This is a genomic window from Paenibacillus sp. UNC496MF (assembly GCF_900113915.1).
Taxonomy (GTDB): domain Bacteria; phylum Bacillota; class Bacilli; order Paenibacillales; family Paenibacillaceae; genus Paenibacillus_Z; species Paenibacillus_Z artemisiicola.
Genome location: NZ_FORE01000009.1, coordinates 286,702 through 399,833 on the forward strand (window position 1 = coordinate 286,702; position 113,132 = coordinate 399,833).

Here is a 113,132-nt window from a genome sequence, read left to right on the forward strand (position 1 = left end):
TTGAACCGTTCGATCATCAGCCGGCACAGCCGCTCCGGATCGGAGCATTCAGACAGCAAGATAAAATCGTCTCCGCCGATATGGCCGATAAAATCGTCTTTCCCGCCCGCCGTAAGCGCCGCTTGCTGGAGCACCGAGCCCAAGAACCGGATCAGCTCGTCGCCTTGGCTGAAGCCGAAGCAATCGTTGTACCATTTGAAATAGTCCAAATCGGCGTACACGATGGCCAGCGGGCGCCGGCCGTCGATCCGGCGCTGAATCTCCCGTTGAATGGGCGCGTTCCCGGGCAGTCCCGTCAGCGGATTGGCCGTCAGCGCTTCTTCCGTCCGCAGCTGCGTCAAGCATTCCAGGATCGAACGGACCGAGGCCGCGCCCATCAGCTTGTCGCCTTGCGTAATGATCACGACATGGTACAGGCGGGACATGTCGCGCGCCATCGCCATCTGGGCGACCTGCTCCACCGGCCAGCTCCCGTCGACCACGAGCGCTTCCTCGTCCATGATTTTGGCGATGGGCCGGTTCCAATAAAGCGGCAGGCCGAACTGGCCCGCGAGCAGCTGGTTCATGTTCTCTTTCATCACGAGCCCGAGCGGGCGCCCTTCGAACGCGATCACCGCGCCCTGGACATGCGGGTTCGTCTCGAACATCCGCGCGAGATCCGATACGAGCGCGTTCGGATGGAACGTCGGAATCGACTTGGCCAGCTCGCCGATCGGAAAAGGCGACGGGCCGCCGGCCCGCGCGCGCATGCCGGCGGGCTTGCCTGATTCCCGCACGCTTGCGTTCGGCGATTCGGCATACGCCTCCGCCTCCGCGGCGGCCGCCGGCTCGAACACCGCCGCAGCCGCCTCCTCGCGGATCTGCTGGCGCATGACCGCGTGCTGCGCTTCCTTGACGGCGTAATAGATCGTCGCTTCCGCCGATCTTCCGATGCCCGACGGATACGCGAGCGCGTGTCCGATGGCGAAGCCGGCGAGGGCGCGCCCGGTGCTCGGCGCCTGCAGCGTTTCCCGCGAGAAAACGCGGCCCAGCCGCTCGCGGAGGCCGGCCAGCGCGCGTCCGACGAGCTTGTCCAATTGTTCGTCCGATTTGCCGCGCTGAAGGAAATAGAAAAAATCGTTCTCCATCCGGTACCGCCAGACGAGCCGCCGCTGCTCGTTCATCCAGCCCGTCAGCGCTTCATAGACGGATGCGGAAGGCCCGCCGTGCAGCTGCACGACGATGACGCCGATGCCGCCGTAATGCCACTGTTCCGTCAGCCGATGTATCATTGTACGGTCCAAAAGTCCATAGCCGATTTCGTCCACGGGAATCATCTCTCTTAGGCATAAGCCGTATTGACTAGCTTCTAGGGCTATTGTAGGGGGAGATTGTGATGGGAGCATATCTGAACTGTTAAAATCATGTAAAATCATAGGCGGCGTTTGGCAAGGGCGCTTGCTCACATGGCGTGAAGCGCTCCGCGGAATAAAAAAGACCCGGCGCGAAGTGCTCGCTCTCGGATCTTTGGGTGCTTAGGCGTTCAAATCGGGGCGCTTGCCGGTGACGAGATAGACGACGCTCTCGCCGATGTTCGTGGCGTGATCGGCGATCCGCTCGATATACCGGCCGACGAAGCTGATCAAACCGGCCTGCGAAATCGTCTTCGGGTTGTCCATCATGACGCCGTACAGGTCGCGGATGACCTGGCTGAACAGGGCATCGACCTGGTCGTCGTCCTGCGCCATCTTGCAGGCCAAATTGACGTTTTCCTGCACGTACGACTGAATCGACTCCCGGGTCATCTGCTGCGCGATGCTGGCCATCTGCGGAAGGTCGACCAGCGGTTTGACGAGCGTCTGGCCGTCCAGCCGCACCACGACCTTGGCGATGTCCACGGCGAGATCGCCCATGCGTTCCAGATCGCCCGCCATCTTGAACGCGACGAGAATCCGGCGCAAATCCTTGGCGACGGGCTGCTGCGTGGCGATCATGCGCGCGCCCAGCAAATCGATGTTTTCTTCGATTTGATTCAGCTTGATGTCGTCCGCGATGATCCTTCTGGCCGAGATCGTATCGAGCTGCTCCAGCGCGCGCATCGCGTCGCCGAGCACTTTTTCCACGCGGGTTCCCATCTCGATGAGCATGGCCTTCAGCTGATCCAGGCCGTCGTCTAGCTCTTTCCGTCTAATCACGCGCAGCGCCCCCTGTTCGCCCCTTAACCGAAGCGGCCGGAAATGTAGTCGTCCGTCGCCTTCTCGGAGGGATTCGTAAAGATCTTGTCTGTTTTGTCGTACTCGACGACTTTGCCCATGTAGAAAAACGCGGTTTTATCCGATACGCGGGCGGCCTGATGCATGTTGTGGGTCACGATGATGATGCTGTATTCCTGCTTGAGCTCGGCGATGAGCTCCTCCACCTTCGCCGTCGACACGGGATCGAGCGCGGATGCCGGCTCGTCCATGAGGATGACCTTCGGCTTGACCGCGATCGAGCGGGCGATGCACAGCCGCTGCTGCTGACCGCCGGACAGCGCGAGCGCCGACGTGTGCAGCCGGTCCTTCGTCTCTTCCCAGAGGGCGGCCTTCCGCAGGCAATCCTCCACGATCGCGTCGAGCTCCTTGCGCTTGCGGATGCCATGGTACCGCGGCCCGAAGGCGATGTTCTCGTAAATCGACTTGTGAAACGGGTTCGGACGCTGCCACACCATGCCGATCTTTTGGCGGAGCAGCACGACGTCGACGCCGGGGTCGTTAATGTTTTCGCCGTCGATCCATACTTCTCCTTTCGTGCGAACGCCGCCGATGGTGTCGTTCATCCGGTTCAAGCTGCGAAGAAACGTCGATTTGCCGCATCCGGACGGCCCGATAAGCGCGGTCACTTCGCGGGGCGCGAATTCAAGCGACACGCTCTTGATGGCCTCTTTCTCTCCGTAAAACACGCTGAGGTTGTTGGCCGACAATCCTGCCTGCTGCATGCTTGATCACTCTCCCCTTTATTTGGTGGCCGTAAATTTGCGGTGCAGGTACCGGCCGAACCAGCGTGCCGAGAAGTTGAAGATCAGCACCATGATGATCAGCACGGCGGATGCGCCCGCGGCGATTTGCGAAGCGTCCGGCGCGAGGCCTTCGCTGTTGATTTTCCAGATGTGCACGGCGAGCGTCTCGGCCGGGCGGAACGGATTCAGCGGCGAGAACGGGCTGAGCGGGTTCCAGTTCGTGAAGTCGAGGCGCGGCGAGCTCATGCCCGCGGTGAAGAGCAGCGCGGCGGCTTCGCCGAAGACGCGGCCCGAAGCCAGGATCGTCCCGGTGACGATGACCGGCGTCGCGATCGGAAGCATGACCGACGTGATCGTCTTCCAGCGCGAGAGGCCGAGCGCGAGGCTCGCTTCCTTCTGTTCGCGCGGCACGCCCTTGATCGCCTGCTCGGTGATCCGCACCATGAGCGGCAGGTTGAAGACCGTCAGGGCGAGAGCGCCCGAGAACAGCGAGAAGCCGAGTCCGAATACGTTGACGATGACGAGCAGGCCGAACAGGCCCACGACGATCGACGGGAAGGACGACAGCACTTCGACGATGAGGCGAATCGCGTCCGTCAGCTTGCCCGGACGGGCGTATTCGCTCATGTAGATGCCGGCGCCGAGGCCGAGCGGAATCGTGATGATCAGGGTCAGCACCAGCAAGAACAACGAATTGAACAGCTGCGGTCCGATGCCGCCGCCCGCCTTGATCGTCTGCGGACCGCTGGTCAGGAAGTGGAAGCTGATGTGCGGCAAGCCGCGGAAGAGAATATAACCGAGCAAGCCGGCCAGCAAAAGCACGATAAGAGCGGATATGGCGATAATGACGGCGGTTGCGATGCGGTCTGCGGTTTTGGCGCTCATCGGCTATTTCTCCTTTCCAGCAAGCGGACGATAAAGACGAAGACGAACGTCATGGCAAGCAGAATCAAGGCCAGCGACCACAGGGCGTTGTTGTGCGTGGAGCCCATGACCGTGTTGCCCATGTCGAGCGTGATGACGCTGGTCAGCGTGGAAGCCGACTCGAACAGGGAGTGCGGGATGTGCGGCGCGTTGCCGATTACCATCTGGACGGCGAGCGCTTCGCCGAACGCGCGGGACATGCCGAGCACGACGCCCGTGAGCAGCGAAGGCAGCGTCGTCGGAATGACGATGCGGTAAATCGTCTGCCAGCGGGTCGCGCCGAGCGCGAACGAGCCTTCCTTCAAGCCGCGCTGCAGGTTGGACAGCGCGTCGGTCGCGATCGACGTGATCGTCGGCAATATCATGAACGACAACACGATGGCACCGGCCGCGATCCCGATCCCCTGACCCGGGAATACGTTGCGCAGCAGCGGAACGACGACGCTCAGACCGACGAAGCCGAAGACGACGGACGGGATGCCGGCGAGCAATTCGATTACCGGCTGAAGGACGCGCTTGCCGAGTCCGGGCATGATTTGCGTCATGAATACGGCGGCGCAACAGCTAAGCGGCGCGGCGATTACGGCGGCCAGCAGCGACGTGCTGAACGAGCCGAAAATGAACGGCAGCGCGCCGTACAGCGGAATTTCGCCTTCCGGATCCCATTTCAGTCCGCTGAGCAGCCCGCCGAGGCTGACGCCATCCGTAATAAACGTAGCCAAGCCGCGGGAAGATACGAAGTATACGATCGCGCCGATCGTCACGACCAGCACGACGATGCACAGGGTCGTAAAGACCTTCCCTACCCACTCTTCCATGACGTGCGGTTTGGCCAAATTGCGTGCCGTGCTTGGTTTTACGCGGGACTGATCATTCACAGCGGGCTGCTCCATCGTTTCATCTCTCCTTCAATTACGAACATGATCGAAACACAAGTCAATTAGAGGCGGAATGACTCCACCTCTAATGATTGAATGCGTTATTCAATTCCTAAGGCCGTTCTTATTTCGTGACGTTGCCTGCGGCGTCGCGCTTCACTTGCATTTTCGTAACCGGGATATAGCCCAGTTCGACGACGTCGGCGTTTTGTACTTCGTCGCTCATGATGTAGTCGAGGAGCGCTTTCGTAGCGGCGTCAGGCTCGCCTTTCGTGTACATGTGCTCGTATGCCCATACCGGATACGTGCCGTTCACGATGTTGTCTTCTTTTGCTTCGACGCCTTCGTATTTTACCGTTTTAACCGTGTCGTCCAGGTAGGAAAGGGCCAGGTAACCGATCGCTCCGGGCGTATCCGTTACGTATTTTTTAACCGTACCGGAAGCATCTTCTTGGATGGAGCCCGGGATGTCTTGGGAAGCCGTGCCCAGTGCGTATTTCTCGAACGTTTTGCGCGTGCCGGAGCTGCTTGGACGGTTGATGATCGTGATTTTCTCGTCTTCGCCGCCTACGTCTTTCCAGTTCGTGACTTTGCCCGTGAAGATGTCGACCAGTTGTTGCTTCGTCAGGTTGTCGACCGTTACGCTTTTGTTTACGACTGCCGCCATGCCGACGACCGCCACTTGGTGGTCAACGAGTTCTTTCGCTTTGTCGGCGTCCGCATCGACGAATTTCTCTTCGGCGAAGATGTCGGAGTTGCCGATCGTTGCTTGTCCGCCTTGGACTTGCGTCAGGCCCGTGCCGCTGCCGCCGCCTTGGACTTGAACCGTGATGCCGCTGTATTTGGAGTCTTCCATAAATTTCTTCGATACTTGATCGACAAGCGGTTGAAGAGCCGTGGAACCTGCCGCCAGAATGGAACCGCTCAAAGCCTCGCCGCCTGCATTCGAACCGCTGTTGCCCCCTGCGTTCGTTCCGCTGTTGCCCTCGTTCGTCGTGCCGCTATTTGCAGTGTTGCCGTTGTTCTCTTTGTTAGAGCCGCAAGCAGCAAGCCCGATCGTCAACATGAGCGCTACAACAATGAATAATGCTTTTTTCATTCCGTTCTTTTTCTCCTTCCGCTTTCCCTGCGGTTATTTGTTCTTACAGGAGCTATTGTACGGTTCCCTTATTAATTTGATATTTCCTTAGTGTTAACGGAATGCTAAAACTACATAGATAGATTGAATACTAGAGTCGGGTATTATAAATTAATTGTATAACTGAGACGACGGGGAGTTTAAAAATCATGAGCATATTAAGATTGCGGATTTTAGTGCTGCTCGGCGAGCTAAAAAAAGTAACGGCGGTCGCCGACGAGATCGGCGTCAAACAGCCGACGGTCAGTTTTCATATGCGCAAGCTCGAGGAGGAATGGGGCGCTCCGCTCTTCGAGATCAAAACCGGCAAGGTGCTCCTGACGGAGCCGGGCAAAATGCTGTATCGCTATGCCGTCGAGATCAACAAGCTTTATAAAGAAGCGCAGTCGCGCTTCCAGTCTTTCCGCGAGCACGGCAAACACGGCTTCGTGATCGGCAGCACCGACGCGGCTTCTTCGCTGCTGTTCGGCCGCGACTGGCATGTCCGGGCGGCGGACGCCGCGCCGATGCGCATTCAACTGCGGACCGGTCCGCACGACGCGCTGCTCGAGCAGCTGTTGACCGGCGCGATCGACCTGCTCGTCAGCGGCGGCTTCTCCGCGCGCGGCGCCCTGTCCCAGCTGACGTACGAGGATCTCGGGGAAGAGCGGCTGCTGCTGTTCATGGGCGACCGGCATCCGCTTGCGGACAACGCCTCCATCCCGCCGTACAAGCTGGCGGGGTATCGGTTTGTCGAGCTCGCGGACGCTTCGTTGCAAGAGGCGCTTCGCGTCTGGGAACAGCACGAGAAGCTGTCGCTCGCCTTCGACTGGTCGACCGATCGGGTCGACCTCGCGCTCGCCGCCGCGGAGAACGGCGGCTCGCTGACCGTTCTTCCCGCCTCGGCGGCGCTCCGGGCCGCCGGGCCGCTGCAGCACGTGCCGCTGCCGGGGCGTCCGGTGACCCTGCAGCTGACCGCCGCCTGGCGCTCCGACTACTGGAATCTTCCGCTGCTGCAGCGGATCGTGGGGTTAATATCGAGAACGACCCCCTAAGGGCACGACCCCCTAAATCCCCCTCGCCAGGGGGACCCCGAGGGCCCCGGCCCTCTGCACACCCGGGAGTTGCGACCCCCTAAATCCCCCTCGCCAGGGGGACCCCGAGGGCCCCGGCCCTCTGGACACCCGGATGGCATAACGTCGGCGGGACAGAGCAGCGCGCTTGGGCTACGTGTGTGCTAGGCTTCGTTTTCGTCCCTCGCGGGACACACTTTACGGTTGCGCTCGCGAGTTACCTGGTGTCCCTTGCGGGACCATGGGAACGCGATGCGCCGCAGAGACGCTCGGGAGCTGCGGCGTGCCGGTCCCCGCTTTCGTCCCTGGCGGGACACGCTTCACGTTGGAGCTTGTGGCAAGCCGGCGCCTGCGGCTGGCTTGCTATTTGGCGGCAGCTCTTCAGCCGCCTGGACTTTGCAAGCCTGCGCCTTTGGCTGGCTTGCTCTTGGCGGCAGGTCTTCGCCGCCGAAGTTGGTGCTAAGCTGCCTGCGGCAGCCTTGGTATAACGCAAGAGCCGTTTACGGAAGCTAACTTCAGCTTCGTAAACGGCTCTTGTCGTTTATAGGATTAGGAGTTCAGGTCGGGTCTTACGCCCGTCACGAGATAGACGACGGATTCTCCGATGTTCGTCGCGTGGTCGGCGAAGCGCTCGATATAGCGGCCGACGAAGCTGAGCAGGTTCGCTTGGGAGATGGTCTTCGGGTTTTCCATCATGAGCGAGAACAGCTCGCGCGTGATCTGGGAGTACAGCGCGTCTACGAGATCGTCGTCCTTCGCCATTTTGTACGCCATGTTCACGTTCTCCTGCACGAACGACTGGATCGACTCGTACGTCATCATCTGCACGATTTGCGACATGCGCGGCAGGTCGATGAGCGGCTTGATCAGCGTCTGGCCTTCCAGGCGGATGACCGTCTTGGCGACGTCGACGGCCAGGTCGCCCATCCGTTCGAGGTCGCTCGCGATTTTGAACGCGACCAGAATGCGGCGCAGGTCCTTCGCGACCGGCTGCTGCGTCGCGATGAGCGTCGAGCCGATCTCGGAAATTTTCTCTTCGAGCTTGTTCAGCTCTTTGTCTTCCTTCACGATGCGTCTCGCTTCATCCGCATCGACGCGTTCGAGCGCCTCCATCGCTTGGGCGATCGCCGTTTCGACGCGGCGGCCCATTTCCACGATGAGCTCGTTCAATTCTTCGAGTCCTTGATCGAACTCTTTGCGTTTCGTCATCATTTTCGCGTCCTACGTCCTCTCCGTTTTGCTGGTATCAGCCGAACCGGCCGCTGATGTAATCTTCCGTACGCTGGTCGCGCGGGTTGGAGAACAGCTTCTCCGTATCGGAAAATTCCACGACTTCGCCGTTAAGGAAGAATACGGTTTGATTGGATACGCGCGCCGCTTGATGCATGTTGTGCGTGACCATGACGATCGTGTATTTGTCTTTCAGCTCTTGCGCGAGCTCTTCGATCTTCAGCGTGGAGATCGGGTCGAGCGCGGACGTCGCTTCGTCCATCAGCAGCACGTCGGGGTTGACCGCGATGGCGCGCGCGATGCACAACCGCTGCTGCTGGCCGCCGGAGAGGCTCAGCGCGGAACGCTTCAGATGATCCTTCACTTCGTCCCACAAGACGGCGGAACGCAGGCTCGTCTCGACGATCTCGTCCAGCTTCGCCTTGCTGCGGATGCCGTGCAGGCGCGGGCCGTACGCGACGTTGTCGTAAATGGATTTCGGGAACGGATTCGGCTGCTGGAACACCATGCCGACCTTTTTGCGGAGCGTCTCCACGTCGACTTCCTTGGAGTAAATGTCCGCGCCGCCGATCGTGATTTTGCCTTCGATCCGGGTGTTCGGTATCATGTCGTTCATGCGGTTGAGGGTCCGCAGCAGCGTCGACTTGCCGCAACCGGACGGACCGATGAAGGCGGTGATCGCTTTCTCCGGAATGTCCATGGTGACGCTCTTCAGCGCCTGGAAGTTCCCGTAGTACAGGTTCAATTTATGAATGTCGATCAAGGTTTGCGAAGCGATGGATTGCATACCGTTCTCCTCCGTATCGGTGGTGGACGTTCGTCCTTTTAGACCCAAAGGCTGAAGCCGTTTCGCCGCCCGAAGGCGGACGCGTCCGGCCAATACGCCGGACTTCCCGTTAATCGTAGCCGCGAATTGTAAATCGCGGATAGTCGTTTTGTTAACGCCATGTAAAAATTCTTGAAAACGCGCAAAGGATCGTTACGAACGGCCCTGCATGGCCCCGATCAGCGCATCGATGCGCTCCGTAACCTGCTGCGCGCGTTCATACGCTTCGTTCGACAGCCGGCCGATCTCGGCGGCGCTGCCGCTGTTGCCCGACGCGGCGTGGAACAGCTGCTGGAACACGCCGGCCGCTTCGTTGACGTACGTCCGGCTGGATTCGGCTTCCGTACGGCCGAGCCCGACGAGGCGGACGGTTTCCTTGACCGCCTCGAGGATGGACCCGATCAGCCGGTTGATGTCGTCCGCGGACGCTTTCGTCTGCGTCGCCAGCTGCCGAACCTCGTTGGCCACGACCGCGAAGCCGCGGCCGTGATCGCCCGCGCGCGCCGCTTCGATCGTCGCGTTCACCGCCAGCAGGTTGCATTGGTCGGCCAGCTCGCGAATCAGCTTCGAGACCGTGCCGATCGAGCCGGCGCGCTCTTGCAGCTCGCCGATTTGATGTTCTTGTCTATTCGTCCGCTGCGACATGCTGTCAATGGCGGCGGAGACTTTGTCGAGTTCGTTCTTGCCTTTCAGCGTCAGATCCAGCATCTCCCGCGACATCGTTTCGCCCTTGACCGAGGCGACGTTCACTTCGTGGACCGAACGGTCGATGTCCCGGATCATGCCCTGCGCGCCTTGCATGATCGCGACCTGCGCCTGTACCGTCCGCTGCTGCAGCAGGCGGGACATCTTCAGCAGGTCGGACATCGTCAGAATGCCCATGAAGCGCCGGTCCTCCGTCACGATGACGCAGTCGTACAGCGTCTTGTCTTCGCGGCCGAGCGCGAGATCGAGCAGCTCCTGCGGGGAAATGTCCCGGTCGACGATCAGCGGCTGCTTGTCCATCAGCCTGGCGATCGAACGGCCGTAGTAGATTTCCCGGCCGAAGCGGTGCGTCTGGATGATGGTCAGCCGGTTCTTCATGACGAGTCCCAGAGGGCGGTCGTCCGCGTCGCAGACGACGACGCATTCATGGTCCGGGGCCGCCGCGAACCGCCCGATCACTTCTTCGCACGTGTGGGCGGTCGCGACGATCGTCGTCTTGCGGACGAACGGCAGCATCAGATCATGATTGTCGTCGTTCCGTGCCGGATTCGCCGCACCTCCAGGCCCGATTCCTTTCGATTCCACCACAGCAACGCTCATGCTCAGCACTCCCTCTCGTCTAGCTATCTATTGTAGCTACACTATAGGACTTAAGCATTATCGTTTATGCCGGATATTGTTAGTTGAGTGTTAAAATTCCGGGTATTTAGACATAATTCGACTCGTTATCAGCGCATCTTGCGCGCGTTCATCCAGAGCGGAACCCGGAACACGATGTTGATCAGCAGGACGATAAACACGAGCACCGCCGCGGATTTCTCCGCGATCAGCCGCGCGTCCGGCACGATCGCCTCGGACTGGACGTACCACAGGTGAACGGCAAGCGTCGCGCCCGGGGACAGCGGATTAAAATCCCACATGACGCCCGACGACGTCACGCCGCCGGTCAGAATGATGACGGCGCTCTCGCCGAACGCGCGGCCCGCCACGAGGCAAATCCCCGTCACGATGCCGTTCAGCGCGACCGGAATCAGGACGCGGCGAATCGTCTGCAGATGCGTGCTGCCGAGCGCGAACGAGGCGTTCTTCATCTCCGGCGGCACGGCGCGGATCGCTTCCTCGGTCACCCGGGTCAAGACGGGCAAATTCAGGAACGCGAGGCTGACCGCCGCCCCGAGAATCGTCAAGCCGAGATCGAGCGTCTCGACGAAGAGGACGATCCCGAACAAGCCGAAAATGATCGACGGCACGGACGCCAGGCCTTCGACGCAAATGCGGATGAACGCGATGAATTTATTCGCCGGCGCGAATTCCGCGAGATAGATGCCGGAAGCCATGCCGAGCGGAATGGAGATGATGAGCGAGATGATCAGCACGTAAAACGAGTTGAAGAGCAGCGGTCCGATGCCCCCGCCTTCCATGATCTCGCTCGGTTCGCCGTACAGGAAGCCGAGGCTGAGCTTCGGCATCCCCTTCTGGAGGATCGTGAACAGCAGCGCGATGATGAACAGCACGGTGAGGATGCCCACGGCCCAGACGATGCCCGTGAACAGCTTGTCGTTGAACCGGTTCAAGCCGCGGCGGGAGGAAAAAGGACTCGCGGCCGTCGTGGATTTCTCTGCGCTCATGATTTCACTCCTTTGCCCTGAAGCAGACGCACGGCCACGATCATGATGAGGGAGATCACGAGCAGAATGAAGCCCATCATGTACAGCGCGTAGTTCCACGTGGAATCGAACGGCACGTTCGGAATTTGCATGACGATGTTGCTCGTCAGCACGGACGTCGGCTTGAACAGCGCGTCGGCCAGCTGCGGCGTGTTGCCGATGACCATGACGACCGCCATCGTTTCGCCGATGGCGCGGGCCATGCCGAGAATGACGGCATACATGATGCCGCTCTTGGCGGCGGGAATGACGACGCGGATGATCGTCTGGAACCGGGTGGAGCCGAGCGCGTAGGACGCGTCGCGGTACTTCTTAGGCACGGCGACGATGGAGTCGTCCGTGATGCGGCTGATCGTCGGCAGCACCATGATCGTAAGCACGATGCCGGCAGCCAATATGCCATCGCCCAGGTTGGTTCCCGTCAACGAACGCAGCATCGGAATCAGGAGCGTCAAGCCCAGGAAGCCATAGACGACGGAAGGGATGCCGACGAGCAGGTCGAGCACGGGACGCAGCGCGTTCTTCAGCCAAGCGGGCGTCATTTCCGATAGGAAGACTGCAATAATGAGCGATAACGGCACCGAGATCAGCATGGTCAGTAACGTCAGCGCAACCGTGCCGAAAATAAACACGAACGCGCCGTACTGCTCATTTTCAGGTACCCAATCCGTGGAGAAAAAGAAGGTTTTCAGAGACACGGTTTCGAAGGTCAGAATACCGGTCCGGCCCATGAGGAACAAAATCGAAAACAGAATTAAGCAAACAAACACCGCGCTTGCGATACATATGATCTTGAACGTTCGGTTGTAGAACGCGAGCCGCGCTCTGCGGCCAAATCTCTTGCCGGATGAAATCTCCAAGCTCCGGCCTAGTTCTTCGCTTGAGTAAACGGTGCCGGAATTCGGCACTTCCATCATACTCATAACTGTCTCTACTCCTCTCATGTCATAAAGAGAAGCCAGCTTCCCGTATAAGGTGCAGAAGCTGGCTTCGCTTGTTCCTCGTATTTAATTGGTGAGGATGAGGTTCTGCGGTGCTTATTTTTTCATTGCCGCAAGCGGGATGAATTTCAATTTTTTCAGGGAGCCGTTTTGGAACTTCGTGCTTTGCACGTAGTCGATGAACGCTTTGACGGCTCCGGTCGGTTGACCTTTCGTCATGTAGTAGCCGTACGACCATACTTTGTACGAACCGTTGATGACGTTCGCTTCCGTCGGAGCGACGTTGTTGATGCTGACGGCTTTCATTTTGCTGCCGGATACGTACACGAGGTCGATGTAGCCGATCGCGTTAGGCGTTGTTTCGATCTTCGTTTTCATGTCGCCGCTTGATTTGACTTCAATATAGTTCGAGCCTTTCGTCATGAAGTCCGTGCCGTTCAGAGCTTTCAGTTGGAAGTTGACGCGCGTGCCGGAACCGAACGCGCGGTTGACCACGACGATGTCCGCGTCTTTGCCGCCGACTTCTTTCCAGTTCGTGATTTTGCCGGAGAAGATGCCTTGCAGCTGGCTCGTCGACAGGTTGCTTACGCCCGCGCTGCTGTTCGTTACGGCCGCGAACGGAATAACCGCGACTTTATTGGCCACTTGGCCCGTGAATTTGCTGAAGCCCGGTACGTCGGTCGAAGCGTCCCAGTCGCATGCGCCGATGTCGGCGATGCCTTTGCGAACGGATTGCGGGCCCGTTACGGAGCCTGCCGCCGATGCGGAGATTTTCACTTTCGGGTTCAGCTTCTTGAACTCGTTGGCAGCTTGAAGCGTCAGCGGGAGCAGCGCCGAAGAGCCGTTGATGACGATGCGGCCGCTCAGTTTGCTTGCCGCGCTTGCGGCGGATACGCTGCCGAACGTAAGGGATACCGCCATCACGGCGAGACCGACATTTCTAAACCATTTTGCTTTCATTGTTGTTACTTCTCCTCTCGATATGGAACGAAAATGGATGTTGGGATTACTTCGTGATGCGCGTCAAGCCGCCGTCTTGCACGACGAACGTTTGGTCGTCGACGATGACCGCTACAGGAGCGTTAGGAGCCGCTACGACTTCGGTTACGTTGCCTTCCAGGTTGCCGATTGCCGATACCGCGCCGGTTGCCGCGTCGACCGAGCTCAGCGTCGTTTTGTCGCCTGCGTCCGTCAGGGCGTAGATCTTGTCGCCCGCGACCGTCGCCGCGAGCACGTCTTTGTCGCCGATGACTTTCGCGACGGTTTTGTCCTTCGCGACCGATACCAGCGATGAAGGCTGGCCGTCCGTGATGCTGACGAAGAATGCCTTGGAGCCGTCTTCCGCCGCGCCCACGAAAATTTTGTCGTCCGTCGACGTCGTCAGCTTCACCGGTGCCGCGTCCTTCACGGATGCGTCGAAGAAATAGACTTGCGGTTCCGTGCCTGTGTTGTCGATGGCGACGTCGTCTTGGTCGACCGGTTTGTCGGGAGCCGTCACGGCGCCCGGCTTCGTCACGGTGTAGTAGAATTTCGTGCCGTCCTTGGACACGCTCAGGTTCGCTTTGTAGTCGACCTTGTCGTCGAGCACTTTCGCGATCGTGCCGTCCGCGACGTTCAGCTTTTGAATGACCGTGCCTTTGTCGCCTTGCAGGAAGTAGATCGCGCTGCCGTCCGCCGACCATACGAGCTCGGGCTTGATGTTGCTGTCCGCGGATACTTGCTTGCTCGCGAACGTCGGGCTCGTCAGGTCGATCACGTTGACGGAGCCGTCTTCGTTCGTGTAAGCCGCTTTCGTGCCGTCCGGGGATACCGTCAGCTCGGAGGCCGTGTCGGAGCTCAGCACTTGCTTGAACGCGCCCGTCTTGGCGTCGACGATGTAGTCGATGCGGCCTTCTTCGGTAAGCGACGAGGCGAGCAGTTGGTTCGCGTTGATCCATGCGATGCTGTCCGCGTGAATCCGCTGGACGGAGTCGATCCAGATTTGGCCGGCGTCGTCTTGCTCGGCGTCGACGCTGAACAAACCGACGAAGTCCGCGGCCGAGATATAGTAAGATCCGTTGACGTTCGCGACCGCTTGCTCCAGTTCAACCGGCTGGCCGTCGACCGTCGCCGCTTTCGAATCGGCGTGCAGCTCGATCGCGTGACCTTGGAAGTAAGCCGTTACGCCGGCTTTCACGTTGACGACGAACAGGGCGCCCGTTGCCGAACCGAGGTCGCGCAGCGATACCAGCGTAGCGCCGTTCGATTGAATCGAGCGAATCGTGATCGATGCGTCGTTCACCATTACGTTAAACGATGCCGGTGCGGTTACCTGCGTCGTTGCGGCGGAAGCCACGCCGATGACGGACGTGCTGATCGCGGCTGCAAGCGCGGAAATCAAAAGCGTTTTTTTCATGGACATTGACTGTGATCACCCTTCTGGAATAGGTTTTGGCCTTCGTCTTTATGTACAAGACTGATTATAGGAAGGCAGTGTTAAACAGCCGTCAATAGAATTCCAAGTATTGTTAAGTGACCGTTAATCTATTATGGAGAGATTGTTAATATTCTCCACATTGCGAGATGGATAGAGCAGCGTTAGCTGAATAATCGCGAAATTAGGCACAAAGACGCGCGGATTCGCGGCATAGGTTCCATTGACGGTTCGGACTGCCGTACCGGTCGCCATCGGCGAAACGGGCGGATGCGCCCATTTTCGCGCCCCGCCGCGCCCGAAACGAAGCGTCCCGCCAGCCGCCCGCGCGCCGTTCCTGATTCCTCGAACACGGGCCGAAAGCATGAAAAAAAGCCCGGCGCCAAGCGCGGGGCTTGGGTCGCCGGGCTTATATTCCTTCGCTCGCCGGGTCCCGGCAGGGACGACGGCGCGCGGATCGATTAATGCGACGATGGCGTATAATCCGCGTGTTCCATCTCGCTCAGCTTCGAGCGGCCCATGAAGAAGGCGAAGAACAGGGCGAGCGCGGAAGGAATGATCGCCCACGCGAAGGTGTGGGTAATCGAATCCGACAGGCCGGACGTGATCTTGTCGAGAATGTCCGCCGGGATGTGCTTCCGCATCTCGGGCGCCAGTATCGCGCGCGGATCGCTCAGATTGACGCCCTGGGGCATCTGGCTCGTCTCCTCGGCCGTGAACAGCGACGCGAATTTGTTCATCATCGTGTGGCTTTGGATGATGCCGAACACGGTGATGCCGATCGTCATGCCGAGCGACCGGAGGAAGTTCAGCGTCGCGCTGGCCGTCCCGCGCTCCTGCGGCGGGAAGGAGAAGATGGCGGCGTTGCTGAGCACGGAGAACGAAGCGCCGATGCCGAGACCGACCAGAATCATGAAGATGACGACCGTATACCGGTGCGATTCCACGCCGAGCGTCGTGAGCAAAATGTTGCCGACCGTCAGCAGCGCGAGCGTCGGAATCATGAGCGAGCGGAACGTCGTCTTCATCATGAGCGCCCCGCCGAAGGAAGCCGTCACGACGGACCCGAGCATCATCGGCAGCAGCACGAGGCCGGAGTCGGTGGATTTGCCCCCGAACACGCCTTGAATGTAGATCGGAATGTAGATCGACGCCGTGACGAACGCCGCCCCGCTGAACATCGCGATCGCGTTGCTGCTCCAGTAGAGCCGGTCGCGGAACATGCTGAACTTGATGATCGGCTCCTGCGCCGCGCGCTCGAGGAAGACGAACGCGACGAGCAGCACCGCGAAGCCGGCGAACAAGCCGAGAATCACGGCGGAATCCCAAGCGTACTGCTTGCCGCCGAGTTCGAGCGCGAACATGAGGCAGACGACCCCGCCGACGAGCGTGACCGCCCCGCCCCAGTCGATGCGCTGCTTGCTGTGCTGCACGGATTCTTTATAGAAGAACGCGATCATGATGAAGGCGATCAGGCCGAGCGGCAAATTAATGTAGAAGACCCATTCCCATTGAATATAATCGGTAATGTAGGCGCCGAGCAGCGGCCCGAAAATGCTCGACATGCCGAACACGGCGCCGAACAGGCCGCCGAGCTTGCCCCGGCTCTCCGGCGGCACGGCGTCGAACATGATCGTGAAGGCGATCGGCACGAGCGCTCCGCCCCCGATGCCTTGGATCGCGCGGTAAATGCTCAACTGCACGATCGAATCCGCGGTTCCGCACAGGATCGAACCCAGCATGAAAACCAAAATCCCGAATACGAAAAACTTCTTCCGGCCGTACATGTCGGACAGCTTGCCGAAAATCGGCATGCCCGCCATCTCGGCGATCATGTAAGCCGACGTCACCCAGACGAATTTGTCGAGGCCGCCAAGCTCCCCGACGATCGTGCCCATCGCCGTGGCGACGATCGTGTTGTCCATCGATGCCATCAGGATGCCGAGCAGCAGGCCTGCGACGACGATGCCCACGTTCTTGCGTTGTGCGCTCATGGTTTGTTTCCCTCCAAACAGGTTCTTTTTAAAGCAGCTGCAAATCTTCGCCCTCCGGCACCGTCATGTGCCACCGCGTCTCGCCGTCCGACAGTTCCGTCAAAACGCCGCCGCGAATGTCCTCCTTGAACGCCAGCAGCCATTGCAGCTCGGCTTCCAGCTGGTGGACGACGAATTCCGACTCCACGACGAAGATGCGCGACAGCCCCTGCGACCTCGCGAGCTCGATGCCCGCGCGCCGTTCGACGATCGTCTTCCGAAGAAAGCCGATGCGCCGTTCGACGAGCTCGGCGGTCTCGAGCGGCGGGATGTGCCCGATGAACGCCAAGGCCGCCGGAAAGCGCGGATACTCCATCGCCGGCTCGTACACGAGCTCGCGGAGCCAGTCGTGGAAGCCCGTCCGGCCCTCCCCGGTCGGCGCGTAGATCGTCCGTTCCGGATGCCGGCCTTCGCGCTGCGTCTCGAGCGGCACGATCCACCCTTGCTTCAGCAGCCCTTCCACGACGGAATACAGCGAGCCGTTGTTCAGCTTGATGACGTCGGGGATGCCCCGCTGCTTCATCGTCGCGGAGATCTCGTACGGATGCATCGGTTTCTCATGGAGCAGCGAAAGGACGGCGAGCGCCAGCATGTTGTTCACTCTTCGTTTGGCCATCGGATCCGGACTCCTTCGAGACGGAATTGACATCGCATAGTCAAGTTCGACTATACGGAATGGAATGAGCGCTGTCATCGGTCTGGAGACGTAACCGTCAAAAGGGAGCGCGACCCTCCGCCGATGATGCGGCGCGCAAAAAAAGGCCTCCGCCGCGGGCGGAAGCCTCGATTGCTGCCGATCGTTCGTTCATTCGACAATTCGGCCCTCATGGATTGCCGATGGTCCAGTCGGCATGCGAACGGGAACCGGAGCGAGACGAGCGGTCAGTCCTTCAACTTGTAGAACGCCGCCGCATTGCCGCCGTATACGGCCGCGAGCTGGGCGTCCGTCAGCCCTTCCGGCAGCGCCGACGCCAGCACGCTTCTCGCGTCCGCGTAGCTGCCGGCCAGCAGGCACACCGGCCAATCGCTGCCGAACAGGACGCGCTCCGTGCCGAAGCTCGCGACGACATGCCGCACGTACGCGGTGAACTGCTCCCGCCGCCAAGCCTCATGGTCCGCTTCCGTCAGCATGCCAGACAGTTTGCAGTACACGCCGGGATGCGCTTCGGCGATCGCCCGTATCCGGCTCGCCCACGGCTCGAGGACTCCCTCGCCGATCCGCGGCTTCGCGATATGGTCGATGACGGCATGCAGGTCCGGCACCCGCTTCAACAGCTCGATCGTCTCCGGCAGCTGATGCTCCAGCAAGAGCAGGTCGACGGGCAGCCCGATCTCGGCCAAAAACCGCAGCGCCTGCAGGCTGTGCGGCTCGAGCGCCTCGGAGGCGTCCTTCATCTCCTGCAGCATGACGCGGATGCCGACGAACTTCGGATGGGCCCGGAAGATGCTCAGCACGTCGCGCCAGTTCGAATCGCGGAAATCCAGCCAGCCCACGACGCCCGCGATCGACGTCGTCCGTTCGGCGAGCTCCAGCATGTACGCGGTCTCCGCATGCGTCCGCGCCGCTTGCACGAGAATCGTCCGGCTCACGCCCGCGCGCGCCAGCTCCGGCTCCAGATCGGCCGGCCCGTAATCGCGGTACAGCACCGGTCCCGCCTCCGGCGTCAGCCATCCGTAGTCGCCCCGGTCCAGCGCCCAATAATGCTGGTGCGCATCGATGATTCGGCTCATAATCGGCACCTCGTTCTTCAAATTAATGATCGGACTCAAAACGATTCCCAGAGCGTAGTCGGAATGTAGAAAAAAAGCCCGCCGCCGGCATGCGTCGGCAGCGGCGGGCGGGCGCATCGAACGGATGCCGCGTCAGACCGTTTCGGCCACGAAGCGGTTCGTCAGCTTGCCCAGCTTCTCGATCTCGATCGTCACTTCGTCGCCCGGCTTCAGGTATACCTGCTCCGCTTCGGGCAGCCCGAGCACGACGCCTTCCGGCGTGCCGGTCAGAATGATGTCCCCCGGCACGAGCGTCATGTGCTGCGAGATGAAGCTGACGATCTCGTCGCAGCGGAAGATCATGTCGGACGTATTCGAATTTTGGCGCACGTCGCCGTTCACGACGGCTTTGATCGCCAGGTCGTTCGGATCGCCGACTTCGTCCGCCGTCACGAGGTAAGGTCCGAGCGGGCTGAAGCCGTCGCACGACTTGCCGAGCAGCCATTGATGCGTGCGCAGCTGCAGGTCGCGGGCCGACAGGTCGTTGACCGCGCAGTAGCCGAAGACGTGGCCGAGCGCGTCTTCCTTCGAGACGTATTTGGCGGCCTTGCCGATAACGATGACGAGCTCGGCTTCGTAATCGAGCTTGGACGTCACTTTCGGCACGGCGATGTCTTTCAGATGGCCCGTAAGCGTGTTGTTGAATTTGTTGAACAGGATCGGGAACTGCGGAATCGGCGCGTTCGTCTCTTCCGCGTGCTTGCGGTAGTTGAGGCCGACGCAGATGATCTTGTTCGGCGCCGTCACGCACGGCGCCCAGTCGATCTCCTCTTCGCTGCGGATGTAGGCGTCTCCGCCCGTCGCGGGCAGCGATTCGATGAAGCCGCGAAGCGTGGAGAGCGCGCTGTCGCCGCCGTTAATGACCGCCATGACGTCGGTCGGAAGAACCGCGCCCGCCCGCGAGCCTTCGGCCGCCAGCGCTAGCTCGACGTCGATGACGCCGCGGTCCGTGACGACGCCCAGCGTGCTGCGCCCCTGCTTCGAAATGCTGATCAATTTCATGTCGATAATCCCTCCCGGATAATTGTAAGTCTTAGGATGGCGGTTCTTGGTTGCATACAGGCAGCCGGATTCCGGCTAAACTTGCTAGGCGTTCTTGCCGGAGACGACGCCGCCGTCCACGTACAGCGGAGCGCCCATGACGAACGTGGATTCGTCGGACGCGAGGAACAGCGCGGCTTTCGCCACGTCCTCCGGCAGGCCGAGCTCTTCGCTCAGCTGACGCTTCTTGAGGCCGGCGATCGCTTCTTCCGGATTGTCGTACGACGTCTTCAGGTAGTTCTCCACGAACGGCGTCATGATCGTGCCCGGCAGCAGCGCGTTGACGCGGATGCGGTACGGCGCGTAATCGACCTGCATCGACTTCGTCAGCGCCAGCACGGCGCCCTTCGTCGCGGCGTACGACGCGCGGCGGGCCAGACCTACCTCCGCGATGCACGACGACATGTTGATGATGGAGCCCTTGCGGCGTTCCATCATGTGCGGAAGGACGTACTTGCTCGGCAGGAAGACGCCCCGGATGTTGACGTTCATGACCCGGTCCCACGCGTCCGGCTCGATCTCGTGCAGGACGCCGACGCCGCTGATGCCGGCGTTGTTGAACAGGACGTCGATGACGCCGTATTCGGCGATGATCGCGTCGACCATCGCGGACACGTCCGCCGGATTCGTGACGTCCGCGCGGATGAAGATCGCTTCGCCGCCCGCCGCTTCGATCTCCTGCACCGTCCGGGTGCCGTTCGGCTCGGACAGGTCGTTGACGACCACCTTCGCCCCTTCGCTCGCGAACAGCAGCGCGGTGCTCTTGCCGATGCCGGACCCCGAGCCCGTGATGAGAATGACTTTGTCTTTCAACCGCATCGTGTACTCCTCCTCGTTATGAACGCGCTTCGGACAATCGGCGGGCCAGCGCCGTGATCTCCGCCCGCGCGTCTTCGCCTTTCGTTTCCCATTGATGCAGCAGCATGGAACAGCTGACCGCTGCCGGCGCCTGGCCTGCTCCGCCCGGAATGACCGCGGCGACGCACCGGAAGCCCATGACGGACTCCTGGTCGTCGAACGCGCAGCCCTGCGCCCGGATCTCGCGGAGCTGCAGGAACAGCGCCTCGCGGTCCGTGAACGTATGCGGCGTCAGCGCAGGCAGCGCCGGCTCCGGGAAGAGCCGCAGCAGCTGGTCCTCGCCGAGCTGCGCGAGCATCGCCTTGCCGAGCGCCGTCGCGTGCGCGGGCAGCAGCATGCCCGGCTCGGACTGCAGCCGGACCGGCGAGACCGCTTCGGCTTTGCCCAAGTACAGCACCTGATTGCCCTCCAGCCTGGCCAGCTGGATCGTCTCCCGCAGGCGGTCCCGCGCGGCTGCCGCTTCCGCCTGGAAGGACCGGTTCAGGTCGTAATTCTTCGCGTACGCGGAGCCGTAAGCGGCGAACGCGCTGCCGAGCGCATACGTGTCGCCCTCGCCCCGCTTCACCCACTGCAGCGCTTCCAACGTCGTCAGCAGCGAAAACATCGAGCTCTTGTTGATTTCCAGCCGTTTGGACAAATCGATCAGCTTGTGCCGGGACGGCTCTGCCGCAAGCATCGCAAGCACTTTATCGGCTTTCTCCAGCGCCGGAACCCAATACTTGCGTTCCTCCGGCATGCCGCCAACCTCGCTTTCATTGGTTTCATATGCTAAACCAACTTTAATATAATAAACCTGCTGCTCTAACTATAGCTCGCCCCCGCCGCATTGACAAGACAAAATTGAAGCGCCTTCAACCCCCGGGCTATAATGGGTACAGGCAGCCGCGGCAAAGACGTCCGCCGGCGGCCGGACGCGAAAAGGAGGAAGCCGCCATGAACGAGGAACGGGACAGCTGGCCGCACGTGCACGTCGTCGGGGACATCATCGTCGGCAAAGGCACCACGCTCGGCCCGCGCAGCATCCACGACTACGAACTCGTCTACTTTCCCGAGGCGACGGGCACCGTCTACGAATGGGAAGGCGTGCCGCACGAACTCGGCTATCCGTGCTTCGTCTTCACGCGGCCCGGCGAAAGCCACCGCTACCTGTTCGACCGCGAGCGGACGACCCGCCACCTGTTCGTCCACTTCGACTACGGCGCGCTGCGCGGCCGCGACGAGCGGTTCGCCGGCATGCTTCAGACCGGCTTCCACGTCGTGCCCGCCCGGTACGGCAGCCTCGTCGCCGGCATCATGCAGCAGATCATCGTCGCCGCCGGCTATCAGGCGCATCATTGGAAGCGGCGCCTCTCCGCGCTCGTGGCCGCCGCGATGGAAGAGCTCGCCGCGTATGCCGCGAACACGCCCGAATTCGCGTCCGCGAGCTACCCCGTGCAGATTTCGCGGGGCATCGCCTACATCGAGGAACATCTGACCGAACCGATCACGATCGAACAGATCGCCCGGCAGTCCGGCTGGTCGCACGAGCATTTCACGCGGATGTTCGTCGCCGCCGTCGGGATATCGCCGAAGCGGATGCTGCTCGAGCGGCGCATCAATTTGGCCGAGGAGCTCATGATGATGGGCGGGAGCACGGTGAAGCATATCGCCTTCCAGTGCGGTTTCGGGGACGAGCATCATTTCTCAAAAATATACAAACGCATCCGCGGCATCACCGCCACGGAATACATGGATCGGTGCAAAGAGCCCGTCTTCCGCTACGCCGCCATCGCCGTGGACCCGGGACGAACCTTCGCCAACCGGCATATCCTCGTCAACCCCGAGATCAAATAAAGACATCGAATGTCGTCTTCCATCCATTGAAACCGCTGTCGCGAATCCGCGAAAATAAGAGTATAACGACACGTCAATGGAGGCTCGAATCGCATGGCTACCTACTATACGCCCAAGTCCCGGGCAAGGGAAGAACGCTATCTCGTCAGCGTCGAGGATTACGTGCATTACCAGCGCAACGGCTATCTGATCGTCAAGGGCCTGCTGTCAAACGAAGACATCGCCGAACTGTACGGGCTCGCGGAGCAAACGCGGCTGAAAACGGAGAAGCCCGATCAGTCGTACAAGCCGAGCGAACGGGATCCGTTAAAGGAAGAATTCAAAGCGGCCACCCGCATCCATATGCTGTCCCGCGTCGAGCCCGCCGCGGAGCGCGGCATGCTGCATCCCCGCATCCTCGACGTCACGGAAGCGCTCATCGGCCCCGACGTCTACGCCGTGCAGTCGATGATGTTCCTGAACCCGCCGGGCCGCGGCGGTCAAGGCTGGCATCAAGACTCTTGCTACATCAAGACGCATCCGGATACGCTGATCGGCGCCTGGATCGCGCTCGAACAGGCCGACGAAGAGAACGGCTGCCTCTGGGTCGTGCCGGGCTCCAACCACGAGCCGGTCTATCCGCCGGCCGAGATCGGCGGCGGCAACGTGCACGCGCTCGACGCCTTCGCCGACTTGAACGGCGTCAGCAACGTCAGCCACCTCGACGACGAGGTGAACACGCTGTCCCGCATGGTCGCCAAGTATCCGCCGCCGATCCCCGTGCCGCTGCAGCCGGGCGACGTGCTGTTTTTCCACTCCCACTTGTTCCACCGGTCGTTTCCGAACAAGACCGCGGACCGGTTCCGCCGCTCGTACGTCTGCCACTACTGCAGCGCCCGCTCCTGGGTGCCGTGGGATCATGACGGCTACGAAGGCGATTCCGGCAATTACCGCCAGATCCTGGCCCGCGGCAAAACGCATCTGCCGTACGCGGAGCCCGCGTTCGGGACGCAAGTGTACTTGTACGAAGGCGCGGATTCGGACGGCAGCGTGAGCATGATGGGCATGGATAACGGCATGATGATGCCGGTCGTGGAGAAGAAATAAGCGCCGCGGCGAACGGATCGAGCCGGACGCGCATACGGACCGGCCGCCTCTCGTAACCGAGGGGCGGCCGTTTTTGCATGCTCGGGAACATGCTCCGGAACAACTTTTGCAGATGGTGTTGACAAACGGCCAAACGCCGGTTATGATTATCTTAAATTTAAGATTATCGATTTCAAGATTTCGTCATCGAATGCCAACTGGAGGTGCGGTGTCATGTAGAACACGGCCCGATCGCGCGACGCATGGAGAGCGCGTCATGCTCGACTTGCTTGCTTCCTTAAGCCTTATACCCTTATCGTCCCGTCGTCTTTTTTTAGCTCCAATATCTTAAATTAAAGATTATTAAATTAAAACCATAATTAAAGGAGAATGATACTCATGATGGATTTGGGATTGTTGTTGATTCGCATCGTAATCGGGCTGCTGTTCGTCGGACACGGGGCGCAGAAGCTGTTCGGCTGGTTCGGCGGCTACGGGCCGAAGGGCACGGGCGGCTGGATGGAATCCGTCGGCATCAAGCCGGGCGTCGCCATGGCGGTCGTGTCCGGCCTGATGGAGCTGGTCGGGGGCCTGCTGTTCGGCGCCGGCCTGCTGACGACCGTCGGCGCGGTATTGATCGCGCTCACCATGCTCGGCGCCATCGCGAAGGTGCACGGCAAGAACGGCATCTGGTCCACCGCCAACGGCTATGAATATCCGCTCGTCGTCCTTGTCGTCGTCATCGGCGTCGCCCTTGCCGGCGCCGGCTCGTATTCGATCGGTTAAGCGGGCGCCTGACCGCACGGTTGCCATAGTTGACGTTCACGCGGTAAAATTTCCCCGGCAACGACCGGGATACACCAATCCAGGAGGGATTTCACATGACTTATCAAACAGCCGGTATTCACCACATTACGTCTTTCGTTCGCCATCCGCAGGACAACGTCGATTTTTACGCCGGCCTTCTCGGCCTGCGTCTCGTGAAAAAAACGATCAACTTCGATGCGCCGGACGTCTACCATCTGTATTTCGGCAATGAGATCGGCGGACCGGGCACGATCATGACGTTCTTCCCTTCGGAAGGCGCGCGCCTCGGTAAAGTCGGGGGCGGCCAGGTCGGCTATACGACCTTCGCCGTACCGGCGGGAGCGCTGCCGTTCTGGGCGGAGCGCCTGACCCGGTTCGGCATCGCCTTCGAGCGGACGTCGCGCTTCGGGGAAACGTACCTGCAGTTCAAAGACGGCGACGGCTTGCAGCTGGAGCTCGTCGAACGCGAAGAAGGCGCGCCGAGCAAATGGACGTTCGGCGGCATCCCGCTCGATAAAGCGATCAAAGGCTTCGGCGGCGCGATTCTGTACAGCGTCCGTCCGGACCGTACGCGGGATACGCTCGAAAACGTGATGGGCTTGACGAAGGTCGCGGAAGAAAACGGCCTCGTCCGCTACCGGGCGGGCGGCGATATCGGCAACGTCATCGACATTAACGCCGATCCGATGCCTTGGGGCGATCCAGGCGCAGGCACCGTGCATCATATCGCTTGGCGCGCGGCAAGCTACGAAGACCATGCGAAGTGGCGCGACCACGTCATCGCGAACGGCTTCCACGCGACGGACATCATCGACCGCCAATACTTCAACGCGATCTACTACCGCGAAGCCGGCGGCATCCTGTTCGAAATCGCGACCGACGCGCCCGGCTTCCAGCGCGACGAGCCGTACGACACGCTCGGCGAGAAACTGATGCTCCCTTCGTGGTACGAGCCGAAACGCGGCCTCATCGAGCAGAACCTGTTCCCGATCCAAGTCCGCGAATTGGAGGCGAACGAACGATGAGACATCTCTATCGACCCGGAACCGATCCGAACGCGCCCGTGCTGCTGCTGCTGCACGGGACGGGCGGCACGGAGCACGACCTGCTCCCGCTCGCGGAGCAGCTCTCCCCCTCCTCGTCCGTGCTGAGCGTGCGGGGGAACGTCTCGGAGAACGGGATGCCCCGCTTCTTCCGCCGGCTCGCCGAAGGCGTGTTCGACGAGGAAGACCTGCGCTTCCGCACGAAGGAGCTCGCAGACTTCCTGGACGAGGCGGCCGCGAAATACGGCTTCCGCCGCGAGTCGATCGTCGCGGTCGGCTACTCCAACGGCGCCAATATCGCGGGCAGCCTGCTCTTCCATTACGCCGACGCCTTGCGGGGCGCGGTGCTCCATCACCCGATGGTACCGCTGCGCGGCATGGCGCTGCCGGATCTGACCGGCGTGCCGGTCTTCATCGGCGCCGGCACGAACGACCCGATCTGCTCCGCCTCCGAGACGGAGGAGCTGACGGGGCTGCTGCGGGGCGCGGGCGCCGACGTGACGGTGCATTGGGAGAACAACGGGCACCGGCTGTCGGGAACCGAAGCGCGGCAAGCCGCCGCGTGGTTCGCAGCGGCTTTTCCATCCTAACCCCGGAGGGAGGCCGCGACTTATGGTGACCATCGATCCGGACGCCCTGAGCGAACGGGACAATTACAAGCTGATGATCGGGAGCATCATCCCCCGGCCGATCGCCTGGGTGACGACGCTGACCCCTTCCGGCACCGTCAACGCGGCGCCGTTCAGCTACTTCAACATCGTGACGGCGAACCCGCCGCTCGTCTCGATCTCCGTCGGCCGCCGCGACGGCGCGATGAAGGACACGTCCCGCAACGCGGCGGCGCTCGGCGAGTTCGTCGTGCACATCCCCGACGAGCGGAACGTCGGGGCGATGAACCGGACCGCCGCCGCGCTCGGTCCCGAAGAGAGCGAGCTCGACGCCGCCGGCTTGACGGCGGTGCCGAGCGAGGCGGTCCGCGTGCCGGGCATCGCGGAAGCCGCGGTGCGGCTGGAATGCGTGCTCGAGCGCATCGTGCCGCTCGGCGGTACGGAGGAATCGCCGGCCAGCGATCTCTTGATCGGCCGGATCGTCCGCTACCACTTCCGCGACGGCGTGTACGACGCCGGCCATATCGACCCTGCCGCGCTGCGGCCCGTCAGCCGGCTGGCCGGCACGGGTTACGCCAAGCTCGGCGAGATCTTTCACCTGGATCGCCCGTGATCCTTGACGCTTGACCATTCGGCAAGCTGCCCGCGCCGGCCGAGACCGCGCCGGCGCCGCCACGTTCGCAAGCCCGCGATTTCGCGGGCTTTTTGCGCGTTCAGGTTGCGGTTTGCGTTCATTCGGGGTACTATCGTAACATTGAAACGAATGGGGCTAGTCCCCGATTCCCCCAATGAGAGGAATGGAACGAATCGCCATGATCATTAAACCAAGAACGCGCGGCTTCATCTGCACGACCGCGCATCCGATCGGCTGCGCCGCGCAGGTGCAGAAGCAAATCGACTACATACAGGCGCGCCCGGCCGTCCAAGGCCCGCGCAACGTGCTCGTCATCGGCGCGTCCGCCGGCTACGGTCTCGCGGCCCGCATCGCGGCCGCGTTCGGCGCGAACGCGAACACGGTCGGCGTGTACCGGCCGAGCGAAGGCAAACCGGGCCGCACCGCGTCCGCGGGCTGGTACAACTCCGCCGCGTTCGAGCGCGCCGCCCAGGCGGCCGGCCTGAAATCGTTCAGCGTGACGGGCGACGCCTTCTCGGCCGAGACGAAAGCGAAGGCCGTCGAAGTGATCCGGCGGGAGCTCGGCCAAGTCGATCTCGTCGTCTACAGCGTCGCGTCGGCGCGCCGGACGGATCCCGAGACGGGCGAGACGTACAACTCCGTCCTGAAGCCGCTCGGCGGCGCGTACACGAACAAGACGGTCAACTTCCACACCGGCGAAGTCAGCATGGTCACCCTCGAGCCGGGCACCGAGCAGGACGTGAAAGAGACGGTCGCCGTCATGGGCGGCGACGACTGGCAGCTGTGGATCGACGCGCTCCGCGCCGGCGGCGTCCTCGCCGATAACGCGACGACGATCTCCTACTCGTACATCGGCTCGCGCATCACGCAGCCGATCTACCGCGAAGGCACGATCGGCCAGGCGAAGGACCACCTCGAGGCGACGGCGAAGCACTTGAACGGGCAGCTCGGCGAAACCGGCGGGCGCGCGTTCGTCACGGTCAGCAAGGCGCTGGTCACGCAGTCCAGCTCCGCGATTCCCGTCGTGCCGCTTTACATCTCCGCGCTCTATAAGGTGATGAAGGAGAAAGGCATCCACGAGGGCTGCATCGAGCAGACGTACCGCCTGTTCGCGGAACGCCTCTACGCCGGCGGCGACGTGCCGGTCGACGAGGAGGGCCGCATCCGCATCGACGATTGGGAGATGCGTCCGGACGTGCAGGACGAGGTCGCGCGGCTGTGGGAGGAAGTCACCACCGACAGCATCGCGCGATTGACGGATCTGGAAGGCTACCGCAAAGAATTCTTCCAGTTGTTCGGCTTCGAAACCGAAGGCGTCGACTACGAAGCGGACGTCGATCCGATCGTGGACGTGCCGAACGTCAATTAACGGACAGACCGAAGGCCGGATTCCCCTCGAGGGAATCCGGCCTTTTCGTTTGCCGCCGCAGCCCTTGTGCGTGCAGGATCGGACGGCGTTCAAGCTAGACGGCGTCCCGGCACTTGCGCAGCGCTTCGACCGCATAGTCCAGCTCCTCTTGCGTATGCCGGGCGGTCACGATGAACCGGACGCGGCCCTTGTCCGCCGCGACGGTCGGATAGACGATGCCCTGCGCGAACACGCCTTCCGCCAGCAGCAGATCGGAGAAGCGCATGGTCTCGGCCGGGCTGCCCACGATGACCGGCACGATCGGCGTCTCGCTCGCGCCGGTATCGAAGCCGAGCGCCTGCACCCGCGAGCGGAAATACGCCGCGTTCTCCCACAGCTTCGCGATCAGTTCCCCGCTCTGCCCGAGCACCTCGATCGCCGCCAGGCACGAAGCCGCGACGGCCGGCGTCTGCGACGTGCTGAACAGCAACGGACGCGCCTTATGGATCAAGTAGTCCTTGAGCAGCCGGTCGCACGCCACGTAGCCGCCGACGACGCCCACCGCCTTGGACAACGTGCCCACTTGAATGTGGACGCGGCCGTGCAGGCCGAAGTGGTCCGTCGTGCCTTTGCCGTGCTTGCCCAGCACCCCGCTCGCGTGGGCGTCGTCGACATACACGAACGCGTCGTACCGTTCCGCCAGCTCCACGATGGCCGGCAGCGGCGCGATGTCCCCGTCCATGCTGAACACGCCGTCCGTCACGACGACTCGTTTGGCGCAGCCCGCGCTCTCCTTGAGCGCCGCTTCCAGCTGCGCCATGTCCTTATGGGCGTAAATCTTGCGATGCGCCTTCGTCAGCCGGATGCCGTCGATGATGCTGGCATGGTTCAGCTCGTCGCTGATCACGACGTCGTCCGGCCCCAGGATGGAGGACAGGACGCCTTGGTTCGTCGTGAAGCCGGACTGAAAGACGAGCGCTGCCTCCGTCCCTTTGAACCGCGCCAGCTCGCGCTCCAGCCGGTCGTGGATGTCGAGCGTGCCGGTAATCGTCCGCACCGAGCCGCTGCCGGCGCCGTACCGCTCCGTCGCTTCGACGGCCGCCCGAATCAGCGCCGGATGATCCGTCAGGCCGAGATAATTGTTCGAGGACATCTGAAGCAGCGAACGGCCGTTCAGCTCCATCCGCGTGCCCGCTCCCCCGGTCCATACGTTCAGCGGACGATAGCGCCCTTCCCGCTTCAACTGCCGCAATTCTTCACCTAACGCCGTTTCCCACTTCGCCACGGTCGGCACGCTCCTTATCGGTCAGCTCGGATGCAGCCGCATCCTGCGTAAATACGATTTTGCCGCATTGCCCCGACATCATCAGCCCGAACGCTTCCTCGTAATCCCGCAAGGCGAAGCGGTGGGTGATGAGCGGGCTTAAGTCGATGCGCTTCCGCTCGAGCAGCCCTTTCAGCTGGTACCACGTTTGGTACATGCGGCGCCCGGTAATGCCTTCGACGCGCAGCCCTTTGAAGATGATATGGCGGGACAAATCGAGCGACACCTCGCGCGACGGAATGCCCAGCAGCGACACCCGCGCCGCCGGCGCGGCGGCTTCGAAGCCCGCCCGGATCGCGTCGGGATGGCCGGACATTTCGAGCACGACCTCGGCTCCCTCGCCGCCGGTATGCGCCATGATCGCTTCGACCATCGACGTATCCCGGTTGTTGACGACGATTTCCGCGCCCATCCGCTTCGCCAGCTCCAGCCGGTACGGATTGACGTCGATCGCGATGACGGCGCCGGCGCCGCACGCTTTCGCGACGGCGACGGCCATCAATCCGATCGGCCCCATGCCGACGATCGCGACGGACTTGCCGACGATATCGCCGGACAGCACCGTTTGCACCGCGTTGCCGAGCGGATCCTGCAGGCAGGCGAGCTCGAACGGCATATCCGGGGGATTCGGGATGACGTTGGTCGCCTTCACAAGCGCGTAATCCGCGAAGCAGCCGGGAGCCGAGATGCCGAAGCTGACCGTGTTCGGGCAGACGTGCGCGTTGCCGGTCCGGCACGCCTTGCAGCGTCCGCAGACGATATGTCCCTCCGCCGACACGCGATCGCCGACGCGGACGTCCTTCACGTCGCGGCCGACCTGCTCCACGATCCCGGCGAATTCATGCCCGAACACGTTCGGCGTCACGACGGCGCTTTCCGCCCAGGCGTCCCACTTGTAGATATGCACGTCCGTCCCGCAGATCGAAGACGCTTTCACGCGAACCAGCACCTCGTCCGGACCGCAGACCGGAACGGGCACCTCCCGCAGAACCGCGCCCGCCGCCCGCGCCTCCTTCACCAATCCCATCATCGTCGCCGCCAAGCTTCATCCCACCCGCGTGTAAGATATAATCCAATTGTGCGCTATCTTGTATATGCTATATTATACAGACGTATGCGATGATGTACACCATTTTTTTCTAACGAGCTGTCCGCCGCCGCGATTTTCGTTATAATGAGGAACAGCAACCATCGTAAGGAGGCCCCATGGAGCAGGAACAAATCCATAAGAAAATCGGCAAAAACCTTCAAGCGATCCGCAAAGCGAGAGGGCTCAGCCTCGACCAGGTCGCCGATCTGACCGGCGTCAGCAAGGCGATGCTCGGCCAGATCGAGCGCGGCGACTCCAACCCGACGATCTCGATCATCTGGAAAATCGTCAACGGGCTGCACATCTCCTTCACGTCCCTCATCGAGGAGACGAAAGCGAGCGTCAACTACATCCGGTTCGCGGAGCTCGAGCCGTTCTCCGAGGAAGACGGCAATTACCGCTCCTATCCGCTCATCCCGTTCGAGCAGGGCAAGAAATTCGAGATCTACACCGTCGAGCTGGAGCCGGGCTGCATGCACGCTTCGGAAGCCCACTACGAAGGCGTCGAGGAATATATTCTGATGGTGCGGGGAACGCTGCGGCTGACCGTCCAGGACGATGTCTACGAGCTGCAGGCGGGCGACGCGCTGCACTTCAACGCCGATCAGCCCCATTCGTACGAGAACGCGACCGAGGCGAAAATCGTCTATTACACGCTGATTCATTATCCGACCTGAGCGGAACCGCCGTTTTCGCGGCGCCGGCTCGCCATGACAAAAGCCCCTTTGGCTCGCTCGCCAAGGGGGCTTTTGCTTGTTCCGAATAACGATTCGGACTTGCTCTCCGCTTGCTACTGGTTGTATATCCCGAACTCGTAGATAATCGGCGCGTAGCTCGTGCCGGACGTGAAATAGATCCGCGCCTTGCTGCCCGTCACCGAAGGGAACGTAATCGTCTTCGGTACGTACGAGGCGCCGATGTTCGTGCCCGTATACGCCGTCTGCCACGCCGAGCCGTTCCAATATTCGATCCGGTAGCCCGTCGTCCGGCTGTCGTACTCCGTCAGGACGGCCTTGTTGAACGTCGTGCCCGCGCCGAAGTCCACCTTTATTTGTGCGTGAACCCCACCTCCCTGCGTTCAGTATAAAAGCTTCCGTCCGGGCGGAACATTGCTGCGTTTTTCCTTTTGTTTGTTCGGTTCCGCCGGCATGCGAAAAACGCCCTTCCAAACGTGAAAGGGCGTTGCGTTCTTATCGGCGCGGCGTGCTTTAGACCGGCGTCTGCCGCGGTTCGCCGCCGTTCGCCGGCTCGGCCGGCAGCTCGATCCGGAACGCGTACAGCCCGTCCCGGTGCGTCAGGTTCAACGTGCCCCCGTGACGCTCGACGATCTCCTTCGCGATCGACAGCCCGAGGCCCGATCCGTCGCTTGCCTGCGCCCGGGCGGCGTCGGCCTTGTAGAACCGGTCGAACAGCTGCTCCTCCTGCTCCGGCGACACCGGCCGGCCGCGATTCTCGATCTCGACGTACAGCGTGCCTTCGCTGCCCGCTCCCGCCCGGACGACGATGTCCCCCGGAACGTCGGAGAATTTCATCGCGTTCATCAGCAAATTATCGACCGCCCGGACGAGCTTCTCGCTGTCCGCGCGTGCCGGCAGGGCGTCCGCGGCGAACTCCGGCTTGACGGCGAGGCCGCGCTCCTGCGCGATCGGCTCGTATTCCGCGATCAGCTGGCGGAGCAGCTCCGCCAGGTCGAGCGGCTGCAGCCGCAGCTGCGGATTGCCGGAGGTGAGCCGCGTGTAGTCGAACAGGTCGTCGATCAGCTTCTTCAGCCGCAGCGTCTTGCTGTACGCGTTGTCGACGAACCGGTCGCGCTCCTCCTCGTCCTCGTACGCGCGCTTGCGCAGCAGATCGAGGTAGCCGACGACGCTCGTGAGCGGCGTGCGCAGGTCGTGGGATACGCCCGTGATGAGCGCCATCTTGGACCGCTCGAGCTTGCGCTCCTTCGCCAGCTGGCGCTTCAAATTCTCCGCCATCGCGTTGATGTTCTTGGAGACGACGCCGAGCTCGTCCCGGCCGCTCGTGTTCAGGCGGACGTCCAGGTTGCCCTCGGCGATCTCGGCCAGCTGGCGGTCGATGAGCTGGATCTTCTTCGTCTTGCGGGAGGCGAACCAGTAGAAGCAGACGATGAACACGAGCAGGAACAGCATGACGTTCTTGGCCGGCTGGTCCCGGATCATGTAGCCGATCTCGCCCTTCAGGCGGCCTTCGGCGACGAGGTACACCGGGTTGCCCTCCCATTCGCCCGCCGCGATCCGCGCGTACGGCTTGCCTTCATAGTCCGCGGTATCGTCGGAAGCGGACGAGAAGTAATCGATGATATTCAGCTGCTTCCGCTCCGCGCCCGCGGAGCGGAACAGCACCTTGCCGGATTCGTCCGCGATGTAGACGTCCACCTTGCCCCCGTCGCTCGCTTCGTCCACCGCGGCCTGCAGGGAATAGCGGTTGACGCGTCCGGGCAGCTCGTCGGTCAAATACGTCAAGCGGTCCTCGACCCGGTTCTTGGCGGTTTCGTAGCTGGTGAAGGAAATCTTGAACGCCGAACGGGTAATCATATTGAACGCGCCGATCACCAGAATGCTGGCGAAGAGGCTGAAGAGGATCGTGGCGATCAGCTGCGTGCGGATGGTGAACCACGGCTTCCTATTCAATTTTATACCCCACTCCCCACACCGTCTTGATGTAGACCGGCTCGCGCGGATTGGCCTCCAGCTTCTCCCGGAGGTTCCGGATATGCACCATGACGGTGTTGTCGGAGTAGCCGATCTGCTCCTTCCAGACGGTCCGGTAGATCCGGTCGGCGCTAAACACCTGGCCGCGGTTGGCGGCGAGCAGCTTCAGAATCGCGAATTCCAGCGGCGTGAGCGCGACCTCGCCGCCGTTCGCCGTGACCCGGTGCCGGTCCGGCTCGATCGTGAGATCCCCGATCGCGATGACGGACGATTCCTGCCGCTTCGCGCCGAGCGCGTCCATTCGCCTCAGCTGGGCTTTGACTCTCGCCAGCAGCTCCAGCGGATTGAACGGCTTCGTCACGTAGTCGTCGGCGCCGGTCGTCAGGCCGGTGATTTTGTCCAGATCCTCGCTCTTGGCAGACAGCATGATGATCGGCACGTCCGATCGTTCGCGCACGGCGAGGCAGACGGCCATGCCGTCCATGCCGGGCATCATCACGTCGAGGATGACGAGCCGGATCGCGTCCCCCTCCTCCTTCAGCGCGTCCAGCGCCGCTCGGCCGTTCTCCGCTTCGAGCACGCGGTAGCCTTCGTTGCGCAAGTAGATCCGCACGATTTGGCGGATATCCGGATCGTCGTCGACGACCAATACGGTTCGTTGGTTCATGGTTCCTCTCCCGTTCTTTGCGGCGTTGGAAGTAGTATACAACAATTCAGCCCGCTTGGCGCTTGCGGGATCTGCGTCCCGGCGCCGCCGCGTCCGGCGTATCCGCGCCTTCGCGGGCGTTTCCCCGGCGCGAGCGGCGCTGAATCCGTCCGCAGGCGAAGTAGACCAGCTCGGCGGTCGCGATGCCGGCGGCGACGTCCGCGATGACGTGCTGCTTCATGAACAAGGTGGAGCACATGATCAGGACGGCCATGATCCGGATGCCGACGCGAAGCGCGGGACGATACGACGAAGCCGCGCGAAGCATCAGATAGCTCGTCAGGACGTGAATGCTCGGAAAGCAGTTGAACGGCGCGTCGTTCGCGTACACGGCGCGCATGAGCGATTGGAAGAATCCGTCTCCGGCGACCGCCGGCCGGTCGACCGTCGTCTGGAAGCACGCGTAGACCAGGTAGCAGATGACGAGACCCAGGCACAGCGCGCCCAGCGTCCGGTAATACGCGCGGCGATCCTTCAGGAAGAGGCCGACCAGCGTCAGCGCGACGAACGGATACCAGAGCACGTACGGCACCGAGAACGCGGGAATGACGGGCAGCGCCCGGTCGAACGCCGTCGCGAGGCGGTGCACCTGCTCGCCGGGACGATTGAGCAGCACGTAGAAGAGATTGAGGAACGGAAGGAGCAGCATCCACAGCAAGGGCAGCCACGCCTTCAAACGGCGCCGGGACGCGCCGGACGCGGAAGCTCGGGTCGCGTTAATCATGGACAGGATTCCACCTTTGGCTTCGAATTTCCCGGAACCGCGCGCGGCGCTTCCGGACTGTCCTCATCTTAGCCGGTAAATCTGTAGTCCCCCTCGCGGAAATGCTGAAGATTTTCTGAAGAGGTTCTGAAGAGAGTCGGAAGAACGCGTTCGAAGGGCGAGGTCGGAGGAGATCGGAGGAACACGTTCGGAGGATGAGGGTCGGAAGCGCTCGGACCATCTCGCAGCCAACCGCGGACAAAAAAAGAACCCGTCCCCCAGGACGGGCTCTTGCGGCGACGTTACAGCCTAACCTTCTGACCGGTGCGCGCGCTCTCGACCGCGCCGAACACCATGGCCACGCTCTTGATGTTGTCGAGGCAGTCGGTCTCGGCCGGCCGCCCTTCCTCGAGCGCCGCGAACATCTCGTCGAGGCAGCCCCAGTGGCCTTCGCGCCCGTTCCACGACTCGCCGCCTTCGATGCGCGCCAGTTCGCGGATGAAGCCTTCCGCCTTCTCCGGATTGACGACCTCGCCGTACGGCATCGAAGCGCCGTCCCAGCGGGCGCCGCCTTTGCTGCCGGTGACGCGCCAATCGGATTCCCACGACGTGTTGAGGCCGTCCGCGCACCACGAACCGCGGTAGGAGAAGACCGAGCCGTCGCTCATCTCGTAGATGCAGATCGCGGAGGCGTTGCCCTTGTACCACGATCCCGGCGGGTTGAACTCGTGGCAGTAGACGGAGACGGGATCCGTGCCCGTAATGAAGCGCGCCTGGTCGAACGTATGGATGGCCATGTCGATGATGAGCGGATTGTCCATGACGTCCCGGAAGCCGCCGAAATGCGCGCCGAGGAAGAAATCGGCGTGAATCGAGCCCGGCGTGCCGATCGCCCCGGAGGCGACCATGTCGCGGAAGGAGCGGATCTGCTTCAAGTAGCGGCGGTTCTGCATAACGGAGTACCGTTTGCCCGTCGCTTGGCTGACGGCGACGATCTCCTGCGCGTCCGCGTACGATTCCGCCATCGGCTTCTCGCCGAACACGTTGCAGCCGGCTTGCATGGCCGTTATCGCGATTTGCTTGTGGCTCGCCGGAATCGTGACGTCGAAGACGAGCGTGGCGCCCGTCGCCGCGAGCGCGTCGCTCAAGTTCGCGAACGTCGGCACGCTCAGCCCTTTCTTGGCGGCCATCGCTTTCGCGCTTTCCTCGTAAATATCGACCAAGCCGACGATCTCGGCGTTGTCCCGCTGAAGGGCGTAATCCACCCAGGTGTTGGCCATGCCGCCGCAGCCGGCGACGACGATCTTATGCGTCATATCGGTTTATGCTCCTTTTGGGTAAAGTAAAGAAAAGGAAAGCTATTCGAGCCGAAATGTTCTTCGATTACGCAACCGGTTCCGCCCCGGCCTATTCCGCCGGATTCGGCACGAAGTCGCCGCCGCGGCAGCGCTTCAGGTAGTTCAAGGCATGCACTTGGCCCGTCATCTCGAGCTCGCCCTTGTAGACCGGATCGTGCCAGCCTTCGATGTCGATGCTGCCGGCATAGCCGCCCTGGCGCAGGATCGAGATGATGTCCGTCCAGTCGGAATCGCCGAAGCCCGGCGTCCGGTGCCAGACGAACTCGCGCGGCCCGTGAATGCCGTGCTCGCGAATGACGTCCCACGCGATCGTCGCGTCCTTCCCGTGCACGTTGAAAATCTTCCCGGTGCTCACCCACTTGCGCAGCTGCGGGATCGGATCGATGAGGCTGACCATCTGGTGGCAGGGCTCCCACTGCAGGCCGATGCTGTCGCTCGGCACCGCGTTGAACATCAGCTCCCAGGCCGTCGGGTTATGCGCGATGTTCCATTCGCCGCTTCCCCACGTGCCGCCCATGTCGCAATTCTCGAACGCGAGGCGCACGCCGCGCGCTTCCGCCCGCTTGGCGAGCTCGCCGAACACCTCCGCGAAGCGCGGCAGCGATTGGTCGATGCTCCCCGGCATGCGGCCGGTGAAGCCGTTCACGAGGTTCGTGCCGAACGCTTCCGCGGCGTCGATGAGCCGCTCCCAGCTGGCCAGCGTGTCGGCGTTGTCGCCGGCGCCCGTCAGCGGATTGCCGAAGACGCCGATCGCCGAGATGACGATGTCGCGCCCTTCGACGGCTTCGCGGACGCGCTTCGCGAGCTCGTACAGATCCGCGCCGCGGGTCGATTGCCAGAACGTGAGCGCGAACGACTCGAAGCCGTGGGGAATCAATTGGGGGATGATCTTGTCGGCGTTGCCGCCGCCGACCAGCGTACCGATGCGGATGGATTTCATGAGAACGATGTCATCACCTTTCAGCGCTTTATGGAAACTGACCTAATCGTACTGAAAGATTTTCGTTGAGACTAGCCACGAATTTGTGTTATATTCGTACAATCTTACGTTTATCCGTTGGCAGTAAACCGGTATCATCCGCGGAATGAATCCTTTAGGCCGTAATATCGTGCGCAAGCGCGAGAAGGAGGCGCCCATGACCGTCAGCCCGCTGAAAGAAAACACGTTCATTCCCGACCGCACGTTCCCCATCAACGTCTTCGTCGTGACCGGGGAGATCCGGACGCATTGGCACGATCATCTCGAATGGATCTACGTCCGGGACGGACAGGCGCGCATTCAGGTGGACGGCGCCTTCGAGCAGCTCGGCCAGGGCGAGCTCGCCTTCGTCAACGCGAAGCAGCTGCACAGCGCGGTCAAGCTCGCGCCGGAAACGGAGCTGATCTGCATCGTGTTCAACGAAGCGCTCGTGCGCGGCAGCGGGCTCGACATTACGGAACCGCATTACTTCGTCCCGTACCTGAACCGGCGGGTCAAGTGGCCCAGCTGGATGCGGACCGACGCCCCGTTCATCGAAGAGATGAACGCCGCCTTCTCGCGCCTGCTCGTGGAATTCACGGGCAAGCAGGCCGGCTACGAGCTGCTCGTGAAGGCCGAGCTGCTGCGCATCTTCGGCTTGTATTTCCGCTACGCCGAGCAGAACGCGGCCCCGGCACCGGCGCGCGCGCAGAAGCCGTACGATTTTACGAGCCTGCTCCTGACGCTGAGGGAGCGCTACCAGGAGACGATCAGCGTCGGCGAAGCGGCGCGCCTGGTGAACCTGAGCCCCAACCACTTCTGCAAAATATTCAAAAGCGTTACCGGCAAAACGCTGATCGAATATATGCACGTGCTGCGCGTCCAGGAGGCGGAACGGCTGCTGCTGGACACCGACTACCCCGTAACCGAAATCGCCGGCCTCGTCGGGTTCTCGAACATGACGTATTTCGGCCGGGTATTCAAAAAAGTGCGCAGCAAGGCGCCCTCCGCGATACGCAAAAGCCGTTCCTCGCCGCCGCGGGCGGACAAGCATTGAACGGACCTACCTAGACGAAGAAAGGGGTGATCGCATGCGGCTGCTGTACCGGATAACGGACCGCGACGTGCGCGGCGGCGAGCCGGACCTGCTCCCGCATGTCTCCCGCTCCGCCTCCCGCGGCGTGCTGCTGGACGCCGACGCGAACGTGGCCATGATGCATATCGCGAAATCGGCGATCTATAAGCTGCCCGGCGGCGGCATCGAGAAGAAGGAAACGCCGGAGCAGGCGTTCCTGCGCGAGGTGCGCGAAGAGACGGGCTACGACGCGGCGATCGTCCGCCGTCTCGGCTATATCGAGGAGCACAAGAAGAAGAACGGCTTCCTGCAGGTCTCCTACTGCTTCGTCGCGACGGCGAAGGAAGCGCACGAGGCCCGGCTGACCGAGCACGAGAAGAAGCTCGGCCTGTCGCTGAAGTGGATGTCGATGCCGCAGGCGGTGCGGGCCGTCGAGGCCTCGCTGACGGCGACGGGCGATTACTCCACCGTCTTCATGCTGATGCGGGACAAGCGGATTCTGGAGGAAGCCGCCAAACGGATGCGGATGCCCGTCACCGAATAGCCGCGCGCCGATCGGGCCTTCGAACGGCCGCCTGCCGGGTGCCGACACGCACGCGCATACGAAAAAGTCCGCAGCCCGCGGCCGCTTCCGCGAAGGAAGACGGCCGCACGGCTGCGGACTTTTTTGCGCGCGTTTCGCGCGCTATTTCACGTAGATCCGCGCGCGCTCCTGCCAGATCTCGCCCGGCGCGAGGCTGAACAGGCCGATCTCGTCGGCCGGCTTGTCCGTGTTCGGCGCGTTGACGAGGCTCACTTGCGGCTCCGGACAGAAGAAGCCTTCCGTCGCCCCGTTGTTCCAAATCATCCATTCCTTGTACGACGTGCCGGCGTCGTACACGAGCGTGAGGCCCGCTTTCGTATCCGTCAGCTCCATCCGGTTGCGGCCGTTCTGCGGCACGGCGGTGTAATGGTTGTCGAGCGACTCGAAGAACGGATAGACCCCTTCGCCCTTCATCGCTTCCTCGTTCGGCGACAGCGGCTGGAATTCGCCCGTCGGCAGCATCCGCTCGCTCATGTGCCAGCGCTCGCCGATCGTCAGCTTGAGCCGGTAATCCTTCGCCGAGCTGCCCGGCACGAACGGCGCGTTCACGGACGTGTGGAACGCGAACAGGCACGGCATCGTCTCATCGCCGTCATTGACGACCGTGAACTGCTGCTCCAGCCCGTTCGCGCCGATCGCGTAGCGCAGGCGCAGCGTGAAGCGGAACGGCAGGTACTTGTACACCTCGCTGCGCTCGTCGACCTTGAGCGCGGCGACGACGTAGCTTTCGGTCGCGGTCGCGCCGAAATCCTCGACCTCGAACGTCTCGCTGTGCACGAAGCCGTGGAGGTGGTTGCCCGTCGCCGGCTCGTTGACCGGGAATTCCAGCATGCGGCCGTTCCACGGGAATTTGCCGTCCTCGAACCGGTTCGGCGGGAACAGGACCGGGATCCCGTGAATGAACGGTCTCGCCTTGAAGGCCGGCATCTCCTCCGCCGTCGGCTCGTGCAGGAACGCATAACCGTTCTCGGTATCGCGGAAGGCGATCAGGTTGCCGCCGACCTCGGGAAGCAGGACGGCTTCGTAGCGGCCGAACTTCAGCCATACGGCCGGCTCGCCTTGATAGGTGTCTCGATACGCTTGATTGCTGCTCATAGTGGCTCGACGCTCCTTTGGCATGGATAAACGTAAATACGCATTGCGAATCTATAATACCACTGTTCGCCCGCGGGAAGGAACCGCTTTCGGACCCGAACCGGCAAAATCCTCCCCCGCCGGGCGGGAGAGGATCGATCCGGCTTGCGCGCGCGGCGTCCGCTTCGCTAGAAGCCGATGCGCTTCAGCCATTCGCCGCAGACCGCCGTCCAGGTGGACACGTGCGGATCGCCTTCGGCGAGGCCCATGCCGTGCGGGCCTTTCTCGTAGACGTGCAGGTCGAACGGCACGCCCGCCCGCCGCAGCGCGGAGGCGAACAGCAGCGCGTTCTCGACCGGCACGACGTCGTCGTCCGACGTGTGCCAGAGGAACGCCGGCGGCGTATCCGGCGTCACCTGCAGCTCGGCGCTCAACCGCTCGATCAGCGCCGCTTCGGGCTCGGGGCCGAGCAAATTGTTGCGCGAGCCCGCGTGGCCGTCCGGTCCCATCGAGATGACCGGGTAGCACAGGACCGCGGCGTTCGGCCGGCTCGACTGCCGCTCGATCGGATCGTCCGCGTCCGGCCGGCCGGCCTCGTACAGCGTCGCCGCCGACGCCGCGAGATGGCCGCCGGCGGAGAAGCCGAGGATGCCGATTTTCTGCGGATCGATGCCGTATTCCGCCGCGTGCAGGCGCACGTAGCGGATCGCCCGCTGCGCGTCCAGCAGCGGACTCGGGTGCTTGTACGGCGCGACCCGGTAGCGCAGGACGAAGGCGGCGATGCCGATGCCGTTCAGCCAGCGCGCGATCGGTTCGCCCTCATGCGCGGCGCGCACGCCGTAGCCGCCGCCGGGACAGACGATGACGGCGCTCTTGGCGCCCGGGACGGGATACGGCGTCAGGGCCGGCCGGTCCTCGTCGGCGCCGCCCGCGGCGAACGGCGCGCCTTCCGGCCACAATTCGATCAACGCGTTCTCAGATCGAGCCATTTGATTTCCTCCGGCGTCAGCGGGATGGTCGTCGCTTCGAGGCATGATTTCATCTCCGCCTCGTTGCGCGGGCCGATGATGGCGCCCGTCGGGAACGACTGGTTCAGCACGTATGCCAGCGCGATCTGAATCGTGGAGAAGCCCTTCTGCTTGCCGAGCTCCTCGGCGCGGCGATAACGCTCCCAATTGTCGTCGTTATAGAAGACGCGCACGAGATCGGCGTCGGAGCGGTCCTCCGGCGTGAAGCGGCCGGTGAAGAAGCCGCGCGCCTGCGAGGACCAGGAGAAGATCGGCAGGCCGGTCTCTTCGTGCCACGCCAAGATCTCGCCGTCCACGCTGATGCAGTCGGCCCAGTACGGCTCCTGCGCTTTCGCGAGGCTCAGGTTCGGGCTGCTGAAGTCGAAGCCGCGCAGGCCGTGGGCCGCCGCGTATTCGTTCGCTTCCTGCAGCCGCGCCGTCGTCCAGTTGGAGCCGCCGAACGCGCGGATGCGTCCCGCTTCGACGTGCCCGTTCAAGATCTCCACGATCTCGCCGACCGGCACGTTCGTGTCGTCGCGGTGCAGCGCGTAGACGTCGATGTAGTCCGTGCGCAGCCGCTCGAGGCTCGTCATCAATTCGTCGTGAATGGCCTGCTTGTTGACCTGCGGAACGCCGTGATGCGGATGTCCGCCCTTCGTCCAGACGTTGATGGCTTCGCGGTTGCCCCGCTCCTCCAGCCACATGCCGATCGCCTGCTCGCTCTTGCCGCCGGCATAGATGTACGCGGTGTCGATCGTGTTGCCGCCGATGGCAACGAACGCGTCCAGGTTGGCGCTGACGAGTTCGTACACGTCGGGCGAGAAATAATCGGAGCCCATGATGAGCTGGGATACGCCTTGCTTTAAGCCGGGAAGCTGAATGTGTTTCATAAACGGTTGACTCCCTTCGCGATTGGATTTACAAGGTGACGCGCTTGCGGGCGTAGGCGGATTCCAGGCAGGCGTCGATGACGCGCATGTTGGCGACCGCGTCGGACGGCGCGAACCGGACCGGCTGCTCGTTCCAGACGTTGCGGGCGAAGGCGTCGGCTTGCAGCGCGTATTGGTTCAGCTCCGGCTGCTTCACTTCGCGCTTGCCGTCCTTCGAGTGGACGTAATACGTCGCGTCGCCGATGTACGCCGACGGCACTTCGATCCGGCCGTCCGTGCCGAGAATTTCGAGCGTGTTGCGGAACGCCGCCCACATGCCGCAGTCGAACGTCAGCGCGACGCCGTTCGGGAATTCCAGGATGCCGGACGCCATCATGTCGACGTTGTCGTGGTCCGGGGAGATGAGCGCGTGCACCGTGGCCGTTTCGGGCTCGGCGCCGGTAATGAGGCGCGCCGCGCTGAGGGGATAGCAGCCGACGTCGTAGATGGAACCGCCGCCCCAGTCCCTGCGGTAGCGGACGTTCTTGGCGTCGCCGGCGTTATTGAACGTGAACGTGCCGTGGATGCCGCGGAGCTCGCCGATTTCGCCGGACGCGACGATCTTCGCGATCTCCTCGTAGCGCGGGTGATGGCGGTACATGAACGCCTCCGCCAGATGGACGCCTTGCTTCGCGGCGACGTCGGCCATGCGCCGCGCTTCTTCGGCGTTCATCGCGATCGGCTTCTCGCAAAGCACGTGCTTGCCGGCTTCCATCGCGCGGATCGACCATTCCATGTGCAAATGGTTCGGCAGCGGAACGTAGATCGCGTCGATATCGGGATCGGCTACGATTTCTTCATAGCTGCCGTAGGCTTTCGGAATGCCGAGCTTGGCCGCCGTCTCTTCGGCTTTGGCGAGGTCTCGGCTTGCAATCGCTGTCAATTCTCCGGTTTCGGAAGCCTGAATGCCCGGGATGACGGAACGAACGGCGATGCCGGCAGTGCCGACGACGCCCCAACGCAATTTTCGGGTCACGAGGATAGCCACCTTTGTCGATAAAATGAATTCGTCCCTAGTATAGTCCATTCCGATATGGGAAGAAATATAAAACAACAACATTTTCATATAACATTCGTGTCGCGCTCGCTTGTCTTCCTTGCGCTCATCGGGTACATTCATATCACTACCTCGGAAAGTAGGCTGCCCCCGTGGAACATGTCCTGGAGCTGCTGATCGCACGCTACGGTTATATCGGCTTGTCGCTCGCCCTGTCGCTCGGCATCGTCGGCGTCCCCGTCCCCGACGAAGCGCTGCTCACGTATGCCGGCTATCTCGTCGGCAACGGCACCCTGCTGGCGCCGCTCGTCGTGCTCGGCGCCTTCGCCGGCGCGGCCGTCGGCATCACGGCCAGCTACGCGATCGGCAACCGGCTCGGCCTGCCGTTCCTGCTGAAGTACGGCCCCCGCCTGCACCTGTCTTCCGCCAAAATCGAACGCGCCCAATGCTGGATGAACCGCTACGGCAAGCTGCTGCTGTTCGTCGGCTTCTTCATTCCCGGCTTCCGCCACGTGACGGCTTACATGGCCGGGATGTCGCGCTTCAAAATCCGCGATTTCCTGCTGTACGCGTACGCGGGCGCGCTCGTCTGGAGCACCGCCTTCGTCTACGTCGGGTTCCTGCTCGGCGAGCGCTGGGAGACGGTCAAGCTCTACGTCCGCCACAACGGCCGCACGCTGCTGTTCGTCGCCTGCTGCCTCGCGTTCTGCGCGATCTGCTATCGCGCGATCGCCGCGGCGCGCAAGGTGAAGGCGTAGCGCCGGCAGCCGCCGCCGACGCGCAAAAGCCCCGGTTTCCGCCGTAACGGAAGCCGGGGCTTTGTCTGTTGTCCGCATGGCCGGCGGACGCGCCACCCTTATTCCTTGCCCTGCGGCGCCTCCGCCTCCGGGATGTCAATCCCGAAGTACGTCTTCAGCGCCGCGGCGTACTCCGCTTTCGTCGGGGGCGTCAGCACCGTCACCTCGCCGCCGCGGAACAGGCGGATTTCCTCGCCCGCGCCGGTATTCCGGCCCTCCGGCGTGCAGATCGCCAGCAGCGCCCCCGCGCGGAACGGCGATTCCGGGGCGTGCTGGCACCAGAAGCTCGCGAACGCGTAATCGTCCTTCAGCTGCGGCTCCTCCGTGAAGGAATAGACCCGTCCCCACTCGCCCCGTTTCCGCTCGCTCAAAAACCAGCCGAACGACGCGTCCCGGTCGAGCCGGTAGCACTCCGCGCCCTGCTCCTGCTCCAGCCCGTCCTGCAGGAGCAGCGGACGGCGCGGCACCGCGCCGCCGACGCCGACGTCGCACAGGTAGAAGGCGCCTTCCGCCTCCACCTTCAGCACGTGATGGCGCCGCTTCGGCGGCAGCGCCGTCTCGTCGCGCCAAAACCGCGCCACGTAGTCCGTCACGGGGTACCCCAGCTCCCGCAGCAGCCAGCCGAACAGCGCGTTCAGCTCGAAACAGTAGCCGCCGCGGCGCCGGCGGACGATTTTATCCCACAGCGCCTCGGGATCGAGCGACAGCGGAACCCCGTTCAAAATATCCAAATTCTCGTACGGCACCGCCATCAGATGCGCCCGCTGCAGCCCCGCCAGCGCTTCGGCGCTCCCGTCCAGCGGCCCCTCGTAGCGGATCCGTTTCAAATAAGCCTCGACTTGCGGATGGATCTCCCGGTTCGGCATGACGACCGCTCCCCTTTCAGACTTCGGTTCCTAGTGTTCGCTCATGGACACGCCGGCCGCGCCGTGCCATAATCAGGCTGCGCGCAAACCGTGACGAAGGATGTGGCCGATCATGACGATGTTCAAAGGCGACGAATTTTTCAAACTGGACGATTTTCCGTTCTATATCGACCGCTACACGATCGAGAAGAACGAGACCATCCCCTCGCATACCCACGACTTCATCGAGCTCGTGTTCGTCGTGGAAGGCAGCGCCGTGCACGAGATGTCCGGCCATGCGTACCGCCTGGCGGCCGGCGACGTCTTCGTGATCGAACCGAACGTCTACCACAGCTACGTCTGCGCCGCGGACCGGGAGACGGTCGTCTACAACGTGCTCTTCGACGCCGCGTTCCTCCAGCGCGAGATGGAAGTGCTGCAGCAGATGCCGTCGTTCATCAATTTCTTCTACCTGGTCCCGTTCCTCCGCAAGAATCACGCGTTCGTGCCGTACCATCCCCTCCAGCCCGCGCAGAAGGTGCATATCCAGTCGCATCTGCAGGCGGTCTTCGAGGAATTCGCGCAGCGCCGGGACGGCTACCAGCTCGTGATCAAGACCCGGCTCATCGAATGCCTCGTCTGGCTGAGCCGGTATCATCAGGAAAACCGGGAAGCCGGGCAGCGGCCTAGCGTCAGCGACCGCGACTGGATGGATTCCATCGTCCATTTCGTCGACCGGCATTATTACCAGCCGCTGACCCTGCAGCAGCTGAGCCGGCTGAGCGGCATGAGCGTCTCGTCGTTCACCGCCAAATTCAAGGAAGCGGCCGGCATGAGCCTGCTCGATTACAAGCATACCGTCCAAATTCGCCATGCGTCTACCCTCTTGCGGACCACCGACAAAAAAGTGCTCGACATCGCGCACGAGACCGGCTTCGGCGACATCAGCTTCTTCAACCGGGTGTTTCGCAAGCATACCGGCTGCTCGCCGCGGGAATACCGCTCCGGCGCTCATCTGCGCTAGCCGCCCGCGCCCGCGTTCGGTCCCGCTTCGCTACCGCCGGCCGGATTCGCGGAGCCTGCCCGCGCTCATGCGAACGGCCGAGACGAAGTAACCGATCAGGACCGCGATGAACAGATTGTACGGGCTCGGTATCGCCGCGAGGCCCAAGTAAAGGCAGCAGGGCAGCGACCAGACCCATGCCGCCCACATCAGGAACCGGGCGCGCAAGATCGCGGCGGCCATGCCCAAACAAGCGGGCGCGGCGATCATGACGAGCAGGATGCGCACGGTATCCCGCCCGATCGGAGGATCGGCGTGCGCATTCGAATACAAGAACGCCGCGCATAACGCCGCGCTTCCGGCCGCGGCCAGAAAACCGATCTTTTCCACGTCAACCCCTCCGATACCCGGCTCGTTCTTTTCGCATCCTCCGATCCACGAGATGCCCGTCATTCACGTTCTTTCCTATTTCAAGCTAAGAAGCGCGAACTCCTGCCATCGGCCGGAAACGAAAGAAAGCCGCCGTGCGTGACGGCAGCTTCGCGTTCGTTTTTCCCTTTGCTTGTCGCGTTCCTTGAACCGCTTTTCGCCGGCGTCGACCGGGCGCGTCAGGAACCCGTGGAGCGGTAATGCCGCACGCCGAACTGCCACACCAGGATGCAGGGCAGGAGGAAGAGGAAGCCCGCGAGGGGCGATAGCATGTAGAGGATGTCGTGGCCGTCGGCCCGGTCCAGAAGATAGAGCAGCGGCAAGTAATTGACGCAGCCGAACGGAATGACGAAGGTGAAGAACATCACGACCCATTTCTGATAGATAGGCAGCGGGTACTGCGCCATCTCCCGGCCCCCGTCCGTGAAGATGTTCGCGACCTCCAGCCCTTCGATCGTCCAGAAGCACAGGGTTGCGGCCAGCATGAAGATGCCCGTGAATACCGAGATGCCGCTTGCGATCATGAGAAGCAGCGTCGCCGCCTTCATCGCGGTCCACGCGATGGGCAGATGGGCGAGCGCCAGCGCGAGCACGAGGCAGCTTTGGGCCAGGCGGCCGAAGCGGGTAAACTCGAACTTCGAGCCCAGCACCTGCAGCGCCGTGGTTCTGGGACGGACGAGCAGCCGGTCGAAATCGCCGCTGCCGACCAGGCTGGAGAAGGCGTCGAAGCCGCGCGAGAAGCATTCGCTGAACGAGAACGACAGATGGATGACGGCGAAGCACAGCGCGACCTCGTAGAAGTTCCAGCCCTGCACCCGGCCGAACCGTTCGAACATGAAGTACAAGCCGGCGAACACCGAGAACGGGATGAAGAATTGGCCCAGCGTCAGCAGCCAGAACGACGTCCGGTACTGCAGCTGCGATTTGAACTGCATGCTCAAGTAGCGATAGTATAAGCGCATCTCGTTAACCTCCCTGCACGACGACTTGGCGCAACGCCCGGTTCAAGGCCCATCTGCCGAATCCGAGCAACACCGCGAGCCAGCCGAGCTGAATGAGAATCCCCCAGAGCGCTTCGGCCCGCGGAATTTGCTCGGAATAGACGCGGAACGGGAAATCCGCCGACCACCGGAAGGGAAGCGCGCTCGCGACCCGCTGCAGCCAAGCCGGCATCAGCGGAACCGGAATGACGAGCCCTGCGAAAAACTCGCCGACCACGGCGAAGAGCAGCGTCGACCCGGTAGGCGACATCGTCCAGAACACGGAGATGTAGATCAGCATCGAAACGGAGACGATGATCAGGAGGCCTAAGACCAGCGCCGCCAGAAACAGCGCGCCCGTCGCGAGCGAAGGCGGCAGCCGAAGCTGATAGGCCTTGGGAAGCAGGAAGGCGATGACCAAGATCGGAACGGCGCGCAGCGCCGCGCTGGACACGCGCTGGGCGAGGAGCTTGGCGAACCAGAATTCATAGATCCCGCATGGCCGGCACAGCTCGTAGGCGATGTTGCCCCCGGTAATCAACTGGAAGATTTCGTTGTCGCGGAACCAAAGCATGATGAACGACAGAAACACCTGCTGCAGCCAAATATAGGAGACGACGTCCTGCAGGGACATGGGCTGGTCCTGCGCGCCGTTCCGATAGAACGCCACGAAGATCATGATGAAGACGAGGCCGAAGAACAGCTGGGTCACCATGCCCGCGTACGCGGCGGCGCGGTACTGCAAGCCGGTGATGAAGCGAAGCTTCCAAATCGACAAGTACGCGTTCATACCCGGTGCTCCTTATACAGCTCGACGATCAGTTCGTCGACCGGCTTCGTCTCGATCGCCACGTCCACGAGCTCGACCTGCTCGGATAACCGCGAGATGACTTGCGCCATGAGGACGCGCTCGGTATCCACGCTGAGCACCGCCCGCTCCGGCGACCAGGACAGCAGGGACGCGCCGGGAATCTCCAGCGGACTCGAATTCGGATGGTAATCGACCGTCACCGTCCGATGGGTGCCGAACCGGCCGCGCAGCTCCGCCAGATTGCCGTCGTAGAGCAGCGTGCCCTTGCCGATCATGAGGATCCGGTCGGCCAGGGCCTCGATATCGCTCATGTCGTGCGTCGTGAGGATGACGGTGACCCCCTTCTCTTTATTGATGGTTTTGATGAATTGCCGGACCGCGATCTTGCTGACCGCGTCCAGTCCGATCGTCGGTTCGTCCAGGAACAGGATTTTGGGGCCGTGCAGCAGCGAAGCCGCGATTTCGCAGCGCATCCGCTGCCCGAGGCTCAGCTGCCTGACCGGGGTATGAAGCAAGCCGCCCAGTTCCAGCGTTTCCGTCAGCAGGCTGAGATTCGCGGCGTACAAGCCGCGCGGAATCGCGTAAATGTCGCGCAGGAGCTCGAACGAATCGATGACCGGTACGTCCCACCACAGCTGCGAGCGCTGGCCGAAGACGACGCCGATGTTGCCCACGTACGCCTTGCGTTCCTGCCACGGCGTGTAGCCCATGATGGAGCACGTTCCGCGGTCGGGCACCATAATGCCGCTCATGACCTTGATCGTCGTGGATTTGCCCGCTCCGTTCGGGCCGATATACCCGACGATTTCCCCTTCGCCGATGGTAAACGAAATATCCCGGAGCGCGTCGACGACGGTATGCTCGCGAACGAACAGCGCTTTCGCGGCCTGCCGCAAGCCCGCGGACCGCTTCGCCACCTTGAACGATTTGCTGATGCCTTCCAGCGTAATCATGGATTTCAACCTCCTCTTTTTAGCCGCCCGAAAAATATATCCAAAATCCAAAAAAAAGTATAGACTTATAAAAAATCATCGTTTATAATACTATTATAGAGATCAAGGACATCTATTTCGTACCCGAAAATTCAAAAAAATGAAATTTTCAACGAGAGCCTCGTTGATATTTTATTTGAATCGTATATTTAAATTAAAGATAATCTACCAGGCGCCGATTGCTATTTGCAATCGGCCCTTTTTAATTCTCTTTTTTCCCAGGTCAGACGAACCGTTCGCGCGTTCCGTCGTCCGCGGGAACAAGCGGAGAATGCCAAGACGACCCGCAGCCTCAGGCTGCGGGTCGTCTTGCGAAATGCATTAAGAATGCCGACGATGCAGGGTAACGTGTTCCGTACGTCGTCGACTTCCGCTTCTTCCCGTTAATCCTCCTGCCGGAACTGCCCGTACCAGGCGAGGACCGCCTCCCGCAGCTCCCGCGTCTTCCCCGGATCGTCCCGGCACCGATTGATCCGCTCGCCGGGGTCCACCGCCAGATTGGACAAATGCACGTCCTCGGACGCTTCCCGGCCGAAGTCCAGCTTGCCGTTCAGCACCAGCTTCCACGCGCCGTCGCGGACGGCCAGCTGGTTCTCGTACGCCCAGAACAGGCGCCGCTCCGCCGGCGGCGCATCCGGAGCGCTCCCGCGCAGCAGCAGGCTCGCGGCGCTGCGGCCGTCCAGCCGCCGATCCGCCGGTTCGATGCCGGCCAGCTCCAGGATGGTCGGGAGCACGTCCGTCATGACGCGCGGCTCGTCCTCCGTCCGGCCGGGGGCCGCCGCGGCCGGAACGCGCCAAATCGCGGGCTCGCGAATCCCGCCGTCGAACAGGCTGCCTTTATGCCCGCGGAAGATCCCCGCCGAGCCCCCGTAATACAGGTCCTCCGTGCCGTCCAAATAATTGCGCGATTCCGTCGAGGGCCCGTTGTCGCTGGAGAAGAAGATCACCGTATGCTCCAGCTGCCCCGTCCGCCGAAGCGCCTCGACGATCTCGCCGACGCCGTCGTCCACCGCGGCGATCATGGCCGCCATGATCCGCTTGTCCGGCGGCAAGTCCGGGAAGCGGTCGAGATATTCCCGCGGCGCATGCATCGGATAATGCGGCGCGTTGTACGCCACGTACGCGAAGAACGGCTGCTCCCGCTCCGTCTCGATGAAGTCGACGGTCTTCGCCGTGATCAGCTCCGTCAGGTAATCGCCGTTGCTCCACACTTCCCGGTCGTTATGCCAGAGGTCATGAACGGGGTTCACGCCTCCGCCCTGCTCCCAATAGAAAATGTGGGAGTAATAATCCACGCAGCCGGCCATGAAGCCGTAAAACTCGTCGAAGCCGTGCGCGTTCGGATTTTGCTCCGGCGTCACGCCCAGATGCCATTTGCCGAACAAGCCCGTCCGGTAGCCGTGCGGCTTCAGCCATGCCGCGATCGTCCGTTCTTCCCGCGGGAGTCCGGCGGTCCCCCGCTTGCCGCCGAGGATCCGCTCGACGCCCGTCCGGGCCGGGTCGCGTCCCGTTAACAGCGATGCCCGGGACGGCGAGCAGACCGGCGAGTTGGAATACCAGTTCGTGAACCGGACGCCCGCTTCCGCAAGCCGGTCGAGATGCGGGGTCCGAATGTCCGGCGAGCCGTAACAGCCCAAGTCCCCGTAGCCTAGATCGTCGCAGTAAACGACGATAAAATTCGGCCGCCGCGGCCGGTCGTTCGTGTCTTGCATCGTGACTGCCTCCGTTTCTTGAAGTCGCGCTTCCTTAAGCATGCTTCCTGTCAGGCCGCGTTTTCAGGCGCCGCCTTCCGGCTGCTCGATCGTGACCCGCCGCTTCTCGCGCGCGGACGTCAGGCCCGCTTCGATGACCCGCAGGTTGCGAACGCCGTCCCACGGGCCGATCGGTTCCGGCTCTCCGAGAAGCACCGTCCGCGCAAACCCGTCCAGCAGCGCCTGCTGCTGGTTGCCGCGCTCGAACGGCTCCGTCCGCGTCTCGCCGTTCGCGGCGACCTGAATATCGGGGCTTAGATCGCCGCGCAGCGAGAAGGCCGACGGCAGCCGGATCGTGCCGCGCGTCCCCCGGATTTCCAGCGTGTTGGCGAAGTCCGCCCACAAACCGCATTGAAACGTCAACGCCGCGTCGCCCGGAAATTCCACGAGGCCGGACGCCATCATATCGACGCCGCCATGGTCCGGCGAGAAGAACGCCTGCGCCGTTGCTGCCACGGGTTCCCGCTCCAGCAAGTAGCGGGCCGCGCTGAACAAGTAGCAGCCGATATCGTACAGACTGCCGCCCCCCATCTCCCGGACGAAGCGGATATCGCCCGCCATGGCGGAACGGTCCGACGTGAAGACGCCGTGCATGCCCCGAATCGTGCCGATCTCGCCGGAACGGAGGATCTCCTTGATCCGGTCGTAGCGCGGATGGCAGCGATACATCACGTTTTCCTGCAGATGCACCCCGAATTGCTCGCAAGCTTCGACCATGGCGGCCGCATCGCTCGCCGACACCGCCATCGGCTTCTCGACCAGCACGTGCTTGCCTGCCCGGGCGGCTTCGATCGTCCATTCCCGGTGCAGATGGTTGGGCAGCGGAATATAGACCGCGTCGATGTTCGGATCGGTCAGCAGGTCGCGGTAACTCCCATAAGCGCCCGGTATGCCGTGCGTATCCGCGTACGAGCGGGCTTTCGCTTCGTCGCGGCTGGCAACCGCCGCGATCTCTTGCATGTCCGACGCGCGGACGGACGGAATAAACGCCTTCGCGGCGATTTGGGCGCACCCCATAATGCCCCAACGCAGCTTCTTCATCGGCTCTCCTCCTTTACGGGTGGGCCATGAAATCATGAAATTGACGTCAGCGGCCCGACTTGTCTCCGAAACTAAACGAAAATAACTGCATTTTCTTTCCTGTTCCCGCGAATGTATACGCTTTAGCAACGCTGAAGTTGCGTCGAACGACCCGCCGGCCGCGAGCGAAAAAGGAGCAGCCGCCTCAGGCGCGCTGCTCCGAAACGCTTCCGGCAAGACGATGACCACTTACGTCAGAGCCGAACGCCGTATAATAAGCTCCCGTCATGCAGGTACCATGCCAGCAGCCGGTATTCCCTGCCTTCCTGGCCGGTTACGATATGCTCGCGATAATCCAGCTCTCCCGATTCGTTAAAAGCAGCAACGATCTTACCTTCTTGCGACGCGAATACATACGTCGTATTTTGATAGGCATAGACGATCGTGCCGTCCGGCGCCAACTGCTTGATCGCAATCGGCTTGTCTTTCCACGAAGCGCCTTTGGGGGCGGCATACACCTGCTTGGTTATGCCTTCCGGCGTGCGAACGTCCAAGCGCCATCGCCCGGCGTTCTCGTCATAGGTCCGGTAGGCGATCCATCCGTTCTCGATCCGGTAGGATTGCCTTGGATCCTCCGCATAATCGAAGTTGTCGAACGGATAAGCCGCGATCGTCGTTACTCGGCCGTCCGCGCCCCGCAAGCGCAGCGATCGCTTGGCTTGCCCGGCGTTATCTTGGGTTACGGCGCTATAGAGCAGATCGGCTCCGTCCATCAAGACCCCGAAGTACGTGTAGTCGCCGGGAGACGTTAGTCCGATCGTCTTCATCGTACCGTCCGGCAGCGACACGTGGATTTCCGATGGATGCGTGTTCAAAGTATACGCGACCGTTCCGTCGGGGGATAAATCAAAACGGATGTGCATATCCCGATAGAAATCGGCATTCGGCAAGGAACGCGAAGCGCCCGTCGTTAGATCGACGACGCTGTTGTCCAACACCGCGAAGTTGCCGTTCGCATCGAAGAGGTACGTTCCCTCCCAGCTCCTTCGAACAGCGCCGTCCTTCCAATACGACGTCTTCCGCCCGTCGGTATACACCACGCCGTCCGCGGACAGCTCCGCACGGGTCAAAGGGCGGATGCTCTCGGCCGCGGCCACTTTGATTTGGGCGTGAGTCGCACGATCGTACAACCACAGCAACTTGCCATAGTAAAACAAGACCCGGGTTGCGTCGAAGTCGAGAATCGGCCCGGCGAATCGATCAAGAAGGGTTTCGGGGCTTTGCCGGTCTAATCCTTGCACCTCGACGGGTATGAAGCGGTCCGCCGCGCTCCCGCCTCCGAGTTGTCCCCCCTGATTATCCCCCCACGCCCATACGGTACCGTCCCGCTTGAGCGCCAAGCTATGATTATCGCCGGCGGTCAGCGCGGTCACGCTATCGAGTCCTTGCACCTGTATCGGGTTCAAGCGCTGCGACGTCCCCCCGTCGCCAAGCTGACCCGATCGATTATCTCCCCATGCCCAGACGGTACCGTCGCCTTCGAGCGCCAAATTATGATCGTTGCCGGTTGCCAGACTGACCACGTTGGCAAGGCCGGGGAGCTGAGCCGGAACGGAACGAAACGTCGTGGTCCCGTCCCCGAGCTGACCCTGGTCATTGCCGCCCCACGCCCAAACGGAGCCGTCGCTTGTGAGCGCTAAACTATGCCGGAGTCCGGCTGCCAGCCCGATCACGTTATCGAGGCCCTTTACCTGAACCGGCGTCGGGCGCGGCGCTAGGTTTTCATCGTCGTCGTAGCTGCTCCCCCATTCCCAAACGGTGCCGTCGCTCTTGAGCGCCAAACTGAAAAGACCGCCGGCCGCGACGGCAACGACCGAATCAAGCCCTTTCACCTGCGACGGCGTATAATGATAGTAGTAAAAGTCGGACACCGTACCGTCGCCAAGCTGACCCGAATCGTTCCTGCCCCATGCCCAGACGGTTCCGTCGCTCTTGAGCGCCAGATAATGCTCCCTGCCCGCGGAAATCGCGATGACCGAATCGAATGCCAGCCCGGAATCGTTTTTCACTTGAATCGGATTCGGGCCGGGATACGGATAGGCATCGCTAGCCGAAGGAATGGTAACGCCCCACGTCCACACCGTGCCGTCGCCAAGCAGCGCCATACTGTTGCAATCACGGGCCGCGATGCCTCTTACCCCTTTGAGGCTCTTGACCGGCACGGGCGCGGCATGGGAAGTCGTGGTCCCATCTCCGAGCTCGCCCCAATCATTATCTCCCCATGACCAAACCGTGCCGTCGCTGCGCAGCGCCAAGCTGTGCAGACACCCTCCCGCCAGCGAAACCGTTCTCGTCTCCCCGGTCGCCTGGATCGCCGGCTCAACGTTCCCCTGCGCCCGAACCGTGCCTTCGCTTTCCGAAGAGGCAGCCGCCATATGGGAAAAGGTTACAAATGCAACCATAACGCAAAAGATGCCCGAAAACCAACGCAAACGCCTATTCATCGCTAAAGTCCCTCCATTTCATTCGTCTCCCCTGCCGAGCCATCGTTCCGGGAAGCTGGTCATCGGATCCATGAATCCTCTTGGCTTATCGTTCATCAAGCGAATTGCCGAGCGTGAATGCAGGCCATTTCAAGCCTGTTTTCGGACGGGAGCATCACCTCGTCACAAATCAAACGCTTACCCTTCTATTTCTTCTAAATTTTACCTGATTTCGTCTATTTCCATCTATCACTCTTGCGTATGCCTTTTTTGTTAGCTGATCGCAGTACGTCCGACTACTCCGCGATGAAGCCGGCTTCGCTGATCTTGCAGCCGTTCGCCGGGAACGTGAACACGCAACAAAGAGCCGCTGCCGCCATGGCCGCGACTCTTTTGGCGTATTACGAACATGGCCGAAGCCCAAGGGGTCCAAACCCTGCGCGATATCCGACCGTTTACTCGCAAGTCCCGTATTAACGCTTATCCAGCACCATAAACATGCCCGTCATATGCGGGGCATGGTTCTGGATCCCGAAGGCTTCATAGAAGGCTTCCTTGCCTTCCGATGCGAACAAGCCGACAAAGAAACGGCGCTGCCGAATATAGGCAAGCAAGCGGTCCACGATCCGTTTCCCCAAACCTTGTCCTTGATAGGACGGGTGAATCGCCACGTCTTGGATATAGAAATACAGGCAATCGTCGCCGACGATGCGTCCCATTCCCACGGGAGCGTCATCGACCGTGACGACGACCCCATATAACGAGTTTCGGAGCGAGCCTGCCGCCATGTCCGGATCGATGTCTCCCCATCCGACCGCTTCCCAGAGCAGCCGGTGTTCCGAGACGGTCGGAAGGCGTTCGTGCATGATAAAGGCCTGGCCTGACAAGCGAACCCCCTTCTTTCTACTAAAAGAGCCTTCTTTTCTTTATAGATCGTTCTTGATTTCTTACGACACTGCCGGCTCATCTTCTACTTCTCCGCTTCCGTTTACCGACCACCACCGGCTCGATTCGGAGTTCAGTCGGCCGCTTCGTCGTCCGAAGATCACCGGTCTCTCGGCGCGAAGCCCGGCTCCAGCGCGATTTCCGCGAACCCGGCCATCGCCTTCGAGTCATAGGCCAACGGATGGGCGCTGCCGGCCAGAAGCATGTTCCGCTGCTCCGACTCTTTCCCCGGCAGCAGGAACGCCATCGTATGCGGGAAGACCTGCGCCAGCGCGGTATGGATCGCCCGCACGCGTTTATCCCCAGCTCCCTTGCCCATCAGATTGAGCAGCATCAGGCCCGGCTTGCGGAGCTTGTCCCGCGCCAGCCGCATAAATTCCAGCGTGCTCAGATGATGCGGCGTCCCTTCCTTGGTGAACGCGTCCAGCACGAGGCAATCGAGCTGCCCGTCGGCCTGCTCCGCCAGCATCTGCCGGCCATCTCCGATCAGGACGTTGTCCCGACGGTAGCGGAAGTACGTCCGGCTAAGCTCAACGACCTGCTCGTCGATCTCCGCGACGGTCACCTCCCGGTCCGCATAGTGCGCCGCAATCGTCCCGATGCCGAGGCCGATCATGAAGAGCCCCCGGAAATACGGCGCGTTGCGGTCGATCAGATGGATGAGCGCCCGCGGGTACTCGAGCACGATCCGCTCGGGCCGCCGCAAATCGATCGCGCCTTGTACCGCGTCGTCCGCAAACCGCAAATAGCGGAAGCGTCCCGTTTCGCCATAGAGCTCGTTGGCCTCGCACACTTCCATCCGCTGCAGGGCGCTCTTCACGTTCGCCAGCTGTATCACGTCTTCGCTTCTCCTCCGTCCGCTCCGATGCCGGAAGCACCGATTCTCTTCCCCGATTGTACAACCGATAGAGCGGGCAAGGAAAGCGATTCGAAGGCGGAACGGTTCGATATTTCCGCTCCTTTGAGCCGAGCTGCGGTCTTTACCGCTTTTCGAGCGGGCGGTCGGACGGGCGGGCGGACGGGCGGGCGCTCGGGCGGGCGGCATTGAGCTTCGCGTTATTTCCCAAGAAATAATCGCTCATGGCGTGTTTGGCGTGCCCGAACACGGCATTGACGCGTTAGACGAGCTTGCGAAGCGCGGCCCGGGTCGGACTGCCGTCGGCTTGCGCGAGCGGCAGCGGAAGGGCGGCAAGCTCGTAGCGCCCGGGCTCGACATGATCCAGGACAAGCCCCTCGAGGATATGGATGCCGTGCGCCGCCAGCGCGTGATGCGCGGGCAGCTCCTTGCTGTCCAGCGGATCGACCGACGGCAGATCGAGCCCGAGCAGGCGAACGCCGCGCGCCGCCAGATACGCCGCCAGCTCCGGCTCGACGGGCGGAATCCACGCCGGGAACGCGTGCCGGTCCGGCCAGGCGTCCGTCCGAAGCAGCAGACGGGCCGCCTGCCCCAGTTCGACCCCGATCAGGTCGCCGATTCCGATCGCTCGCGCGCCCGGCACATGCACGACGATGGCCTCGCCCAGGTAGACGTCCAGCTCCAGGTCGATCGCCTTGGCGCCCGCATCGTCGAAATGGTACGGCGCGTCGATATGCGTGCCCGTATGCAGGCTCATGCGGATCCGCCCGACGTTGACGGACCCGGTGTCTTCCTTCCGCCAAGCCCGTTCGTAAGCGAACGGCGTGTCTCCCGGCCAGCCGGCCGTCCGCTCGTCGAGCGGCTGCGAGATATCGATCCATTTGTTCGCGTTCACCCCCGCCCGCCTCCCCTTCGCTTCCCCTTCGCTTCCCGGTCCGTTCTCACAGCTTGGTTCGCAGGCTCCACAGCTCCGGAAAGAACGGCTGCTCCAGCACCCGCTTCAAATACGTCACGCCCGACGAGCCGCCCGTCCCCTGCTTATGGCCGATGATGCGCTCCACCGTCGACAGATGGTGGAACCGCCACGCCTGCTGCTGGCTGCCGATATCGGCCAGCTTCTCCGCCAGTTCGTACAAATCCCAGTACCCCTCCACATCGCGGTACACGGTCAGCCACGCATCCTCCACGCTCGCATTGGGCGCGTACGGCTGCGACCAATCCCGGTCCAGCGCCGCTTCGTCGACGGGCAGCCCGCGCGCGGCGAGCGCCCCGATGGCCGCATCGTACAGGCTCGGCTCGCGCAGCGCTTCCTGCATGACCGCGTCCAGCTCCGGGCGGTGCCGGAATACCGTCAGCGTCTCGGCCTTCTTCTGGCCCAGGGCGAATTCGATCAGCCGGTTCTGATGGGATTGAAAGCCGGACGCGCTGCCCAGCGTATCGCGAAAGCCCATGTATTCGGCCGGCGTCAGCGTCGAGAGAATGGACCATGACTGCGTAAGCTGCTGCTGGATCCGCGAGACGCGCGCCAGCATTTTGAACGAGGGCTCGAGCTCGCCGGCACGGATGCTTCGGATCGCGGCGTTCAGCTCGTGCAGGATGAGCTTCATCCAGAGCTCGCTCGTCTGGTGAATGACGATGAACAGCATCTCGTCATGATGGCCGGAGCGGCGGTTCTGGCTGCCTAGAATCCGGTCGAGCTGGAGATAGTCTCCGTACGACATCGAGCCGCTGAAGTCCGTCCGAATGTCTTTTTCCATTCGCGCTGCCCCTCTCCTTGGCGTCTGGCTGCGGCCCTGTGCCCCGCCGGTTCAGGCGGAGCCGGCCGCTTCCGCTTAAGCGACGATGTCGCGTTCGTTCGGATAGGCCTTGTACGCTTGCTTCTCCATGATGTCCCGGAGGACCTGAACGACGTCCCAAACTTCCCGATAAGACGTGTACAGCGCGACGGGAGCCAGACGGATCATGTTCGGCGCGCGGAAGTCCGGGACGATGCCGCGTTCCTTCAAGGCTTTGCAGATCCGCGCCGCTTCGTCGTGCTCAAGGCCGACGTGCCCGCCGCGCCGGGCATCCTCCTTCGGGCTGCCGATCCGGAAGCCGAAGACGGCCAGCTCCTGCCCGATCAGCGCCATCAGGTAACGGGTAAGACCGAGCGACTTCCGGCGAATCGCCTCGATCCCCGCTTCCCCGACCAGCTCTAACGCCCCGATCAGCGGAGCCAGGCTCAGGACATGCGGCGTGCCGATCTGGTACGCGCCCGCCGACTCCGCCGGCGTCAGCGCGGAAGCCATATCGAACTGGCGGTCCTTGCGCGAACCGAACCAGCCCGCCAGCCCGGGGCGCGTCCCGAGATGGCGGCGGTTGACGTACAGGCCGCCGGGGCAGCCGGGCCCGCCGTTCAGATGCTTGTAGCTGCACCAGAACGCGAAATCCACGCCCCAGGCGTCGAACGCATGCGGCACCGCGCCTACGGAATGGCAGCAGTCGAACCCGATCGGAATGTCCCGCCGGCGGGCTTCCGCCGTCAACCGTTCCATATCCAGCAGCTGCCCGCTCCGATAGAGGACGGCCGGCAGCACGATCAGCGCGGTCTCCTCCGTCATCGCCTCGATGATCGCGTCTTCGTCCAGGAACCGCCCGTCCGGGCTCTTCACGCAAACCAGGCTTTCATCGGGATCGAAGCCGCGGACGGCCAGCTGGCTCTGCAGCGCGTAGAGGTCCGAAGGAAAATTCAGCTCGTCGGCCAGCAGCTTCGTTCTCGCGCCATGCGGCCGGTAAAACGTGGCGACGAGCTGATGCAGGTTGACGGTGGCCGAGCCGGTCACGATCACCTCGTCCGCGTCGGCGCCCACGAGTCCCGCCATCATGCCGCCCAGCCGTTCCGACAGCGCGAACCACGGATGCCGGCCCCGCGTCCAGCCGTCGATTCCGTGTTCCTTCCAGTCCGCCAGCGCCTCCAGCAAGGTCCGTTCCGCCGGCTTCGACAGCAGCCCCAGCGAATTCCCGTCCATATAGACCGTGCCCGGCTTCAGGTAGTACGCCTCCCGAAACCGCGCCAATCCGTCGGTTCGGTCCTGCCGTTCCGCATAGGCCAAGGTCGGCTCCGCGGCTTCGTCGAACATCGCGCCACCCCCTGCTCAGAAATTGCCTACCGGCTACTCGCGGCCTGCCCGCTTGGGACTCCGGGCGAAAATAGGCTCTACCCTATGCTATGCGGGTATTCCGCCCCGCTTGCCGAAGATCCGAGGTTCGCGCGGCCGGGGCGAATCGGACATGCAAAAAGCCCGCCTCCGAAGAAGGCGAGCCGAAGCGGCACGTTAGCCGAAACAAAGGATTCAAAAACAAGAACGCCGGAAGCAAGAGAGCCGGGAGCAAGAGAATCGGAAAGAAGAGAATCAGAACCGGCAGAGTCAGAACAAGCGAATCACCATCACGGTTCCTACCGGAGCGCTCAGTCCAACCGGCCCTCGACGGCGGCGATGTCTTTCTCGTATCGCACGCTCGCCATGGCGGCGATCTCGATGGCGTTTACCATGTGTTCAAGGCTCATGCTCGGCGTCGGCGCGCGCCCGATCGTTTGCGCCGGCAAATAGGGCACGTGAAGGAAGCCGCCCCGGCAGGCCGCAAACTCGGTGGCAATCAGATGCCGAAGCCCGTAGAAGAGATGGTTGCAGACGAACGAGCCCGCGGACAGCGAGACGGAGGCCGGAATGCCGGCTTCGCGGATCCCGGCCGCGATCGCCTTGACCGGCAAGGTGGACCAATAGGCCGCCGGCCCGTCCTCCGCGATGGGCAGATCGAGCGGCTGCTCGCCTTCGTTGTCGGGAATGCGGGCATCGTCGAGATTGATCGCCACCCGCTCGACCGCGATATCGCTCCGGCCGCCGGCTTGCCCGACGCCGATGACCACGTCCGGCCGGACCTCCAGCATCGCCTGCCTTAGCACGGGGAGCGACGTCCGGAACACGGTCGGCACTTGCCGGACCTCTACCTCGAAGCCGTCATAGCGCCTGGCGCGCAGCCGGGCGACCGCCTCCCACGCGGGATTCGTCGTTTCGCCTCCGAACGGGTCGAACCCGGTCAACAATACTTTTTTCATGCGATGCCCTCCGTTCTATGGCGTCCGATTGGCTTTCACGTGCTTCAGCTGCGCCACGATGATGACGCTGATGATGACGAGCAGGAACCACGAGCTGATCTTCCCGAAGCTCACCAGCCGCCATGCCTCATGCTGATCGGGATATTTCCAGGCGTTGAAGAACGTCGCGATGTTTTCGGCCAGCCAGATGAAGAAACCGACCAGGAAAAAGGCGACCGTCAACGGCATCCGATACGTACGGCTCCGGACCCGATAGACGATCCGCGTCTTCCAAAAGACGAGCATCACCAGCGCCGTCAGCCACCAGCGGACGTCCGGGATGAAATGATGCGTGAAAAAGTTCAAATAAATGGCGCCGCCCAGTGTTAGCGCGGGAACAAGCCCCGGCCATCCGGTCATGTCCATCCGCAGCCGGCGCCACACCTGGCACATGTAGCTGGCGACGCTCGCGTACATGAATCCGCTGTAGAGCGGCACGCCGAGCAGCTTCGTATACCCCGGCTCCGGGTACGACCACGACCCCATCCCGACCTTGTAGATTTCGAGCAGCAGCCCGATCGCGTGGAAGACGCAGATGACTTTGATTTCGTCGAGCGTCTCGAGGCCGCTGCGGTACATCAGGTATTGCACGGCAAGCAGCACGAGGAGGATCAGATCGTATCGGTGAACGAACGGCGCTTGGACGAAGCCGGATAACGCCAGCGTGCCGAAGATCGCCAAGGGGAAGATGCAGCTCATCGCCTGATGATACCCGAATGCCAGGAGCTGCACCAGCGGCCGCGCGAACTTGGCTTCTCCCCCGCGGCGCCGGGCAACGGGGTCGAAGCTAACCATCTTGCGGGCCTTCGTCCGGCCGGTATTCCAGCAGGTCCCCGGGCTGGCAGTCCAGCGCCTTGCAGATCGCCTCCAGCGTCGACAGGCGGATCGCTTTCGCCTTCCCGTTCTTCAGAATCGACAGGTTGGCCATCGTGATGCCGATCCGCTCCGACAGCTCGGTCACGCTCATTTTCCGTTTCGCCAGCATCACGTCAATATGAATAATCATCGCCATGGGATCACCTCAGACCGTGAAATCGAGTTCCGATTTGAAATCGACGGCGGATTTCAGCAGCTGCTGCAGCACCGCGGCGAAGACCGCGATGACCAGCGAGGCGAACGCGATGACCAGGCCGATCACGACGAGCCCCGGGGCGTCGTCCTTCTCCGCCATGAGATACAGGAACGGCAGGCTGGCCGCGTACAAGGCGCAGATGGCGAAGCCGCAATATTTGATGCGCTTCAGCGCCTGCACGGAGCGTTCGGAGAACGCGTGGTTCCGGTCGATGAAGCGTAACAGCCGCAAAGCCTGATACAAGGCATAAAAAAACGGAATCGCCGACGCATACGCGATAATCAAGACGGGCAAGAGCATATACGCCGGAAAAGTATCGGCCAAATCGCCGATGACGAGCGGCAGCCCCCATGCGCAGATCGCCAAGATCGCCAATCCGATCACGACCACCGTCGCCCTCAGGAAGAAGGTCGTTCCTCGTTCCATTCCATGCACCTCGTTTCGATTGATCGCTTTGAATGTACCATACCATTTATCGTTTTACAATATATTATTGCTGTTAGTCATTGAATTATGATGGTTTCGTTGATCCTACGCGCACGCTGCCCCTTCGCGCGGCTTTAACCGGCCGCCGGTCGCGCTTCGCCGCGGCAAAAAAGGCTGCCGAAGAGTCGGCAGCCTAATAAGAAAAGGAGGAGTGCGTCGATCGAGTTCGTTAGCGCCGCAGCAGCGGCAGGCGGCTTACAGCGACACGCCCAAGAAGCCGCGGGTGAATTGGAAATCCACGTTGCCCTGCCGGTAGAGGCGCGGCGTGAACTCGTGCTCCAAGGTCCGCTTGCTCAGCTCGAGGATGCGCGCACCCCATGCCTCCGGATTTCCGTCCAGGAGCAGATCCAAATCCTGCGCATACGGCAGTGAATCGGCCGATTCCGGCGCGAGCTGCAGCATCGGAATGAACGGATGCGTCTGCATCGGGCGCCGCCCGGCCAGCGCGAGGATCAGCTCGACGCCCGTGCCGCCGAGGCCCGTCGCCGTCTCCACCCAATGCTCGGTCGGCGTCTCCATGACGTGGAAGCCGCGCCGGCGGACTTGCTCGCCGTAGGCCAGGGAAGGCATGACGCCGGAGCCGGCGAACAGTCGGCCGCCGTACGCCTCCGAAGCCAGCAGGCCGCTATTTTGCGGCACGACGACCACGCCGCCCGCGCCGACGATCAGCCGGGTCAGCATCGCCAGCTGCTCGCCCGCTTCTTCCGCGATCGGACCGTCGCTCATAAGGGCGATCCGCAGCCCTTCCAGGCCGACCGTCGCCTTCGCGGCCGGTTCGTCCGCCGCCGCCCGTTCGGCGAACCATTCCTCGACCTTCCGCGTCACGCTCGCGATGCCGCCGTCGAGCTGAATGCTGGCATAGCCGAGCCGGCTCGCGTCCACGCCGGTCTCCTCCATCCGATGGCGCATGAAGTCGTTATGCGTCTTCTCGCAGCCATGTTCGAGCAGCAGGCAATGCCTCACCATCGGATGCGTCATATAGCCGATCATCGTGCGCGCGTACAGCTCCTCGGCCTGTCCGCCCGAATTGCCGCAGCCTTCCGTATGCGCCAGCGCCACGTAGCGCGACACCTCGGGCCGGCCGACGCCCGCCTGATTCAGCCGCTGCGCGATCATCTGGGCGACCTGGCCTGCGCATAGGCTCGTCGGCAATATCAAGCCGATGGCATCGCTGGACGTCCCTTCCGCGCTCCGCGTGAAGTTGAACGTGACGTTAGCGCCGGCCGGCGCCGAGGCATCCGCCCGGATGGCGATCGGCTCTCCCGTCGGCGCGGAGGGATGGAGCAGGGCTTCGAGCCGGCTCGCGTCGTTCTGCTGCCAGTTGCGCCAGATCTGCACTTGGGCATGGCCCGCCTGCTCGCCGACGCTGCGCAGGCCGGAAGCGATGCGAACGGTGTGCTCGAACACCTCTTGGCCGAGCTCCTCCATCGGCGTCCCTTCCAAGTAACGGCCCGCGTTCACGTCCATATCATTGGCCAGCAGCCGGAAGCGGGCCGTCGTCGTAACGACCTTGACCGTCGGCACGTACGGGAAGTTGGTGATCGAGCCGTTGCCCGTCGTGAAGAAAATCAGGTTGCAGCCGGCCGCCACCTGCCCGGCGATGCTCTCGAGGTCGTTGCCGGGGCTGTCCATGAAATAAAAGCCGCCTTCCGTCATCCGCTCCCCGTATTCCGTGGCGTAGTCGAGCCGGGTGACGGGATCCTTTTTGCGAGCCGCGCCGATGGACTTCAGATAAATGTTATACAGGCCGCGGTACATATTGCCCCCGGACGGATTGCCTTCCGCGCTCGCCCCGTGCCAGGACGCGCGCTCCTTGAACCGGTCCGCGAGCGCCAAAAACTTGCGGGCGGTCTCCAAGCTGCTCACCTTCGACAAAACGTACGGCTCCGCGCCGATCAATTCGTCGGTCTCGGCCAAGCTGGCCGCGCCGCCATGGCGCACCAATTCCTCCGAGAGCCAGCCCAGCAGCGGATTGGCGGAAATGCCGGAAAACGCATCCGAGCCGCCGCACTGCAGGCCGATCTTCAAGTGGCGGATGGATTCCGGCGTGCGTTCGGTCGCGTTGACCGCCGGCAGCCAGCCGCGCACGATCGCTTCGCCCGCCGCCAAATCCGCTTCGAACCCGCTCTGGAGCGAAAGGAAACGGTGCGGCACGTCGTCGATCGGATAACGATGCTCGCGGAGATACCGCTCCACCATGGCGTTGGTGACGGGCTCCCGCTCGTAATCCACGACCAGCACCGCGCCGACGTTGGGGTTGACGATAAATCCGGCGAGCGTCCGAAGCAGCACGTCGAGATTGTTCGGGTTCTCGGTGCCGCCCTCCGTATGGGCCGCCGGGACGATGCCGTCGATATGGGGATACGCCTTCAGGTCCGCTTGCAGCCGGGCGGCGAGCTGCTTCACGAAGCTGCCCGTACGGGAGGTGGCGCCGAGCAGGACCACGTGGTTGCGCGTCCCCACGCCGCGGGCTTCGCTGCGGCGATAGCCCATGAACGTCCGCGTATCCGGGTAGGCCGGCGCCGCCGGAGCGGGCCGGAAGCCGGCTTCGTCCAGCACGTACGGCGCGACGCGGTCCGCGAAATTCGGCGCGGCCGGCAGCGCGAACTGCAGCTGGCGCACGCCAAGCGCCTCCAATACCGTTTCGTTGATGACATACTGGCCGGGCCGGATCGGCAGCAGCGCCGCGCCGAACGGCAATTCCCAAGATAACAGTTCCTCGCCGGCCGCGATCGGCTTCACCGCGAAGCGGTGGCCCTCCATCACCGTAAAATCCAAGGTCATGGTCCCGCCTTCGTGCTCCAAGACAGTGCCGGCGTCCAGCCGGCGAATCGCGACGGCGCAATTGTCCCCGGGCAGAGGAAGTCTCGCGACGTCGTCGAACGCGTACTTGGCATTCATTCCATTCACGCTCCTTGTTGATGACCATTCCGAGATGGCGTTCGGGGTAAGCGCTTGCAATCTCTTCCGATAGCGATGTCACCGGTCCCCCTGTTAGTTCCGATTATATACCAGGTTCGCGCGGCGACGATACAGGCATGTCGAGGATTGTTTTCGGCGTCGAGTTACCGGAACAAATATTCCATAATTCTTCCGCTGAAACGCCGCTCGATTAGGGTTGAAACCTCGGCTGAATTGGAACATAAATTCCACCCTTTCATAAGTCCCGTAAAAACTCTTCCGCCAAACGCGGAAAGGGACCCCATTCCGTCTGACGACTGAATGGAATCCCCTTTGGATACCCTATGGGAAACGTCCGGCGATTCGCGCCCAAACCGTTACGGATGGCTTAGCCGCGCTTCAAGCCTTTGCATGCTCGAACGTTTTGACGACTTCGTACTTGCCGGGCTCGAACGCGGCGATCTTCATCGCTTCCTGCAGGTACGGAAGCGGCTTCGGGTCGTCCCGCATCGCCTGGTAATGCTCCTCGCTCTTCCACTGCGCGTACATGGTCACTTTCGTTCCGTCCAAGCTGCGGTGGAGGCTGCATGAAATAAACCCGTCCGCGTACCGGACCGAGACGTCCGTCGCCGAAATGAGCAGTTCGACCAGGCGGTCCTGATTGGCGGGTTCGACCGTGAACACGTTGATAAGCGTAAGCACTTGATTATCCGCGGAGATCTGCGTCATCGATGGAACTCCTTCCCGTTCTTTCCTGTTCTGTTCTTCAATTGGCCGTACGGAACTGCCGCTTGGCTTAGGATGGGCGTTCCGCCGGCCGAATATGCGCGGCTTCGCCGTTCAAGGCAAGGCTTCATCCTTGTTCTTGTTCGTTGAACTCGTCGTACATGCGCGTTACGGCCGGATCCAGCGTCTTCGCCGCGAAGTCGGTCGAGCGGCTGAGCGGCTCCCACCGCTTCGTTTCGGCCAATTTGCCCGTATCCACCGCATTCGCGATGTCCACGGCGTCGCTGCCGAGCAGCAGGCGGAGCGGCGGATTCGCTTCGTCCGCGATCGCGAGGATCGCTTGGGCCGCTTTGTCCGGATCGCCGTTCTCCTTGCCGGTCGTGTCGCGCAGATGCTTCAGCAAGCCGCCGACCGTGTCGCGGTACGCTTCGCCGGGCTCGACGTGCCGCATGGAGGTGCCGGCCCAGTCGGTACGGAAGCCGCCCGGCTCGATCAGCGTGACCTTCAGGCCGAGCGGAGCGACTTCCTTGACCAGTACCTCGGAGAAGCCTTCCACCGCCCACTTCGCCATCTGGTACGGCGCGAGGCCCGGGGCGCCCGTGCGGCCGCCGATGGACGAGAATTGGACGATGTGGCCGAAGCCCTGCTTCCGAAGCGACGGCAGCGCGGCTTTCGTGACGTTCACGACGCCCCACAGGTTCGTCTCCACTTGCGCGCGGAAGTCGTCCAGCGACGTTTCTTCGATGGCGGATACGTTGCCGTAACCGGCGTTATTGACCAGGACGTCCAGGCGCCCGAACGTTTCGAACGCGGCGTTGACGGCGGCCTCGGCCTGCTCGTACCGCGTCACGTCCAACTGCACGACGCGAACCCGGCTGCCGTAACGCGCCGCCAGGTCGGCGATTTGATCCGTGTTGCGGGCCGTCGCGACGAGCCGGTCGCCTTTCGCCAGCACCGCTTCCGCAAGACTCCGTCCGAAACCGCGCGAGCTTCCCGTAATCAGCCATACCTTCGACATATCATGATGCCTCCTTAAGTAGGTTTGGAATATTTGTTCCATAGTCAGTATAGTCCGATTCCTAGCGAGCGTCAAGCCGTTTCGGAATATTTATTCCACCCAATCCAAACAAATAGCCCCCCAGGAACGCGGAGTTCCCAGAGGGCCTTCATAATAAAAGTCGCGGTTACTTCATCTCGATGAACCTGCAGACGTGATTGGGTCCCGTGAGCGGAAGCGGCTCCCGGTTCAGCTTCAGCTCGATCAGGGTCGTCGTGAACGGATAGAAAAACTTGACCTCCCGTTCGCCCAGCAAGCCGGATAGATCCAACTCGGCCTGCCAGGTACCTTCATTCCCTAGCTCCGCCGCCGCCGCGGCCGCGCTCGCGTATCCGTAATACGCGACGAGCGAGGAGCCGGAGGAGGCGATCACCTTCAGCGACAGGCTCTGCAGCGACTCGGAGTCCAGTTCGTCCAGATTGACGTGGAAATTCCGCAGGCTGGCGTCGCCGCCATAGGTATGCACGTCCAAATCGAACGATTCCAACGCTTCGGCCCGTCCTTGCTTGCGCCTGCCCTCCAATTGAACGTAGTAATCCCGAATCGGGTCGCCCCGCTCGTCCCGGGCCCGAATGACGAACTGCTGCCAGCGGGTCAGCCCGGTCAAGACGTCGCGGGTCCGGCGGTCGGCGTCCTTCGTCCAGTCCGCGAGCGCCTGCCCGTCCTCGACGCCCAAAGCGGCATGCACCATGTCGACCAGCCCTTCCGTCGGCTTCGACAGAATCGAACCGTGATCCAAGCCCGCGACGGGCACCATCGGAATATCCACGTTGCTCCACGCCGAAAAGGCGATCCGCCCCTCCGGCGCGCTCTGCGTCAAGTCCGCTTTGATCTTCCGGACGTTCAGCCCGCAGCCCGCCCGGCGCACGGTTCCGTCCGTCCCCGGCTCGCTGATCAGCTTCTTGATGCCGCCGTATCCCTCGGTCCCGCAGAAAATAAACACGTACGGGGTATCCCCGTGCGGTCCATAGTACGGCACGCCGCCGAACAAATCTTTTTCGGCCAGGTCCCAAGTAAACCGGCTTCCCAGCTCAAGGGCATCCAGCACGCGGTCGCCGGCCTCGAGAAAATCCGGCCCCATCTCCTTGCGTCCCTTGAACACGCCGCCCAGCCAGCTCCTGCCCTTATGGGCCAGAGGCGAGCCGAACGTGGCTGGCGCCAGTCCGACCAGATGCTTGAGCCGATCTCGCCGCGTCGCGTACACCGTCAGCCAGGAACGGAGCACGAGCATCCCCGTGGAATGCACGATCGCGTCGAACGGCTCGTCCTCCTTCAGGCCGGCTCGCTCCCGGAGCGCCCGGTCGAACGCCTCGGCATGTCCGGAATCGTCACCTCGTTGGTCAGCGTCTCGTAGGAACAAACATGCACCGACTGCCGGTCATAGCCGCGCGCGATCAGCTTATCGGCCCACGCGCGAAAGGATTCGCCATTCCCCGAATAGCCGTGTAGCAAGACGATTGGACGGCGCGCCATAGGTACCCTCCCAAGAGGCTTGCCGCCTCTCAAAGTATCTTTCCCACAGGCTATTCGCGAGTCCCTCTAGCATTCCCTTCTTCAAGCATAAAATCCAAATTTTGGATGATGTGAATTCGGTGCGACTAGTTTCACGGGGGCGGGGGGATCCATGATGCCCGTTCGTTGGCGAACATCGCCAAATAAGGCTTGAAGATTGCCCTTCGCTCGTCTACGATCATAGAAGCGGGATACGAATTTTTCCAAAGGCGGGTAGGCAATCGTGAAGCTGGAACGCTTATTATCCATCATCTACAGGCTGCTGAATCACGAGGTGGTGTCGGCGGCGGAATTGGCGGACAGATACGGCGTCTCGCAACGGACGATCTACCGGGACATCGAGGCGATCTGCGCGGCGGGCATTCCCGTCGTCTCCTATCAAGGCGCGAACGGCGGCTACGGGATCATGAAAGAATACAAGATGGACAAGAGTCTGCTCGGCTCCGACGACATCGCCTCCTTGATCACGCTGCTCGACAGCGCGTCGACCGTCTTCCAGGACGAGCGGGCGCAAGAGACGATTCAGCGTCTGAAGACCGTGCAGACCGACAACGGCCGAGCTCCGAGCCTACGGATGGATCTCGGCAGCTGGAGAGCCTACGTCGCGCTTCTCCGCGCGATTCGCGCCTCCATAAACGCCGGCCGCGTCGTCCGCTTCCGGTATATGAACGCCAAGGACGAGCATCAGGACCGGACCGTCGAACCGGTCAGCCTGGTGATGAAGTACGGCACATGGTACTTGTACGGCTACTGTCGGACGCGCCGCGACTATCGGGTGTTCAAGCTCACGAGAATGTCGGAGCTGGCCGAGCTGCCCGACGTCTTCGAGCCGCACCCGGAAACCCGCATGGATGAGATGTTCCCCGGCGGCGGGTACGGGCATGAGCAGGTCGAGCATGCCGTCATCCGCTTCGCGGCCGGGTCGTCCGCCCGGGTGCTGGACGAATTTTACGTGGACGAGAAGACGTTCCACGAAGACGGGACGCTTACGCTCACCATCGTCGAACCGATCGATGCCGAGTGGCTGATCGAGAAGTTGCTCTGCTTCGGCGAGTACGCGGTCGTGCTCGAACCGCCGTCGCTGCGGCAGCGCATGAAAAAGAAAATAGCGGCCATGCTGGGCCGCTACGAGGAAGTATGACACGCTGCTGTCATACTTCTTTTTTTATAATGAATCACGTTCGAACGGCTGTCCGTTCAAGTACGGCGACACGAAAGGAACGTGAGGCGCATGATGAATCATCCCTATTGGCACGAGAAACAGATCGCATTCAAAAATCGGGAGCTCCGGGAATTCGATAAGCACGCGTGGAAATGGACGCAGGTACCTGCTAAACCGAAGAAGCGATCGTCCTTATTCGCGATCCTCCTGCTCCCGCTGCGGGCATTCGGCATGGCTCCGCAAGCGGAAGAGCCCCCGTCCGGCGAGCAGCGGGCGGCGCGGCGGCCCGAGTGAAGCCACGAACGGGATCGCGGAGCCGTTATGGCATCAGCCGCCGCCCGTCATCAGCCGCCTGCCGGCATCAGCCGACGCCTGCCGTCAGCCGCCGACCGGCAGCCAGATGTCGATCCGCGTGCCTAAGCCGACCTTGCTCCGGTAGGCGATGCGGCCATGATACTGCTTGATGATTTTATGGCTGATCATGAGGCCGAGCCCCGTCCCTTTCTCTTTCAAGCTGTAGAAGGGCTGCCCCAGCCGCTGCAGATGCTCCTCCGGAATGCCGCAGCCTTGATCCTCGATCGAGACGAGGCATTCCCCGTTCTCCTCCAGCCGCAGGCCGATGCGGATGTCTCCGCCGCCCGGCATGGATTCGATCGCGTTCTTCAAGATATTGAGGAACACCTGCTTTAATTGATTCGTCGCGCACGTCACCGGAAAATGCTCCCCCCGGTAATCGCGGATGAACGCGATGTTGTGCAACAGCGTCTGCGGCGTCAAGAATTCGAGCGTTTGCTCGATGACGTCCCTGACGTTCGCGACCGTATACGCGGCGGCCTGCGGCTTGGCCATCGAGAGCAGCTCGCTCGTAATGATCTCGATGCGTTCCAATTCGTCCCGGAGCAGATCGCCGTATTTCATCGCGGGGTTCTCGAGCTTGTACAGATGAAGAAACCCTTTGATCGTCGTCAGCGGATTGCGGATTTCGTGGGCGATGCCCGCCGCCAATTCTCCGACGATGGACAGCTTCTCGGACTGCAGCAAGAACGCCTCCGCTTTTTTGCGCTCCGAGATGTCCCTGCTGATGATGACGATATGCTCGATTCGTCCGCCTTTCCCCACGACCGGCTTGCATAGGGAATCGAACGGGATCAGATGCCCGTCCCGATGCCGAAACCGGATTTCCATCGACTGCGCCGTCTTATGCGCCAGGATTCGGCCGACGGTCTGGTTGAACATCTTCGCGTCCTCGGGGTTGATGACCCGGTTCAGCGTCGCGCAATCCTGCGTCAGATCGGGATAGCCCAGCACGAAAGCATGCGAAGGAGAGAGATACCGGATCGCGCGGTCGGGATCCAGCACCATAATGAGGTCGGACGTATGCTCGGCAATGAGCCGGTATTGGTACTCGCTCGCGTTCAGCGACGCTTCCATGTCGCTGCGTTCGTCCATGATCCGGCGCAGCCGTTCATGCGATTCGATCAGCACTCCGCCCAGCAGGACGCCTAGGAGGACGAACCATAAATATTGCACGTGAAAAAGCGGCTTGTTCACCAAAATGCGGAACGTCGCCACGGTACACAAGTACAGCACGACGTACGCGCCGGACAGAGCCAGGCTCCGCTTGAACGGGGCCAGCCGGCGACGGGAAAAGTACGCGTGCAGCAGGGTGAAGACCGTCATGATGAACGCCCAGCCGCCGATGGCGGGCAACCAGTTCCCGCTGGACAGCAATCGGATGGACAAGGCGAACAGCGCGGTAATCAAGCCCGACACCGGGCCGAGATAAGCATACGTCAAGATGACGGGGGCATAGCGGATATCGTAGACGTAGCCTTGCTGCTTCACGGCCAACAGGACGAGCACGATCGCGACGGTGCCTCCATAGAGGCCGATCCATATATGCGGATGCTTCAGCGGCCTCAGATTGATGAACGAGCGGATCACGAACGGCGTACTGACCAAGAGCGAAAAAATCGAAAGATTCACGATGTAGTCAAACAGAAACAATAATGATCACCCACGTCTCCTAGTCTTGCGTCACGCTGCTCTCCACGGCTGCCGCGATTAATCCCACTGTTTGAATACGAGATTCCGGCTGGAAATCCTTGTCGGTTTCCGGCAAAAGTTTTTATTCTTTTGTTTGTGACGCTTCTTCGGGCGCAGAAGTTTCGGCGGCCCCGGCATGAAATTCGCATCGCGAACGAACGCGGCGCATCGACGTACGCGGAGGTCCGCCATCGACAAAGGGCAGCCGAGGGAGGGATCGCTCGGCTGCCCTTGTTTTTGCCCGTCGTTATGGCGCAAGGCATTACAGGTTCCTTTTTCATTTACAACAGTTCAACATACCCTTCGGTGCCATGCACGCGGATGCGCTGTCCGTCTTGAATCCGTTTGGTCGCGCGCTCCACGTTGACCACCGCTGGCAAGCCGTATTCGCGCGCGATGACGGCACCGTGCGTCATCACGCCGCCGACTTCGGTGACGAGGCCTTTAATGGAGACGAACAAGGGCGTCCAGCTCGGATCCGTGAAGGCGGTCACCAGGATGTCGCCTTCCTCCAGGTCGGCCTCTTCCATGTTGAGCAGGACGCGCGCGCGTCCCTCGATGACGCCGGAAGACACGGGCAAGCCCGCGAGCGCGCCGTCCGGAAGGTTATCGCGTTTGTACGTGCCCGCGATGATTTCGCCGTCGGACGTCATGACGCGCGGCGGCGTGAGCTTGGCATAGGCTTCGTACGCGTCCTTTCGCCTGCCGATGAGCCGGCGATCGGCTTGCCGGGTACGCACGGCCTCGCGGAGCTCTTCGAACGTCAGGTCGAAAATAGCTTCCGGATCCTGAATGACGCCCGCTTGCGCGAGCCGGCCGGCTTCTTCCAGCAAGGCCTGCTTATAGACGTATAGGCGGCTCACCATGCCGTATTTGGGATATTCCCGATACCCGATGAAATTCCGGACGAGCGCGATCATCCGTTTGGTTTCGGCCGCTTTCCGCTCGCCGTCCGGCAAGGTCTTCAAGCGTTCGATCAAATCTTGCTCTTTATTCGACGCCTCCCGGAGCCCTTGCTCGAATCTCCGCCGGCTCTCATGCGGCTCGAAGTGCTTGACGTTCGCGAGAATCAGCGGGACGAGCGTGAGCGGCTTCTCCCCCCAGCGCGTCCGCGCGATATCGATCTCACCGGCGCAGCGCATGCCGTAGCGGCCCAGGTACGCCTCGATCGCCTCCCGGGCTTCCGGCCCGCCTTCGAACTTCGGCAGCGCCTCCAAGAAGCGGTCGTCTTTCGTCTGCCGCAAATAAGCGACGACGTCCGGGTAAGGACGGATCGCGTCGGCGACGTCCAACAGCGCCAAGCCCATCTCCGACGTGATATTGTTGGGGACGGATTGCGAGATCGGATCCGCCGCGTTCTTCTCGCCCAGCCACTTCTCCATGTGCTCGTTGATCCAGAACGACGCGTTCATCGCGGCCATGAACACGGCCGTACTTTGCGGATCGAACAGAACCCGCTTCAGCTCCCGGATGTCGTCCAAAATAAAGTCCAGCAGCTCCGAACCGGATTTCGCGCGGATGGCTTGCTTGAGCGCTTCGATCGACGTTCGGCTGCGGTTCATCAATTCGGCGACGATGCCCGGATCGTTCTCGAACGGAGGCGGCTGAAACCCTTCCGGCGATTTGCTTTTCGCGCGCGCGTCCGGACCCGGTTCTGTGGCGTCGGCCGGCAACGACGGAATAAAATCGCCCCGCTCGAGCAGGCTCGTAAGCGCGTCTTTAATCAGCGGATCGGCTTGGCCCCACGTCTTCAACACCGATTCGCGGGTGGCGGGCGAAGCCAGTATCGGCGTCGCGTCGACGTACAGCCTGCCAGCGGCTTTGCGCATGGGGGCCGGCGTAATGAGCAGGTAGAAGGACAAGCCGAGCGGCTTGATGGGGTCCGTCATCATTTGTTGATGCCCGACGGAGAGATACACGCGATTCGCGCGGTCGGACTCTTCGGGAATCGGGAATAACGTCGTGATCGGCCGGCTCTGAACGATCTGGAAGTCATCGCCGGCCAAGCACCATTCGATGTCTTGCGGACAGCCGAAGTAAGATTCGATCTCTCTTCCGAGGCGCGCCAGCCGTACGATCTGATCGTCCGTCAGCACCTGCGTCCCCTGCAGCCAGGGCTCGACCGGCCGGGTCTCCGTTCCGCCTTCCGGCCGTCCATGGATCGCCAGCGTCTTGGCCGCGATTCGCTTGTCGACGATTTGGTCGTCCCGTACCGTATACCCGTCGGCGGATACCAAGCCCGAGACCAGCGCTTCGCCCAGCCCGAAGCCGGCGTCGATCGACGCCAGCTTCCGGTTCGACGTTATCGGATCGGCGGTAAACAAGATCCCGGATGCCTCCGGAAAGACCATCCGCTGCACGACGACGGATACGTACACGTGACGGTGGCCGAAGCCGTTTTGAACCCGGTAGATCACCGCGCGGTCCGTGAATAGGGAAGCCCAGCATTTTCGGATATGATCCAGGATCGACTCCGTGCCGATGATATTCAAATACGTATCCTGCTGGCCGGCAAACGAAGCGTGCGGCAAATCTTCGGCCGTCGCGCTGGAACGCACCGCGTACGCGTGCGCCTCGCCGAACCGGGAGAGACGGCGGGCGACGGCCTCCGCGATGTCGGAAGGCATGTCGGCTTCCAGAATGAACTGCCGGAGCTGACGGCTGACGTCGGCGATTCCCTTCCGATCATCCGATTTCAGCCCGGTTAGCCGATCCAGCAAAGCCGCATACGCGTCGCGCCTGGTGACGGCTTGTCGGAAGGCCGCCGTCGTGACGCAAAATCCTTCCGGTACCCGGATGCCCGGAAGCGCCGACAATTCCCCTAAATGCAGCCCTTTTCCGCCAACGAGCATCAGCTGGTTTTTGTCCGTTTCCCGGAAATCGAGAACCAAGGCGTTCATTCGACATCTCTCCTCAGCATGAAGAATAGTAAGAAAACAATCGGTTGACAGGGGTTTTAAAGGCATGGTACAATTAACTTGTAAGATGGATTAACTATGACTTATATATGAAATCAGTCGTACACTGATTTTATCATTGCGCCTATATCCTTGCAATAGGAAGAACCTGGACGGCCGTCCAGGTTCTTTTTTGTTTTTCATCCCCGGGCAATAAACCTCTCCGGCCCGCCCGCGGTCCTCCATCTCTCCGCCTAACAAAAAAAGCGCCGCATCGGCGCTTATGGATGATTCGCATAGTAGGCGGTCAAGGTCTCCTCGATCGTTTCTTTGCAGGTCGGGCATAGCGCGACCGGGTACGTCTCGGGGCCCATCGATTCGTCGCGTTCCGGACAGGCCGCGAACCGTCTGAGCGTACGGCATACGGGGCAGTAGGCTTCCGCCGGGAGTTTCTGCACGTCCATCCTCCTCTTTTTGAACTCCTATAAGATGCATATGCGGCAAAATTAGTTCGGTATACGATATAAACAAGCGAAAAATTGAATCGCGCCCGCCCGAAATCGCTTTCGCCCGCTTGAGCCCAGGCGTAGCCGATATTTCGCAAGTCGTTGAACAAGGTCGCGTGCAGCCAGACGAATTCGCATCCGCTCGCCGCCTTCCAGGGGCATAGCCTTGTACCGTCGTTACTTTGTTGTTACTTTCTCGTTACCGATTTGTAACGAACTTCGCGCGCGTCCCGGGTAATATGAGCATGTAAGCAGCAAGTTCCCTTGTCCGGCAACCGCGAAGACGCGAATATCGCCGGCCGATCCAGCATTCGGCGTTCAAGACAACAGGCAGGCAGGCAGGCAACAAACTTACGATCAAGCGGACCCGATCCGCTCACCATGAGGAGGAATAATAATGAAACTCTTGACATCCGCGAAAAAAACGGCGATCGCCGCGGTGGCCGCCGGAACGTTGGCTCTCTCCGCCGTCGGCGCCGCCCCTTCTTACGCGGCAGCCGGTACCGCCGCGCCGGTTGACGCGCATATGAAGGCTTTCGAAACGCTGATGAGCTTCTACAAGCCGGCTCTCCAAGGCCAGTTCCCGAACTTCCACAACTTCACGCTCGGTTCGACCACGCATGAGACGGTCCTCAAGACGATCGGCGAAGCCGAATCCCCGGCTACGGACGCCGACGGCTTCGACGTCTATCACGCGGAGATGGGCCACCCCGGCTACGCCATCAACTACAAGCTCGGTAAAATCCGGGAAATGCGCTACTTCGGGACGAACGTCGAGCGCCAGACGAACCTCGGCGGCATTACCGTCCGCATGCTGGTCCAGCACTGGGGCGCCCCGAACGCGTCGACCTTGATCAAATCGGGCAAGACCGTCCAAAAGAAACTCACGTACGTGCGCGGCAAGTACGAGCTGGAATTCATCTTCAACGGCACGAGCGGCACGGGGCTGGACCACATCAACCTCGTGAACAAGCCGGTCAAGTAACGCCCGCTCCGTCCGCGATCTTCCCATTCGACGAAGCTGTCATTCGATGAAGCTTTCCATCGCACGATAGATAAGCCCGTTTCGCCGTACGGCGAAACGGGCTTTTACTCATGCTATTCCATGCTCCATCTATGCGTTATCGCTTGCTGCCCGTTGGTAATTGGCATAGATTTGCCTGCCCAGCTCTTTGATCTTGTTCGCGACGGCTGGCGGCTCCACGACTTGAACGTCCGGCCCGTAGCTCAATAGCATACCGTACATCCAGGAATTGTCCGGATAGCTGGCTCGGACCAGCAGCGTGCCGTCCTCCTGGCGCTCGACCTTGTCCAGCCCGAAAGCCTCCTCGACCCGAACGCGCAGGCGGGAATCGAATCGCAGCGCAAGCTCCACCATGGGGCCGGACTCCTTGCTGCCCCATCGCGCATCCAGCTCCTCCATGCGAACCCCGCGGCTCGCGAAATGCTCCGTCTGAACGCGCAGGCCGCTTATTCTCGAGAGCCGAAAAGTGCGATAGTCGCTTCGCAGCCTGCAGTACGCGTATAAGTACCACGCGTAGCCCTTCCATGCTAATCCGATCGGCTCCGCTTCCCGCTGCTCGACGATGCCGTCCGTATTGGTATAATCGAACGATGCCACGCACCGATTCTTCGCGGCTTGGCGAAGCGCGCCAAGGATGGACTTATCCTCCAATCCGCCGCCGTGCCGCAGATTCGTATCGAACATCAGCGTCTCGCCGAGTTCTTCCATCCGGTTCCGTTCCGATCTCGCGATCAGGGCCTTGATCTTGGTCACGAGGCCGTCCATTTCCTTGTCGTCCAGCGAGGCTTGCACGCCTCGTAACGCAACCAGTATCGACTGCAGATCTTCGAAGGTCACGATTTGCCGATCGATGCGGAACTGCTCCATAATTTCGTAGCCCCCATCCGTTCCGGTGAAGGAAACGATGGGAATGCCTGCCGTATTGATGGTCTCGACGTCGCGGTAAATCGTCCGCAGGGATACCTCGAACTTATCCGCCAAGGTCTGGGCGTTAACCCGGCGCTGGCTTAATAAGGCCATCGTGATGCCAAGCAGACGCTGTATTTTCAATGAGCCGCGCTCCTTCCGCTGCCGAATGACAGATGTAGAGCTGTCATATCGAAATATGTTGTTCAACGTCCCCGCGTTCTTGACAGACTGTTGTCAGGAACGGACGGTTACAATAAGGACGACACCGAACATCCTCGCGAGGTGACATTGTATCCTGCATACGATGGACTTCCGAAACGAAACGACGGGAGGCTGACGAAATGAGCGCATCGAACGGCACGCGAAACCATCTCTCGGGAGGCGACATCAAAACGAACGCGGTTCTTGATGCCCGCGCCTTGAATCGCGCTTTGCTCGCGCGGCAAATGCTGCTCCGCCGCGAGAAGCTGTCCGTTTTGGAGGCCGTGGAGCGATTGATCGGCCTGCAAGCGCAAGCGCCGAACGCGCCCTACTTCGCGTTGTGGGCCCGGTTGGAGGACTTTCGGCAGGAAGGGCTGTCGCGGCTCCTCCTGGATAAGCAGGCGGTACGCATGGCGCTTATGCGCGCCACCTTGCACTTGGTTTCCGCTTCCGACGCCATGCAGCTCCGGTCGACGCTGCAAAGCGTTATGGAACGGAGCTTAAAAGGCGCCTTCGGCCGGCAGCTTAAAGGCGCGGATCCGAAGCAGCTGGCAGCGTTCGGCCGCAGCCTGGTGGAGGACCGGCCCAGGACGTTCGGCGAATTGGGGCGGCATATGCGCGAACGCTGGCCCGCCCTTCAGGGTGAAGCGCTGGCGGCCGCCGTTCGGAACTTGGTCCCGCTCGTCCAGCTTCCGCCGCGAGGGATATGGGGCGAGAGCGGGCAAGCCGTCCATACCTCGGCCGAACGATGGCTCGGACAATCGCGCAGCGCCGAGCCGGATACGGAGCTGCTGATCCGGCGGTATTTGGCGGCGTTCGGTCCGGCTACGGCGAAAGACGTGCAGGCATGGTCGGGACTGACCGGGCTGGGCAAAGCGATGGAACGGCTGCGCCCCGGACTGGTCGCGTTTCGAAATCCGGCGGGCGAAGAATTATTCGATCTGCCTGACGCTCCGCGGCCCGACTCGGATACGCCTGCCGAGCCGAGATTTCTCGGCGAATTCGACAATACCCTGTTGTCCCATGCGGACCGCGGCCGAATACTCCCTGACGAATACCGCAGCCAAGTCTGCACGGCGAACGGCATCGTCCGCTCAACGATCCTCATCGACGGATATGTCGCCGGGACCTGGAAGTTAACGCGCGAACGAGGGAAAGCCATCCTGTGCATCGATCCCTTCGTCGCCCTTTCCTCTCCCGATTCCGACGCGTTACGGCTTGAAGGAGCCCGTCTGCTTCAATTTGCCGCGGAGGATCATTCGCATGAAGTCATTATTCAGCAAGGGGGAAGCTAGAGATAGGTGTCTGAGCATCATGAACATAGTCGGCATGTTGAATCGATTGAATCGATGATAGGACTCAAATCAACCGACTGAACAACAGCTTCATCCCCTCGATGCCGAGAAAAGCAATCAAGGCGAAATATACGGCGGTCAGCACGAAAAACGCATAGGAGAGCGGGATCATCAAGCCGTCTCGCAGCAAGTAGCCGAGGGATATAAAGAAGACGACATAGGCGGGCAGTGAATTCGAGAACGGGATCGGCAACGGCAGCAGCAGCAAAATACCGGTGACGAGCATGAGCACGGCATGAAGCATGCGCAGCCGTTTCGACTGCAGCAGACGGTCATAACGCGGCCTGGACCAACGCTCCAGCTTCCGGAACAAGGCGATCGCTCCCCGGAACAGCACCCTTACGCCCTTCGGGGGCATTTGAAAAGCATGGACGCGCCTCGGAATCGCGACCTCCCGGCTGACTAAAATGCCAAGGGAGAGCATGGCGATCAGAATGCCGAACGGCGTGCTTACCCCGGGCAGGGCAAGCGGTTGAAGGAACGGCACGGACAAGATCGTAAGCATGAAGAACGGTCCTTGTTCCTTCAGCGCCGCGAGCAGGTCTCCAAGCTTCAGCTGCTTTCCTTCCAGGCTTACGAGCAATTGCTGCAACACATCGGCTATACTGCGATCTTCCATACGCGGCTTCTCAGACAAAACCATGCTCCTCCAAAAAAAGATAATTGTCTCCCGACTGGCGCTTGCGGTATCGCTTCAACCCCATCTTATCATACCAAGCTAACGAACAACCGCCCGGTCTATCGAAGGAAGGCAGCCGATCGCTGGAGACCGGCTGCCTTCCCGTTGGGTTAAACGCTTGCGTGGCGCGAGTACGCCGGACAAAGCACGGTCGACGCTGGCGGAGTCCCTTTTCTTGAAGTTTTTGTTAACCCCGCGCCTTTAACTGTCTTGCCGGCATTAGGTCGCTCGCCGTCTGTAGACGCGCATCGCGAAGAGATAAGCCGCGAGCATGATTCCGACGCACCACGCGAGCGCGATCCAGATCTCATTGCCCGCAGGCTGACCCGACAGCAGCGCGCGGATGGCTTCCACGATTGACGTCACCGGCTGGTTGTCGGCGAAGGCGCGGACGACCTTCGGCATCGAATCGGTCGGCACGAAGGCCGAGCTGACGAACGGCAGGAAGATCAGCGGATACGAAAACGCGCTTGCGCCCTCCACCGTTTTACCGGTCAACCCGGCAATCGCCGCGACCCACGTCAAAGCCAGCGTAAACAGCACGAGGATACCGATTACGGCAAGCCATGGCAGAACCCCTGCCGACGAGCGAAAGCCCATAAGGAGCGCTACGAGAATGATGACCGCCAGCGATATGAGGTTGGATGCCAGCGAGGTCAGCACATGCCCCCACAGCAAAGCGGATCGCGCGATCGGCATGGAGTGGAACCGCTCGATAATGCCCCGCTGCTTATCCATAAACAGGCGGTAAGCCGTATAGGAGATGCCGCTTGCAATCGCGATCAGCAGGATGCCGGGCAGCAGATAATTCACATAGTGATCCGTTCCGGTTTGGATGGCGCCGCCGAATACATAGACGAACAGCAGCATCATCGCGATCGGCGTGATGCAGACCGTGACGATGGTGTCCATGCTGCGGAACACGTGACGCATGGACCGTCCGAGCATAACGCGCATATCGCTGAAAAAGGAATGGTGCATGGCTATTTCGCCTCCCTTTTACCGATGATGGCGAGGAAGATCTCTTCCAATGAAGGTTGTTTTTCCACATACTCCGTCTTCGCGGGCGGAAACCGCTTCTTCAGCTCCTCCAGCGTGCCGTCGGCAATAATGCGGCCTTCATGCAAAATGGCGATCCGATCGGCAAGTTGTTCGGCCTCTTCCAGGTACTGCGTGGTCAGGAAGACCGTCGTGCCTCCGTCGGCAAGCTCCTTGACGATTTGCCAAGCCTCGATGCGCGCCTCGGGGTCAAGTCCCGTGGTCGGCTCGTCGAGGAAGATGACCTGCGGATTGCCGATCAGGCTCATGGCGATGTCGAGCCTGCGGCGCATGCCGCCCGAATAGGCGGACGCCTTGCGGTCGGCGGCGCCGTTCAAGCCGAAGCGATTCAGCAATTCATCCGCCACCCGGCGCGGATGCTCAAGGTGCCGCAGTTTGGCAATCATGACCAAGTTCTCCCGTCCGGTCAGAATCTCGTCCACGGCGGCAAACTGCCCGGTCAGGCTAATCGATTGACGTACGCGGTCGGGCTTTGACGCGACGTCATGGCCGGTTACGCGGGCGGTGCCTCCGTCCTGCTTGAGCAGCGTGGCGAGGATTCTGACAATCGTCGTCTTGCCCGCGCCGTTGGAGCCGAGCAGGGCGAAAATCTCGCCCCGCTTCACTTCAAAATCGACGCCTTTCAGGACTTCGGCGTCCTTGAAAGATTTGCGCAGGCCTTTCACTTCGATGGCCGTTTCCATCCGGCTCCCCCCTTTACTTTGTTTGATCCGTATTCTTGTTCATGGCCTTGCTGCCTTCTTGAACGAGTGATGCTTGATAGAGGTCGGCGTACGTCTTGGAATCCTTGATCAGCTCGTCGCAGAACGCCGCCACGTCGCGGCCCGTCACTTCGAGCACGCCTTTCCCCGAAGCCGCGCCCTCCTCGAAGAGATCGACGATCCCCGAGAGCAAGCCCGTCCCGGCGGTTAGCTCCACGGGGCCGACTTTAAAAAGATATTTTTGCAGCTCGCGATAGACGATCCGGTAATCCTTCGGGAGCGCTTTGACGCGCGCCACGTGCGCGCGCCACTCCTTTTTGCCTTGAATGATAGCTTGAATGCTCATGTTATCCCTCCGATTGGCCTAATTTTTTGGCGATCGTATCGTTGAGCTGATCGCGCCACTTGTCGCGATAGGACTTTGCCCCTTCTTCGCCCGCCAGCGCTGAGCAGAAGCCTCTGATATCGTCGCCCAGTACCTCCCGGACCGTCTGACCGTCCGCGGCCGCTTCCTCGAACAAGCCGAGCACGCCGTCAAGAATCGGCATGAGGTTGCGGCCGGTGAAATCGGAGTGCGGCCAAAGACGGGCGTTGATTTCTCCCCATGCCGCCCGATAATCGGCCGGCAGCTTTTGGATTCGCGCTTCAAAGCCTTTCATTTCCTTCGTCATGTCGCTGCCGGTGATTTTTTCCCAAATGTTCATGATTGCCGCTCCTTTAACTCGCTCATTTTTGAGGATACGAACTCCCATTTCTCCCAGAATCTCCGCAGCTCCTCGCGTCCCGCGTCGTTGATCGCGAAGAACTTCCGCGGCGGTCCCATGTCGGAAGGCTTCTTGGTAATCTCCACCAGCTTGTTCTTCTCAAGCCGGATGAGGATCGTGTACACCGTCCCCTCCACAACGTCCGCGAAGCCGAGGGCGTTCAGCCGCCGCGTGATCTCGTAGCCGTAGGTTTCGTTGCGGCTTATAATTTCAAGGACGCTGCCCTCAAGCACCCCTTTAAGCATTTCCGTCAGGTTTTCCAGCACGATCACCTCTCGCTATTCTGTACGACTGGTATCAAGTAACACTTACTACTACTATAAAGTAACACGTAGTAGCCGAGGTGTCAATACGCGCGCGCCAAAATTTTCCTTGCCATCTCCCTTCTCTTGTTTCCGGGCAAACAAAAAAAGCCCCATTGCCGGGGCTTTTTCGCGTTATGAGCGGTCCTCGTCGTCATGCTCGTCCTGCTCGTGCTGTTGGCCATGATCGCCGCCGTGGTCGTTGTCCTCGCCTTGATCATGCTTGTCTTCGCCGTGTTTTTGGCCGTTATCATGGTCGTCGTCCCGATCGCCGCGGACCCGCTGCTTTTGCTGCTGCTTCTTTGCTTGCTGCTCTTTATGCGCTTTTTGCCAAGCTTGCTGCAGCGCTTTTTTCCGTGCGATCAGCGCTTTTTTCTGCGCTTGTGTCGTCGGCTGGTTATTCGCTGCAAGCCGGTCCTTCCCGCTAGGATGAACCGTTGCCTGCAGGGCTTGAACGTTCGCCGCGTCATCGTCATCGTCGTCTTTTTCTGCCTTGAATTTCAATTCATCCGGGCGATCCTTCAATTTGATATCGAATTTCACCTCGACGCCGGCCGGCTCGACGGCGAAGCGCTTCACCAACGCATCCGCGATTTGCTGCCGATCCATGTCTGCCTGGAGCTTGAGGGCCGCGAGAAGCTGCCGGATGAATGCGGTCGCTTCGCTGCCCGTCAGGTATTGCTTCCGATCGCCACGCTTCAGTTCTACCTTGGATTCGGACTTCGGTTCTTCCTTTTCGAGCTCGATCTTGATTTTCGCGTTATTGCCAGCGATTTTAATGTCCAAGGCTTTCAGCTGTTCCAGCTGAATCGGCGCTTCACCGGCGCGCGTCTGAGCCGGCGCGGGCGTAACCGCCGCCGCATCGGACTCGGACGGGACGACGTACGTACCGCTTGCCGCCGGTCTATCCTCCGCCAAGGCGGACGAATCATGATCCGCGTAAGCCACGAAGCCGTAGGAAAGCATCAGGGCGCATAGCGCACCGATCAACATATAAGATATTTTCTTCTTCAAAATGTGCCTCCTCCATTAACATGCATGTTTTCGTACTTGGCAGCCAATACAGGTGTTCGTTGCATAGGGTTGTTTTTAAGTCCGTAGGGTTCAAACGTCCGATCATCATTCGCCTGGCGCTTTATCCCGCAACGCAAAAAAGCCGCATTACATGCGGCTCTTAACGGGGGGTAGTGTTGTTCCTCACCCGGCGGCCCCTGCCTGCACCCCCGTTTGATCAAGGCCCCGCGATGATAAAGACAAACACGTCATGAGAGGTTGGGAACTCGGGGATTTCCAGGGTCGCTTCGCTCGACAGGCCCATCGGACTGACCTCGATGCTGGCAGCCGTTCCGATTTTCAAGCCGGGCCGATATCTGGAGGTGTCTCCTCCCAACGTTTCGATGACATCCCCCTTCTTGATCAAGGCATCGGGAGGAATTTTTTTTATCGCTAAGCGCTCCGCGTTCGCATCGTATTCGGCGATGCCGAAGGTGGACGCTTTGTTTTCGGCGCGAATCGCGATGCCCTTATTGGTCATGTACGACTCCGTATTCAGGAGTCCGACCGTCGCGGAATGCTTCTCGACCGCGGTCACCATCCCCACGAAATATTGGTCGAGCGAAAGCACGGCATCGTTCTGCTTCACGCCGTCCAGACTCCCTAAGTCGAGCTGGATCGTGTCCGCGGCGGCGTCGGCAATTCTGGCTACTTTGTAGGCGTAGGTCGCCGGCAATTGTTTCTTCGCCGCTTTGGCTTTGTTCAACTCGGCGATGTCGGTCTCCGTTTGCCACATCCTGATCGCCCGAATACCGGCCAGATTCGCGATTTTCTTCAACTGCTTGTTTTCCTGGTAAGTCGCATACAACGCCGACAGCCCTTGATGCGTGTTCGTCACGTAAGACATCAACTCCGCGCGATACGCAACTCCGACAAGCGCTGCGCCGACAACGCCGATCATGCTCGACATTACCAATCTTCTGAGTCTGACGTTTCGAGATCTCATGAAGGTTCCTGCCCCGCTTACCCCTAGTTTAGATACGGCCTTTCAGTGAAAAGACGATTCTGGGCGCGGCAAAGTTACAGGCCTGCGGCTCGGACGGCGCCAGCCATTCGCGTACCGCGACGTCGGGCCGGTAGCCGTGAATGCAATGGATGCTATTCGGAACGATGAGTCGTTTGCCGGATCGGGACCAGGATGGGAGCGCCGCTCGACTATCCTCCCTGTGTTTATCCTGGAGTGAAAAAAAGAACCGTCTCCTCGCGCTTGGCGAAGGATTCGGTTCTTCCTAAGTTGCGCTTCGAGTTGCGCTTCAGGTCAAGCAGCGCGCTAGATCGCAAACCCTTCTTGATTGCCGCTTCCCGGATGTCTGCCCAGCACGCGATTCAATAAGCCGCTCTCGTAGTGGATAAAGCCGCCGTCCTTCTCGCGCGGCCGCGCAAGCGCGATGGCGATGTCCTGCGAGATCGCGCCGTTCTCCACCAGCACGACGCGGTCGGCCAGCGCCACGGCTTCGCTCACGTCGTGGGTCACGAGCACGGCGGTGAACCGCCGCTCCAGCCACAATCGCTCGATGAGCCGCTGCATCTCGATGCGGGTCAGCGCGTCGAGCGCGCCGAGCGGCTCGTCGAACAGCAGCAAGCTCGGATCGCTGACGAGCGCCCGCGCCAGCGCGACCCGCTGCCGCTGCCCGCCCGACAGCACGGACGGCCACTCCTTCGCCCGGTCGGCCAGGCCGACAAGCGCCAGCGCCTCCAGCGCCCGGTCGCGGTCGCCGCCCTCCGCGCCGATTCGGACGTTGTCGAGCACCGTTTTCCACGGGAGCAGCCGGGCGTCCTGGAACATCACCCGCACGTCGGACCGCAATCCGGCCGCCTCCGTCCCGCCGATGGATACCGTGCCCTTCGACGCCTGCTCCAAGCCGGCCAGCAAGCGAAGCAGCGTGCTTTTGCCGCAGCCGCTTCGTCCGACGACCGCCAAAAACTGCCCCGCCGGAACCGTCAGCTCCAGCTCCCGCAGCACGGTCAGATCGCCGAACCGGACGACCGCGTCCCGTACGTCGACCGTCAACCCCCGGGCCGGAGCTTCGTTCGCGAATGCCGTTTGCGGCGCCTGGGTTATTTCCCTTGCCGATAGTGCGGATGCCATTTCAGCCAACTCCTCTCCATGAGCTTCGCCACCCAATCCGACAGCTTGCCGAGCAGCGCGTAGATGACGATGCTAAGCACGACGACGTCCATTTGGAAGAACTCCCGCGCGTTCATCGCCATATACCCGATGCCGCTGTTGGCCGAGATCGTCTCCGAGACGATCAGCGTGATCCACATGATGCCGAGCGCAAACCGAAGACCGACCAGAATCGACGGCAGCGCGCCGGGGAAAATAATCGTCCGGAAGAGGGCAAATCCCCGCAAGCCGTACGTGCGGCCCATCTCGATCAAGCCCGTGTCGACGGACCGGATGCCGTGCAGCGCGTTCAAGTAGATCGGAAACGCGACGCCGAGCGCGACGAGAAAGATTTTGCCCTGCTCGCCGATGCCGAACCACGCGATGATCAGCGGAATCAGCGACAAATGCGGAATCGTGCGAATCATTTGGATCGACGAGTCGGTCAGCTTCTCCGCGAGCGGCAGCAAGCCGTTCAGGATCGCCAGCGCGAAGCCGATGCCGCCGCCGATCGCGAAGCCGATGAGCGCCCGCTCCGTGCTGTCGCCGATATAGCGGAACAGATCGCCGTTCCGTATCAGCTTGACGCCGGCTTCCACGACGGACGCGGGCGTGGGCAGGATCCGCTCCGAGATCCACCCCATGCTGCCGAACCATTGCCAGAGCGCGACGATCAGGATCGGGATCAGCCATTCAAGTCCGATCGATAACGTGCCGGTTTTCCAGTTACGCGCGAATGGACGCTTCATTCTTGCTTCCTCCTATCGGGCGGCCGCCCGCTCCGCGGGCTTGATCGCATTGGCGATGAGCTCGCCGAACGGGCTCGTCGAGGACGGGCCGCCCGTCGGCCGCACGCCGTTCAGCGGAAGCAGCGGGAAGACGAGATCGGCGAATTGATACGCTTCTTCCAAGTGCGGATAGCCGGATAAAATAAACGTGTCGATCCCGAGGGCCGCATACTCCTTCATCAGGCCGGCCACCTCCTCGGGATTGCCGACGAGGGCCGTGCCGGCGCCGCCCCGGACGAGGCCGACGCCCGCCCACAGGTTCGGATAGATTTCGAGCTGGCTCCGGTCGCCGCCGTTCAGGTTCGACATCCGCTTCTGCCCTTCCGAATCGTAGCGCGCGAATACCTTCCGGGCCGCCGCGATCGCGGCGTCGTCGACCTTGCTGATCAGGCGGTCCGCTTCCCGCCATGCCGCTTCGGACGTCTCGCGGACGATGACGTGCAGCCGGATGCCGAACCGAACCGTCCTGCCCCGATCGGCCGCCATGCGGCGTACGCGGTCGATCTTCTTCGCGACCTCTTGTGGCGGTTCGCCCCAAGTCAGATAGACGTCGATATGGTCCGCCGCCACCTCTTGGCCGGCCGGAGACGATCCCCCGAAATAGAGCGGCGGGTACGGCTTCTGCACCGGCGGGTAGAGCACTTTGCCGTCCTTCACCTTCAGGTGCTTGCCTTCGTAATCGACGTGCTCGCCGCTCAGCTCCCGGCGCCAAATATCGAGGAACTCGCTCGTCAGCTCGTAACGCTCGTCATGCGCGAGGAATACGCCCTCGCTCTCGAGCTCGACCGGGTCTCCGCCGGTGACGACGTTAACGAGCAGCCGCCCGTTCGAGAGGCGGTCGAACGTCGCCGCCATTCTCGCGGACAGCGTCGGCGACATCAGTCCCGGGCGCAGCGCGACCAGAAACTTCAGCCTCTCCGTCACGGGGATGAGCGAAGAAGCCGCGACCCACGCATCCTCGCATGAGGTTCCCGTCGGCAGCAGCACGCCGCCATAGCCGAGGCGGTCGGCCGCCTGCGCGATTTGCTGCATATAGGTGGCATCGACGACGCGCGCGCCTTCGGCGCTGCCCAGATAACGTCCGTCGCCATGCGTCGGTATAAACCAAAATACTTCCATTGTCATACACCCTTCCGTTGTCGGATATTATGGCCCTGCGAATCGATGCCGAATAACACGCGAGACCCGTTTTATTTTAACGTCGCGTCCTTCACCTGAATGGCGTCCGGAATGAGCTTCAGGCTCAAGAACGTATCGGCGATCTTCTGTTGGGCGTCGAGGATGGAATCGTCGATCGGCAGCAGCCCGTAGCCTCTGCGATTGGCCGCCAGCTCCAGCGACGGCACGTCGATGCCGAGCTGCGGGGACAGCAGCGCCGCGACATCCTTTTGATTCGCCTCGGCCCATTTGTCGATTTTGTCCAGCTCTTCCTTGAAGATATCGATGACCGGCCCGTTCGCTTCGGCGAACTTGCGGGACGCGAGATAGAACTCCACGTTCGACACGAGATCCTTGCCGTCGGTCAGCAGCTTGCCGTCCGTCGCGGTTTGCGCCGCCGCCAGGAACGGATCCCAGATCACCCACGCGTCCACGGTGCCGTTCTCGAAGGCGACCCTGGCATCGCCCGGAGGCAGGAACACCGTCGTGATGTCGTTGTAGTCGACGCCCGCTTTCTCAAGCGCTTTGACGAGCAAATAGTGGACGTTGGAGCCTTTGTTGAGCGCGATCTTCTTGCCTTTCAGATCGGCAAGCGAGGCAATCTTCGAATCTTTCGGCACGAGGATGCCTTCGCTGTTGGGACTTGCCGGCTCATGCGCCAGGTAGACAAGCGGCGCTTTGGCCGCCTGCGCGAAAATCGGCGGGGCTTCGCCGGTATGGCCGATGTCGATGCTGCCGACGTTCAATGCCTCCAGCAGCTGCGGTCCTCCGGGAAACTCGGTCCACGTCACGTTGTAGCCTTCCGCTTCCAAACGTTTATCCAGCGTGCCTTTGGCTTTCAGAATGTTAACGGTGCCGTACTTCTGGTAGCCGATGCGGATTTCTTTGCCGCCGGCGTCCCCCGAGGTTGGCTTGGAATTCGCGTCCGCGGCCGCGTTCTCCGATGGACCGGCATCCGCTGCTTGATTCGCGTTGTTCGCGCCGCAGCCGGCCAATACAAAGGTCATGCTAAGCAAAGCGATGAGGAACACGGATAAGTTGCGGTAAGCAGGCAATCGTTTCTTCATGATAACCACCCCGATCGAGTAATTCGGACAACGCAAAAACCGGAAGTTTCCCTGTGCAAAGCTCCTTCGTAGGAGAATGAGCAAGAGGAAACTTCCGGCGGTCCGGTAAGTTCATGGAATCTGATGGATTTATCATAAATTGATTATTCCTATAAGTCAACTATGAATTAAAACATTCTCGCGTCCCTCGGCTTCCTGTCGCCATCGAACCTGATCACCGCCATCGTTTTCATTCAAATCGTCCACTCATTTTCCGATTTTATCCGGATCGCTTCTTGTAAAAGACTTTGGAGGACGGCGGCAAACACGGCGATGACCAGGGAGGCGAAAATAATGACCGATCCGAAGGGCATGAAACTCGGAGGGTCGACCTTCTTCGCCAAAAGATAGTATAGCGGCATGCCTAACAGGTACACCGTGCCGGTCGCGAGGGCACAATATTTGATCTTCATGAGCGCCTTTACGGATAAGTCCGAGAACGCTTGGTTCCGATCGATATAGCCCAATAGTTTAAACGCTTGATACAAAGCAACGTAAAAAGGGATCGCCGCCGCGTACATATCGATGACGACGAGAGGTTTCAAATAAGTCATGGCCGGATAGGATTCTCTTGCAAAGTCCCCGATCTTCGGCACCAAAAATACGCACAACGCCAGAACCGGAAGGCCAATGACAAGATCGGCCACCTTCAAAAAGAGCGTTGTTCCCCGTTTCATAACGAGCACCTCGCTAATCGATGATAACGTGACTTTATCACAGATTTTATTGTTTTACAATAAATCGATATCGTTTTTTATGATGTTTTACGCTCCTTACCGGAACACAAAAACGGCAGCCGCGATATTGGCTGCCGTTTCCATGTTTTGAACAAGCCTGTAGCAAGGTCTCTGATCCGGGTACGTTCGCCCATCGTCCCCCGCTACGTTACTGCCTGCAGCAGCGCTCCCGCGAGGCGGCGAAGCGACGTTAACGTATCCGCGTCCGTCACGCTGCCGTCAGCCCCCAGCTTCCTGCTCGCGAACGGCACGGCGAGAATCGCGTCGTCCGGAATCGTCGCGCTCATCATCTTAAGCGTCTGCATTAACGAGGCTAGCGCCGTCGCGCCGCCTTCGGGATGCGGCGATACGCTGATAACCGCCGTCGGCATAGCCATAAACTCACCCGAGGAGACGACCCAATCGAGCGCGTTTTTGAGCGAGCCCGGCACGCCGCGCGCGTATTCCGGCGTACAAATGACGACCGCGTCCGCCGAACGCAACGTTTGCCGCCATTCCGCCACCGCTTCGGGGGGTTCGGCATCGTCCAGGTCCAGGTCGGGATTGAACGGCGGCAAGCTCGCCAACCCCTCGTACGACCGAAACGCGGCACCCGCAGGCAGCATCCCCTCCATGGACGCGAGAATCCGTGAATTCGCCGAAAGCTTGCGAAGACTTCCGGATATTCCTAACACGACCAGAGGCCGCTGATTCATATCGTTCACCACCTCTTCCATGTGATCTCGCAAGTATATCCCCTGACGCCAATGTCAGGGTCAATAGGGCCGTATCGGCAACGGGACGCATCTCAGCGAGTCAGGCCTTCGCTTATCGTCCTTCCCTACGGCATGCCTTTCGGCCGATCACGCTTCGCTCGGATACCGGAGTCCCCATGGCTCCCGGACCCGGTCCAGCGTCTCCATGATGCGCACCGTCTCGTCGACGGTCAAGACTTCGCTCTCCTTGCGGCCCGCGCGCAGACACTCCATCGCTTCGATCGCCTGGTAGAAATGGCCGGACGGCTCGAGCTCTTGCTTGAAGGCTGCCGGCTCCTCCCCGTTCACGTACAGCGTCGCGGCCTTGGCGAACAAGAAGCCCGGCACTTCGATCCGCCCCTTCGTGCCGTAGATGACGGCCTCGTTGGTCATGAATAGACGGATCGAGCCATGCAGGGAGGCGGTGCGGCCGCCGTCGTATTCGAACAACAGCGAGAATTGCTCGTCCACGCCCGTCTCGCCGATCACAACGGAGCTCGCGATCTTGGAAGGCTGCTCCCCGCCGTAGAGCATCGACGCGAACGATACCGGGTAGATACCGGCGTCAAGCAGCGTGCCGCCGCCCTTTTCCTTGTTCAGCAGCCGGCCTTCGGGATGCCAGCCCGCATCGAAGCCGAATTCGGCCTTCACGATGCGCACCTCGCCGATCGCGCCGCTGTCCAGCCATTCCCGCACCTTGACGATCGCGGGCAAGTACCGCGTCCACATCGCTTCCATTAGGAACAGGCCCTTCTCGCGGGCCAGGTCCGCGATCTCCCGCGCTTCGGCCGCGTTGATCGTGAAGGGCTTCTCGCAGAGCACGGACTTGCCGCCGCGCAAGAGCGTCAGCGCGTTCTCCTTGTGGATCGGATGCAGCGTGCCGACGTAGACGATCTCGACGTCCGGATCGGCCGCGAGCTCCTCGCAGCTGCCGTAAGCGCGCGGAATGCCGAATTTCTCGGCGAACGCCCGCGCCTTGTCGAGCGAGCGTCCCGCGACGGCGACGAGCTCCGCGCCCGGCGCGTGCGGCAGCTCCGTCGCAAAGTTGTCCGAGATGCCTCCCGGTCCCATAATGCCCCATTTCACCATGCGTTGTTCCGCCATGTTCAAGTCTCCTTTACCTCTCGGATAACTCTACCTTAACCCATCCGGAGGCGCTTGCAAAGACGGCTTGGCCGATATGGCCGGAAATCTTGCCCGTTAGCGCCGTGCAGGCTGGTCCGGCGGAAGCCCCGACAACGACGGCCCTAACCACCCCTATGCGTTCGTTTCCTCTTTCTCTGAGACGAAGCGAAACCAAACGCTCCGTCCAGGGGACGGAGCTCGTTTATCGTTCGCGAATTACGGCCGCGTCTCCGCCTCATAACCCAACCAATCGAAATACGCCGGCGTTACCGAGCGCTTGCCGCTGCCCGTCGCATACATGGCGATGAACACGCCCGTGAAACCGCCCGCTACTTCCGTGGCCAGCATGCTGCATTCCCCTTGACCGAACCGGACGGGAGCTCTGTCCTCGTTTTCGGCGAAGCCGAAGCGATACAGGCTGGTATCGGCATGGACGCTCAATACGATCGAATCGGTCGACCATGGCATCTCGTTCTCCACCTTCCACAGCGTGCCGAGCCTTCTGCGGAAGAGGAGCTTGCGCGCTCCCGCATGCCGCGCGACCGCGATTTCGTAGTGGAAGCGCTCGTTCATATACACGACGAGTCCCGCTTCTTCGCCGTCCCGCTCGGGCGCAAAGGTTAAGCGCGCGCTTGCCCGAAACGAAAAATGCTGCTGTCTGCGCCCGACGAAGGCCGCGACGCCCGTGTCGTTCAACGTCGCCTCCGAGCCGAAGAGCGTTAGGCATCCCGGCTTCGCGGTAAGCGACCAATTCCTTGGATCCGGCGAACGCAGGAAATTCCAACAAGGGGCAAGCGTCGCCCGATCGAAGCCTTCCCTTGTCGCCCCCTCGGTCTTCGGCCGCAACGGGAGATTGCCCGCCGGCATCGTCTCTCCGATCGTTCCGTCGTCGCCGATGATGGGCCATCCCTCTTCCGTCCACGTCACGGGTGCCAAGAACGTCTCCCGGCCCAGATGATGGCGAGCGGGATAACCCGCGGGGCGGATACCCAGGAACACGGCCCACCAGCTGCCATCCGGCCCTTGAACGAGGTCGGCGTGGCCCGTGGCGTGAATCGGCTTCAAGCGGCTGCGATGGGTCAGGATCGGATTATGCGGACAAGCGACGAAGGGACCGTCCGGTCTCGCGCTTCTCGCAACGGTCACCATGTGCCCGTACTCCGTGCCGCCTTCCGAGAGCATGAGATAATACCATTCGCCGATGCGATAGAGATGCGGGGCCTCCGGATATTGACCGCCGGTTCCCCGCCAGAGCAAGCTGACCTCGGATAAGCGCTTCCCCGTCCGAATATCGATTCGGCTCTGGTACGCGCCTTGCCCCTTCGCGTCATGGGACGTCGTATAGTACACGGAGCCGTCCTCGTCGAAGAACAAGTCGGGATCGATGCCGGGCTGATCCACGAAGATCGGATCCGACCACTCGCCTCTCGGGTCATCCGCGTAGACGTAGAAATTCCCCCCGCCGGACACGTTGGTCGTGGTCATGTAGAACAAGCCGTTCCGATACCGGATCGTCGGCGCATAGATGCCGCCGGAGCTTCCGGCCCGGCTTAAATCCAGCTGTCCCTCCCGCGTCAAGACATGTCCGATCTGCTCCCAGTGCACCAGATCCTTGCTGTGGAATAAGGGCACGCCCGGAAAATATTCAAACGAGCTGGTCACCAGATAATAGTCTTCGCCGACGCGGCAAACGCTGGGATCCGGGTGGAATCCGCTGATAACGGGATTGTGATAATGCATGCGATTGATCGCTCTCCTCCTCGATTTAGTCCTGACTTAAGCGCTGCTATCCGGTTCTTCTCGTGACGGCTTATTCGTTCCAGAGCTTCACGACATTTTGGACGTACGCCGTAAAGCCCTTCTCCATCTTCTCCACGCCCGCATCCAGCAGGGCTTGCTGATACTTGTCCCACAGCCGGTCGAAGTCTTCCGGCTTCGCCATGACGGCCTGCGGGATTTGCTTCCACGTGATGTCCTTCATTTTATTGCCGAAAATGGTGACTTCGTCGTCGCCCGGTACGGCGATGTTCCAGGCCGCGCCCCATGCTTTCACCGGGAACTCGTCCTCTTGCGGGAACAGGTCCTTCCACGTCGTGGCGTGATACGCCTTCAGCGTTTCCTTATCGGCGCTCGTATAGGTGCTGACGATTTGTTCGGGGAAATTCTTCGTGTAATAGTTGCCCGTCGCATCCAGCACGCCGTCCCCGTAGTGCGCGCCGAGGTTGGAATAGAAGCCGATGCCGGATTCCTGGCTGAACGCCGTATTATCGTTTATAATGCGGCTCTGAACCTCCTCGGGCACGACGCGCTTACCGTCCTGAACCGTATAATGCTTGCCTTCGATGCCCCAGTTGTTGAGAATCTGGCCTTGCTCCGATGCCAGGTAATCCAGGAACTTGATGGCCCTGACCGGGTCCTTGCAAGCCGTCGTAATCCCGACGCCCCAGCCGGCCATGAAGCCCGTCGACTGAAAGCGGTTGTCCTTGTAGGCATCCGACAGCATGACCGAATAATGCCCGTAGGTTTGGTCCAGCTTGTTGGCCGTCTTCAGCGATTTTTCCCCGTCCGCATACCCCCAGTCGGCGTCGATCAGGCCGACGACCCGCCCGGATGCGATCTTGGCCACGTACTGGTCATTCTTCTGCACGAAGCTCTCTTTATCCAGCAAACCGACGTTGTACATATGGTTCAGCCATTTAAAGTACGCCTTCTCGCCTTCCGTGCGATAATGGTAGGTCGCTTCATACGTCTTCGGATCGATCACGTATTCGCCGTCGCCCGACTTGCCGGTCGTTTCCGCCGCCGGGTTCGTGACGGATATAAACATATGCCAGTCGTCCGCGTTGAGCGTGAGTCCGATATTCTGATTGCCGTTCTCGTCCGTCGGATGCTTGTCCAAGTAGGATTGAATCACGCGCTCGTAATCCTGCAGCGTTTTGACCGGAGGATAGCCCGCTTCCTTCACCGCGCGATGCTGCAGCTCGAATCCGCCGCCCGCCACGAGCGTCTTGCCGTCGACGGCCGAATACGTCGGGATGACATAGATCGCGTGATCGTCGTTGCTGTAGCGCAAGCGGTTCAACTGGTCGCCGAACAGCTTCTTCAAATTCGGGGCGTATTGCTCGATCAGATCCGTAAGATCGAGCATCGCGCCCGCGTCGACCAATTTGTTCAGATCCCCTTTCGGGCTGATCAGATCGGGATAATCGCCGCCGGTGGCGATAAGCGCGACTTTCTGGGACGGATCGCCGACCGCGAATTCGGCGTCCAGCGTAACGCCCGTTTGCTTCGTGATGGCTTTCCCTACGTCGTCCTGCATGTCCCGCCAGTTCGGGTTCGCGTCTTCGCTGAAGAACGAGAAGGTAATCGGAGACGTATCGCTTCCCTGCTCCTTCCCCGCGTTAACGCTTGCATGGCCGCCGTCGTTCCCTCCGCACCCGGCCAGCACGCCTGCCGCGAGCGCGATTACCAAGCCTGCCTTCGGCAGATTCCAATCTTTTCTCATGCGTATAACCCCCATTTGAACTTGAATTCGATTAGCTTTTCACCGCGCCAAGCGTCATTCCGGTGACGAAATACCGCTGAAGAAACGGATAGACCAGCAGAATCGGCACCGTCACGATGACGGTGATCGCCATCTTGACCGATTCCGGGGAGATCCGGTTCATGAGTTGATTCATGGTCATGCCGTTCACCGCTTGACCGCCGCCGCCCGCCTGCGTGCTCTGCAGCACCTTCATGAGCTCGAACTGCAAAGTGGTCAGCCGTTCGTTCGAACCGTTGTACAAATACGTATCGAACCAGGCATTCCATTGGCCCACCGCCAGGAACAGCGCGACCGTGGCCAGCGCCGGCGTCAATAGCGGCAGGATGACGCGCCGGTAGATCGTAAAATCGTTCGCCCCGTCCAATTTGGCCGATTCTTGAAGGGCAATGGGCAGCCCGTCGATGAAGGACCGAATGACGAATACGTTGAATGCGCTTACGAGCCCGGGAAGCACATAGACCCAAAACGTTCCGATAAGCTGCATGTCGCGCATCAACAAATACGACGGAATAAGGCCGCCGGATACGTACATCGTCATGGCCAGGAATACGGACAGCCATTTGCGGCCGTCAAAATCGGCCCGGCTGAGCACGTAGGCCAGCATGGACGAGCTCAGGAGACCCGCGATCGTGCCGGCCACCGTCCGCAGCACCGATATTTTGAGTCCGGTCAGCAATCCCCCGAACGAGAAGATCAGGGAATAATTCTCGAACGTCAGATGACGGGGGAAAATCGTAATGCCTCCCCTTACCGTGTCGGTCGAATCGTTCAGCGAGATCGCCAGCACGTTCAAAAACGGATACAGGGTACAGACCGCCACCAGTAATATGGCCAGGTACACGATCAGATCGAAGACCCGATCCGACGGCGAAGTACGACCTTTCACTTCTCCACGACCTCCTTACAGAATGCTCTCTTTGGTGATTTTCTTGAAAAGTCCGTTCGCCGCGAACAGGAGCATCAGACTGACGACGGAGTTGAAAATGTTAATCGCCGTGCCGAACGAGTAACGCCCCATGCCCAGGCCGTAATTGAGGGCATACAAGTCCAGCACCTCGGATTTCTCTTGGACGAGATTGTTGCCGAGGAGAAACTGCTTCTCGAAGCCGATGCTGATCAGATGGCCGATGGACATGATCAGCAAAATAATAAGGGTCGTGCGGATCCCCGGCAGCGTGATATGCCAAATTTGCCGCACGCGGCTCGCGCCGTCGACGCGGGCCGCTTCGTAAAGCTCCGGGCCGATTCCCGCGATGGCGGCCAAGTAAATGATGGCGTTCCATCCCGTTTCTTTCCACATGTCGGCGCTCGTCACCAGGTACCAGAATAGATTTTCCTTCGCCATAAACTGAACCGGCGCTTGAAGGAGATGGAGCTTGACCAAGATTTGATTCACGACGCCGTTCTCCGCCGATAGCATCTTCGTCACGATCCCCGCCACTACCACCCAGGAGACGAAGTGAGGCAAATAGGATACCGTCTGAACAAAACGCTTCAGAAAGGAAAGACGAACCTCGTTCAACAGCACGGCGAATAGAATCGGGATCGTGAAGCTGGCCAGAAGCCCGAGCACGCTCATCGCCAAGGTATTTCTCAGCGCATGATAGAATTGCTCGTCTTGAAGCAACAGGCGGAAGTTATCGAAGCCGACCCACTTCTGCTCCCAGAAGGACTTGCCGACTCTAAATTGCTGAAACGCCATCGTCCAGCCCCATAACGGCAAATAGCTGAAGACCAACACAAATAGGACGAAAGGGACCGACATGTAATAAAGATATCGCTGCCGGACGATGCGCTGCCAAATACTCATGAAGGACAAATCTGTACCACTCCTCTGCCTGTGCGTTTTCGCGTTCATTTAGCATTATAGTGGAAGCCATTCGCCCTTATCCTTGATTTTCGGGTCTTAAACTAGCATGATTAGGACATATGCTCAGCTTGTCTTGTCAGGAGAAGGGAGTCGTATGAGAAGCGTTCATCTGCATTGGTTCACGTCCGACCAGCAATTTCTGTTCTACATCGGGTACGGCGGGCATGACGAAGACATGTATCTCCACGATCACGTGGATTTCTCGGAGCTCGTCATTGTCTTGAACGGGCATGCCACGCATATCGTGAATACGGAAGCCTCGTTCATCAAGAAGGGGGACGTCTTCGTGATCGACGGCGCCACCTCGCATGCTTACAAGGATCCGCATGATTTTCGAATCTGCAATATCATGTACCGCCCGGACATCATGACCGCGGCCGGTTCCGACCTCCGAACGTCCATCGGCTATCAGGCGCTGTTCGTGTTGGAACCGTTTTACCGGCACATCCAGCCGTTCAACAGCAAGCTCAGCTTGCCGGTCTCCAGTCTGGAATACGTCGCCTCCTTGGCCGCCGTCATGATCGAGGAATATACGGACAAGCTTCAAGGCTATCAGACCATGCTGCGCTCCCGATTCATGGAACTCGTCGTGTATCTGTCGAGGCAGTACCAGAATCAAGACCGTCACGGCATTCAAGGGAATCTCATGCATGTGGCGAAAGCCCTCTCCTTCATGGAGGATCACTACCTCGAGCCGCTAACGCGGGAACAGATCGCGGGCAAATCCGGCATATCCGAACGCCATTTGAACCGGATCTTTCAATCGTATTACCAGACGACGCCCTTCGCTTATCTGCTTCGGCTCCGCTTGGAGCATGCATGCCATTTGCTGAGGACGACGAAGGGTCCGATTACGGAGGTTTCGTATAAAAGCGGCTTTAATGACAGCAATTATTTCACCCGTCAGTTCAACAAAGTATACGGCATGTCCCCTAAGACGTATCGTCAGCAGCTGTAGCGGGCCTGAATCGAACCGCTATCCGGCTCAAATCAAAAACCATCATTCAACATGAATGATGGTTTTGATTTGTCTGGCGTGTCCCCGATCGTAAGCCGTTGATAACATTCATGCGACTGCTTAACAAAATCCGCTTGATCTTGCGATGATGCTGCCAATTTGGAAGTCAATTCAGCAATCATTGGGTGATCATGATCCACCTCTGCTGTCACGGCCAGATAATCGCTAACGTCTTGCGATTCGCAGATCAGATTCATTACACCCCCCGCCTTCTACACGGAGTATCCATCAACTAAGAGGATTCATTCAAGTTCAGAAGAAACTCCCGCGTGCCTTGATAGGCATCTTTCCATCCCATCTTCGCATAGAATCGAAGCCCATCGAGTCCCTTGAAATAATAAGCGCCGAGCAACCGCTCCTTGAAATTCGGAATCGCCATTCCGGCTTTAGCTTGATGATCTTGATACTTCCGAATGACGCCGCTTCTCGGCATATGCCGATCGAGAATGGCGAGGTCCACGAGGAAATCCCCGTACATGCAATTGCCGTCAATGATGCCGGTAATCCGCGTGCCGTCCGACAAAATATTCCACTGGTGAAAATCTCCGTGGATAAACCCCCTGTACGATTCGTTATAGGGTACATAGGCCAACAATCGGCGATAGATTTCTTCGAATACGTCTTTTTCTAAGCAAGACGTGCGATAGAGGTCGTGCCAGTTCTCCCAGAACGTCCCGGTCTGATCTTCCGCATTGAAGGCCACGACAAAATCCTTCCATGAAGCGTAGGCTCCGTTGCCGTCCGGCCCGATCCACCCGTACCCGGATGTTGCCCCCACCTTCACATCGGCCAGACTCGTCAAGATGGCCATAAGATCCGGCAATTGACGGGCTTGCTCCTCTTCCGTGCAATCGGCCAGATTGCGCCCTTCGATACGCTCCATGATCGCGTAGGCTAGCCGGCCCGTTTTCCCTAGCGCCAAACATTTCGGAAACGGGATTCCTTGGCCCGAAAGCAAGTCGGAAACATAGCGTTCCGTCTCGTACGCGCCGGCCAGATCGCTGAATTTCACGCAATAGCCTTTTCCTTCGTGGACGAAGGAAAACACGCTGCTCAAGTTGCCGCCCGCCATCGGCGTAATCCCGGATGCGCCTGTTCCGAAATGTTTCCGTAACACTGCTTCGATTTCGCTCATGGCCAAGCTCGGTTTATCATAGGAAGTCATGGTTCCATCTCCCGTTCATCAATGTGTATGGCCCGTTGATCCATACTCGCAGGTTGGCCTATTCCTTTAAATCGTCAAAGGTGATCGAGCCGCCGGTGCCGTCCACCATCTCCGAGTGCTTGTTGAAGCTGAACCAGTAGCTTGGCTCGGTCTTCCCGTCTTCCAGAACGAGAATGCGATGCGATTCGTTGTCGATTTTCATGATTGAGCCTACGACGTTCGGCTTCTCGCTTAGCTTTTGAATGTCGTAGTCAATCAGACGCGGGTCTATCCATTTTTCGATCGCGGGCTTCGCATCTGCCTCGCTCGAATCCGGCATCGTGATGCTGATTTTGTTTTTGATCACATCGATGTCTGTCGAATATAGATTGAGTCTGCCGAACAGTTCCGGGTTGCCGAGCTTATCTTGCGCTGCCTGTAGCTCCGCGATCGAGTGCGTAACGCGCACCGTCCTGTATGTCCCGGTTTTATATCGGCCCGCAAGCAGCCGCTCGCCTCTTTCCGTCGGTTTGACGAGATTGATATTGAGGAGCCCATCCTTCAAATAGATGTCGCCGTTCGGAATCTGGTTATCGTGAAGAAAGCTGCGAACTCCGCCAGGCTCGCTCAGCGGATCGATGGTCCCGGAACCACTCGCTTCATGTTCGGTTACTTGCACGGTATGATTTGCGTCTCCGCCTTGCGCATTGCGACTCGGCTCCGTTTGGCGTCCGCAGCCGGTTAACAGTATGACAGCCAGTACAATGATGGTCCTTCGCATCATGGTGCACGCTTCCTTTCTGGTTGTTTACACCTTTCACGCAAGAACTCGTTTCGTAGTTGCTCTGCAGCAATGAATCATCGGATTTCGCAAATACCGGTACGCCGTTCCCTCCTAAAATCTATTTTCCTCCTCTATGCGTCCCTCTTTATGCATGATGGCCAGCCCAGTTAATGAATCACGCTAACCCTTTAAGACTACGCCAAAAACCAATTTCAAGCCTTATTCTCAAACAACCCTGCCAGAACAAGCAGCAACCCGACAACGACTAAAACGAGCGCTACCCAGAAGGACTGATTTCCTACCCAATCAAGCCCGTTGGATAGGCCGGCATTGCCGCCTTTGATCGAATCCTTTACAACGAGCATAGACGCGGCAAGCAGTCTAAACCCATAGATGATTGAACCGCAAAGAAGTAAAACGGCACCGAGAATCAGTTTCTTCACGCCTCCGCCTCCTTTATCCACATCTTACCAGACGAACGGAAAAGCACGGTTGTTGCGCGATACGCCCCGTCTTTGCAGTAAAACCGCCGGCCATTGACAGAGCCGCTCCTGACTCCTATAATAAAGTCAACTAATTGACTATCGAGGTTGAGGCCATGAACGAGAACAAAAACGAACGACTGGACATTATCGACAACGTATTCCGGGCCAATGTGTTGTTAGAACGTGTCGGCCACAACTTGTCCTCGCAAGTCGGCTTGACCAGCCTGCACCAATGGTTTATTCTTATCGCGCTTGCGCGGGTCGGCGATCAATCCTTCAAGGAATTGGGGAACAACATGCTCGTGACCAAGCAAAATATGACCGGCCTGGTGCAGCGGATGAAACAAAACGGATTTGTCACGACTTACGAATCTCCGCATGACAGGCGCGTCACCAAAGTCAGCATCACCGAAGCAGGTCAAGAAGCGCTGGCCAATGTCAATCTATATTCCGAGGAGAAGGTTGAACGTTTGTTTGAGGGATTTTCCGAACAGGAATTGGCATCGTTCGGCGGTTTTCTTGAAAGAATGATCGAAAATATGAAAAAAGAGGAGTAACAAAAATTTTTAATTAATTAGTCAAGATGTTGATTGTCAATTTCTTTATTAATATAAAATGGGGAGCTCCCGGAATAGGCGGAGAAACGACATGGATACAAACAAATTCAAAGCCGATAGCCGCTTGCTATTCGGAAGATGGAATTACGACATCGTGAAGGAATTAATGAACGGTCCGAAACGTTATTCGGACATCAAGAGAGCGGTGCCCGTAACCGGGACGACCTTGACCGATCGCCTGCGCATGTTCGAAGCCGAGAATCTGATCTCGCGGCACATGCATCCCGAAATCCCCCTGCGCGTGGAATACGCCTTGACGGCTAAAGGGGAAGCACTGCGGCCAATGGTCGAAGCATTCGAACGATGGGTTGACCAACATATGGATTGTAACGAATGAACGATGCCCGCGACACGTGAAAGGAGGTGAAAACCATGAGCCGAATGGAGGACAACGGTCCTGTTTATTTTAACGGCGATTTCGGAACCGGAAATGCGATTAAGCGTTGGGTTACCGAAGAAAGTATCGAAAACGAAAGCGCGTTATATCAACGTATATTCAGCGGAGATTCGGTAATCCGTTTCCCTTCTGAAGCAAAAATTCGCAATGCGTATGAGGCCTTGGCGGCGGGAGGCCAAATTCTCAAGCCTATAACGGAAACATCCGTCGGCGGATTTATTGCGGCCGTCAAAGATCGCAACGGCATCGAATGGAACCTGCAGTATGATAAGGGATGATGCCGGGCAAGATAACCGAACCACGTTCAAAGGAGTCAGAACCATCGCGCGGTTATTGTGTTAAAAACCGTACGTTGACAAGTATCTCAATCTCATGTATCTTAAAATTAAGATGTAAAACATTATAGTATCGAGGAGCGATCAAGATGAGCAAATTGTTTTTGGAAGCTGTCAAAGCTAGACGTACCTTTTACGGACTTAGCAAGGAAATCGTTGTACCTGCGGACCGGATCAAGGAAATCGTAGGCGAAGCCGTCAATCATACCCCGTCCGCATTCAATTCGCAAAGCTCGCGCGTGGTCGTTCTGTTCGGAGAACAGTCGGACAAACTGTGGAACATTACGAAAGAAACGCTCAGAAAAATCGTTCCCGCCGAAAATTTCGCGGCGACCGAAGAAAGAATCAACGGCTTTGCGAACGGCTATGGTACGATCTTGTTTTTTGAAGACCAAGCCGTCGTGAAAGGCCTGCAAGAGCAATTTGCGTCGTATGCCGACAATTTCCCGATCTGGTCGAACCAGTCTTCGGGCATGCTGCAGCACGTCATTTGGACGGCGCTTGTCGCGGAAGGTCTCGGCGCTTCTTTGCAGCACTACAATCCGCTTATCGATGCTGAAGTCGCGCAAACGTGGCAACTTCCGGCCGAATGGAAGCTGATTGCGCAAATGCCATTCGGAAAACCGACATCGGTACCGGGCGACAAGGAATTCATGCCGCATTCGGATCGTGTGAAATTTTTCTAAGTAACGCGGTTATCCGGTTCAAAGCTCGACAGCTACTGAGGAATAAGGTGTAACTGCTCCGACGATACAGCGGCGGACTAGGGTGCGGAAATTATGCCCTAGACCGGCCGCTGTTTTGATTTACGACTATCGGACAGATTTAGAGGCGTACCTAAAAAAACCATCGTGCTTGAACGATGGTTTTTTCGTATGCGGTTCATCCATTCATGAGATGAAGTTCTGACACGGGCGGGATGTCGGTTTGATCGACATTGGAATCGCAAGCTCGACTCGTCAATTTTCATGACGGAAGCAACTCGGCACTCGCATTTACAAATGATTCACGAACCATCTGCGAAACTTTTCCTATTGCGTCACGTTTAACCTCGCTGGAGGTGAAATCATGAAAAATAGACTCGTCAAAAACCTGACCTGCACGGCTGTCGTTCTCTCCTTGGTTATTCTTGTAACGGCGTGCGGTAGCAGCAACAACAATGCCGGTGATAATACCGCGGTGAACGCGTCGACAAACGCCGCTGGCGACAACGCAGTTGACAACTCGGCTGCTGCGAACAACGGTTCGTCGGCAAACGAAACCGTTTCTGAGGAAAACGCTCCTACCGAGGTATCCGGCGTATTCAACGGAATCAATGCCGACAAGACCGTTGAAATCGAAACCGGCGTAGGCCCGCTAACCTACAAGGTCAGCGCCGAGATTGCCGACAAGGTAGCTACATGGGAAAAAGGCACGAATATAAAGTATCAGTACAAAGAAGACACCATCACAGCTATCGATAAAGAGTAAGACGGCGGACGATGATGCTTCGCACATCCCTAAGGACGACTTCATCAAGTCATCCTTAGGGATTTTTTGTCCCGATGGCCCAAGAGCCTCCCGCAAATGAACGCATGACGTTTAAGCCTATCCTGCCCGTCGTTAACGCGATGAATCGAACCGATTCGCCGAGCGCTTCGTTAGCTAAAGCGAATGCTATCAAAGGAGTGGTGAAGGTTGAAAAGAAATCGATGGGTATCTCTCGCTGCGGTTGTCGGCATGGGCTGCATGCTGCTTCTGGGATTAGCCGCCTGCGGCCGATCCGGTTCTAACGGTCAAGACGCATCTCCGGCAGAATCCTCCGCGTCCTCCTCCGACGCCGACGCCGTATTGGTCAAAGCGGAAGCCTCGGATTTCAAATGGACGCTGGATCGAACCGAATTCGAGGCGGGCAAACCGATCAAATTCGAGCTGGCGAGTACAGATGGAACACATGGCTTTTCGATCGTGGATACCGAGGTCAGCCAGCAGATCTCCAAGGGGGAATCAGAAGACGTGGAATGGACGCCTGACAAGCCCGGCGACTATGTGATCAAATGCAATTTCATATGTGGCTCCGGGCACAGCACCATGGAAACGCACATTACGGTGAAGTAATTGCGAAGGACGCGTCTAACATAGAATCCCCATGGAACCCTTATAGGTTGGTTCCATGGGAATTTTATCTTAGATTCTTACTGTTGCGACAGCAAATATCGGGCGTCCCGAAGCAAGCAGCCTGCAGCCTGACTTGAAATCAGCTTTCCGCTCTGCGCCTTAACGAGACTCGGGAACCCGGTCAGATCGTTCGCAGCCCCCTTACACCTGTTAGAGATTTCAAGAAAATACGCTTGTTATAACGTGATCTCTAATTGAATGTCCCGAATTTCTCGTTGATAAATAAATTCATTAATCTCTACCGCTGGCGCACAACCCATTTTGCGATAAAAATGTTGAGTTTCCACCGATGGGTGCGTCCCGATATACAGTTTATCTGCACCTAATAATTTTGCGACTTCTTTTGCCTTTAGAAAAAGATGCTCCCCCGCCTTTCGTCCTCGGACGGAACGGGTTACGTGAAGAAAAGATAATTCCCGATAGATAAACTCGCTGCCAAATGGCACAGCTTCAATAACAGCGAAACCAACCAACTGTGCCCCTTGTTTAGCAATTACAACAGCGCCGCCATGCTTAATCGCATCTTTAAAATGCTCGACAATCTGCCGTTTCCTTTCCAACGTCCAATCATCTTCAAACGAATCCTCGGTCTCCCTCCATGTGCCCCTATCATTGAAAAGCACCCTTGTTGTGAGTTGAAAACGTTCAAAGGAATCAAGCATCTCAGGTAATACCTCATCTATTTGCAGAATTTCCAATGTAAACACGGATCCGCCCTCCTAATAAGCAAATTACAGGTGTAAAAGTGCCTGAGCCTATTATTTCCTTCTTAATGACTAATTCCTCCCTATTAGTTGAGCGAAAGCCTTCACACGTCGTTATTGACACAACATCACCTAAACAGCGTAATTCCTACAGCAAACATTCCCATGCCTATCATAATGGCCATGAAAAAGTACCAGAGTATCCGTAACGGGCGCGGCAGCGTATTCAAGATTATTTTCTTAGGCGGCCCCCCACCTTCTATATTTTGCATCTGTCTAAGATTTTCGTCTACATAACCTTCATCAGAACGGTACTGCAGCGGATTTTCGTTCGATTTCGTTTCATTTATTTTAGAATCATTCACATGAAGTCCCTCCAAAATTTTCTATCTAACACTAAGATGCAATTACCAGTCTAACCTTGGGAATAAGAAAGGCCGCCGTTCATACCGGCAGCCTCGAGTTGGTTAAGTCCTTCATCCTTATTGCGGCGGTCGTAAATATTGCGCGTTGACGTTAATAGGAAAGCTGCGGACCGCTAATTGAGCATATAGACCTGACAACTCCAGATTGACAATACCAGCGAAAAGCAGCTTCAGCTACATAGTCCTGAATGCCGGATTCTGGTCCGGCTTTACCAATTCAGCATGACTGGGTTGAATGCCATGGAGACTTTTAAAATAAGATAACGCATCGCTTGGGGTCTTAATCGTAGGTCCGTAGATGACTTTGTTGTTGAACCGGCCATTAAGCTTGAACCATACTCGGAAATGCAAATAGTTGTCCATTCTTCTCCCCCAATCTGACTATTAAAACTAGTATAGCGTAAGCGCGCCGAATATATTGTCAAAACCTGACAACGGCTCTAGACCTAAATTGTCTTAAAACGAAAACGGCCCGCTTCCATTTTTGAAGCGAGCCGTTTTATATGTATTGCCGCCTGCAACTATCCTGCCCGCGACCTCTCAGGTCCATTTACTGCGCAGATTTTCGGCCTCTCGAACCATTCGCTGAATGAGCTCTGAGACCGCCGGTATGTCGTGAATCAGACCGACGGCTTGTCCTGCCCACCCGAAACCCTCGTCTTGATTGCCTTCGTAGATCCAGCGCTTGTTCGCTTCCCCAGTCATATAGGGCTTCAGCGCTTCCCAGTCGTTCGTCTCGCGTTCAAGCTCCATCATCTTGTCCATCAAAGGGCTTCGAAGCACTCTTGCGGGAAAACCGATCGAGCGTTTTATGACGGCCGTATCCGCCGAAGACGCCTTGACCAAGGCATTCTTATAGGAAGCGGACGCGTACGCGCATTCCCGGGTGGCAATAAAACGCGTCCCCATTGCAATTCCCTCCGCACCTAGGGCGTGAGACGCCATCCAGCCTCGGCCATCGGCAATACCGCCTGAAGCGATAACGGGGATACGGACAGCGTCCACGACCTGGGGAACAAGAACCATCGTTCCCACTTCGTCCCGCCCTAGATGCCCGCCTCCCTCATGCCCAACAACGATGACAGCGGATGCGCCAAGCTGCTCGGCTTTTTGAGCCTGGGAACGAGACGAGACCAGTACCAGCGTTGTTAGCGCCGCTGACCGCAGCAAGGGCATGAATGGCGCCGGATTTCCGCCTGTGAGGGTAACGGCCGAAACCCTTTCCTCTATCGCGATCCGAAGCCGCTCCTCAATATCGCCGCGGTGCATGCCGATCGCAAAGTTGATGCCAAACGGGTTGTCCGTCAGCGTGCGAGTGCGTCTGATTTCTTGCCGCAGCGCATTGGCATCCGGAAGGCTCATGGCTGTGATCTGGCCGAATCCGCCCGCATTGGAGACGGCAGCCGCTAGATCGGAATAGGCCAAATACGCAAGCCCTCCTTGAACAATCGGATACTTCGTTTGAAGCAGTTCAGTCAAACGCGTACGCCACTTCATCGTGATTCCTCTCCCGAGTCGTAACATGAACGTCGAATCGCCAGCCGCAAGATTGGCCGCCCTTGGCGATCGTCATCATGAACCTGGTCATGTGAAAGCATCTATCGCTTCTCCTCCCGCTGCTTCCACGCCGCAAAGAAAGCATCTGCACCGTTAACGGACATCACGGGCAGCGGCTTCTGCCAATGGGTGATTCGAGAACCGTTAACGCCAAAGACTTCACCGGTCAGATCCGGATCCCGCTGTTTCAGGAGCAAGCTCACGAACCGAGCGACATCGTCCGCTTCTCCAACCTGCCAGAAACCGGGTAACGCTTCGTTGCGTTTCGCGTATTTGTCCTTTAAATATTCTATAACCGGGCGTGTCATATCCGTTAGGGCGGCAGGAGCAACCGCATTGATCCTGATCCGATTGCGCCGCAGTTCGGCTGCGAGCGTCCATACCATTCCGAGCAATCCGGCTTTAGCCGAGCTGTAATTGACCTGGCCTACGGAGCCCATTAACCCTGCCGTTGAAGTCATCAGCAGAATGTCGCCGCCATGAGAAGCCATGAAGGGGAGAACTCGCCGAATACAGTAGAAAGCCCCGCTCAAATGAACCTCCAGGACCGACTCCCATTCTTGATCTGTCATCTGCTCGCATTTGCGATCCTGCAAATGACCGGCACTATGAATGAATACATCCATGGCGCCATAACGCGCCTCAACCGCCTCAACCATCGCCGTCACCGCCGATGGATCCGCAACATTCGCGCAATACCCCTCGGCTGCGCCGCCCTCGTGACGAATGGCTTCCACAACCGCGTCAATCCGCTCTTCATGCAGCCCATTAACCGCCACCCGATAGCCGCTGCGCCCGAGCTCCATGGCGATGCTGCGGCCAATTCCCCTGCTTGCTCCGGTAATGAGCGCCGTTTTCACAGTGAGCAGACTCCCTCCCGAACGATGAACACGCCTTTGGCGATGATATCCCCATCTTCCTCTTGTTCCCTAACCGTGACTTGAATGCTATCGTTGCATGCTTCATAGACGAAGCATGCCAGCGCATCTTGCACAAGCGGCCGGTGAAACTTCATGCTATAGGACGGAATCCAATGTGTCCGATGCTCAGCCAAATAAATAGACTGTGCCAACCCCATCAGATACATCCCGTGTGCGATAGGCGCCTGGTACCCGGCTTGTCTCGCAGCTTCATCCTGAAGGTGTATAGGCGCCAGATCCCCGGTCAGATCCGCATACCCCCGAATGGCTGCTGCGGTAATCTGTATTCGCATCATTTGTCGCCAACGGAAATCAATACCGTTTCCGCGGTCATGATGGATTGGCCGGCGTACGAACAAATCAGGGAATGGGTATATAAAACCAAATCGCCCCGACGCCCGGTCTTTTTCTCGACCTTGGTTAAAGATAGCAGGCAGTCCAGATCCATCCCTGCCGTCAACGGCGCCTTATAATTAAATTGTTGTGTCCCATGAACCAGCGGCTCGGGCATGTCCAGCCAAGGGGCGTCCGTTCGCTTCCAGAACGTAATCGGCATCGTTGACGGTGCGATCAAAGCGCCGTCGATCCGCTGCAAAGGCGCTTCAATGCGATTGGCATATTGGATGATCGCATTCTCCGCAAGATGAACCTGGAATCGAACGCTGTTCATTCCACCGCCTCCACGAATACGGCAAGCCCCATGCCTCCGCCAATCCCCAATGCGGCGATCCCGCGCCTGAAGGGATTCTGCAGCATCTCCGCGTATAAGCGGGTCATCAGAATGGCGCCGGATGCACCATAAGGATGCCCGAGCGCCAATGCGCCGCCCCCGGGATTCACCTTGTCCTGTGGAATTTGCAGCTCCTCGAGCGACGCTAGCACCTGGGAAGCAAAAGCTTCGTTGAATTCCATCAGGTCGATATCGGCGATTCGAAGCAGCTGTCGGCTTAGCAGCTTGTTAACGGCTGAAACCGGCCCTATTCCCAAATAGCGGGGATCAACGCCGACGGTCTGCGCATCTACGAAGCGCAATGCGGGCTTAAGGTTTAGTTGCTCGCACTTCTCGCGTGACAGGAGCAGCACAAGCGCGGCCCCGTCATTGATGGGACAAGCATTGCCGGCCGTTACGGTGCCTTGTTCCATAAAGACGGGCTTTAACTTTTGCAGCTTCTCGATGCTCGTATCCGGCCTTGGACATTCGTCTTCGGCGACCCAATGACCGTTTACTTGAAGAGGCACGATCTCCTGCCGGTACCTACCTGTTCGTTGCGCGTTGACGGCCTTTTGATGACTCTTCAAGGCGTACAGGTCTTGGGCTTCTCTGGAGATGTTGTATCTCCGAGCGACATTCTCCGCCGCCACACCCATATCGGGGTCGCCATAAGCGCTTGAGGTAAATGGAGCTCGCGCATAAAGTCGCGGCGTACCCGCAGGCTGCTCTGGCCTAAACATTTTCCAGGGTGCCCGGCTCGTGCTCTCCACCCCGCCGGCCAGGTACACCTCCCCGGCCCCGCTCTGAATGAAGCGGGCCGCCAGATGAATCGCTTCCAGTCCCGATCCGCACTGGCGGTCGATCGTTAGACCCGGCACCGTAACGGGAAGCCCTGCTTCCAAGGCAGCCACCCGTGCAATATTGCCCCCGGGTCCTACAACATTGCCGATGACGACATCATCAATCCATTCCGGCGGCACGCGTGCCTCCGAAACGAGTGCACGAATTAGCGGTGCAAGGAGCAGCTCAGGCTCAAGCGTGCTAAATTGACCGCCGATTTTGCCGATAGGCGTACGTTTTGCCATGGCCATTACAACCTCAGTCATTCCGCCACTTCTTTCACATATTCTTTCATTCGCTGACGCGCAATCTTTCCGCTGCTTGTATAGAGGAACCGATCCACGGTGATAAGTTGTTTGGGAGCCTTGTAGCTTGCCAAATATTTACGGCAGTATGCCTTCACTTCCTTCAGACTCAAGCATTGCTCGCCACGCCATTGCACAATTGCGGTTACCTTCTCCCCCCATCGCTCATCCGGCATTCCCACTACCATGACCTCCTGAACGGCCGGAAGCTGCTGCATGACCGTTTCCACTTCTTCGGGAAATACATTCAGGCCGCCGGTCACCATCTTATTCATGAAACGCCCGGCCAAGTATAAATACCCGTCGCGATCGGCTGACATGTAATCCCCGGTTTTCAGCCACCCCTCTTGAAACACCGCCGACGTCTCCTCGCTTAACCGATAATACCCTGAGAAGGTCATGCGGCTTCGAACGTACAACTGTCCGACTTCTCCGGCAGGAACCTCCTGGCCTTGCTCATCGCGAATGGATAGTTCAACGCCGGAAAAAGGCCGTCCCACCGAACCCGGTTTCTTCGCCTCGTATATGTCCATATAGCTGATATAACTCGCCTCTGATGAACCATAATATTCATACAGCTTGGACCGCCCGCCAAACACTTCCCGGCACTGCCGCTTCGACTGCTCCGACCACTTTCCGCCTGAGCTGATCAGGGCTTGGATGGACGCTTTACCGGGATTCGTCTGCCGGAGCAGCGATTCAATCATCGTAGGGACGACAAACAAGATCATACCGGGAACAGCCGTACATACCTCCATCACCGCATGCGCATCGAATTGCTTGACGAGATGAAACGTCGCGCCGAAGTACAGGCTTTGCAGCAAGGCAAACAACGACAGGGAGTGCACGAGGGGACCAGGGGCCATGCAATGCTTGATGTCGAGTCGGAATGCTTCCCGCGTGGCCTCAAAGCTAGTTGCCCAGGAAAGCGGGGTTCGCATGTATCCCTTCGGAACTCCCGTAGTTCCCGAAGTAAATCCGATAAACAGCAATTCATTGCTCGCGTTTAATTCGGCTTCCGGAGGGAATGAGGCTATCCATTGCTCATAAGCACCTGTATTCTCTTGCGTTAACGCCACGATCTCAACTTGTCCGGCTAGGCCGATTGGCAAATGAATAGGATGAGCATACGATTCCTCCGCAAAAATAATCCCCGGTTCGCATTGACGGAGGACTGCATTGATTTCAACGGAACTCCACTTCGGATCCAAAGGCACGGGCACATACCCCGCGTAGACAGCCCCTAGAAAAATCTCCGCGAATTCCACCCGATTGCTCATCAAGATCGCTACCCTCCGGCGGATATGACCACGTTGCTTCAGACCGTTAGCCATTCGCTGAACCCGCTCCGCCAATGCGGAATAAGTAAGACTATCCCGGCTGTCGGTGATGGCGACCCGATCCGGCATTCGTGAAGCATGGCTTAGTAGAACGGTTAGTAGATTCACTTGGATTTCACCCGCTTATCGAAATTTTCCTTTCGTGGTCGATTACGTCTTTTCTTCCATAGGGCTGATCGTTCTCCACTGGATTGCCATGTTTGCTGCTGGTAGAGCTAATAATATCGCCGTTATATGTTAACCTTGTTATCCGTTATTGGTTAACATATAAACACGAACATTCTATCAGCCCCAAAATGATCTGTAAAGTCCTATTCGCTAAATCAGGATGAAACCGGGAGCATTGTGCTTACAAATAAGACTATCAAAAGCAATTAATCGATTGCTCGGTGCATCTGGCACGAAAGGGCATAAGGACAAATTCGAGGGAGAAACGAATGGAGCACGCGATCGACTGCGGCCAAAACGCCTCCGATACCCTGTGGGAGCTTACGCAGCTGCTAGTGAATAGGTCAGTGGAGCGGGGGATTTAGAAGGAGTAGTTCCTCTTCCTCATACCGGGATGTACAAAGCGAACTTCGGGTCGGTAGCTGTATCGATAACGGCCCGATGAAGGCCTTCTGGGGGACATTAAAATGCGCACGGTATTACTTGAACACCTACCAAACGGTTGCAGGCAAGATTAGACGGCCTAAGTCCGATGGAATTCAGGACCAAGGCCGCCTAGGTTTTTAATATCGGTATTGTCTACTTGACGAGGTGCAGTTCACTGGCAAACTGCTCCAAGACGTCTTAAACTATCGTGCCCCGTAAGTTTAATAAAGCACATTAGGGAGAACATTATTACACTCCTTCGACGGTTCTATTATTGTCCTCTACATGCAAAGACATATAAACGTCTATGAGATCCTCGCGCTCAACTCTAAAACCAAACCGTTCATATAGACGTTTAGCAGGGCTTCCTTGTAAGACATTTAATGTTACGCATTTTCCTTTTACATCATTTTGTTCAAGCAAATTTTTTAAAACATGACTACCGATACCTTTACCTTGGTAATTGGGATGAATATAGAAATGTTCCAATACATACCCGTCCAACGTTGGTTTAAGAGCCACGCTGCCAACAAAAGAAGAAGCTTTCTCAAACATCCAAGTGTGAACCGCGTCAAAAGAATTACGGAAGCGTTGACGAACCTTCTCTTCATCAAACCTCCCTAACCTGGTTAAATCATTCCGGAGTACAATTACCCGTAAATTGGCAATGGTCTCAACATCGGAAATTTGGGATTGGCGAAGAGTAATCTGTTTCATCTAACGTATCAGCTCCTTTATTCTCTTTAGACAGCAGAGGAGTTGTGCCCCCTCTTAATTGTTGAATAATGAATGTCATATTCCCTGTGGTCAGCTTTAACTAGTTTGAATTCATTATAAACGTTGTAATGAGTACAATTGTACATATATACCTCCCGTATAGAGCCGCATTATGCTTATTTCTAATATAGCTCCCGACTTGTGAATTTCCATCCTGCCCGATAGCGCAAAGACGGCAGCCGATCGTTCTGGGGCGGCTGCCGTAAACCACGCATAGCCTGAGCTGTGCGCCCCACCTGAAACCAAATGGGTTCCCCTGCAGCTGTCTCTTGCTCCTTCCCAACTGTGTCTACAAAAGCCGACTGTATCGGTTATAAGCTCGCTGCTATTGAGCTGTATGTATCCCGTTAGTTGAATAGCAAAAACAAACCGATAATAACAAAGAGTCCTCCAATAATGCGATTGACTTATACCAGCTTCATCTTGGGAAACTAATAAAAAGCCACCAGAGAATACAAAGCATCTCGGCTATCATAAGAACCTCGCTTGATTTTCTCATAGATTTCGGTCGATCGCGTCGCCAATGCAAGGAGAAAGAAAATGTTGAACGAGTCCGTCCGTTAGCGCAACGACGGTAGCCGATCCTCTTGAGGCCGGCCGCCGTCGTGTCATGATTGTGCTATCGTGTCCTGTTAATAGAAAAGTTCCATATCTTGTTGAATACAAATTTTGTTAACCGCTCACCAGTAAGCCATAAAGGTTTGCTCATAAGGTCAAACGGAATTAAGGGGGTCAGGAAAGTGGCTGCACGCCAGGTTTGTTAATCTTCTCTTTGTTAAGACCAAGAATTCAAGCCATAATTGACCTTGTAATCCGTAATTAACCCAAAAACGCAATCGAACGTTTTACTTTTTTCGCAAAGGCAATCGGATTATCGATCGACTCCCAGTGGATATACATGAGGCGCGGGTTCTCAAACAGCCAGTGATTATGGACTGCCGTTACTTTAATTCCGTTTTTGCGAAGATTTGAAAGCAACCGATTCACTTGGTTTTGGAAAAGCGCCGTTTCCCCTAAACAGAGTGCGCGTCCTGAACTGTCCAATGACTCAAACGAGAACAGTTGGTAACGGACTAAAGGAGACGTTGTGCGTCGGCCTAATATTGCGGCGTTAACCCTCCTATTTCGGGTGACGAAACAGACCGGGCCCTTTGTAATTTCATGTTCTGTTGCACCTAAGATAGATGAAAATTGGTTGCAGATCCTAACAAAGCGCGGGCTAGCTTTGACCGCCATACGAATCATCCTCTCATTGATTCTTATCCTATAGTCGTTGCTCAGCCATTAACCCAAAAACGCGATGGAGTCTTTGGTTCTTCTTGCAAATACAACAGGATTCATGATGGCTTCCCAGTGCATATACATTAAGCGAGGATTTTCTTTCAACCAGTGATTATGAATCGCCGTCACTTTGATCCCCCGTTTACGGAGATTCGTAATCAATCGATTGACCTGGTTTTGATGTACGGCCGTTTCGCCGAGACATAGAGCGCGACCACTCTTGTCGAGAGATTCGAACGAGAACATTTGCATTTGAACAAGCGGAGATTGCGTTCTCCTTCCCAAGATCGTTTCCCTGAGGTTCGTCATCCGCGTGATAAAGCAAACCGGACCTTCCTCGATTTCCGACTCGCCCCCTAGAATTCTTCCGAATTGTGTACAGAGCCTTCTGAATTGCGGACTTACCTTCACTTGTTCTGCCATATAGCTCCTCCTTTAGTCGCATTCTGGATAATCTATGATCAACGCAGGAAATTGAATTGGGCAAATTACTAGTCTCAAAAAAAAAAACCGCGTCCGAGTGGACGCGGTTATTCCCCGTCAGTTTCATGCTGTTCATTTGTTGTCCTGTGTTTTTGATTTTTGTTCGCCTTTTTCTTAAGCTGCAGAGCAATGGTGTAGCCGATAAGAAAAGCCGCCGCCGAGGTGTTCCCGTCGACAGTAAACGGAATAATGGATGCATCCGCAACAATTAAATCCTTTACCCCATGAACCCGGCCCCGTCGGTCAACAACTCCTCCTCGGGTTAATGGGGCCATCCGTAATGATCCTTGTTGATGGTGGTTATGGTCAAAATTTTGCTTAATAAATGCCTCCAACCGGGAATCATCATCAATCACGTCCACAGTCGGCGCAACCAAGCGATAGGAAGGATCGATTGCTTCCAGCTTCGCCGCGATTTCCTTAATGTAAATTCTATATATATGCTTAACCGATTCTAGATCGTCCGGATGTACCAGAAAACCTTCGTCGGCTAAGCTTATTTTCAACGGATCATTATTCTGGATCTTAATCCTTCCGCGGCTTTTCGGCCGTAACCATAAGATCGCAATATTCAGCATTCCCTGAGCGGCGATACCGATAAGTTGAACGGCTCTTCTGCCCTGGTCTTTACCGGAAGGATCCGGAAGGAAGGCTCCGCCTGTATATAAGGCATTCGGATCGCCCACGGGCGCTTGATCAACGGGATTCGTAGTGAAAGATGCAAAGTTAAGCGTATGGTTCCTTAACTTCTTCCCTACATGAGGATTATTGAATACGACAGGTATGCCTGCCTGCTGAAGAAGCGTAGCGGGTCCGATGCCGGATAGCATTAATAGCTGCGCGCTATGGATTCCGGCTGAAATGATGACCTTCCTCCTGGCGAACGCGCGAACAAGCTTGCCTTCCTTGAGCAGCTCGACTCCGTTCGCGCGTTTATGGGAAAAGAGAACGCGGAGCGCGGTTGTCTTTACGAATACCCGCAGCTTTCGCCCCTTCACGCCACGCCCATTCGGGAGCATAATATCCGATGATAAGAAAGCTCTCGACGAGCTTTCTCTCGTTCCATCCGGATTTTGATAGAGCTGCCAACGTGTAAACGGTCCAAGCGGGGTTCGGGGATCGTTATAATCGACAATTTCCGGATACCCGGTAGCTCGTTCAGTGGCAGCGGTTAATTTTTCGGCCATCGTTGTCGGATTCCTCGGTGCCTGCCGGATGTTGATTCGCCCTCTAAACCCACGAAACCGTGGATTGTCTGAATGACCGTTATATTTCTCTAATTTCTTGAAGCGAAGTATTGCTCGTTTAGGCGACCATAATGGTCCGAGCGTCTTTTCCCACGCTTTGAATACAGCCGATGTA

The 113,132-nt window shown here is 59.5% G+C and carries 116 protein-coding genes (2 of these 116 only partly in view); 24 read left to right on the plus strand and 92 right to left on the minus strand.

What is annotated here, in order from left to right; all coding sequences use genetic code 11:
* The 6 genes from BMZ79_RS17155 to BMZ79_RS17180 form a co-directional block, all read right to left on the minus strand.
* Positions 1–1,271, minus strand: the 5' portion of a protein-coding gene (locus BMZ79_RS17155; protein ID WP_218154707.1) for a GGDEF domain-containing protein. The gene continues 250 nt to the left of window position 1, outside the view; the window shows 1,271 of its 1,521 coding nt (coding positions 1–1,271); its start codon is at positions 1,269–1,271; its stop codon lies off the left edge, out of view.
* Between the two features lie 243 nt (positions 1,272–1,514).
* On the minus strand, positions 1,515–2,174 hold the full coding sequence (gene phoU / locus BMZ79_RS17160) for a phosphate signaling complex protein PhoU (protein ID WP_090641946.1): 660 nt from the start codon (positions 2,172–2,174) through the stop codon (positions 1,515–1,517).
* Positions 2,175–2,197: 23 nt separating this feature from the next.
* Positions 2,198–2,956, minus strand: a complete 759-nt coding sequence (gene pstB, locus BMZ79_RS17165) for a phosphate ABC transporter ATP-binding protein PstB (protein WP_090641947.1) — start codon at positions 2,954–2,956, stop codon at positions 2,198–2,200.
* An 18-nt stretch (positions 2,957–2,974) separates the two neighbouring features.
* Positions 2,975–3,862, minus strand: a complete 888-nt coding sequence (gene pstA / locus BMZ79_RS17170; protein WP_090641948.1) for a phosphate ABC transporter permease PstA — start codon at positions 3,860–3,862, stop codon at positions 2,975–2,977.
* On the minus strand, positions 3,859–4,719 hold the full coding sequence (pstC, locus tag BMZ79_RS17175) for a phosphate ABC transporter permease subunit PstC (RefSeq protein WP_371263737.1): 861 nt from the start codon (positions 4,717–4,719) through the stop codon (positions 3,859–3,861). Before pstC (BMZ79_RS17175) ends, pstA (BMZ79_RS17170) begins: the two co-directional genes overlap by 4 nt.
* A gap of 184 nt (positions 4,720–4,903) precedes the next feature.
* On the minus strand, positions 4,904–5,878 hold the full coding sequence (locus BMZ79_RS17180; protein ID WP_090641951.1) for a phosphate ABC transporter substrate-binding protein: 975 nt from the start codon (positions 5,876–5,878) through the stop codon (positions 4,904–4,906).
* A gap of 188 nt (positions 5,879–6,066) precedes the next feature.
* On the opposite strand from BMZ79_RS17180, the gene BMZ79_RS17185 reads away from it, so the two are divergent.
* Positions 6,067–6,951, plus strand: a complete 885-nt coding sequence (locus BMZ79_RS17185; protein WP_090641953.1) for a LysR family transcriptional regulator — start codon at positions 6,067–6,069, stop codon at positions 6,949–6,951.
* Positions 6,952–7,518: 567 nt separating this feature from the next.
* On the opposite strand, the gene phoU (BMZ79_RS17190) is transcribed toward BMZ79_RS17185, so the two are convergent.
* The 13 genes from phoU (BMZ79_RS17190) to BMZ79_RS17250 all read right to left on the minus strand — a co-directional run bounded on the left by phoU (BMZ79_RS17190) (position 7,519) and on the right by BMZ79_RS17250 (position 21,189).
* On the minus strand, positions 7,519–8,178 hold the full coding sequence (gene phoU, locus BMZ79_RS17190) for a phosphate signaling complex protein PhoU (RefSeq protein ID WP_090642177.1): 660 nt from the start codon (positions 8,176–8,178) through the stop codon (positions 7,519–7,521).
* A gap of 37 nt (positions 8,179–8,215) precedes the next feature.
* Positions 8,216–8,986 carry a phosphate ABC transporter ATP-binding protein PstB gene (pstB, locus tag BMZ79_RS17195; RefSeq protein ID WP_090641954.1) on the minus strand — a complete coding sequence of 257 codons (771 nt, stop codon included), beginning with the start codon at positions 8,984–8,986 and terminating at the stop codon, positions 8,216–8,218.
* Between the two features lie 192 nt (positions 8,987–9,178).
* Positions 9,179–10,330 (minus strand): methyl-accepting chemotaxis protein, encoded by a 1,152-nt coding sequence (locus BMZ79_RS17200; RefSeq protein WP_090641956.1) that lies wholly within the window; start codon positions 10,328–10,330, stop codon positions 9,179–9,181.
* A 128-nt stretch (positions 10,331–10,458) separates the two neighbouring features.
* On the minus strand, positions 10,459–11,358 hold the full coding sequence (gene pstA, locus BMZ79_RS17205) for a phosphate ABC transporter permease PstA (RefSeq protein WP_090641957.1): 900 nt from the start codon (positions 11,356–11,358) through the stop codon (positions 10,459–10,461).
* On the minus strand, positions 11,355–12,314 hold the full coding sequence (gene pstC, locus BMZ79_RS17210; RefSeq protein ID WP_090641958.1) for a phosphate ABC transporter permease subunit PstC: 960 nt from the start codon (positions 12,312–12,314) through the stop codon (positions 11,355–11,357). The genes pstA (BMZ79_RS17205) and pstC (BMZ79_RS17210) overlap by 4 nt, the downstream gene beginning before the upstream one ends.
* Positions 12,315–12,434: 120 nt before the next feature.
* Positions 12,435–13,298: a phosphate ABC transporter substrate-binding protein gene (locus BMZ79_RS17215; protein ID WP_090641960.1), complete on the minus strand. Its 864-nt coding sequence runs from the start codon at positions 13,296–13,298 to the stop codon at positions 12,435–12,437.
* A 46-nt stretch (positions 13,299–13,344) separates the two neighbouring features.
* Positions 13,345–14,733 carry a stalk domain-containing protein gene (locus tag BMZ79_RS17220; protein ID WP_256252798.1) on the minus strand — a complete coding sequence of 463 codons (1,389 nt, stop codon included), beginning with the start codon at positions 14,731–14,733 and terminating at the stop codon, positions 13,345–13,347.
* 479 nt (positions 14,734–15,212) lie between these two features.
* Complete coding sequence (locus tag BMZ79_RS17225; RefSeq protein ID WP_090641963.1) at positions 15,213–16,745, minus strand: MDR family MFS transporter; 1,533 nt, start codon at positions 16,743–16,745, stop codon at positions 15,213–15,215.
* Between the two features lie 28 nt (positions 16,746–16,773).
* Complete coding sequence (locus BMZ79_RS17230; protein ID WP_177222178.1) at positions 16,774–17,400, minus strand: PadR family transcriptional regulator; 627 nt, start codon at positions 17,398–17,400, stop codon at positions 16,774–16,776.
* Positions 17,401–17,666: 266 nt separating this feature from the next.
* Positions 17,667–18,554, minus strand: a complete 888-nt coding sequence (locus BMZ79_RS17235) for an amidohydrolase family protein (protein WP_371263733.1) — start codon at positions 18,552–18,554, stop codon at positions 17,667–17,669.
* A gap of 93 nt (positions 18,555–18,647) precedes the next feature.
* Positions 18,648–19,556, minus strand: a complete 909-nt coding sequence (locus tag BMZ79_RS17240; RefSeq protein WP_090641968.1) for a fumarylacetoacetate hydrolase family protein — start codon at positions 19,554–19,556, stop codon at positions 18,648–18,650.
* A gap of 84 nt (positions 19,557–19,640) precedes the next feature.
* Positions 19,641–20,414 carry an SDR family NAD(P)-dependent oxidoreductase gene (locus tag BMZ79_RS17245; RefSeq protein ID WP_090641969.1) on the minus strand — a complete coding sequence of 258 codons (774 nt, stop codon included), beginning with the start codon at positions 20,412–20,414 and terminating at the stop codon, positions 19,641–19,643.
* 16 nt (positions 20,415–20,430) lie between these two features.
* Positions 20,431–21,189: an IclR family transcriptional regulator gene (locus BMZ79_RS17250; protein ID WP_090641970.1), complete on the minus strand. Its 759-nt coding sequence runs from the start codon at positions 21,187–21,189 to the stop codon at positions 20,431–20,433.
* A 197-nt stretch (positions 21,190–21,386) separates the two neighbouring features.
* On the opposite strand from BMZ79_RS17250, the gene BMZ79_RS17255 reads away from it, so the two are divergent.
* From BMZ79_RS17255 to fabV, 7 genes are all read left to right on the plus strand, one after another.
* Positions 21,387–22,286 (plus strand): AraC family transcriptional regulator, encoded by a 900-nt coding sequence (locus BMZ79_RS17255; RefSeq protein ID WP_090641972.1) that lies wholly within the window; start codon positions 21,387–21,389, stop codon positions 22,284–22,286.
* Between the two features lie 93 nt (positions 22,287–22,379).
* On the plus strand, positions 22,380–23,372 hold the full coding sequence (locus BMZ79_RS17260; RefSeq protein WP_090641973.1) for a phytanoyl-CoA dioxygenase family protein: 993 nt from the start codon (positions 22,380–22,382) through the stop codon (positions 23,370–23,372).
* A 378-nt stretch (positions 23,373–23,750) separates the two neighbouring features.
* Positions 23,751–24,137, plus strand: a complete 387-nt coding sequence (locus BMZ79_RS17265) for a DoxX family protein (protein WP_090641975.1) — start codon at positions 23,751–23,753, stop codon at positions 24,135–24,137.
* A gap of 95 nt (positions 24,138–24,232) precedes the next feature.
* Positions 24,233–25,183, plus strand: a complete 951-nt coding sequence (locus BMZ79_RS17270) for a ring-cleaving dioxygenase (RefSeq protein WP_090641976.1) — start codon at positions 24,233–24,235, stop codon at positions 25,181–25,183.
* Entirely contained in the window at positions 25,180–25,791 is a 612-nt protein-coding gene (locus BMZ79_RS17275) for an alpha/beta hydrolase (protein WP_090641978.1), read from the plus strand. Before BMZ79_RS17270 ends, BMZ79_RS17275 begins: the two co-directional genes overlap by 4 nt.
* A 22-nt stretch (positions 25,792–25,813) precedes the next feature.
* Entirely contained in the window at positions 25,814–26,422 is a 609-nt protein-coding gene (locus tag BMZ79_RS17280) for a flavin reductase family protein (protein ID WP_090641979.1), read from the plus strand.
* Positions 26,423–26,621: 199 nt separating this feature from the next.
* Positions 26,622–27,812, plus strand: a complete 1,191-nt coding sequence (gene fabV, locus BMZ79_RS17285) for an enoyl-ACP reductase FabV (protein ID WP_090641981.1) — start codon at positions 26,622–26,624, stop codon at positions 27,810–27,812.
* A 94-nt stretch (positions 27,813–27,906) separates the two neighbouring features.
* On the opposite strand, the gene BMZ79_RS17290 is transcribed toward fabV, so the two are convergent.
* Positions 27,907–29,076 carry a glycine C-acetyltransferase gene (locus tag BMZ79_RS17290; protein WP_090641982.1) on the minus strand — a complete coding sequence of 390 codons (1,170 nt, stop codon included), beginning with the start codon at positions 29,074–29,076 and terminating at the stop codon, positions 27,907–27,909.
* Entirely contained in the window at positions 29,048–30,157 is a 1,110-nt protein-coding gene (tdh, locus tag BMZ79_RS17295; RefSeq protein WP_090641984.1) for an L-threonine 3-dehydrogenase, read from the minus strand. The genes BMZ79_RS17290 and tdh overlap by 29 nt, the downstream gene beginning before the upstream one ends.
* A 164-nt stretch (positions 30,158–30,321) precedes the next feature.
* Here tdh and BMZ79_RS17300 point away from each other — a divergent pair, with 164 nt between their 5' ends.
* Positions 30,322–30,882, plus strand: coding sequence for a helix-turn-helix domain-containing protein (locus BMZ79_RS17300; protein ID WP_090641985.1), 561 nt, complete (start codon positions 30,322–30,324; stop codon positions 30,880–30,882).
* 113 nt (positions 30,883–30,995) lie between these two features.
* On the opposite strand, the gene BMZ79_RS17305 is transcribed toward BMZ79_RS17300, so the two are convergent.
* From BMZ79_RS17305 to BMZ79_RS17330, 6 genes are all read right to left on the minus strand, one after another.
* Positions 30,996–31,250, minus strand: coding sequence for a galactose-binding domain-containing protein (locus tag BMZ79_RS17305; RefSeq protein WP_177222179.1), 255 nt, complete (start codon positions 31,248–31,250; stop codon positions 30,996–30,998).
* Between the two features lie 163 nt (positions 31,251–31,413).
* Positions 31,414–32,853 (minus strand): HAMP domain-containing sensor histidine kinase, encoded by a 1,440-nt coding sequence (locus BMZ79_RS17310; RefSeq protein ID WP_090641988.1) that lies wholly within the window; start codon positions 32,851–32,853, stop codon positions 31,414–31,416.
* Complete coding sequence (locus tag BMZ79_RS17315) at positions 32,846–33,541, minus strand: response regulator transcription factor (RefSeq protein WP_090641989.1); 696 nt, start codon at positions 33,539–33,541, stop codon at positions 32,846–32,848. Before BMZ79_RS17315 ends, BMZ79_RS17310 begins: the two co-directional genes overlap by 8 nt.
* Before the next feature lie 46 nt (positions 33,542–33,587).
* Complete coding sequence (locus BMZ79_RS17320) at positions 33,588–34,304, minus strand: phosphatase PAP2 family protein (protein WP_090641991.1); 717 nt, start codon at positions 34,302–34,304, stop codon at positions 33,588–33,590.
* Positions 34,305–34,585: 281 nt separating this feature from the next.
* Positions 34,586–35,599 carry a Gfo/Idh/MocA family protein gene (locus tag BMZ79_RS17325; RefSeq protein ID WP_090641992.1) on the minus strand — a complete coding sequence of 338 codons (1,014 nt, stop codon included), beginning with the start codon at positions 35,597–35,599 and terminating at the stop codon, positions 34,586–34,588.
* Positions 35,600–35,690: 91 nt separating this feature from the next.
* Positions 35,691–36,581 (minus strand): sugar phosphate isomerase/epimerase family protein, encoded by an 891-nt coding sequence (locus tag BMZ79_RS17330; RefSeq protein WP_090641994.1) that lies wholly within the window; start codon positions 36,579–36,581, stop codon positions 35,691–35,693.
* 145 nt (positions 36,582–36,726) lie between these two features.
* On the opposite strand from BMZ79_RS17330, the gene BMZ79_RS17335 reads away from it, so the two are divergent.
* Both BMZ79_RS17335 and BMZ79_RS17340 read left to right on the plus strand, forming a co-directional pair.
* Positions 36,727–37,656, plus strand: a complete 930-nt coding sequence (locus tag BMZ79_RS17335; protein ID WP_090641995.1) for a helix-turn-helix domain-containing protein — start codon at positions 36,727–36,729, stop codon at positions 37,654–37,656.
* A gap of 34 nt (positions 37,657–37,690) precedes the next feature.
* Positions 37,691–38,218, plus strand: coding sequence for an NUDIX hydrolase (locus tag BMZ79_RS17340; RefSeq protein ID WP_090641997.1), 528 nt, complete (start codon positions 37,691–37,693; stop codon positions 38,216–38,218).
* Between the two features lie 141 nt (positions 38,219–38,359).
* Here the strand turns inward: BMZ79_RS17340 and BMZ79_RS17345 are convergent, their stop codons facing one another.
* The 4 genes from BMZ79_RS17345 to BMZ79_RS17360 form a co-directional block, all read right to left on the minus strand.
* Positions 38,360–39,352: an aldose 1-epimerase gene (locus tag BMZ79_RS17345; RefSeq protein ID WP_090641998.1), complete on the minus strand. Its 993-nt coding sequence runs from the start codon at positions 39,350–39,352 to the stop codon at positions 38,360–38,362.
* Between the two features lie 167 nt (positions 39,353–39,519).
* Positions 39,520–40,320, minus strand: a complete 801-nt coding sequence (locus tag BMZ79_RS17350; protein WP_090642000.1) for an alpha/beta hydrolase — start codon at positions 40,318–40,320, stop codon at positions 39,520–39,522.
* On the minus strand, positions 40,296–41,228 hold the full coding sequence (locus BMZ79_RS17355) for an aldo/keto reductase (protein ID WP_090642001.1): 933 nt from the start codon (positions 41,226–41,228) through the stop codon (positions 40,296–40,298). The genes BMZ79_RS17350 and BMZ79_RS17355 overlap by 25 nt, the downstream gene beginning before the upstream one ends.
* A gap of 28 nt (positions 41,229–41,256) precedes the next feature.
* The gene (locus BMZ79_RS17360) at positions 41,257–42,243 is read right to left on the minus strand and encodes a Gfo/Idh/MocA family protein (protein ID WP_256252799.1); all 987 of its coding nucleotides are present in this window, start codon (positions 42,241–42,243) and stop codon (positions 41,257–41,259) included.
* A gap of 173 nt (positions 42,244–42,416) precedes the next feature.
* Between BMZ79_RS17360 and BMZ79_RS17365 the strand changes: the two genes are divergently transcribed.
* Positions 42,417–43,022, plus strand: a complete 606-nt coding sequence (locus BMZ79_RS17365; protein WP_090642002.1) for a DedA family protein — start codon at positions 42,417–42,419, stop codon at positions 43,020–43,022.
* 98 nt (positions 43,023–43,120) lie between these two features.
* Here the strand turns inward: BMZ79_RS17365 and BMZ79_RS17370 are convergent, their stop codons facing one another.
* Positions 43,121–43,927 carry an arylamine N-acetyltransferase family protein gene (locus BMZ79_RS17370; protein WP_090642004.1) on the minus strand — a complete coding sequence of 269 codons (807 nt, stop codon included), beginning with the start codon at positions 43,925–43,927 and terminating at the stop codon, positions 43,121–43,123.
* A 112-nt stretch (positions 43,928–44,039) separates the two neighbouring features.
* Between BMZ79_RS17370 and BMZ79_RS17375 the strand changes: the two genes are divergently transcribed.
* Positions 44,040–44,930, plus strand: coding sequence for an AraC family transcriptional regulator (locus BMZ79_RS17375; RefSeq protein WP_177222181.1), 891 nt, complete (start codon positions 44,040–44,042; stop codon positions 44,928–44,930).
* A gap of 30 nt (positions 44,931–44,960) precedes the next feature.
* Here BMZ79_RS17375 and BMZ79_RS17380 read toward each other — a convergent pair whose 3' ends face one another.
* From BMZ79_RS17380 to BMZ79_RS34715, 21 genes are all read right to left on the minus strand, one after another.
* Complete coding sequence (locus BMZ79_RS17380) at positions 44,961–45,299, minus strand: hypothetical protein (RefSeq protein WP_143088980.1); 339 nt, start codon at positions 45,297–45,299, stop codon at positions 44,961–44,963.
* 218 nt (positions 45,300–45,517) lie between these two features.
* Positions 45,518–46,300 (minus strand): ABC transporter permease, encoded by a 783-nt coding sequence (locus BMZ79_RS17385; RefSeq protein ID WP_090642008.1) that lies wholly within the window; start codon positions 46,298–46,300, stop codon positions 45,518–45,520.
* 4 nt (positions 46,301–46,304) lie between these two features.
* The gene (locus BMZ79_RS17390; RefSeq protein WP_090642010.1) at positions 46,305–47,108 is read right to left on the minus strand and encodes an ABC transporter permease; all 804 of its coding nucleotides are present in this window, start codon (positions 47,106–47,108) and stop codon (positions 46,305–46,307) included.
* Positions 47,105–48,082: an ABC transporter ATP-binding protein gene (locus BMZ79_RS17395; protein WP_090642011.1), complete on the minus strand. Its 978-nt coding sequence runs from the start codon at positions 48,080–48,082 to the stop codon at positions 47,105–47,107. Before BMZ79_RS17395 ends, BMZ79_RS17390 begins: the two co-directional genes overlap by 4 nt.
* A gap of 422 nt (positions 48,083–48,504) precedes the next feature.
* Positions 48,505–49,833, minus strand: coding sequence for a sulfatase-like hydrolase/transferase (locus BMZ79_RS17400; protein ID WP_090642013.1), 1,329 nt, complete (start codon positions 49,831–49,833; stop codon positions 48,505–48,507).
* Positions 49,834–49,896: 63 nt separating this feature from the next.
* The gene (locus tag BMZ79_RS17405; RefSeq protein ID WP_090642014.1) at positions 49,897–50,913 is read right to left on the minus strand and encodes a Gfo/Idh/MocA family protein; all 1,017 of its coding nucleotides are present in this window, start codon (positions 50,911–50,913) and stop codon (positions 49,897–49,899) included.
* A 233-nt stretch (positions 50,914–51,146) separates the two neighbouring features.
* The gene (locus BMZ79_RS17410; protein WP_218154710.1) at positions 51,147–53,327 is read right to left on the minus strand and encodes an RCC1 domain-containing protein; all 2,181 of its coding nucleotides are present in this window, start codon (positions 53,325–53,327) and stop codon (positions 51,147–51,149) included.
* A 521-nt stretch (positions 53,328–53,848) separates the two neighbouring features.
* Positions 53,849–54,241 carry a GNAT family N-acetyltransferase gene (locus BMZ79_RS17415; protein WP_090642017.1) on the minus strand — a complete coding sequence of 131 codons (393 nt, stop codon included), beginning with the start codon at positions 54,239–54,241 and terminating at the stop codon, positions 53,849–53,851.
* A 179-nt stretch (positions 54,242–54,420) separates the two neighbouring features.
* Complete coding sequence (locus BMZ79_RS17420; protein WP_256252800.1) at positions 54,421–55,158, minus strand: spermidine synthase; 738 nt, start codon at positions 55,156–55,158, stop codon at positions 54,421–54,423.
* A gap of 280 nt (positions 55,159–55,438) precedes the next feature.
* Positions 55,439–56,071 carry an arylformamidase gene (kynB, locus tag BMZ79_RS17425; RefSeq protein WP_090642019.1) on the minus strand — a complete coding sequence of 211 codons (633 nt, stop codon included), beginning with the start codon at positions 56,069–56,071 and terminating at the stop codon, positions 55,439–55,441.
* Positions 56,072–56,117: 46 nt separating this feature from the next.
* Positions 56,118–56,933 (minus strand): tryptophan 2,3-dioxygenase, encoded by an 816-nt coding sequence (gene kynA / locus BMZ79_RS17430; RefSeq protein ID WP_090642020.1) that lies wholly within the window; start codon positions 56,931–56,933, stop codon positions 56,118–56,120.
* A 75-nt stretch (positions 56,934–57,008) separates the two neighbouring features.
* Positions 57,009–58,295, minus strand: a complete 1,287-nt coding sequence (gene kynU / locus BMZ79_RS17435; protein WP_090642022.1) for a kynureninase — start codon at positions 58,293–58,295, stop codon at positions 57,009–57,011.
* Between the two features lie 329 nt (positions 58,296–58,624).
* Positions 58,625–59,272, minus strand: coding sequence for a pyroglutamyl-peptidase I (gene pcp, locus BMZ79_RS17440; RefSeq protein ID WP_090642023.1), 648 nt, complete (start codon positions 59,270–59,272; stop codon positions 58,625–58,627).
* A 15-nt stretch (positions 59,273–59,287) separates the two neighbouring features.
* A complete protein-coding gene (locus tag BMZ79_RS17445) occupies positions 59,288–60,106 on the minus strand; it encodes a DUF817 domain-containing protein (RefSeq protein ID WP_090642025.1) in 819 nt (272 codons plus the stop codon).
* Positions 60,099–60,323, minus strand: a complete 225-nt coding sequence (locus BMZ79_RS17450) for a helix-turn-helix domain-containing protein (RefSeq protein WP_090642026.1) — start codon at positions 60,321–60,323, stop codon at positions 60,099–60,101. Before BMZ79_RS17450 ends, BMZ79_RS17445 begins: the two co-directional genes overlap by 8 nt.
* Positions 60,324–60,332: 9 nt before the next feature.
* The gene (locus BMZ79_RS17455; RefSeq protein ID WP_090642028.1) at positions 60,333–60,809 is read right to left on the minus strand and encodes a DUF2975 domain-containing protein; all 477 of its coding nucleotides are present in this window, start codon (positions 60,807–60,809) and stop codon (positions 60,333–60,335) included.
* Between the two features lie 255 nt (positions 60,810–61,064).
* A complete protein-coding gene (locus tag BMZ79_RS17460; protein WP_090642030.1) occupies positions 61,065–63,770 on the minus strand; it encodes a UxaA family hydrolase in 2,706 nt (901 codons plus the stop codon).
* Positions 63,771–64,169: 399 nt separating this feature from the next.
* Positions 64,170–64,499: an antibiotic biosynthesis monooxygenase family protein gene (locus BMZ79_RS17465; protein ID WP_177222183.1), complete on the minus strand. Its 330-nt coding sequence runs from the start codon at positions 64,497–64,499 to the stop codon at positions 64,170–64,172.
* 124 nt (positions 64,500–64,623) lie between these two features.
* The gene (locus tag BMZ79_RS17470; RefSeq protein ID WP_090642031.1) at positions 64,624–65,514 is read right to left on the minus strand and encodes an oxidoreductase; all 891 of its coding nucleotides are present in this window, start codon (positions 65,512–65,514) and stop codon (positions 64,624–64,626) included.
* 166 nt (positions 65,515–65,680) lie between these two features.
* A complete protein-coding gene (locus BMZ79_RS17475) occupies positions 65,681–66,799 on the minus strand; it encodes a hypothetical protein (protein ID WP_090642032.1) in 1,119 nt (372 codons plus the stop codon).
* A gap of 26 nt (positions 66,800–66,825) precedes the next feature.
* Entirely contained in the window at positions 66,826–67,026 is a 201-nt protein-coding gene (locus BMZ79_RS34715; protein WP_218154711.1) for an esterase/lipase family protein, read from the minus strand.
* Positions 67,027–67,288: 262 nt separating this feature from the next.
* Here BMZ79_RS34715 and BMZ79_RS17480 point away from each other — a divergent pair, with 262 nt between their 5' ends.
* Together BMZ79_RS17480 and BMZ79_RS17485 are read left to right on the plus strand one after the other, a co-directional pair.
* Positions 67,289–68,206: a helix-turn-helix transcriptional regulator gene (locus BMZ79_RS17480; protein ID WP_090642034.1), complete on the plus strand. Its 918-nt coding sequence runs from the start codon at positions 67,289–67,291 to the stop codon at positions 68,204–68,206.
* 90 nt (positions 68,207–68,296) lie between these two features.
* Positions 68,297–68,521, plus strand: coding sequence for a hypothetical protein (locus tag BMZ79_RS17485; protein ID WP_090642035.1), 225 nt, complete (start codon positions 68,297–68,299; stop codon positions 68,519–68,521).
* Positions 68,522–68,605: 84 nt separating this feature from the next.
* Here BMZ79_RS17485 and BMZ79_RS17490 read toward each other — a convergent pair whose 3' ends face one another.
* From BMZ79_RS17490 to BMZ79_RS34310, 3 genes are all read right to left on the minus strand, one after another.
* Positions 68,606–70,213 (minus strand): ATP-binding protein, encoded by a 1,608-nt coding sequence (locus tag BMZ79_RS17490; protein WP_256252803.1) that lies wholly within the window; start codon positions 70,211–70,213, stop codon positions 68,606–68,608.
* Positions 70,214–70,554: 341 nt separating this feature from the next.
* Positions 70,555–73,173 (minus strand): phosphoenolpyruvate synthase, encoded by a 2,619-nt coding sequence (gene ppsA / locus BMZ79_RS17495; RefSeq protein WP_090642038.1) that lies wholly within the window; start codon positions 73,171–73,173, stop codon positions 70,555–70,557.
* 278 nt (positions 73,174–73,451) lie between these two features.
* Positions 73,452–73,628 (minus strand): hypothetical protein, encoded by a 177-nt coding sequence (locus BMZ79_RS34310; protein WP_177222184.1) that lies wholly within the window; start codon positions 73,626–73,628, stop codon positions 73,452–73,454.
* 445 nt (positions 73,629–74,073) lie between these two features.
* Between BMZ79_RS34310 and BMZ79_RS17505 the strand changes: the two genes are divergently transcribed.
* Positions 74,074–74,661, plus strand: coding sequence for a YjgB family protein (locus BMZ79_RS17505; RefSeq protein ID WP_090642041.1), 588 nt, complete (start codon positions 74,074–74,076; stop codon positions 74,659–74,661).
* Between the two features lie 129 nt (positions 74,662–74,790).
* On the opposite strand, the gene BMZ79_RS17510 is transcribed toward BMZ79_RS17505, so the two are convergent.
* Entirely contained in the window at positions 74,791–75,750 is a 960-nt protein-coding gene (locus tag BMZ79_RS17510; RefSeq protein WP_090642042.1) for a helix-turn-helix transcriptional regulator, read from the minus strand.
* Positions 75,751–75,950: 200 nt separating this feature from the next.
* On the opposite strand from BMZ79_RS17510, the gene BMZ79_RS17515 reads away from it, so the two are divergent.
* Positions 75,951–77,105 (plus strand): winged helix DNA-binding domain-containing protein, encoded by a 1,155-nt coding sequence (locus BMZ79_RS17515; RefSeq protein WP_090642043.1) that lies wholly within the window; start codon positions 75,951–75,953, stop codon positions 77,103–77,105.
* Between the two features lie 64 nt (positions 77,106–77,169).
* Here BMZ79_RS17515 and BMZ79_RS17520 read toward each other — a convergent pair whose 3' ends face one another.
* From BMZ79_RS17520 to BMZ79_RS17610, 19 genes are all read right to left on the minus strand, one after another.
* Positions 77,170–77,760 carry an exopolysaccharide biosynthesis protein gene (locus BMZ79_RS17520; RefSeq protein WP_177222185.1) on the minus strand — a complete coding sequence of 197 codons (591 nt, stop codon included), beginning with the start codon at positions 77,758–77,760 and terminating at the stop codon, positions 77,170–77,172.
* Positions 77,761–78,063: 303 nt separating this feature from the next.
* Positions 78,064–78,825, minus strand: coding sequence for an ABC transporter permease (locus tag BMZ79_RS17525; protein ID WP_090642047.1), 762 nt, complete (start codon positions 78,823–78,825; stop codon positions 78,064–78,066).
* A 2-nt stretch (positions 78,826–78,827) separates the two neighbouring features.
* Positions 78,828–79,586 carry an ABC transporter ATP-binding protein gene (locus BMZ79_RS17530; RefSeq protein ID WP_090642048.1) on the minus strand — a complete coding sequence of 253 codons (759 nt, stop codon included), beginning with the start codon at positions 79,584–79,586 and terminating at the stop codon, positions 78,828–78,830.
* Between the two features lie 13 nt (positions 79,587–79,599).
* The gene (locus BMZ79_RS17535; RefSeq protein ID WP_090642050.1) at positions 79,600–79,950 is read right to left on the minus strand and encodes a DUF1048 domain-containing protein; all 351 of its coding nucleotides are present in this window, start codon (positions 79,948–79,950) and stop codon (positions 79,600–79,602) included.
* A gap of 1 nt (position 79,951) precedes the next feature.
* The gene (locus tag BMZ79_RS17540) at positions 79,952–80,308 is read right to left on the minus strand and encodes a DUF1048 domain-containing protein (protein ID WP_090642051.1); all 357 of its coding nucleotides are present in this window, start codon (positions 80,306–80,308) and stop codon (positions 79,952–79,954) included.
* Positions 80,305–80,613: a PadR family transcriptional regulator gene (locus BMZ79_RS17545; RefSeq protein ID WP_305728349.1), complete on the minus strand. Its 309-nt coding sequence runs from the start codon at positions 80,611–80,613 to the stop codon at positions 80,305–80,307. Before BMZ79_RS17545 ends, BMZ79_RS17540 begins: the two co-directional genes overlap by 4 nt.
* A gap of 192 nt (positions 80,614–80,805) precedes the next feature.
* Positions 80,806–81,684: a YusW family protein gene (locus tag BMZ79_RS17550; RefSeq protein WP_090642053.1), complete on the minus strand. Its 879-nt coding sequence runs from the start codon at positions 81,682–81,684 to the stop codon at positions 80,806–80,808.
* A 217-nt stretch (positions 81,685–81,901) separates the two neighbouring features.
* Positions 81,902–82,633, minus strand: coding sequence for a rod shape-determining protein MreC (gene mreC, locus BMZ79_RS17555; protein ID WP_177222186.1), 732 nt, complete (start codon positions 82,631–82,633; stop codon positions 81,902–81,904).
* Positions 82,634–82,993: 360 nt separating this feature from the next.
* Positions 82,994–83,812 carry an ATP-binding cassette domain-containing protein gene (locus BMZ79_RS17560; protein WP_090642056.1) on the minus strand — a complete coding sequence of 273 codons (819 nt, stop codon included), beginning with the start codon at positions 83,810–83,812 and terminating at the stop codon, positions 82,994–82,996.
* Positions 83,782–84,579, minus strand: a complete 798-nt coding sequence (locus tag BMZ79_RS17565) for an ABC transporter permease subunit (RefSeq protein WP_090642057.1) — start codon at positions 84,577–84,579, stop codon at positions 83,782–83,784. The genes BMZ79_RS17560 and BMZ79_RS17565 overlap by 31 nt, the downstream gene beginning before the upstream one ends.
* 12 nt (positions 84,580–84,591) lie before the next feature.
* Positions 84,592–85,737 (minus strand): FMNH2-dependent alkanesulfonate monooxygenase, encoded by a 1,146-nt coding sequence (ssuD, locus tag BMZ79_RS17570; RefSeq protein WP_090642059.1) that lies wholly within the window; start codon positions 85,735–85,737, stop codon positions 84,592–84,594.
* A 71-nt stretch (positions 85,738–85,808) separates the two neighbouring features.
* Positions 85,809–86,843 (minus strand): sulfonate ABC transporter substrate-binding protein, encoded by a 1,035-nt coding sequence (locus BMZ79_RS17575; protein ID WP_090642183.1) that lies wholly within the window; start codon positions 86,841–86,843, stop codon positions 85,809–85,811.
* Positions 86,844–87,076: 233 nt separating this feature from the next.
* Positions 87,077–87,559, minus strand: a complete 483-nt coding sequence (locus tag BMZ79_RS17580; protein WP_090642060.1) for a DUF2975 domain-containing protein — start codon at positions 87,557–87,559, stop codon at positions 87,077–87,079.
* A 203-nt stretch (positions 87,560–87,762) separates the two neighbouring features.
* Positions 87,763–88,335: an NADPH-dependent FMN reductase gene (locus tag BMZ79_RS17585; RefSeq protein ID WP_256252805.1), complete on the minus strand. Its 573-nt coding sequence runs from the start codon at positions 88,333–88,335 to the stop codon at positions 87,763–87,765.
* Positions 88,336–88,461: 126 nt separating this feature from the next.
* The gene (locus BMZ79_RS17590) at positions 88,462–89,457 is read right to left on the minus strand and encodes a Gfo/Idh/MocA family protein (RefSeq protein ID WP_090642062.1); all 996 of its coding nucleotides are present in this window, start codon (positions 89,455–89,457) and stop codon (positions 88,462–88,464) included.
* Positions 89,458–89,694: 237 nt separating this feature from the next.
* Entirely contained in the window at positions 89,695–91,218 is a 1,524-nt protein-coding gene (locus BMZ79_RS17595) for a glycoside hydrolase family 43 protein (protein WP_090642063.1), read from the minus strand.
* A 70-nt stretch (positions 91,219–91,288) separates the two neighbouring features.
* Positions 91,289–92,983 (minus strand): ABC transporter substrate-binding protein, encoded by a 1,695-nt coding sequence (locus BMZ79_RS17600; RefSeq protein ID WP_090642065.1) that lies wholly within the window; start codon positions 92,981–92,983, stop codon positions 91,289–91,291.
* 31 nt (positions 92,984–93,014) lie between these two features.
* Complete coding sequence (locus tag BMZ79_RS17605; protein ID WP_090642066.1) at positions 93,015–93,911, minus strand: carbohydrate ABC transporter permease; 897 nt, start codon at positions 93,909–93,911, stop codon at positions 93,015–93,017.
* A 15-nt stretch (positions 93,912–93,926) separates the two neighbouring features.
* Complete coding sequence (locus tag BMZ79_RS17610) at positions 93,927–94,835, minus strand: ABC transporter permease (RefSeq protein ID WP_256252806.1); 909 nt, start codon at positions 94,833–94,835, stop codon at positions 93,927–93,929.
* A gap of 154 nt (positions 94,836–94,989) precedes the next feature.
* Between BMZ79_RS17610 and BMZ79_RS17615 the strand changes: the two genes are divergently transcribed.
* Positions 94,990–95,853, plus strand: coding sequence for a helix-turn-helix domain-containing protein (locus BMZ79_RS17615; RefSeq protein WP_090642069.1), 864 nt, complete (start codon positions 94,990–94,992; stop codon positions 95,851–95,853).
* A 32-nt stretch (positions 95,854–95,885) separates the two neighbouring features.
* Here BMZ79_RS17615 and BMZ79_RS17620 read toward each other — a convergent pair whose 3' ends face one another.
* From BMZ79_RS17620 to BMZ79_RS17635, 4 genes are all read right to left on the minus strand, one after another.
* Positions 95,886–96,110, minus strand: a complete 225-nt coding sequence (locus tag BMZ79_RS17620; RefSeq protein ID WP_090642071.1) for a hypothetical protein — start codon at positions 96,108–96,110, stop codon at positions 95,886–95,888.
* Positions 96,111–96,145: 35 nt separating this feature from the next.
* Complete coding sequence (locus tag BMZ79_RS17625) at positions 96,146–97,078, minus strand: aminoglycoside phosphotransferase family protein (RefSeq protein WP_090642072.1); 933 nt, start codon at positions 97,076–97,078, stop codon at positions 96,146–96,148.
* A 58-nt stretch (positions 97,079–97,136) separates the two neighbouring features.
* Positions 97,137–97,841 carry a hypothetical protein gene (locus BMZ79_RS17630; RefSeq protein ID WP_090642073.1) on the minus strand — a complete coding sequence of 235 codons (705 nt, stop codon included), beginning with the start codon at positions 97,839–97,841 and terminating at the stop codon, positions 97,137–97,139.
* Positions 97,842–98,053: 212 nt separating this feature from the next.
* Positions 98,054–98,284, minus strand: a complete 231-nt coding sequence (locus BMZ79_RS17635) for a hypothetical protein (protein ID WP_090642075.1) — start codon at positions 98,282–98,284, stop codon at positions 98,054–98,056.
* A gap of 155 nt (positions 98,285–98,439) precedes the next feature.
* On the opposite strand from BMZ79_RS17635, the gene BMZ79_RS17640 reads away from it, so the two are divergent.
* The 6 genes from BMZ79_RS17640 to BMZ79_RS17665 all read left to right on the plus strand — a co-directional run bounded on the left by BMZ79_RS17640 (position 98,440) and on the right by BMZ79_RS17665 (position 101,772).
* Positions 98,440–98,883, plus strand: a complete 444-nt coding sequence (locus BMZ79_RS17640) for a MarR family winged helix-turn-helix transcriptional regulator (RefSeq protein ID WP_090642076.1) — start codon at positions 98,440–98,442, stop codon at positions 98,881–98,883.
* Between the two features lie 91 nt (positions 98,884–98,974).
* Complete coding sequence (locus BMZ79_RS17645; RefSeq protein WP_177222187.1) at positions 98,975–99,280, plus strand: winged helix-turn-helix transcriptional regulator; 306 nt, start codon at positions 98,975–98,977, stop codon at positions 99,278–99,280.
* 35 nt (positions 99,281–99,315) lie between these two features.
* Positions 99,316–99,618, plus strand: coding sequence for a VOC family protein (locus BMZ79_RS17650; protein ID WP_090642079.1), 303 nt, complete (start codon positions 99,316–99,318; stop codon positions 99,616–99,618).
* A gap of 146 nt (positions 99,619–99,764) precedes the next feature.
* On the plus strand, positions 99,765–100,361 hold the full coding sequence (locus tag BMZ79_RS17655; RefSeq protein WP_090642081.1) for a nitroreductase family protein: 597 nt from the start codon (positions 99,765–99,767) through the stop codon (positions 100,359–100,361).
* A gap of 382 nt (positions 100,362–100,743) precedes the next feature.
* Positions 100,744–101,145 carry a hypothetical protein gene (locus tag BMZ79_RS17660; RefSeq protein ID WP_090642082.1) on the plus strand — a complete coding sequence of 134 codons (402 nt, stop codon included), beginning with the start codon at positions 100,744–100,746 and terminating at the stop codon, positions 101,143–101,145.
* Between the two features lie 207 nt (positions 101,146–101,352).
* Positions 101,353–101,772 carry a cupredoxin domain-containing protein gene (locus BMZ79_RS17665; RefSeq protein WP_090642083.1) on the plus strand — a complete coding sequence of 140 codons (420 nt, stop codon included), beginning with the start codon at positions 101,353–101,355 and terminating at the stop codon, positions 101,770–101,772.
* A gap of 236 nt (positions 101,773–102,008) precedes the next feature.
* Here the strand turns inward: BMZ79_RS17665 and BMZ79_RS17670 are convergent, their stop codons facing one another.
* From BMZ79_RS17670 to BMZ79_RS17720, 12 genes are all read right to left on the minus strand, one after another.
* Positions 102,009–102,539, minus strand: coding sequence for a GNAT family N-acetyltransferase (locus BMZ79_RS17670; RefSeq protein ID WP_090642085.1), 531 nt, complete (start codon positions 102,537–102,539; stop codon positions 102,009–102,011).
* Positions 102,540–102,664: 125 nt separating this feature from the next.
* On the minus strand, positions 102,665–102,901 hold the full coding sequence (locus tag BMZ79_RS33640) for a hypothetical protein (protein ID WP_256252807.1): 237 nt from the start codon (positions 102,899–102,901) through the stop codon (positions 102,665–102,667).
* Positions 102,902–103,501: 600 nt separating this feature from the next.
* Positions 103,502–104,458, minus strand: coding sequence for an NAD(P)H-dependent flavin oxidoreductase (locus BMZ79_RS17675; RefSeq protein ID WP_090642086.1), 957 nt, complete (start codon positions 104,456–104,458; stop codon positions 103,502–103,504).
* A 101-nt stretch (positions 104,459–104,559) separates the two neighbouring features.
* Positions 104,560–105,378 (minus strand): SDR family NAD(P)-dependent oxidoreductase, encoded by an 819-nt coding sequence (locus tag BMZ79_RS17680; protein ID WP_090642087.1) that lies wholly within the window; start codon positions 105,376–105,378, stop codon positions 104,560–104,562.
* Entirely contained in the window at positions 105,375–105,734 is a 360-nt protein-coding gene (locus BMZ79_RS17685) for a MaoC family dehydratase (protein ID WP_090642089.1), read from the minus strand. Before BMZ79_RS17685 ends, BMZ79_RS17680 begins: the two co-directional genes overlap by 4 nt.
* Positions 105,731–106,108 carry an FAS1-like dehydratase domain-containing protein gene (locus BMZ79_RS17690; RefSeq protein WP_090642090.1) on the minus strand — a complete coding sequence of 126 codons (378 nt, stop codon included), beginning with the start codon at positions 106,106–106,108 and terminating at the stop codon, positions 105,731–105,733. The genes BMZ79_RS17685 and BMZ79_RS17690 overlap by 4 nt, the downstream gene beginning before the upstream one ends.
* Entirely contained in the window at positions 106,105–107,256 is a 1,152-nt protein-coding gene (locus BMZ79_RS17695; RefSeq protein WP_090642092.1) for a thiolase family protein, read from the minus strand. The genes BMZ79_RS17690 and BMZ79_RS17695 overlap by 4 nt, the downstream gene beginning before the upstream one ends.
* Positions 107,253–108,704, minus strand: a complete 1,452-nt coding sequence (locus tag BMZ79_RS17700; protein WP_256252808.1) for an AMP-binding protein — start codon at positions 108,702–108,704, stop codon at positions 107,253–107,255. The genes BMZ79_RS17695 and BMZ79_RS17700 overlap by 4 nt, the downstream gene beginning before the upstream one ends.
* Positions 108,705–109,478: 774 nt before the next feature.
* Positions 109,479–109,946 (minus strand): GNAT family N-acetyltransferase, encoded by a 468-nt coding sequence (locus tag BMZ79_RS17705; protein ID WP_090642095.1) that lies wholly within the window; start codon positions 109,944–109,946, stop codon positions 109,479–109,481.
* An 879-nt stretch (positions 109,947–110,825) separates the two neighbouring features.
* Positions 110,826–111,242 carry a DUF1259 domain-containing protein gene (locus tag BMZ79_RS17710; protein ID WP_090642097.1) on the minus strand — a complete coding sequence of 139 codons (417 nt, stop codon included), beginning with the start codon at positions 111,240–111,242 and terminating at the stop codon, positions 110,826–110,828.
* 48 nt (positions 111,243–111,290) lie between these two features.
* A complete protein-coding gene (locus BMZ79_RS17715; RefSeq protein WP_090642098.1) occupies positions 111,291–111,710 on the minus strand; it encodes a DUF1259 domain-containing protein in 420 nt (139 codons plus the stop codon).
* Positions 111,711–111,817: 107 nt separating this feature from the next.
* A protein-coding gene (locus BMZ79_RS17720) for a GMC family oxidoreductase (protein ID WP_090642100.1) crosses the window boundary here: on the minus strand, positions 111,818–113,132 show its 3' portion. The gene runs 311 nt beyond the window's last position; only the last 1,315 of its 1,626 coding nucleotides appear in the window; the start codon falls outside the window, past its right edge; its stop codon occupies positions 111,818–111,820.

Excerpts from the sequence above, each read along its gene's own strand:
- BMZ79_RS17465 (WP_177222183.1), bottom strand. The coding sequence starts at position 64,499 with ATGACGCAGATCTCCGCGGATAATCAAGTGCTTACGCTTATCAACGTG.
- BMZ79_RS17585 (WP_256252805.1), bottom strand. The coding sequence starts at position 88,335 with ATGGAAGAGGTGGTGAACGATATGAATCAGCGGCCTCTGGTCGTGTTA.
- BMZ79_RS17355 (WP_090642001.1), bottom strand. The coding sequence starts at position 41,228 with ATGAAACACATTCAGCTTCCCGGCTTAAAGCAAGGCGTATCCCAGCTC.
- BMZ79_RS17405 (WP_090642014.1), bottom strand. The coding sequence starts at position 50,913 with ATGAAGAAGCTGCGTTGGGGCATTATGGGGTGCGCCCAAATCGCCGCG.
- BMZ79_RS17685 (WP_090642089.1), bottom strand. The coding sequence starts at position 105,734 with ATGATGCGAATACAGATTACCGCAGCAGCCATTCGGGGGTATGCGGAT.
- BMZ79_RS17330 (WP_090641994.1), bottom strand. The coding sequence starts at position 36,581 with ATGAAATCCATCCGCATCGGTACGCTGGTCGGCGGCGGCAACGCCGAC.
- BMZ79_RS17470 (WP_090642031.1), bottom strand. The coding sequence starts at position 65,514 with ATGTCGAAGGTATGGCTGATTACGGGAAGCTCGCGCGGTTTCGGACGG.
- BMZ79_RS17715 (WP_090642098.1), bottom strand. The coding sequence starts at position 111,710 with ATGGCAGAACAAGTGAAGGTAAGTCCGCAATTCAGAAGGCTCTGTACA.
- BMZ79_RS17485 (WP_090642035.1), top strand. The coding sequence starts at position 68,297 with ATGATGAATCATCCCTATTGGCACGAGAAACAGATCGCATTCAAAAAT.
- BMZ79_RS17445 (WP_090642025.1), bottom strand. The coding sequence starts at position 60,106 with ATGGTTAGCTTCGACCCCGTTGCCCGGCGCCGCGGGGGAGAAGCCAAG.
- ssuD (WP_090642059.1), bottom strand. The coding sequence starts at position 85,737 with ATGGAAGTATTTTGGTTTATACCGACGCATGGCGACGGACGTTATCTG.
- BMZ79_RS17650 (WP_090642079.1), top strand. The coding sequence starts at position 99,316 with ATGAGCCGAATGGAGGACAACGGTCCTGTTTATTTTAACGGCGATTTC.
- BMZ79_RS17525 (WP_090642047.1), bottom strand. The coding sequence starts at position 78,825 with ATGCACCATTCCTTTTTCAGCGATATGCGCGTTATGCTCGGACGGTCC.
- BMZ79_RS17250 (WP_090641970.1), bottom strand. The coding sequence starts at position 21,189 with ATGCCGGAGGAACGCAAGTATTGGGTTCCGGCGCTGGAGAAAGCCGAT.
- kynA (WP_090642020.1), bottom strand. The coding sequence starts at position 56,933 with ATGGAAAAAGACATTCGGACGGACTTCAGCGGCTCGATGTCGTACGGA.
- BMZ79_RS17630 (WP_090642073.1), bottom strand. The coding sequence starts at position 97,841 with ATGATGCGAAGGACCATCATTGTACTGGCTGTCATACTGTTAACCGGC.
- BMZ79_RS17275 (WP_090641978.1), top strand. The coding sequence starts at position 25,180 with ATGAGACATCTCTATCGACCCGGAACCGATCCGAACGCGCCCGTGCTG.
- BMZ79_RS17220 (WP_256252798.1), bottom strand. The coding sequence starts at position 14,733 with ATGAAAAAAACGCTTTTGATTTCCGCGCTTGCAGCCGCGATCAGCACG.
- BMZ79_RS17270 (WP_090641976.1), top strand. The coding sequence starts at position 24,233 with ATGACTTATCAAACAGCCGGTATTCACCACATTACGTCTTTCGTTCGC.
- BMZ79_RS17620 (WP_090642071.1), bottom strand. The coding sequence starts at position 96,110 with ATGAATCTGATCTGCGAATCGCAAGACGTTAGCGATTATCTGGCCGTG.
- BMZ79_RS17645 (WP_177222187.1), top strand. The coding sequence starts at position 98,975 with ATGGATACAAACAAATTCAAAGCCGATAGCCGCTTGCTATTCGGAAGA.
- BMZ79_RS17410 (WP_218154710.1), bottom strand. The coding sequence starts at position 53,327 with ATGGCGGCTGCCTCTTCGGAAAGCGAAGGCACGGTTCGGGCGCAGGGG.
- BMZ79_RS17200 (WP_090641956.1), bottom strand. The coding sequence starts at position 10,330 with ATGAGCGTTGCTGTGGTGGAATCGAAAGGAATCGGGCCTGGAGGTGCG.
- BMZ79_RS17655 (WP_090642081.1), top strand. The coding sequence starts at position 99,765 with ATGAGCAAATTGTTTTTGGAAGCTGTCAAAGCTAGACGTACCTTTTAC.
- BMZ79_RS17400 (WP_090642013.1), bottom strand. The coding sequence starts at position 49,833 with ATGCAAGACACGAACGACCGGCCGCGGCGGCCGAATTTTATCGTCGTT.
- BMZ79_RS17370 (WP_090642004.1), bottom strand. The coding sequence starts at position 43,927 with ATGCCGAACCGGGAGATCCATCCGCAAGTCGAGGCTTATTTGAAACGG.
- BMZ79_RS17225 (WP_090641963.1), bottom strand. The coding sequence starts at position 16,745 with ATGAGCGCACAACGCAAGAACGTGGGCATCGTCGTCGCAGGCCTGCTG.
- pstB (WP_090641954.1), bottom strand. The coding sequence starts at position 8,986 with ATGCAATCCATCGCTTCGCAAACCTTGATCGACATTCATAAATTGAAC.
- BMZ79_RS17565 (WP_090642057.1), bottom strand. The coding sequence starts at position 84,579 with ATGAAGCGTCCATTCGCGCGTAACTGGAAAACCGGCACGTTATCGATC.
- pstC (WP_371263737.1), bottom strand. The coding sequence starts at position 4,719 with ATGGAAGAGTGGGTAGGGAAGGTCTTTACGACCCTGTGCATCGTCGTG.
- BMZ79_RS17460 (WP_090642030.1), bottom strand. The coding sequence starts at position 63,770 with ATGAATGCCAAGTACGCGTTCGACGACGTCGCGAGACTTCCTCTGCCC.
- BMZ79_RS17185 (WP_090641953.1), top strand. The coding sequence starts at position 6,067 with ATGAGCATATTAAGATTGCGGATTTTAGTGCTGCTCGGCGAGCTAAAA.
- BMZ79_RS17540 (WP_090642051.1), bottom strand. The coding sequence starts at position 80,308 with ATGAACATTTGGGAAAAAATCACCGGCAGCGACATGACGAAGGAAATG.
- BMZ79_RS17455 (WP_090642028.1), bottom strand. The coding sequence starts at position 60,809 with ATGGAACGAGGAACGACCTTCTTCCTGAGGGCGACGGTGGTCGTGATC.
- BMZ79_RS17230 (WP_177222178.1), bottom strand. The coding sequence starts at position 17,400 with ATGGCCAAACGAAGAGTGAACAACATGCTGGCGCTCGCCGTCCTTTCG.
- BMZ79_RS17180 (WP_090641951.1), bottom strand. The coding sequence starts at position 5,878 with ATGAAAAAAGCATTATTCATTGTTGTAGCGCTCATGTTGACGATCGGG.
- BMZ79_RS17515 (WP_090642043.1), top strand. The coding sequence starts at position 75,951 with ATGAGCGCATCGAACGGCACGCGAAACCATCTCTCGGGAGGCGACATC.
- BMZ79_RS17255 (WP_090641972.1), top strand. The coding sequence starts at position 21,387 with ATGAACGAGGAACGGGACAGCTGGCCGCACGTGCACGTCGTCGGGGAC.
- BMZ79_RS17335 (WP_090641995.1), top strand. The coding sequence starts at position 36,727 with ATGAATCCTTTAGGCCGTAATATCGTGCGCAAGCGCGAGAAGGAGGCG.
- BMZ79_RS17615 (WP_090642069.1), top strand. The coding sequence starts at position 94,990 with ATGAGAAGCGTTCATCTGCATTGGTTCACGTCCGACCAGCAATTTCTG.
- mreC (WP_177222186.1), bottom strand. The coding sequence starts at position 82,633 with ATGTCGAGCATGATCGGCGTTGTCGGCGCAGCGCTTGTCGGAGTTGCG.
- BMZ79_RS17675 (WP_090642086.1), bottom strand. The coding sequence starts at position 104,458 with ATGAAGTGGCGTACGCGTTTGACTGAACTGCTTCAAACGAAGTATCCG.
- BMZ79_RS17580 (WP_090642060.1), bottom strand. The coding sequence starts at position 87,559 with ATGAAACGGGGAACAACGCTCTTTTTGAAGGTGGCCGATCTTGTCATT.
- BMZ79_RS17375 (WP_177222181.1), top strand. The coding sequence starts at position 44,040 with ATGACGATGTTCAAAGGCGACGAATTTTTCAAACTGGACGATTTTCCG.
- BMZ79_RS17575 (WP_090642183.1), bottom strand. The coding sequence starts at position 86,843 with ATGAAGAAACGATTGCCTGCTTACCGCAACTTATCCGTGTTCCTCATC.
- BMZ79_RS17350 (WP_090642000.1), bottom strand. The coding sequence starts at position 40,320 with ATGGCTCGATCTGAGAACGCGTTGATCGAATTGTGGCCGGAAGGCGCG.
- BMZ79_RS17595 (WP_090642063.1), bottom strand. The coding sequence starts at position 91,218 with ATGCATTATCACAATCCCGTTATCAGCGGATTCCACCCGGATCCCAGC.
- BMZ79_RS17640 (WP_090642076.1), top strand. The coding sequence starts at position 98,440 with ATGAACGAGAACAAAAACGAACGACTGGACATTATCGACAACGTATTC.
- BMZ79_RS17245 (WP_090641969.1), bottom strand. The coding sequence starts at position 20,414 with ATGCGGTTGAAAGACAAAGTCATTCTCATCACGGGCTCGGGGTCCGGC.
- BMZ79_RS17385 (WP_090642008.1), bottom strand. The coding sequence starts at position 46,300 with ATGCGCTTATACTATCGCTACTTGAGCATGCAGTTCAAATCGCAGCTG.
- pstC (WP_090641958.1), bottom strand. The coding sequence starts at position 12,314 with ATGATGGAAGTGCCGAATTCCGGCACCGTTTACTCAAGCGAAGAACTA.
- BMZ79_RS17695 (WP_090642092.1), bottom strand. The coding sequence starts at position 107,256 with ATGACTGAGGTTGTAATGGCCATGGCAAAACGTACGCCTATCGGCAAA.
- BMZ79_RS17625 (WP_090642072.1), bottom strand. The coding sequence starts at position 97,078 with ATGACTTCCTATGATAAACCGAGCTTGGCCATGAGCGAAATCGAAGCA.
- BMZ79_RS17240 (WP_090641968.1), bottom strand. The coding sequence starts at position 19,556 with ATGAAATTGATCAGCATTTCGAAGCAGGGGCGCAGCACGCTGGGCGTC.
- phoU (WP_090642177.1), bottom strand. The coding sequence starts at position 8,178 with ATGACGAAACGCAAAGAGTTCGATCAAGGACTCGAAGAATTGAACGAG.
- BMZ79_RS17600 (WP_090642065.1), bottom strand. The coding sequence starts at position 92,983 with ATGAGAAAAGATTGGAATCTGCCGAAGGCAGGCTTGGTAATCGCGCTC.
- BMZ79_RS17660 (WP_090642082.1), top strand. The coding sequence starts at position 100,744 with ATGAAAAATAGACTCGTCAAAAACCTGACCTGCACGGCTGTCGTTCTC.
- BMZ79_RS17300 (WP_090641985.1), top strand. The coding sequence starts at position 30,322 with ATGGAGCAGGAACAAATCCATAAGAAAATCGGCAAAAACCTTCAAGCG.
- BMZ79_RS17260 (WP_090641973.1), top strand. The coding sequence starts at position 22,380 with ATGGCTACCTACTATACGCCCAAGTCCCGGGCAAGGGAAGAACGCTAT.
- BMZ79_RS17505 (WP_090642041.1), top strand. The coding sequence starts at position 74,074 with ATGAAACTCTTGACATCCGCGAAAAAAACGGCGATCGCCGCGGTGGCC.
- pstA (WP_090641948.1), bottom strand. The coding sequence starts at position 3,862 with ATGAGCGCCAAAACCGCAGACCGCATCGCAACCGCCGTCATTATCGCC.
- BMZ79_RS17560 (WP_090642056.1), bottom strand. The coding sequence starts at position 83,812 with ATGGCATCCGCACTATCGGCAAGGGAAATAACCCAGGCGCCGCAAACG.
- BMZ79_RS17315 (WP_090641989.1), bottom strand. The coding sequence starts at position 33,541 with ATGAACCAACGAACCGTATTGGTCGTCGACGACGATCCGGATATCCGC.
- BMZ79_RS17340 (WP_090641997.1), top strand. The coding sequence starts at position 37,691 with ATGCGGCTGCTGTACCGGATAACGGACCGCGACGTGCGCGGCGGCGAG.
- BMZ79_RS17545 (WP_305728349.1), bottom strand. The coding sequence starts at position 80,613 with ATGCTTAAAGGGGTGCTTGAGGGCAGCGTCCTTGAAATTATAAGCCGC.
- BMZ79_RS17450 (WP_090642026.1), bottom strand. The coding sequence starts at position 60,323 with ATGGCGATGATTATTCATATTGACGTGATGCTGGCGAAACGGAAAATG.
- BMZ79_RS17610 (WP_256252806.1), bottom strand. The coding sequence starts at position 94,835 with ATGAGTATTTGGCAGCGCATCGTCCGGCAGCGATATCTTTATTACATG.
- BMZ79_RS17415 (WP_090642017.1), bottom strand. The coding sequence starts at position 54,241 with ATGCACGAACGCCTTCCGACCGTCTCGGAACACCGGCTGCTCTGGGAA.
- pstB (WP_090641947.1), bottom strand. The coding sequence starts at position 2,956 with ATGCAGCAGGCAGGATTGTCGGCCAACAACCTCAGCGTGTTTTACGGA.
- BMZ79_RS17265 (WP_090641975.1), top strand. The coding sequence starts at position 23,751 with ATGATGGATTTGGGATTGTTGTTGATTCGCATCGTAATCGGGCTGCTG.
- BMZ79_RS17530 (WP_090642048.1), bottom strand. The coding sequence starts at position 79,586 with ATGGAAACGGCCATCGAAGTGAAAGGCCTGCGCAAATCTTTCAAGGAC.
- BMZ79_RS17535 (WP_090642050.1), bottom strand. The coding sequence starts at position 79,950 with ATGAGCATTCAAGCTATCATTCAAGGCAAAAAGGAGTGGCGCGCGCAC.
- BMZ79_RS34715 (WP_218154711.1), bottom strand. The coding sequence starts at position 67,026 with ATGGCGCGCCGTCCAATCGTCTTGCTACACGGCTATTCGGGGAATGGC.
- kynU (WP_090642022.1), bottom strand. The coding sequence starts at position 58,295 with ATGTTCGACGAAGCCGCGGAGCCGACCTTGGCCTATGCGGAACGGCAG.
- BMZ79_RS17325 (WP_090641992.1), bottom strand. The coding sequence starts at position 35,599 with ATGACGCATAAGATCGTCGTCGCCGGCTGCGGCGGCATGGCCAACACC.
- BMZ79_RS17395 (WP_090642011.1), bottom strand. The coding sequence starts at position 48,082 with ATGATTACGCTGGAAGGCATCAGCAAATCGTTCAAGGTGGCGAAGCGG.
- BMZ79_RS17700 (WP_256252808.1), bottom strand. The coding sequence starts at position 108,704 with ATGCCGGATCGGGTCGCCATCACCGACAGCCGGGATAGTCTTACTTAT.
- BMZ79_RS17590 (WP_090642062.1), bottom strand. The coding sequence starts at position 89,457 with ATGGCGGAACAACGCATGGTGAAATGGGGCATTATGGGACCGGGAGGC.
- pcp (WP_090642023.1), bottom strand. The coding sequence starts at position 59,272 with ATGAAAAAAGTATTGTTGACCGGGTTCGACCCGTTCGGAGGCGAAACG.
- BMZ79_RS17705 (WP_090642095.1), bottom strand. The coding sequence starts at position 109,946 with ATGAAACAGATTACTCTTCGCCAATCCCAAATTTCCGATGTTGAGACC.
- BMZ79_RS17345 (WP_090641998.1), bottom strand. The coding sequence starts at position 39,352 with ATGAGCAGCAATCAAGCGTATCGAGACACCTATCAAGGCGAGCCGGCC.
- BMZ79_RS17390 (WP_090642010.1), bottom strand. The coding sequence starts at position 47,108 with ATGAACGCGTACTTGTCGATTTGGAAGCTTCGCTTCATCACCGGCTTG.
- BMZ79_RS17690 (WP_090642090.1), bottom strand. The coding sequence starts at position 106,108 with ATGAACAGCGTTCGATTCCAGGTTCATCTTGCGGAGAATGCGATCATC.
- BMZ79_RS17215 (WP_090641960.1), bottom strand. The coding sequence starts at position 13,298 with ATGAAAGCAAAATGGTTTAGAAATGTCGGTCTCGCCGTGATGGCGGTA.
- BMZ79_RS17280 (WP_090641979.1), top strand. The coding sequence starts at position 25,814 with ATGGTGACCATCGATCCGGACGCCCTGAGCGAACGGGACAATTACAAG.
- ppsA (WP_090642038.1), bottom strand. The coding sequence starts at position 73,173 with ATGAACGCCTTGGTTCTCGATTTCCGGGAAACGGACAAAAACCAGCTG.
- BMZ79_RS17710 (WP_090642097.1), bottom strand. The coding sequence starts at position 111,242 with ATGGCGGTCAAAGCTAGCCCGCGCTTTGTTAGGATCTGCAACCAATTT.
- BMZ79_RS17320 (WP_090641991.1), bottom strand. The coding sequence starts at position 34,304 with ATGATTAACGCGACCCGAGCTTCCGCGTCCGGCGCGTCCCGGCGCCGT.
- pstA (WP_090641957.1), bottom strand. The coding sequence starts at position 11,358 with ATGAGCGCAGAGAAATCCACGACGGCCGCGAGTCCTTTTTCCTCCCGC.
- fabV (WP_090641981.1), top strand. The coding sequence starts at position 26,622 with ATGATCATTAAACCAAGAACGCGCGGCTTCATCTGCACGACCGCGCAT.